Source organism: Sulfuricurvum sp. (genome assembly GCF_028713855.1).
Classification (GTDB): Bacteria; Campylobacterota; Campylobacteria; order Campylobacterales; family Sulfurimonadaceae; genus Sulfuricurvum.
Map to the genome: position 1 here is coordinate 1 of NZ_JAQTNN010000014.1, position 80,812 is coordinate 80,812.

Below are 80,812 nucleotides of genomic sequence, written 5' to 3' on the forward strand. Positions count from 1 at the left end.
AATCTGAAGTGATTGCAGGATGGAGTTTAGCTAAAACCCTCGATGCTCTTAAAGCCTATAAAGCGGGAACCCGCAATACCAAAGGTATGGGTGCGATCATGAAAGGTCAGACTGCAACTCTTAATGACACTGATATGAAAACGCTTTCTGAGTATATCGCTAAACTCTAGGGGAGAAGTCCCCTCCTCTGCTCTAATAATAATCTACTTTACAACCCTACAAATCTTAAACGTAACAATCTTGTCAAAGAACTCTATACATTCAACCCATATTTGCAATCTAAACGTAACAATTCTGCGATTTTAATTGACAGACTTGTTACGTTTGAGGCTCAAAGCTATCATTTTGAAAATTACAATATAAAACAATAGTATATTTGCATAATATATTGAACTTTCTACCTCAGATTTGTTACTTTTGGCAGCAAACGTAACAAGTTTGCGGGATAATTATCGCGTCAATGTTACGTTTGCTTGTTAATTGACATGCTTGTGTTCTTTATTGACATCATTGTTACGTTTAAACGCTATTAGTGTTCATTTAGACAATGAGTTACTATTCTTACTACGCATTGTTGTTACGGTTAATTGGCAAAATTGTTACGAAATATTGATTATAAAGTCCCTTCTGTAGGGCGTTAGAGGGATTTTACCTAACAATCAAATTTATTAACTATCTTAACATTACATAAAAATAAGAAACCCAAAATGCTTTTATTACCATCGAGTGCAAAACAAGTTGTTACTAATCTTACTTTGTTGTATCATGTCAAAAGCAATATTGTTTCAAATAAAACGCACTATTGTTACGTTTGTAAATAAAACTTGTTTCGTTAGTGGAACATAGATTGCTTTACAAAGAAAAAATCTTTTTGAGGGTAGTTTTTCATGGCTGATGAGAAAGTGATCATATTTCGTAAAAATGAGAAAGATGAATATTTCCGTAAGTCTACAGAATTTGCTAGTGCAGATGTTGTATTACGTGACGATGCAAAAAATTCTGGCTCAGTTGAAAGATTAAGTGCCACTATCCTTAAAGGTGTCCAAGATCAGTTATTTGATATGGCACGACAAAAACAGATTGAATTATCTTCCAAGCAACTTACAGCAGGACTTTCTACTGAGTATAAAGATATTTATATTGACAATTATATAAAAGATGTGCGTAAAAAAGATAAATCTAAACCGATAGATCGACTTACTGATGAAGCTGAAAAAAGTTATGAGCTTAAAAAGAAAAATATAGATCGTTTAGCAGAAAAAGAAGCATGGAGAATAACAATCAAAGAATCTGTAGCAGATGATGAATTGATGTTTAAGTTTGATGCAAAAAGTATATTTGATTATGCGAAGGTTCACGGTGGTGGACATAAAGATCGACTCTATCAAGATGTAAAAAAGATTCAGCAACGTTTTAATAACTGGTCAGAAAAAAAGTTTGATACAAAGTCCGGAAAAATAGTTGACAAAGAAGTTACAGGTGTTTTATTCCCCTACTCTGAATATTCCCATGGAGATAATGCAGCAATTGAGATTAAACTTGAAAAAGAAATGCTTTCAATGGTTCTCTTTTTAAATAAAAATTTCTTGAAATATCACCTAGATTCTTATCTTAAAGTGGAAACACCTAACGCCACACGTCTTTATGAACTACTCGTTGATTATATTTCTGGCAATATCTTTGTCTCTGGTAGAGATTTAACTTTTGAATACCTACAAAAGAAATTTAATACCAACTATAAACTCTTTCGTCTCTTTTTACAGCGTTTAATGACGCCATCACTTGATAAAATCAATAGTGAGCTTGGAACATCGATTTCTTGGGAGGTCGATAAAAAGAAGGGTCGTTCCATTGATACTATTAAATTTGTTATCAGTACCCATGACAAAAAAATCCTACAAGGTATTAGAGATGAAGATATCGATGATTTCATTTTGTATTCATTTGAGTATTATTGTGCCCTACTCTCTCTCTCCGGACAACGAGCTCAAGGGGGGCTAAAAGCTTTATATGAGAAGGTCAGAGGGATGATCAATGATGGAAGTTTTAATTATCTCAACAAGACAAAAGAAGAGATGGTAAAAGAGCACCTTCAAAACCTTGAAGATGCTGAAGAGCTTGAGGGTCTTATAGAAAGAGACGAAACACTTGCGGAAAAATATTTCTATGATCGAAAATATATGAATATCATGGAGCGTGATGAGACATCGTTTGTTGGATCAAATGCAATTGAGTCGCTAGAATATATTCGTAGCAGCTATTTGATTCCAAGAGGATTTCTGGGACCTACGCTATCATTTTTTACATCCCATGAAGAAGAAAAAGATCATATTTCTTCAATATTACCGATTACCTTTAAATTGACCGAGAAAAGGTCTATTGTTATAGCTGAAAATAATTTTGACTCAATGAAAACAACTATTGAACCTTATCTAACATCTACCGAACGCTTTATATTTGATAGTGCAGAGCATAAAGAGAAATTTTGCAAAGTATTTGGGATTGAATATTTTGATGATTTATCCCCAGCAATTGAAGCTGACGTGGTGACTGAAATACATGTAGATGATATCTCGACATTACAACCAGTAGAATTGAATCTATTTGAGAAGCTTGAAAACATCATGAATATGATTGGAAACCGATCAATTGCAAAAAACAAAGATAAATGGTCAAGCGCTGTAGATGATTTAATTGAAGAATATGGCAATGCCGCAGTTGGAAATGTTATTAAATTCTTAACTAGTGGAAATGAAAGTGCCCTATTCTGGCTTAAAAATATTACTACTCCTACCAAATTCATTAAGCATTTTGAACAAATTGAACAAGTATGTAATGTAGAGCAGGTAAGTTTACTACAAAAAATAAAATCTGATCCAGAAATAAAAGTATTAATGAGCATGATGCAAAACCGTGGAGAATCAGAGGAAGCAATTACTCATGAAGTTAATTCATTTGTATCAAGAAAGATTGAATCAGGTGTATATGAAGCACAATCTAAAGAAGCCCCATGGCAAACCGAAAAGCGAATTAAACGTGAATCAAATATTGAATTGATGGCAGAAATGCAAAAAGCAGGGTTTAATAATATATTTGATTATTTAGAAAGTATAGATAGATAGTATTTATCCATCCGGATGGATAATTTAAAACTAAATATAAATGCGTTCATATCTAAAAATATTTCCACTATACTTAATTTATATGGTATACTTTTTACAGAGATAAAAAATCATCTATCCATCCGGATGGATAATTTAAAGAGGCACTAAATGGGTTCAGTAATTTCAATTGTAAATCAAAAAGGTGGCGTTGGAAAAACGACGACCGCACAGGCATTGGCACGAGAACTAGCTAAAACCAATAAAGTTTTATTAATTGACTTCGATGGACAAGCAACACTCACTGAACTCATGGATCTTAACAATCATTTTGATAATGAATTCATTAAAGACTATATGCTGACTGAAAGCATAGTAAAAATTTTTGAACGTGCATCGATAGATCCTTTGGATATTACAGGTATATTAAAAGATGAAAATGGCAAATCGATTGTTGCAATTAATGAGCTTCATTTTATACCCTCCCCTGGTAATTCTATTGTTGCAGCTGCTGAGAGTGTGAGTGGCGGTAAAGATATGCTTTTAAATAAGTATCTGCAAAAAATTAAAGACGACTATGATTTTGTCATCATTGATGCATTGCCGTCTGTATCAACGCTATTTAGAAACGTTTTGCTCGCATCGGATGCACTGATAGTTGCAATACAAACTAAAACAAATGCAATTGCAGGTGCTAATGGCTTCTTACAGGTTCTCAATGATGTACTTGAAGATTATGACAAAACATACAAACATCTCTTCATCTTACCAACAATGTACAATAAACAACGCAGGGATGACAAAGAGACTTTAGCTGAGATTATGGGTAGCTATATGACATCGTTAAAAACATACTCATCGATCGGAAAAATCCCAACGACTCTTTTGGAAGAGATTCCGGATCGTACTGTCTTTTCAAATGCTCAATCTGTCCGCTATTTTCTGCAAGACTATATTGAAGGATTTGATACTGGGAAGAGAGATATTTTACTTTTATTGGAAAACATCTCTAAAGTAATAACAAATAAACTTGAAGTAGGGGAGAGATAAGATGGCTAAACTACCTGCACGTAAAAATATTTCAGCTGAAACAACCTCAAAAAGAATTGAGGAAGCAGAGGCTTTACGTCAGAGCATTTCTGAAAGTATTGAAAACAAAACAAGTAATACAATAGAAGTACCTATTGCATCGATTTCCTCTCCGAAATTTCATGACCGAAGATGGCATGACAAAATGGCAATTGTCGAACTTTCAAAATCAATTGAAGCTGTTGGGTTAATTTATCCAGTAGTTTTACGAAGAGTAGGGGAAGGGCTTGAACGGATAATCGGATATCGCCGTATTGAAGCCTATAAAATTCTTGGAAAAGAAACTATTCCAGCGATAATTTTGGAAAATGTAGATGATGATATGGCAATCTTGCTTATGGCTACAGAGAATATGCAAAGAGAAGATATCAGTGTTTATGATGAAACTCTCGCATTGATTGATTATCTCAAAGTAGCAATTAATGAGACCCAAGAAGGTATCGAGAAACTTCTTATTCGATTTAAAAATCATGATGCTGGATCGATTCAATTAAATGACGAAGAGAAAGAAAAGCGTCTTCAAATGAATGAAGTTCTAAAAAAGACAGGAAAAATTGAAATCAGCGGGTTATTAAATCGGCTTACAATGCTATCAATGCATCCGTTGATCAAAGAAGCTCTCAGCGCTAGCAGACTATCTTTTTCGAACGCACAGGTACTTCAAAAGCTCTCTAAGAACGAAGTAGCACTTAAAGCTGTGATGAGCAGAGTTATTGATGAGAATATGAGTAAACGTGAAGCGATGAAACTGATTGCTGAACATAAAGAAGGGAAAGTCCCTAGCACAGGGGAGGGCGATATGATAGCTAAATGGAAATCACTCAGCAAAATCAGCGGTAAACAGATCTCCAAGCTCAATAAAGCCGATCAAGACAAGTTGATGGACTATTTTAAAAAAATTGATGAAATTTTAAAAAATCAATAGGACAAAAGGGGCTAGAAGTATTTACAACTCCCCTCCCCCCCTCACAATATCCATCCCATACTTATCCCTTATCTTCGTCAGTGCATCAGTAAGCTTTCTCATCTTTGTATCATCCTCATATTCGAGCATATCGAGTGTTTGAGGATCATGGTGGATGAATTTGCTCGCACTCATTCCAATATACTTAACCGCAATATGGGGATAGAGATCAAGCTCTTTGAACTTATCATAGGCAAACTCTTGAATAAACTTCTCGTTAAAGAGTCGGTAGATAGTGTATTGCTTCTTCGAACTTCCCCAGTTCTCATATCCGAGTGAGAAATGAAACGTTGTCGGATTGACTCCCAGTTTCATGATGGTATGACTCCAGTGCCTCACCATGATATGGATACGTCGGAAGAGCTCAGAACGCTCTTTGATGGGATGATCCATACTCCTGGAAATTCCAATCCCTTTACGACTCCGTGATGCTTGAACACTCTCATGATCCTCACCCGTGAGTCTGGCATAAAGATCTTTTCCTTGTCGTCCCCAGGAAGCAAAGAGATGAGGAGAGTCACATGCTTGACCAATCGTTCTGATCCCATACTTCTGCATCTTTTTGGAAAACGCTCTTCCTACTCCGGGGAACTCATCTATTGGGATGTCGTTGACAAAGTCTCTGATCTGCTCTTTGTAGACCACTTTGGTTCCATAGGGCTTTGCCGTACCGGTAGCAAGTTTGGCAATCCATTTAGCTGGACTTGCTCCTATGGAGACGGGGAGTTTGAATTTCATGGTGATATCGCTTTGAAGCTGTTTGATGAATGCATCCGTCTCATCATCTTCAATCCATCCTCGAAGATCTCCAAACATCTCATCGATGCTGTATTGCTCCATAACAGGTACTACGGTATGCAGATACTCCATCAACTCATGACTCATCGTGTGATAGAGCAGATGATTAGGTGGGAGCAGGGTGATATCGGGACACTTCTGTAGTGCTTCATAGATAGTCATTCCCGTCTTCACCCCAAATTGGCGTGCCTCATAACTTGCAGTCGTGACGATACCCCGTATCTTTTCCCCATCTTTAAAATACTTAGAGTGATCATGCTCGCTATGAAAGAGTGAGGGGACAAACGCACCGGAATTAAGTGCAACGAGCTTTTTGGCATGCGAGGGTTTACGATCAAAGATAAACGGATCACCCCGTCCTCCCACGGCAATCTTCTTGCCGATCAAGGAGGGATTCATCACTCGCTCGCAGGAACAAAAGAAAGTATCAAGATCTAAATGGATTATCATAGTGCAAAGGATATTTCAATTTGCCACAATATGGACGATTTATTGCAAAACGTCATAGACTGGTGATTATGAAAAAGTACCTTGAAACAAATGAATTGGCAGCACTCTTTTTTCTCCACTACTTCAAGTACACCCGCTATGCCTTTAAAAAGCAAAAGAGCGAAGAAGACATTGCCTCCATCCATGCCCATAGAGAACTTATGCGTCTCTTTGGAAGGTTGCACAACGCCAAGGAGAGGGTAGGGGGGCAAAGTGTCATCGATATAATTGCAGAGCAGATATCACCATCCAATAACCCCTTTGTACAAAGGGTATCGAGTGTGATGGAAGAGAGTATTGCCTTTATTTACGATCATGTCCTCTTGGAAGAGAGGGAACACCCTTTGCTAGAGAGATACGCATGATAAAACGTCTATTTAAAAAACTGTTCGGTAGTCGCAGCAAACATACCAAAGAGTACCACATCACCAACCTCGCATTTGGATGCATAGAGTAGGGGGTATCCATGATGAACTCGCTAAATGATTTTTGTACCGAAGTGATTGAAACCTTGTGTGAACTGGGGGGATACTGCGAAGGCGATGCCAAAGCCATAGCAGAAGAAAAGCTCTCCGATATCGAATACGGACATAAATACCGTCTCAGCCCAGCCATTGTCGCGGGGTCTATTTTGGGAATAAACGATTGCTGTGTCCCAAACCAACCCCCAAAGAATTGACCTTTGCAAAATCGCTATAGCGGTGATATGGGAGATTTCGGAAAGTTTCTCCTCCTCAAACACCTTTTCCCTACAGAATCCATTGCTACCATCTGGTATCTCTACCCAGATGAGACTCACAATAATGACGGAAGTCACAGGGTAGAAGAGGGCAATACCAACCTCTACCGCCACTGCCACTCGCTAGATCCGCAGATGTCTGAACTCTTTCACCAAATCCATCAACGAGACTCTCGTCATATCGATTTATTCGAAGAGATGGGTGTCTTAGAGAACGGCCATTATTTCACCGAGAGTATTCTAGGGGAGGGGGAGGGTCACCGGATTCAATGGATCGAACGCGCCATAGAGTTTATTCGATCCAAATCGTGCAGCGTCGTTTGCCTCGATCCCGATAACGGGATTGAACCTTCATCTATGTCTAAACTTTCCATTCTCAAACAGGGAAAATATGCCACTTATACCGAGATCGAGTCATTCTTTACCCTTGAGTGCGTAAATCATCTGGAGATCTATCAGCACTTTCACCGACAGCAATCGCATGAGGCTCAGATGAGGGAAGCAAAAGTAAAATTCGAGAGGCTGTATGAGGGGAGAGCGGTGGTAACTATCATCCGTCACAATCCGGTTCAGGCTCGTTTTTACATCGTTCTCTCCAAACCAACCGAGATTTTAGAGTCTCTACGATCATTGGAGAATCGTATGTATGGTCCCAGAGTGTTTTTTAGCGTCCTCAGAGCACTGAACGAATAATAAACAACTCTGTGTTGCAATAAATCGTTTCTGAGCCTTAGAGGTGTGTTATCATTGCGCTAATTAAACATCCATAAGAGAGGAATACAATGCAGCAACCTTTTATGGCGTATGAAAACGATACGGACGGATTCACTACCGGTGAACTCCAAATCAAAAACGCTCTGGACGTCATAACGATTGAAGGAACCCTCGAAATCACCAAAGATCGCCAAGGGCTCGAAGCGGCACTCAAACTCAAACGAGCCGTCGATGCTGCCATCGATGCGCTCAAACGTGATCGTAATCTCCCAGATAGCATTCGAGACTGAGGTGAGAACACAAAATGGACGAGATAGAAGAATTACAACTTCATCCCCGGATTAAAACCGAAACGGCCCAAGGGCGCACCTATGGTGAGTGTGTCATGGATGAGATATCCAGCATCAAAATGATCGATGGGGAGTTTCGCACTACCTTGCACATTAAAGAGAAACCCAAACGGCTATGTCGTGATGATGCTTTGATCTATTACACCCAAAAGCTGCGCAGCGTATGGGCAAATATTCTGGAGTAGGGTGGGGTGTTAAAAGGCTATTTTTCTAATGTTCTTTCGGTAATCGCCACTCCTGTTTCACACTCATAATAGCCGACATGCGAAGATGAACGATAAAAGATCGCGTATTGCTCCTCTGCTTTAGCTAATTCAATCGCCTCTTCAAATGTGATATCATAAATGCAATAACTCTCTTCGCTGTGATCGTCCAAATACCCAAGCGCTTCATCAAACGGATAACCGGATTCTAAAAGCTTCTCAAAGAGCTGTTCGTTACGCGTTGTATTTTCCTCAAGACTTAGTGGTTGATTGTTCGGATTCCATGCGGTGAGAATGGCAAAGGGTGCATCGAAAGGTGCGTAAGTGGGTAGGGTATCAATCGTAAAATCGATCACTTCGCCGTTGTGAGAAATTCTAAAATGGGTGTTATCGTAAATGTCTTTCATGCAATCAGTATAGCATCAAGATGGCTTGAGCTTAGCTGAATGCTAAAATCAAGCCTTGATGTCGAGATTTTGACCCAAACCGGTCAGCTCGGCAGCTAGTGATGCGTTGGAATCTTGAGGAACAGGGGCACTCTCAAGCAATTTCATAATTCCTTGATCTTGTGAATCGATCGCTTTTTTTAAAGCGTACATCTGCGGTCCCATTCCACTTTGTGAATTGATTGGATCCATGATTTATCCTCCTTTTGGAGTTAGAACCTATATCGGCAGTTATTGGGAAAAAGCGTAACCCAATAAAGCTAAAGATGTGTTCTCATTCGACACCTTGATCTTTGATCTCTTCAAACTTTGCTGCCATGGTAGGGTTGTGTCGTGTTAATTTCTTCACCGTCACATCCTGAGCTTTATCATTGGCAATACGGAGATTTCTATCGGCTCCAAGCAAGGCATCTTTTGTCTTTTGGAGATGATCGATCGATTTGTCGATCTCCATGATGGCTGTCTCGAACTTCTTTGATGCCAATTCGTAGTTTCTCGAAAACGCCGTTTTAAATGCGTCCAAATCGTTCTCAAAATTGGTGACATCGATGTTTTGCGCTTTGACGAGGGCAAGTTCGTTCTTATAGGCCAGAGAATTCATGGCAGCATTGCGAAGCAGGGTGATGATCGGGATAAAAAACTGCGGTCGAACCACATACATTTTCGGATAACGATAGGAGACATCCACGATACCCGTATTGTAGAGTTCATTCTCCGGTTCAAGGAGTGAAACGAGGATCGCATATTCGCAGTTTTTCTCACTGCGGTCTCGATCAAGTTCCTTGAAAAAATCCTCATTTTTCTTCTTGGTTCCTGATGTATCGCTCTCATTTTTCATCTCGAACATGATGGAGACGATTTCTGTCCCTGATTCATCAGCATCCCGGAAGATATAATCCCCCTTGCTGCCGCTTCTGGCATCATTGTCCTTCTCAAAATAAGCTCTAGGAAACGCAGTAGGGCGTATACGGTTGAACTCTATCTCACAATGCTGTTCAAGGCTCTCGCCTATCATCTTCGTTGAAAGGCGGGCTTTCATGTCTTTGAGACGCTCAATCGCATCGTCACGATCTTTGATCTGCGTCTCATATTTGTCTTTTAACGACTTTTCGGAGAGCTGTTTTTCAAGTTCAATCTGCTTAAGGCTGTTGGTGAGTTCATCTCGCTCTCTTTCAACACTGCTGAGCGCTTGGTTGATCTCAAGCTTTTTGCTCAATTCATTCGAATCAAGTTTGGCTTTGAGTTCTTGAATCTCTTTTTCTTTTTGAGCGTTTACCTCTTGAAGCTCTTGCATGTATTTTGCATCGGCGAGTTTTACGGCGGTCTCGTTCTCCTGCTGTAACCGTTGTAGGGAATGGGAAAGCTCATCACGCTCTTTCTCTATGGCTTTGAGCGCTTCGGAGACGGCAAGCTGCTGCATCATCTCATTTTTGCTGATCAGGGATTTGAGTTCTTGGATTTCTGATTCTTTTGCAGAAGAGGCTTTTTGCAATTCACTGTTCAGTTTTTCTTGTGCAAGCTGGAGCGCGTATTGTTTATCCTTTTCTGCGAGTTCAAGTCTCTCAGAGAGCTGTTTTTCAAATGCGCTGTCACGGACTTGTTTGAGAATATCGGCATAGCCAGCTTCATCGATTTTAAATGCCTTATGGCAATGCGGACAGATGATTTCATTCATGTATGACCCTCGTGTACATAATTATCTAATAGGTTTGTGACGCTCACTGTTTTTCGTGCGATGAGTATAGCTAAAATTTTACGACGCCATCAACTGATCATAAAACACCTCATACATGCTCTCATCATCACGATCCATGACCAGAGCGATCCGTTTTCCCATTCTCGTATAGGTATCGAGCAGATAGACCTGCTCGCCTTGATGGGAGTAGAGTGAGGAGGTCATTTTTGAGAGCCCATAGGCTTGATGGGTCGGACGGGAACGCTGAGATTCGGCTCGCGCCGCAGTTGAGGAGAGATTGGTTTGCATCATGATCTTCTCCTACTTACGCGATAAATTTAAAGGTAAGGGTTTTAAGGGCGTGATAAACACCCATTTGCGTGTGCATCTCTTTGACTTTTAGAGTTACCCATACCAAAGCCAGTGAAGTAATGATTAACGATTCCATAGACTTATCCTTTACGGGGTTAATTTAGATTTTGGTATGATGCACTACTCATTGGACAACATAGTGTCTGTTTAAAGGATCGATATGGGACAAATTCATGACTACGATAAAATCCTTACCCGTTTAACTATCATCCTACAGCGATTATATGAGGGAGAAGTGTTATCGGTTCAGGATTTAGCCGCAGAGTTCAATGTCTCGACAAAAACCATCCAGCGTGATTTTAATCAACGACTGATCCGTTTTCCGATAGAGAAGCAGGGGAGTAAGTGGAAAATGCAGTTAGGGCATTCCCTCACCAAAGAGCGAACTCCCGAAGAGGCACTGGTATTGGAGATGCTGGGCAATATCGCTGAGGGGATAGGAAGTGAATTTGGTGTCAAAGCCAAATCGCTCTTCTCCAAACTTCAAAACAACACCAAAAACCCTATTTACTCTAAAACCATCATCGAAGATATCTCAGATAAACTTGGACACTTTCATATCATCGAACAAGCGATTATGGAGAACAAGATGGTACGGTTTCATTACAACAATAAACTCCGTCATGTCCATCCCTATAAGATCGTCTCCTTTGAAGGGTACTGGTATCTCTATGGAGAAGAGTTCATGGAGAGCAAACTCAAGACTTATTACTTCAAAGGAATAGATCATCTTGAAATCACTCCAGAATCCTTCATCCCTAGCGATACAACCTATCGGATATTAGAACGTGCCATCAACGCATGGTTTGAACCGGACAAAGAACCGTTTGAAGTGACCCTCAAAGCATCCCCAGAGATCGCCAAATACTTCCACCGCAGACCACTCGCCAGTACCCAGCGAATCCTCAAAACATACGAAGATGGAAGTATGGAGATCGAAGTGCTTGCCACCTCTGAGCGTGAGATCATGCAAGAAGTAAAGAAATGGATGCCTGATCTCATCATCACCTTTCCCAAGCCACTAGCTCTTAAAGCCAAAAGCATTGCCGATAGCTTTTTGAATCGTCAGATTGAAGAGTTGATCGGGTAGTATTGGAGAATGGGCTTGAGTCATGTGGTAATCAGAAATCTGCAAAAAATGCTTTTAAGTATTTCTTAAAAAAATACTCATTAGAATTTGGGTCAAGGAATCGGTTCCGTCGCTTGGCAATGTAGGTTGCGCAAGGTAAAAATGCCTTCTAACTGAAAAACTTCAAATAGTAAATTCTGCTTATTATCCCACACCTATACATTCTTATAACAAGGCATTTCATGCTAAAAAAATTCGTTTTAAGTCGGTATGCTGTTGAGTGTAACGGCAGTCCGCGATTCGTTGCCATCCCTGTGGTTGGATTAAATCCTGATATGATTAAACAAGGCTATCGTGATTTGCAAAGATCAGATTTGTCATTGAAGAAGAATGACTATTTAAATCGTGTCGCCGATGCAATAGGTATTTATCCATGGGGTAAATATGAGTCATTTTATGAGAATAACATAGTGCCTTTTCTTGAGCAGAATACCTTAACATTTTATGCTCAGGATCACGGAGTTGATCTGCTAGGTAATCGCTTCACATTTCGTTCTATTGCCGACAGACTCTTCTTTTCGGATCGGCCTATCCCTAAAGCAATATTCACAGGATATGGTTGTAATATCGATCATGAGTATTTTTATAATCCGAGTGTAGCGTTTGGAAAACCGGTGAAATCATATGATGAAATTGTTTCAGAGGCAAATGTCGACCTATTGATACCATTTAGACATAAAAATAATTTTCTTGGTATTTTTAATAATCTGCTTGGCGATGTTTTTATTCTAAATCATTCTCATGAAGATGATCGATATATAGTAACTTCCTACCCTCAAAATGGCGAAAAATACAAGACCAATGAGAGTATGATAGAAGATGCTAAAGAGCTCAAAAAGCTAATGTTGCAGTGTGCAAAAGGGTGGATAGAAATAATTCCCTTCAATGAGCACCTTATATTTTTGAAAGGGCCGAATGGAATATATGATTTTGTATTCAAGCATCTCAGAAATTCAGACTTTGAGGATCAATCACCATTCAGACCTTATTTGAATCATGACCGTATTCCATCGGTGATGAATGAAACTTACGACTTTGCCAGATGGCTCTATTTTGGCAGAAAAGAAGACGATTCAAAGAAGAAACAGCAAGATGCACGTAGATCGTATTGGCTTGAAGAACTTCAGCATCATGCAAATATAGATTTCTATGAATCCGGTGGCAGGATACATCCTGGGCATGAAAACTTATTGAAAAACTATTTTGAAAAAATGGGGGAGTACTCGTACACCAAAAAAACAAAATCGGATCAACTACCCGGTTTTAAAGAAATCGAGCTAGCAAACGGTAAAGTATTGTTTACTTCAGACCTGATCACGATCGGAGAGTTTTCAGAATTTTACAATGATGAATCTTCTCATTCAAAAAGCTATCGAGAAGGGCGACATCCAGAGAATGATATTTGGGAAACAGTCAATTTAGAACCTGATAATTATCCGGTAGCTGTGACCTATTATGATGCTGTCGCCTATTGCCGATGGGTTGAATTGAAACATAATGCTCCGGTGCGGCTCTTATCAGCCATTGAATGGTATGAGATGTTCGATAATCCTTTTAAAGTGTCTGATTTGAATGGGTTAAATCGATGGTCTGATGATCTAATATGTTTTACTCCGGCAAATGATGTCATTGAAGACATTACTAAACCCAGAAATGATTTCCAGGAAATTTATGTCCGTTTCAAAAATCCGCCTGAAATGATTCCACAGAGTAATGGTTTACAGTTATGTATCAATCACCATTTTTCTGAATGGCTTTTGGAGTTTAATGGTCACGATGCAGCAATGGTTACGCCCTCATTGATGAAACCGTTGACTTTATCTTTCTTGTCCGGGGATGAGTTATCCACACCATCATTTTCGGCTGAAAGTACCGGAAAATATAAATATCAAAAAATCGGCTTTAGGATCTGTTATGAGAAATGATCCTAAAACAATTGCACTTTATATTGATTGCGAAAATATCAGCTACAAACGGCTTGATGAAATTATCGAGCAACTCTCCTCTTACGGGGAGATTATTATTCGCAGGGCTTATGGAAATTGGCAGAAAGAGAATCTAAAAGCTTGGAATGACAAGCTTTATGAATATGCTTTAAAACCGATTCATCATTTGGAGTATGCAAAAGGAAAGAATTCGAGTGATATGACCTTGGCTATAGATGTAATGAATATGTTGTCAAGGAATATTGATATTTTTGCTTTCGCATCAAGTGATAGCGATTTCACACCACTCATTATGGAATTACGAGAACACAGTAAAAGAGTTTTATGTTTTGGAGAGAGCAAGGCATCTCAGTTGTACAAACAAATCTGTACAGATTTCATTTGTATTGATGCACAATTTGGTAAAAAAACTCGAAAAGAATTACGGCAGGACACAAGGCTGGTCAATATGCTTCGTAACGCAGTGGATGAAGAAAAAAATGAAAATGCTCATGCCAGTTTTTTTTCTGTTGAAGCTAATTTGAAAAGAAACGGGTTTTCCGCAACAACTTTTGGATATGAAAAATTGAGCGATTTACTCAAAGAGATTGATATATTTGAAATTGATGTGAAGCAGGGGCTGCACAAGGCTATTCTTTGGGACAAAAGAGTACGGAATCATGGTTGAGTATGGGTGCAGTTATTAATCAAATTTAAGCAATAAACGGACACTAGGGTGTCTAAAATGTGTTCTACACTATACGCATAAAATACAAAGGTCATTGAGATGGAAAGTATGACAGATACCGAATGGATAATTATAGCGCTGATGATACCGACCCCTGTGTATATCTACAAACATCAAAAGACGTTTGAGAAATGGTTTTAGGGGGCAAAAATGGATAAAAAAATACTGTTGCGTGTTTGGCCAGAATTCGGGAGTACCGGAATATGGATGCCACCAAACCCTTCGGATAACATTATGGGACAAATGCTTACCTATGAATCTCTTAAACTTCCTAATGATTTAGCAGACGCATTTACGCAATGGCAAGAACGTTATAACGAGCGTCCGTTGCCTGATAATGGAATCTTTGATTGGGAATCTTTGCATAAAGAGGGGTTAGAACTCGCAAAAGAGCTTAAAAATTATAAACTTTATGATTTTTCAGTTCAGTACTGGATGAATGAATCATGGCAAATGATCTACGGTTATGACGTAATGGCAGATTACAGTGCCTCATTATGGGATGATGAAGGGACAAGTATCACTGTTGATAGTATCGAAGACGATTTAAGAGGGTATACTATTTCCAATAGTGATGAACTTCAAAAGGAATTCGATGCATGGGAGGAAGATTTTTACAAATCGTTGGACAATACGTTGGAATGGGAAGCATTTAATGCAGAAGGTCATCGGCTGACAAATGAACTACAATCTAGGTTACCGGAGTATTGTACTGTGAGATATATGCATGCTTTTGAAGAAACGTATCCGCCGTTTTAAAAGTGATTTTTTATCCTCTTTTGCAGCCACCGTATGTCCGAGCGGGCTGTTGGCGAAGTTTCTCGACTGCCGCTTGCGCTTCACGTAGCAGTATCTCTCGAAGGCTACGCGGATAATGTACCTGTATATGAGGCAGCCACTGACGACACAACGGTACCATCTCCCAAACACTGGTGACGGTATAGGTGACGATGATATCTCCATCGTCTAAATGGGAGACAACCTTTTGACTCGGTAAAAACTTTTTGAGTTTGAAATAACGTGCTACTTCGCCACTGATTTGCAGTTTTACTTCACGTTCATCGAATGTCCCATCCGCTTTCGGATAATACTTCGCCCATGAGGTCTGAAAACGCTCGACGAATTTCAAAAATGATGGATCTGGTCGGAACAGCTCTCCGGTGGATTCGATACTTTGAATCATAGCTACACGTGATAGAAGCAATGACGGAATTCCCTCATGAAACAACTCACTTGCGAGGTAAAAATTCTCATTCAAAAAGACGATTGAGTAGGGACGGGCGATAAAGACCGATGCTTCACCATCACGCAGATAATCGATACGGATCTCCTGATGGAACTTCACGGCACGTTCTAACTCACGAAACAGCTCAGGACGGCTGTTAAACTCTTCAAACGGTCGGGTTTTAAATGTATAAAGCCGCTCGTATTCGCTGATCTTGCCGGTGAGCTTTTCGCGCTCTTTTTTATCCATCTTTTTGGTGAGGGATAATCCTCCTCGCTCCGCCAGTCCCAATGCCCCTTTGAGCAGGGATATCTCATCAGGGGTGAGTACATTGTCTAAGAGCTCTTTTTGAATCGCGTAGATCATCCCGTTGTCATTAATGAGAAATTCACCGAATACCTCTTTGATGAGGGCAATGTCACGGCGAATGGTACGATCGGAGGTTTCGAACTCAGCAGCCAAGGAAGCGGTGCTTAGACGTTTGCCTTCATTCAGACGCGCGACGATGGTGCTAACGCGATTCATGGAAGATGCTTTGCTCATATGGTCACCTATGGTAATTTCGAAAGATTATATCGAGATGAACGGACACATTATGTCCGTTTTTAATTTATATTGCTCTAAAAATGTTTTTTTGTAAATTTCACCTCGGACATTATACGTCCAATATTCACCCTATCATGTCATCGTTCCAATCAGGCATTACGAAAAAGAGTTCATCGTAAAAGCACAGTAACTAGCTTAAAACCGCTAAGCATCAACGCCACCATACGTTGAAAGATCATAGAGGAATGTAGCGAGGGAGTGCCCTCGCTACATTCATGAATTTATGAGAGATGAGGCTGTTGTCTCTGCTCATTATTCACTCTATGGGCGTAAAGTCACTCTTTTTATTTTTATCCTGTGCGGAACGGGGAGCATTACGGTCAAAGCATCAACGAAATTTATCCTGGAAAGCGGCTTTGACACTTTCATCTCCCCACCTAATACTTGGAGACTATTATGTCTAAATTTAACACCATACCTTCACAAAAGCAGTCTAACCTTGCCGATGGCATCTCATACCGCAACGATGCCAAACATGAACTGGCTATCAGTGTCATGAGTTCGACTCTGAGCAACGACTTCTTTTATGAGCGTGAAGAGAGCCGTATCGCATCTCTCGAAACCCTATCCAAAGAGCTGATAGCAGATAATGAAGCTTCCTTCGTCGCCAAATGCGCGATCTATGCCCGTCATAATGCCAACCTGCGTTCCGTATCCCATGTACTGGGCGTTACCTTATGTGAAAACGCTACCGGCAGCGGAGTGATCAAACCCGCTATCAATCGTCTAATCAAACGGGTCGATGATATGACCGAGCTGGTATCACTATGGAATACCAAGCACCCACAATCAATGGTGCCAAATGGAATGCGAAAAGCATTTCGTGAGGTACTTGAAGAGAAACGTTTTGATGCGTATCAGCTCAAAAAATATGAGCAGAAAAATGCCAAAGTAAAACTCAAAGATATTATACGTTTAGCACGCCCCTCAAAACATTTGGAACTTTACAAACAAGTGCTTGATGTCAATCTCCCTAAGATTGAGCAGCTGCATACGTCAATCAAACGTGACACCGATATTCAAGAGACGTTTATTGACCTAGCCAAAGCTAATAAAGTGGGCTATATGGAAGCACTCAAAATGACACCGAAGATATTAGAAGGCTACGGACGTGAAGAGACCTTCAAAGTGTGGAAAGAGATCATTCTTTCAAAAACGTTGCAGAGCCGTTCGGGTGTATTGCCGTTTCGGTATTACAAAGCCTATATCGATCTCACTCAATGCCAAAGCACCCCTGTAGTAGATCCGATGAACCAAATCGATCTTGAAGAGGTGAGAGAAAAGTATCTTCCCCGTAGTGTATACAAAGATATTCGTAATGTTCTCGAAGAAGCATTCTCATATGTGACACGTATCGAACCTCTTGCATCTGAGGGAGAAAAAGTAGCGATTCTTATTGATAATTCAGGCTCCATGGACAGCCAATCATTAGGGATAAGCTTGTTTTCTCATGCACAGATTTTAGCTAAAGCGATTATTGAGAATGTAGGATGTTCAAACACCTATCTCTATTTTTGGTCGGATATATGTGAAGAATGGAAATTGGAGTTAAATTTCACATTTGAGCAAATCAGTCGACATCATGCTGCTAACCGCGCTACTTACGTCAATATGCCGTTTCATCGTTTAATAGAAGATGAAATCATAGTGGATAAAGTAATCATACTTACCGATAATCAAATGTATGCGCAAAACAGCAAGAAAGAGACTTTCAAGACCTACGCCGATCTCTACAAACAGCGTATTGCACCGGATGTAAAAGTGCTGTTCTGGGATTTGGCAGGATATGGTGCCGGAACACCGATCAAACTCGATGGGGATTTTTTAGAGATTAGTGGGCTCTCCGATAAACTTCTCAGGGTTGCTCCGAAACTTTGGAATGATCCGGATGCATTGGTAAATGAGATCGAATCGATCAATCTTTAAAAACGGACACAATGGTGTCCAACCTCTCCTTTACACTGCCATCATCAAAACGTAAAGGATTACACGATGAAACCTACAACTGCTACACGCACTTCATGGATGAAGAGAACTCAAGAGACGATTACGCAATGGATGTTTTTTGCGTTTTAAGAAATACATATATAAAGGATATCCATGTGTATTGCACTCATGTTAATAGCGCTGATCAGTATCATCATCGGATTCTATCGCATTGTCACTAGACCATCAGCAACGCTGGAAGTACGTTCTTTTGCTATGACATGGGTTTATTCGATGATATGGCCGATTATCGTCGTGATAATCGCATTATCGATATGTCTGAGATAACGACATGAAATACACATTGGATGATATGTTCGAATCCCAAAATAAGTTCTGGTCATTGGAATATCAGGATTTTTATCGCAAAACTTTCGAAGAAACGGTTAGGTTATATCCCCATGATACACAACGGGTGGCTATCCTGCAAAATCGAGCCAGAAAGATTTTGGATAAATCGCCTCATTACCATTTTTTGAAAAACCATCTTTTTGATTTTCCTGCAATCAATGCCTATGGCTTTGAGCATTTCGGATGGTTGGATGAGAAGATAACCGGATTAACGGATCATTCCCCTTTAGAACTGATATATCTATACTGGTTTGTGACCGTCTGTATCGAAGTGGGATATGGGGACGATAAATATGAGTTTGAAAATGACTTGCTCAATGCTATAGGTCTGATCGATGAGTTTAAAGCAGGCGTTTTACTCGATGATATTGCTAAAAGACTCCGAAGAGAGCTGATGCTGTGGCTTGCCGCATATCGAATTATCTGTGATTCTAAATATAAACTGGCGGCTTCTATCGATGTCGAATTTTGGTATTGTGAACCGGAAAAACACGATCCTGTAAATGAATGGTTTTTCTACTATCTGCCTGTTAATCTCGATCTTGGCGGTGGAAGCGATTGGCCATCATGGGAGGTGCTGATGAAAGCCCGTGAAAAAATCCTCATCTTTTCCGAAATTGCAAAAATAGAGGTCAAATAATGCCATTAATCGCGTTGTATATTTTGAGTGCAGTGATTTTGCTAATAAGTGATATTGATGGCATTCGTACAGATCTATTTAGCGGAGAATTGTCCGTTTGGGTATTTTTTCTGATACTGGTTCCTATCGTATCTTTTGCCATGATTTTAGCTCTTATGTCCATTGTTCTTCTCATCACAATGTTATGGATGATATTTGAAGCACCCCTGCGGTGGCTCTTCGTAGAGTTGTATATTTTGAGTATGCGAATATGGTATTACGGGCGATTAATTTTTATGTCACGTCAGCGCAGACGCATCGAATATGAGAAAACCCTTCCTGCACTGATCGAGCTTAAACGATTGCGCAACCGCTTGAAAGCATCGATGCGTGAACCGACTCCAGCTCCTATCGAAACCGATGTGCAGAAAAAAGCAAAAAACGACTTATGGGTGGTAGTGGCAATTTTGGTTGCATGGGGTTTGCTCAGTGGGGGATGAATAACTTGATGAAAATGAACATCGATTCTCTTGTGTGAATCGACGCGATTGAGTGGGTTAAGTCCTTCTCTAATGAAATCAAGGTAAAATCAACTTTATTTTTTCTTTACTTAAATTAATAGGATTTAACATATGCCTTCTCTCGACTGGATCGGTAAAGCTTCCATACTCAATCATCACAATGAAATCCCCTACCGACTCGTCGAATGCAATGAAGTTGTTGGTGATTTGAATGCAGGGAACCTCATAGTTAAAGGGGATAACCTTCATGCATTAAAGGCTCTTCTGCCTTATTACAAGGGCAAAGTTAAACTGATTTATATTGATCCTCCCTATAACACAGGAAATGAAGGATGGGTCTATAATGATGCTGTAAATAGTCCCGAGATAAAAGAGTGGCTTGGACGAGCTGTTGGGCAAGAAGCTGAAGATCTTTGTCGTCATGATAAATGGCTGAATATGATTTATCCTCGTCTAAAATTATTGAAAGAATTTTTATCTGAGGATGGCTCCATATGGATTAGTATTGATGATAATGAAGTTCATCATCTTAGAACTCTTATGGACGAAATCTTTGGTGTAAAAAGATTTATTGCATGCAATGTATGGCAAAAGCGTTACTCACGTGAAAACCGTGAGGCGATTGGAGATGTTCATGAATATATTGTTGTTTATGCTATGAATCCAACATTATTCAAACAAAAACGAAACCGTATTCCATTTGATGAAAAACAAGCTAAGGTATATAAAAATCTCAATAATGATCCAAAAGGACGATGGCGTGGTATTCCGATGACAGCTCAAGCTGGACATGCCACGGCTGAACAGTTTTATGAAATAATTTCACCTGCGGGAAAGGTTTTTCGACCTTCTGAAGGCAGATGCTGGTCATTATCCAAAGCAACATATGAAAAATTTCTATCTGAAGGAAAAATATATTTTGGTAAAGATGGAAAATCTCAGCCAAATGTAATTAGATATCTTTCAGAAGTACAAGGTGTTGTTCCTTGGACGTGGTGGCCACATGAAGAAGTTGGACATACTGATGAAGCTTCAAAGGAACTATTATCTATTTTTGCAGGGACTTCTGGTTTTAATACAACCCCCAAACCAACCAGATTAATTCGTCGTATCCTCCAAATCGCAAGTAACCCCGGAGATATTATTATGGATAGTTTTGCGGGGAGTGGTACTACAGCTCATGCCATATTGGCTCAAAACAATGAAGACAACGGTCAACGCAAATTTGTTTTGGTAGAGATGGAAGATTATGCTCGTGATATTACGGCAGAACGAGTAAAAAGAGTCATGCAAGGGTATGGGTCTACTCTAGGCATAGGAGGAGGATTCCGTTACTGTGAACTTGGAGAATCTATCAAAGATGAAAATGGAGCGTTAAATCCTGAAGTTTCTGCCGAGGTATTGGCCAAACATCTCTTTTTCAGCGAATACGGCGTACCTCTCGAAACCAAACCAACTTTGCCTTACATTGGTTCATTTAACGAAAGCGGGCTCTATCTTTTCTTCGATACGTTTGAGCGTAAAAAACTTGCCAAACTCCTCAAAGATTCAAATGAATCTCGAATCGTATATGCTGCATCTTGCACCATCGATCCTCAAAAACTCAAAGATGCAGGAATTACTTTTCGCCAACTCCCTTTTGAAATCAAGGATCGATAAATGACGCTTAAAACCTATCAACAAAACGCTCTCGATGCATTGCAACGTTATTTTGTCGAGTTTCGAAGTGATGAGAACCCAAAAGCGTCATTGGAACGGACTCAAGAAGCGTTAGGGCTCAGCAAAACCGCCTACACTCTTGTCAGCTCTGAAGCATGGGATTATCTTCGCCCTTATCTTTGTGTTCGTGTTCCTACCGGTGGTGGAAAAACACTTATCGCTGCACACAGTGTTTCGTTGGCAATGCGTGAGTTATTACGAAGTGATAGTGCTGTAGTCTTTTGGTTGGCTCCTACCAAAGCGATCGTGGATCAAACATTACGTGAACTTCGTAATCACAATAGTGCAGAGCGACAAGCTATTAATGCTGCAACATCCAAAAGCGTTAAGATACTTTCAATTGATGAGGCATACTCGAACGCATTTGATTTGGTCAGTGATTTTGTTGTCATTGTCGCAACCTTTGCAACGTTTCGTGTCGATAAAGAAGAGGGGCGTCGTTTCTTTGGTTTAAACGGTCAATATGTCCATCTCAAACATGCTTTAGGTGATAAACTGAGCTTGCGTGACGTTTTAGCAAAAGCACATCCTATTATCATAGCCGACGAAGCACACAGTGCTCGAAACGATTTAGCTATATCTCGACTACTGGAAATAGAACCATCGTGTATACTCGAATACACGGCAACTCCACAAATGCAAACGCGTGGTGAAAAAGTTGCTAGCAATATCCTAATCAGCGTTTCTGCTTCTGAACTCAAAGCCGAAAATATGATCAAACTTCCTTTGGAAGTTCAAGTGATCGATAAGTGGGAAATTGTCGTCAAAGCGGCTATTGAGAAACGGCAAGAGCTCGAAGACCTTAGTGCCGTCGAACTCTCAACAACCGGTCAGTACATTCGTCCGTTAATCCTCTTCAAGGCTGAGCCGGAAGGGAAGAATGATTCTGTTACCGTCGATGTCTTGGAAGCGTTTTTAAAAGAGAATTTTGCAATACCGGCTGAACAGATAGCTGTACATACCGGAAAGAGAAAAGATCTCGATGGTATCGATATCATGAGTCAACGCTGCCCGATTCGTTATGTTATTACTGTTGCAGCACTAAAAGAGGGATGGAATGCCCCTTATGCATCCGTATTCTGCTCTGTTGCTAATATCGCAGGCGGTACAGCAGTAGAACAATTTTTGGGTCGCGTATTGCGGATGCCGTATGCTAAACCAAAATCTCAACCAGCATTGGCAAAATCCTATGCGATTGTTACTTCACTGCGAACATCTGAAGTCATTAAAGCGCTCAAAGATAATTTGATAGAGTGCGGGTTTGAAGAACAAGAAGCGGAAAAAGTCGTCATTCTTCGACCGTCATTGCCAGAAGTACAAGCTCCTGAAACATTACCTTTGATCGAAACAACTGAAGCCGATGATTATTTAGAACGTTGTTTTGCTCCAATCCAAAGCAATTTTAATCCTAATGATATTTCAGTTGAAAAGAAAATCGAAGTTATTGCATCGGCTCGTAAAGAGGGTGGAGAGTCATTGGCAAAAGCTGTCGAGCAAAGGGTTATGCAAGAGAGTGAAGCCCGTTTTGCTCAATTTTTCGAGGTACCTACACTTGCTGTAAAAGAACAGGGTGAATTGTGGGATTTTGATAGTGAAATTTTGATTGAAAGATCAATGCTAAGCGAAGCAGAAATGATCCGTTTGGCTGAGTTTGATGAGAAAGTTTTCAGTGTCCATGCGCACGGTATGAAACTGGAAGTTGATATTGACGGTAAAAAGCTGGTTACACAAACGCTTGGAAGCATTAGAGATGATTTGCTTAGTCTCAGCGGACAGGCTGCAACACCTGATGAAAGAGCATTGACGAATGCTGTTTTAAATAAGTTGGATCGCCGTAATCTGACAATGATTGATCAAGCCAAACTGGTCTTTTTTGTTGCCCATGCGGTTCACTATTGTATTCATACTCGCAACATGGATCCAGTCGCTATACGTGCGAATCTATACGATTTCGCAGATACCGTCAAGCATATGCTCGAAAGCGGATTGGGGCAAGCACGACAACATGCTTTTCAAGAATTGCTTGAAGGGGATGAACTTGCTATCGGACATGCATTTAGATTTGACAGTGATCGTTACCCTTGTAAGCCGGATAAGAACAGTTTGAATTTTAAAAAGCATTTTTACAAAAAAGTGCACGAAATGAACAATGAAGAACTTGAGTGTGCGTTATTTATCGATTCTCTTGATGAAGTAGAGATGTGGGTTCGTAATATAGAGATGCAGCCGCAACTTGCGTTTTGGTTACAAACGGCTACCGATCGCTTTTATCCGGATTTTATTGCAAAACTCAAAGATGGGCGGATATTTGCTATCGAATACAAAGGGGAACATATTATGGAAAGTTCCGATTCGATTGAAAAAAGACGCGTAGGGGACGTATGGGCTAAGGTGACGGGGAATCTATTTGCGATGGTAGGAAGAAGTGATTTTAAAAACAAAATAACTGATTCTATACTCTAAGTGATTTGAAATAGGACACGACGTTGTCTCATATCTGTGGTAAAAATATTCATTTTAAATAATTAAAGGGATGCATTGTAAATGCGAGCTAAAAACGTCGGCGAATTACTGAAAATATTGCACTCAAACTCTGCCCTCTTGAGTGCAATATTCGATAGCAACGGTCGGCAGATGAATATCAACAGTGCCATTGGAATGTCCAATAGTGATACGATATCTTTTTTAGAAGATTACGGCATCATCGAAATTTTTAACAATGAAGTTATCCTCGATGATCAAATCATCCATATGCTCGAAGCGCATTTGATAGACGGGTACGATGAAAATCTCTATGATTACGTCGAAATCTTCAAAAAAATAGATACTTCAATTTCAAAATACTACAACACCTCCGAAAACGGAGGGGATCCGGCTCGACATCTCCGTGATATCCAAAGAGAATTACAGCGGATGCCAAGAAATCTGTTGGATACGTTACGTGGTATTCAACGGCATGTAGAGTTTACGTATCGATCTGCTTCCAGTGCACAAGAAAAGCTTCAAGAACTTACTTCCTACAATGAATCTCTTCTGCGATTTGAATCAAAACTCAGATTTATTCGAGACGAACTGTCTCGATTTAGAGGCTTTTTTACGCATGTGGGTGACACGGCTATTTTGCTTCGCCGAATGCGTCTGAGAACTTATATATTAGATGTTTCCAATACGCTCATTCAATTAAACAGCAGTGTTGTCGAGTATATACGCAAAACCAATGAAAATATCCGTTTTTACAAACATCTAGTCGAGCTTAAAGAGTTGAGAGACCGTAGGGAAATTATTGATAAGACCAATCTCTATGAACTGATTTACGAGTCTGAAAAAGAACCACTTTTAAATGGCTATTCAACCGTAGAGAGACCAAACTATACTATCAAACTGCATCCTGATTACTCCTATGAAGATGAGTTTGAACAAAAAGTTCTTTCACGGGGTTCAGTGAGCCAATCCATAGGAAAAATTGAAGCTACCAATGTCCCCATAGACGATTCTTTGTTCAAAGATGAGACCATCGAGGTTGTCAGTTATGCAGTTCTTTTGGATGGATATGTAATGTCGGATAGCCAGCAGAACCTACTGGAATACATTAAAACGTCTTATCCTGATATTAACGATGAAAACCTTCTTGAAGTTTATTTGTCTGCAGCTGTTTTTGGAGAACGCTATCTCGAATTTAGTGAAGCAGAAATGGAAATCATTTCAACACACATGTGTATTCCTGCACATTTAAAATCAATACACTGAGGATACAAAATGGCACTTATTGATACCGCCAAGCTTCCGATTGAAATCAAAGAAATTTTTGACACGTTACGCAGAGGGAATTTTATCGTTGATAATCATCCCGATTCCCATCAAAAAAGACTCTATGGCGTTTGCGATTCACACCATTCACTCCTCTTTTCTTATTTTGATAAGCTGGGTTATGAATTGACAGGAGGGGAGGGTTACTTCCTTTTTACCGTCTCGGATATGCCTGAGAGCGCGAAAGAAAATAGGATTGATCGGGTTCTCGAACTTCTGGATTTTATGGAACTTTTTCACGGAGTATTTCCCTCTTTTGGTATAGGGTGGCGTGGCTCTCCTGCAGAATTAGCCACAGCGCTCAAAAGTGATGCTATCCGTTATGAGAAACTGGAAAATGCTCGTATTTCTAGGGGGAAATCATTACAGGAGCTTTGCGAGAAAGTGTTTAGTGAGATGGAGCGCTTTGGAATCATAGTTCCCATTAGTGACAATCAAAATAATTACATGGTGACATCAGCTTATAACTATGCCAAAGAGTTTTTTGAATCAGTGAAACGAATCAATACCCGTGATGATGAGGCGATACAATGAAGGGGCTTAAATCGATTACATTCTATAACACCGGTCGCTTTGCCTATGGGCATATCGATGTGGATGAAAATTCTCTTCTGACCGGGACAAACGGCGTCGGTAAAACAACGACTAGTCAAGCAATGTTGTTTTTTTATGGAACGACGCGAAGTGATCAGCTTGGCATTACAAGACGTGAGGGGAAAACGTCATGGTCAAAATACATGTACCCTCATTCAAACTCCTATATTTTTTACCGCTACACTGGGCTACATGGTGACATACTATTGATGACGTATCAGCATGGAAACGGTGTTGCTTGGCGATTTATGCTAGTTGAGGGAAATATTGATCTCAATGCCATTGTATTGGAAAACCAAGTTGTTAAAAATCCTAAAGAGGTCATAAAATATTTTCTGATTGCAGGCTATAAGCCAAGCACACAAATTACCGATCCTGGGGTGTACCGTAAAATACTTTATGGAAGTATTGATACACGTAAGGAAAAAGATCTTGGCGTTTTTCGAGAGTATTCGTTAATGGAAACGGCAGGGGAATATCGTCATATACCTGACATGCAATCGAGTATCTTTGTCGATTCAAGTGTAAAAGCAGGTGCAATCGAAAAAGCGATTACCAGTGGTTATGGGGCATCGTCTACACTGTCATTGCCACAAATACGTAGTCAGCTATATAGTGCGATTGAGCAATTTCGTGCTGTGAGAAATTACGAACAGCAAAAAAAACTGATTGAAAAAATGGGTGAAGAGGTTCATAATTACACCCAGCATACGGATGCGATTGAGCGGGTATTGCGACAGATGCAATCAAACAAAAAAGCGTTAATTCTCAAAAAAGAAGAGGCTGGTTTAACAAAAGAGAAGCTTGACATAGAATATGGGGTAATCGAAGGCCGACAACGTGAAGAGCAACGTGAACTTGATGCGCAAGTAGATGCTGTAAAAGCGGATTTTGTGACTGCAAAGCTTGAATTTGAGGAGGCACAAAGGCTTCAAATCTATTATTCTGATAAAGATATGGTGAGTGCTTCTGCTGAAGTCGATGCTATCCCTACCCTTGAAAAAGAGTTGAATCAGAAGAAAACGGAATATGACAATAGTTTAGGGGGAGCAAAAAGTTTAGCCCAAACGTATGATGATATGCTCCTTAGTGAACAAGAAGGTCTTGCTAAGCAAATACGTCTTCATGAGCAAGGATATGAAAACGTTAAAAAGGAAAATGACTCGCGTAAAGAGCTTTTAGAACAACAGCACGACCTTGATCTTGAACGGATCGAAAAATATAACGAAGAAAAAAATAAACAATTGGTACTCGATTTGGCGAAAGCTGAGACGATGTATATGGAAGCCTATAAGAATCATACGAATATAGTATCTGCAAATCCGTATAACGTCCCTGTGATGCAGCTCAAAGAATCCATTCTAGTCTTGAAAACAACGATTTCCAAAACCAATGATGATAGAGAACTGCTAAGTCGTCAAATGGAGTCTAATGCCAATCATAGGGATGCCTTAGAACAACGAATTGAAACGATCAGCTCTGATACGACCCGTAGGATTGAAATTGAAAAAAAACCTTTCCTAGAGACTATTAAAACGCTAGAAGATTTACTAGAAGCCAATGAAAAGACTTTATTGCATCTCATACGTACCCAATTACCGTCGCGTGAGGGGATTCTGACCTCTATACTAAAAGATGAAATACTGCTAAATACAGAATTGTTCCCAAGGGTAGGGGAGGTGCATCCATCTATTTACGGCCTGATACTCGATGAATCGGTATTACCGCAATCGAATTTGTCTCGTGAGACAATTCTTGAAAAAATCAGGGCAGAGAAAAAAGCTATCTTAGTCATAGTGAAAAAAATTACGGATGAGTCGGATGAAATTCTTGCATCAATCAACAAAGAAAAAAACGATCTTCAGAAAGAATATTTCTCTCTCAAATCCAAAAAAGATGGTCTGGATACAGACTTGCTCAGAGACAATGCAAAATTAGTCTTATTAGAAGAAGAGTACGAAGCTCTCACGAAATCATCTCAAATACAATGGGATAACGCTAAAGAGAGTTTAAAAAATGCTTATGATGCGGCTAAAGCATTGGTTGAACAATTGAAACTTCAAAATGATGCAGCGGGAAGTCTTTTACGAGAAGAGATCAATCAATGTAAAATCATATACAAAGATACGTTAACCCAGCTTCGGGAAGAGCTTGTTCGGGCAAAAGAGTCTCTTGAATCGATAATTGAGGCAGAAAAAAATAAAAGTGCCCAAAGTCGAATGGATATAGAGCAGCGACGCAAAAATGCTCTCCTTGAAGGGGGATATTCTGTAGAGTTGATTGAAACCTTGCGAAATGAGTTTGAAGCTTCGCAAAAACGGCTTGAAACAGCTAAATCCCATAGAAGTGCAGTTGAGCGATGGCGGGAAGAGCTTAAAAAAATTGAACGCCTATCTTCATTCAAAGAGAGAGTAGATACCCTCACGCTTTCAGTTCAGAATGTTGAAAACAAACGCTCGAAACGTATGGAAGAGATGCGTAGAGAAGAGAAAGCAATTCATGAAAAAATAAATGCTTTAGCCCTCACTATCGATAGCTGCGATATGTACATCAAAGAGGCTGATATTGTATGGAATAAAAATGACTTTCATTTTTTTACCCAAAAGATTGATGATGAGGGCGAAGCCACATGTGTTCCTATGCCAAGTGAAGAATCTACAAGTAACCTTGGCAATACAGCGTCCATTGAACATCAGCGCCGCTCAAGTGCCGGCAAGGAAGTTGGATTACTCTTTGGGAGATTTTTATCCTATTTTAAAGGTTCCGATCAATTTATCTTTTTTCAATACAGTATTGCTTCGAGTGAAGCTACTATTCGCTCAGCCAAGAATCTTATAGAGTTCGTCGAAGGTGGAGGTCTTGATGAGATCAAAGAGACGGTTGCATCCGAAATTCGCCTTATTCAGGGAAATATATCTGAGCAATATGAAAGTTTCAGCAGTGAGACGCGTACGATAGAAACGCTCGTTAATCGAATTGACAAAGGGCTCAAACAAGCAATTGTGAATATTCCGGTTATAAATGATATCGGGATTCGTATGGTCCGTAATGAACATCGAATCTTCAAAGATCTAGAAGCGATTTCCGCTGTTGAAATTCCTTATGGGAAAAGTGACTCATTATTTGGGGATTTAGAACACAGCAATAGGGCATCATCTGAGATTCTCGGACATTTTGATACGCTATTAAATCATATTAATGATGAACGTCGAGAAGAGCTGAGCATTGCAGACACGTTTGATGTACAGTTTCGTGTTGTTGAAAATGACAATGTATTCGATTGGGCAAGCTCACGTTCGGGCATAGGTTCTACCGGTACCTCGATTATCATCAAAACGTTAACCTATATTTCCCTTTTGCAATCCGTAATGGAAGGAACGCAGAAAGGTGAACGAATTCCAGTTCATGTCGTATTGGATGAGATTGGGATGCTTGATCAACAAAATATGCGTCAAATCATTAATTTTGCGAATGAAAACGGTGTTTATCTTCTCAATGCGGCACCGGATGTAAAAGTACCTGATCGATACAAAAATATTTATCTGTATCGCATCGTGAATAATAAGTCTAAAATCTCTCGATTAGCAGTACACAAGTGAAGCCGATAACACTTGGTGATGCCCGTTTGTTTCGGGATTTATTCGAAACACAAAGCAGCGTTTATAAAAGTGGGTTCAGCAGCAGTGGAAAAAAACTGCTTGAAGATTTAGAACGTTGTGGCGTGATACGCATTCGACATGTAGCTGCAAGGTCATGGCAAGTTTTTCCTCTTTCATACGATGGGTTTTTGGCTCATATCAAAACCTACTACAATATTGATGATTTTGAACGTTACATACAGGCATTGGAGCTAATATCACCCAGTAGGGAAGAGCTATCTGCCCTTGGGGTAAGTACAAAATTACGAAATATTGGTCCTAAAACCGGTATCCACATTAATGCGCCATTTCCTTTAGAAGTGATAATTGGAGGACAAAAAGTGAACCTTAGCTTTCCTATAGGTACAGCTTTGTTTGTTCATGAAAACGTTGAAATCCAAATACCTGTTGATGTTGTGATTGTTGGAGTTGAGAATTTTACCAATATCACCAATGCATTTAGACAAAGTCATTTGTTTGAGCAATTTGGAAGAGTATTGTTTGTGGAACGTTGCGGCACATTACAAGGATTACTTGCCAGAGTCAGTAACCGTTACATCCATTATGGGGATATTGATCTCGCAGGGATACATATTTATCAAGTACAGTATGCTCCGATAGTGGATGAACGAGGGTCTTTTTTTCTACCATGTTCTGTGGATGAATTATTTGAGAGATTTAAAGGGCTTCCTGAATTATTTGAACAACAAAAGCGTAAATACGCTGCTCTCAAAGGGATTGATGAATCAATGCAGATACTTATCGATGAGATCCGTACTCAGAAAAAGGGAATTGAGCAAGAATCTTTTATTTAAACTTGATATATGCAAATATTAGGTCATTGCTTATGTTGTTTGATTGTATTATCTGAATTCAATTGTACAGCCCAGTCATATGTTCCAGATCCTGCATTATAATTATGAATGACCCAACTTTTATGTGTACCTTCTTGATAATTTCTGCCAATCTCTAATGCTAAAGAAGATTGAACAGATAAAAATAAGTGAATACTACTGCAATTTTCTTTGCTAGAAAGTTGGTCAATGATTATTTTTAATTCTTCAGATATTCGCTGAAGATTGTCTTGGTTATTAATTAGATTTCTACCAATATTCTTACTTGAGGTAATAATCAATGTATGGCCATGAATAGATGCAGGCAATTGATGTTCTTCTATTTGAGTAGTGAAACAGATAGCTAAACCTACTGCACCTTCCTTATTAGGATGTATCTCATTGATAGGATGGTAACTTAATCCAATGTTTTCATCTTCATCATCAAGTAAATGCCACTTATTATTTGCATGTTTTTGATCAAAATAGACTATATTAGCGCTTATATTTCTAAAACGTGAACCATACGCTACCAATAATGGTACTCTCGCTCTACCTCCCAAAAAAACCTTTTTACAATCATGATGTAAAATAAAACGGTGATAAATATCTACCATTTGTTCAGCATTAAACATCTCTATAGATTTTTCAATATAATTTTGGCCTTCAGATACCCCAAGTTTAATGGGCTCTCTTGAATCAATTTTTTCTGATTCATACAAGATTTCATCAGGAAAATGCGCTGATTCGCCGAGCATTGAGACAATCATAACTTTTGCTGTTTTTCTAGCTTGGTTACGTACAGTTTTGATACCGTAGTAGATTAGTGAAGTACCAACTAACGTAAATATTATGGCCATCCATAAAGAGATATCTGAAATATCTGCAACTGTAATTTCAAATTGATCAAACAAAACTAAAGGTTTGGCATTCTTGAAAACAATATCTATTTTCCAACCACCGAGTAATACTGGAACCAGATACAAAATTCTTATCCCATAGTTAACAAGTGGATATGATTTTTTTCGTAATTCGATTAAGACACTGAGCAACCATTTAATTTTAGGCCAAATTGGCATTGTATTCTCCTATTAACTCGATTTTATTAAAAACTGCTCTCTTAGTTCCCATCCAACAACGGATATGAGTCTGGCCAACTATGAAATAAAATAGTCGATCACCTTCGTACATAGACTTATTCAAGGCGATATTCCAATCTCTTTTATCTACAGAAGAATAATTTGGAATTGGCTCCGCATGTGTATGCCACAAACCTACATATGTTGATTTGCGTTGTGATTCTTGCCATATTTTTTGTACTAATCGATTGTGGTCGTCTGATCTATAATATTCATATCTTCCTTGTCTATCAGACGGCTGAGGCGGGGTATAATCATCGATTAATAGAGTCCCATTTGAATTCAAATGTTTCCCGATCAATACTCCACCCGATTCTGCCGCACTAGAATTTATTTGTCTATAGCTCAATAGGTGTTCAATCAACGATTTGGATATTCTAACCAAACCATATCCATGGACTTCTATTTCCCATTCATTTGTCATTGCAAACCTTGCATAGCTCTGCCCTCGATATTGCAAATTCATCAACTAAATTTATTGCGTCATAACGAGCAGTTGTTTTTAAACTTCCCGTACCTTTACCTTTCCAAGACGCTGCTTTAGATGTTAAATCTTGGTTTAGAAGCAATTGGACAGATTGGTTAGCAGCCAAAATAGCTGTTTGGGAAGAGTCCAAGTAAGAAAACGGAGTAAATACTCCAGCACAACCTGTCAAATTCTTTGATATTTTTTGGTCTGAATCCAGTAGATTTAATTTACAGATATTTGAATATCCATCTTCATATGTATATAGACAATTCAAACAGCATGTATCAAGATTTAAACGTACGGAATGCCCTCCATATCCAGCTGCTTCATTCCAGCAAAATATTGCATGTTTTACGTCCCTTCCCTTTAAGTCAATATTGAATTTTAAATTTAGTGAAGGTGAGCCAACCGCAATAATGACCAAATCTGAATTAACAATATATTCTTCATTCAAAACTTTCTCAAAAACTTTTTTAATTGCAGTAACTTTGACATATGGCAAATCTTTTTGCAAAGCGAATTGTAATGCTACGACCTTGCTATTATGTTTTACTTTTGGAGTGCTAGTTTTTAATTTTTCAAGCTCATAATTTAAATAGCTTCCTCCTAATCTATGCCTATAAATATTGTCAACCTTTAAATCGTCATTATCTATAAGTGTCAATTCTCCAATACCTGTTTTAGCAAGCATAAAAGCTATTTCACTTCCGACAGAGCCACATCCTACAATGGCCACTTTTTTGTTTGACAAAATATTTTTAGCCCCGCCTCTTTCGAGTAAATACTCTCTATGATTCCGTTGCATTGTATAAAATCTAAGTTCCCATTGATCTGAATATTCTGCACAAGGATGAGGCCTATCATCTTTGTGTATATATTGCAATAACAGCTGGGTCCGTTCATTTGCCTGTCTAGGCATACTTAAGAGAATAAAAAATTCCTTTTTAGGGTTGGTTTTTTCTAAAAATTCATTTAGAGCACTCTTGTTTTCCGGGGAAATATTATCGAAAATGGAATAGATATATTTAGCTGTCAATTTTTCTGCATTTGACGGTGGCAAAACAGGTGTATCAAGCGGTAAATGTATTATGTTTATAATCGTAGAAATGGCTTTTTTAACATTACTGAAATGTGTTGGATATTCATTACGTTGATTTAATAATAAAACAGGAAAATGGTAATGATGATTTTGTCGATAAAGATACCCAGATCTTATTGGTATGACAGAAAGTGTGATAATTTCGAATTTATCAGTAGCTACATAAAAAGAATTAACGTCGCCAATCGCATCGTGTTGAAAATATCCTTCATATTCATCTGTTAATTCAACTTGATTGATTCTCACACTTGCATGATCAAGAGTTTTAACAATTTCTTCTAAAAAATACTCGATAACTTTTGAAGGATTTGATGTATTAATGACTATACTATCGCTCTCTTCAACACATACAGTACACGCTCTATTCACATGAGCCAATATACCTACATCATCTTTATCTAAAAGTTTTGCGAAAGGAAGACGGTTGGGAAAGTCATATGAAAAATCAAGTGAAACATTCCAAATCTTTCTTCCTTTTAGTGAAAAATTCCATACTTTCTCACTTGCGCCCTTTTCGCATGAAATCAAACACTGAATAGAGATCTTTCGTATTTCCTCTTCTAATTCTTCATGGCTCACGCATTATTTCCAGAAGTTACATAGGGCATAACTCTGGCTTCTTTCACATCTTCTACCAGTGGAAATTCATCACCGAAAACATTACGCAAAATTTTACTTGCCTTATGTGCCGATTCTTCCCGTTCAGCCTCTTCTAGAGCTTCCAAAAGAATATCTACTTTCTCATGGAATTTATCTTTTTGTATCAAAGTCATTTTGTAATAAACATTTTTATAAGGTGCGACCGGTAGATCAACAACGATATTTTTCATCCATTTAGATAAGGCGTGATCATATTCATCGCAAAACGAATCTTTAATATACTTCGCTACAGTTATGAGGGCATTTAAATCACTTTTTTTATCATAAAAATTAAAAGCTTTTCTTGTCTGAATAGTCAACCCAATAGATGGCGGCGCACCATTTCCTCCGGAATTAAATTGCTTTTCTTTCCATTTTTTTAAAAATCTTACACAGCGTCTAAACTGAGCAGCCTTGTCTGGATCAGTTGAAACATCTGCAACCCATGAAGTGAGCTCTTCCGGTTCAGATTTATACCAAAGTTTTTCATCTGAAAATTCTTTCCCCCATGCAATATGAATGTCACTATTGTTATCTGAATAAACCGCCAAATCAACATGATAATCTTCTGTTTTATATTCCACTGTAATACATGGCCGCTTGTATTTGACAGTCCGATTGCTCTTATTAAGCTTGTCTCTAACAAGTTTTTTTAAAGTGCCAGACTCATATTCCTCATTAGTAACGTTAAAGATAACACCAACATCAATATCATAATCATCATGCTTGGGTCTGATACCTGTGTTCATTGCATATGAACCTTGATTTATTGATCTGAATGTTAGGCTTTTATCGGTACCGGGTATTTTTTCATCCTTCAATGCATCTCTAAGTTCATCAATCAACAAATCTCTTTTATCTCGAAGATCTTTATTCTCATCATACTTTTTAAGTTTTATTTTTTCATGAAATGTATCAAACTCTTTTTGCATATTTGGCATTGTTTAGAATCTCCAATAAATTTAAACAATAATAACAAAAAAATGATACGTATACAAATATAATGACTTTTTGCAATATATTTGTATTGTAGACAAATGCTTTTTCATCAGCTTTTATACTTAAAGTACAGTATTGGAATAAGATTTTTATGGATAGTGTTTTATAGTGATAAGTGTCAAATTATTTTATAACTGAACAGTCATTTAATTCACTAGACCTTTTAAGTGTATCAATCAACGTCGACCGTTTGACTTCAAATGTTCGACACACTGCCGCTTTGGACATCCCGTTATTTAAAGCTTCTAAAATAGCATCCATCTTTTCTTGAGCAATCGCTCGTGGCCGTCCACCGATACGTCCTCTTTTTCGCGCCGCTGCTAATCCAGCATTAACACGTTCCTGTATAAGCGAGCGCTCGAACTGTGCCAATGCTCCAAATACATGAAAGAGCAGTTCTCCTGACGGACTGGAAGTATCCATACCCTCAGTCAAAGATTTAAACCCGACACCTTTGGATTTTAGATGCGAAATGATTTCGATCAAGTGGGGCAGGGAGCGTCCTAAACGATCAAGTTTCCAAACGACCAGTACATCTCCCTCTTTAACATATTCTAATGCTTGAGCTAAACCAACTCGATCATCTTTAGAACCCGAAGCTTTATCTTCGAAAATATTCCTTTCATCTACGTTGGCACTCATCAATGCATCACGTTGAAGATCAGTACTTTGTCGATCACCGTCAGTCGATACTCGCATATATCCTATTAGCATGCCGGAAAACCTCAAATTTTAGTATCCGACTATTATATCATTCCGACAGTGTTTTTTGTATGGAATATCACAGCTTTTTTGGCTTTAAAAACAGGGTAGGGCAGAGTGTACGAAAAACACTAGATTGAGCTTTATGGGCGATTTTTCCAGTAAAAAGGTTTTTGATTTTGGTGCATGATTGCAATGATAATAATTTCATTGTCGATGATTTGATAAATAACTCCAAAAGGGAACCGATTGGTTAAACAACGTCTCGTTTTAGAGGTCATGGGTTGCCAAGCATTTGGGAAATCAATGATTCGATGGATGGTTACATAAATCTCTTGAGCAAATTCCAATCCCAAATGTTCCTGGCACTCTTCATAATAATCAATTGCAACATTTAATTCGAGTTCGGCGTCAGGATGGAATCGAAATGTCATCAAGCAAAGCGTTTTTGTATTTTTTGAAAGACTTCATTCCCATCTACCAGTAATACTGTGCCTGATTCGATGGAATCAACGCGCTTGTCAATTTCTTGTTTCCACAAAGCATCAATACTTTCTGAATGAGGAGTAAGACTGCGCAAAAGCTTATCGATCAATTTGGTCTTAAGATCAAGAGGCATTGAATCGACTTCTGCCAATAACTGATTTGCGTTTAAAGCGATCATGAAGACCTCCTTTTTTGTTCTGACATTATTATAACGCACATTAGAATATGAAGCAAAAATTCTTTTGTAGAAAGAGCTGATTTGAAAAGCATACGGAAAACACTTGTTTTTCTATATTTTAAAAAGTTGACAGTATAAGGGAAGAATTTCTTTGTAGATTTTAGACCCTATTTGCTATTGCACGTAATCAGTTGGGGCAAGAAAGCTATCTGTTTACGTGCTTCTTCAATCCAACATAGTAAAGTAGAATCAGGATTTTCAATTAAAGAATAAATCACCCATTTTCCTTCTTGTATTGATTCAAGAATACCGGCTTCGCGCATTTGCTTAAGATGTCGGGATACGAGCGGCTGTGAAAGCTCTAACGTGTCACAAATCTCACATACACACACTCTTTTGTCTCTTAAAAGAAAAATTAGTATTTTCAACCGATTAATATCGCTAAATATTTTTGATAATTGAACCAATCTTTCCATCTAACCTTCTTCTAAGTCTTTTTATATAACAATCTCGTTATATAACATTAAAGTTATATGATTATAACGTAAGAAGAGGTTATTTATGGAAGATATTGTTCTTTTCATTGATGCTATAGTAGCTTTGAGCAATGCAATGGCTTTTTATATCCTCTTCGGTCTGCTCTTCGCTGGAATCTTACATGAAATGGTACCTGAAACATTGGTTTCCAAACATCTAGGAAAGGACTCTATCGCTTCCGTAATCAAAGCTACCTTATTTGGTATCCCTTTACCCGTGTGCTCTTGTGGGGTGATCCCGTTAGCCGCTTCTATCAAAAAAAATGGTGCAAGTAACGGGGCAACGCTCTCTTTTTTGATTTCTACCCCCATAACCGGAGTCGATTCTATTCTCGCTACCTATGGAATATTTGGCTGGGCTTTTACAATTTACAGAGTTGTTACGTCCATTATTATCTCTATGATAGCAGGAATAATTACTAATCTGAAAGCTCCCGGTGAATCAAAAAACTCTCAACCATTGTTCACTATGGCACACTCAAAGCCGGTTAATCCATCCACGGTTTTAGTTAGTGCATTACCTAATAATGAAAATTGTTCTGCCGGTGATTGTGGGTGCGGTCAACCCAAAGCGAAAAAACGTTTTTCCTTTATCGGTGCGATGCACTATGCGTTTGTGACTTTGCTGCGTGATATCGCCAAGCCACTATTGTTTGGACTCATTATCGGTGCATTGATAACGGTGGCAATTCCCAAAAATTTAAGCGACATATTGATTACCTATCATTGGATCTCTTATCTAATCGTCGTTGCGATTGCGATACCGATGTATGTGTGTGCAACAGCTTCTTTACCTATTGCGGCGGGGCTTATGCTCGCAGGTGTTTCACCCGGAGCCGCTTTTGTCTTTCTCTCAGCCGGACCTGCAACCAATACGGTGACAATCGGCGTTGTCAAAAAAATGATGGGTACTCAAATCCTCACTATTTATTTGGTGACCATCGGTATTGGAAGTATTCTATTTGGTTTTGGATTGGACTATTTGTTAGATGGTGTTAATGTCAACGAGATTATCCATATCGATGAAAACCCCGGATTGATCGAGTGGATAAGCAGTACAATTTTATGGGGATTTGTGCTCTATTTCATCGCGAAGCCCTATATTAGACCTAGTAAAATCAAAAATACAGGAGACAAGAACAATGATTTATAAGCACGAGACAAAGCATTCGATTGGTGCGATTAAAGAGCAAATGACATCAAAAGCAAAAGAGTATGGATTCGGTGTGCTCAAAGAGTATAATTTTAAAGATCTTCTACATGAAAAAGGCTTTCCGATTGAGAGAGATATTACCGTATTCGAGCTATGCAATCCCAGCGGGGCACAAGCCATTCTTGGTTTGCATCCGGAAGTATCTATTTTTCTTCCTTGTCGCATCTCTATATATGATGATAATGGTCAAACAGTCATAAGCACCATAGGTATGGAAGATATAGTGCATAATTTCAATCTTGAAGAAACCATTAAAAGCCATATGACAGGACTTTTTAGCAAACTTCAGGCATTGATAAACAGTTGGGAATAGTATATAATCATCCATCATGAAAAAACGTAATTTTTGGACAATACTGCTATTGCTCTCCTTTAGCTTCTCAATTGTGAATGATTTTGTTATTGAAGCCAATGAGAAAGATCATTGTAGCATCCAACAATATGTTCAAGAATTTTCTCAACCTACGCATTGTGGGGATTTATGCGATATTCGATATATGTTTCATATCAGCTTTATTCTCCCTGCTCAGACACAACTTGTCGAATTTGAGAGCCATACGTTTGCGTCGATTTATAACTCTGAGTATTATATCAGCCATAATCCCCCTTCTAATTTTCGTCCCCCGATAGCCGCTTAATTTTTCTATTTTTCAAAAAACAATAATCATTAAAACAGCCTTTTTGGCAAATTATTAACAGTATAAAAGGATTAGTCATGAAAATATTATTCGCACTTAGCACATTAATTTTTGCATTACACGCTCAATCAGCGGAAATGACCGTACAGGAACATATGTCGATTCACACCTCTAACGCTCGCCCTTCCGTACAGCTTCAAGCCAAACAGGAAATGCACCGAATTCATAAAGTTGATGAAAAGCAATTAGCAGACTTGGTTCAAAAAGAGACCGGAGAAGAAATTACCAGTAAAAAATTAACCCATAGAGGTAGAATCCTCTACTACGATGTACGCACTGCGAATTATCGTTTGGAAGTCAATGCTCTCGACGGTGCCTTCCTGAAAAAAGAAAAAAAATGATTAAGCTTATTCTTTCTTTGTCGCTGTATTCAGCGGCAGTTATGGCAGAGAGTTTTGATCTTTTTTTAGAACAGGCTATCGAAAAAAGTCCCTATTTGAATGCTTCAGCATTAAGAACTGATCAAGCCATACTTGAAGGAAGTAAACTGACCCGTTATGAAAATCCTACTCTCGAAGTGGAAAGATCCCGATTTAAGTCCGATAATGGCTATCGGTTTGGACTCAATCAACCGGTTCGTATATGGGGTGTAGGTGAAGACAAAGAACGCATTGCCAGATCGTTATCAAGCAATGCCAAAGCCAATGTTGCGGTTGAGCGATCCCGCTTTATCAAAGAGCTTTCACTTTTGTATGTCGATTACGCGCAAAATCAAAAATTATTGAATCTTGCCAACGAAGAATTGAAAATTGCTCAAAACATTAATGATGTCTCTAAAGCACGCTATGCTAATGGCACTTTATCTAAGGCACTAATGCTCCAAGCCGATGTTGCGTATTTCGATGCTCTCTCCAATCGCGCTGAATCCCAAAAAGAAGCGGTAAAAAGCTATGACGCGTTACGTGAATACGCTGGGTTTAGTGAAGAAATAACAATTGACGCGGATAATAACTTCATTCGTCTTGGGGATGAGAAATCAAATCCTGATTTAGCGTTATTGACATCGGAAAATGACCTTAAAGCATCGCAGGCAAAACTCGAAACTCATATCATCGAATCAATTGGGGTATTTGGAGAATACGAAAAAGAGCCCGATCAAAATATTTACCGTGCAGGAGTTTCGATCCCTTTACCGATTTTCAATACGAAGCGCGAAGAAAAATCGATTCAAGAACTTCAAATACGCCAAAACGCACTGTTTTTCAAAGCGCAAAATGACCGTCTTGGGCTTCGAAAAAAGAGTTTGATGAAAGAGATTACATCTCTTGAAACACTTTTGCAACAACGCAGAGAAAATCTTAAAAATGCCCAAGAACTCTTGGGGATGTATCAGGATGCCTATGCGATTGCTAATGTTAATCTTTTAGAACTCTATGAGATCAAAAATCGCCGTATTGCGACCCAAGAAGAGATCATTTCTCTCCAATCACAAATTAATCGTTCTACTATCGAATACAACTACCTTCAGGGAGCTTACAATGAATAAAATATCACTGAGCGCATTATTTTTTTCTGTAGCACTATTTGGTGCAGTGCAAATACCGACCGATACCGTACAAACACGACCATTTGGTGCCACAATTGACGTAAACGCCAAAGTAATTGTGCAAAAGAATGATCAATATGCTATTACAACGTCGCTGGAAGGGTACATCGAAGAATATTACGTCCGTGTCGGTGATGCGGTTAAAAAGGGGGATAAAATCGCATGCTTGCGTTCGGTTGCCCTCTCCAAACTTTCCATCGATTATCAGTCGTTAAAAACCCAATACACCCATTTCGATAAAAATTTTCAATCCGATAAAGCGTTGTATGAACGAGGTATGCTCTCACGGCAGGAGATGACGACAAAACAAATTGAGCGGGATGCACTGTTATCTCAAATCAAAGGGATCGAAGTCCAGCTCAAAGGCTCTAACGTCAACCCCTCATCACTAAAAAATAACGGCAATTCTCACTATGTCTATGCGTCTGCATCAGGACGAATCGGTGAGATTCTTGAACCGGTGGGTGCATTTATCAAAGACGAGAAAGTGATGGCAACCATTATCAACGCCGATGCGTTTTATTTGCAATGTTTTATCCCTCTCAAATATTCGGCACAGGTGCAGAAGGGACAAAAGGTTTTGGTGAAAAGTAATACACCCTCTGTGATATATGGACAAATTAATCGTGTATTGCCGAGTATTGATGAAGCAACTCAGCGAATCAGCGCATTGGCTTCGCTGGATAAATCTTCATCCTTGTATTTGAATCAGTATGTCGGGGCAACCATCTATACCCAAAAAGATAAAAACTACCTCGCTGTGAAAAAATCGGCACTTACCTTTTTTCAAAACGAATGGGTTGTTTTTGTCCCTACTGTTACTAAAGCGCACGTAAAAAAAGAAAAGAACGATGAGCATGAGGAAGAAAAAGCCCCCTATGAAGCGAGAGTGGTAGAAATCATTGCTAAAGACGACCAATATATCGCCATTAAAGGGTTGAATGCCGGTGAACGCTACGTTAGCGATAAAAGCTATTACGTTAAATCAATGCTGTTGAAATCAGCTATTGGCGAGGAATAAGGGAGCAACGATGATAGATAAATTAATCGATAGTGCACTCAAATATCGTATGCTCGTTTTAGTGGTATTTATCGGGATTGTTGTATCGGGAATACGTTCCTATCAGACAATCCCCGTGGATGCCTTTCCTGATATTACCCCTAAACAGGTGGTGATTTATACTGAAAGCCCGGGTAATTCCGCCGAAGATATTGAAAAGCTGATTACTTATCCGATTGAATCCTCACTCTCAGGAATGGCGGGTGTTAAAACGGTTATGTCCAACTCTATTTTCGGATTGTCATATGTATCAGTCTTCTTTGATGATAATATGGATATTTACTTTTTACGCCAGTTGGTCAACGAACGCCTCAATAGTGTTAATATACCGCAAGGGTGGGGCAAACCTGTTATTGGACCCAATACAACCGGTTTGGGACAAGTCTTTTGGTATCAAATCTATGACAAAACCGGTCGTTTTAGTCTCAGTGAACTGCGCCAGATGCAAGAGTACATCGTTGCCCCTTTGTATAAAGGAGTTTCAGGAGTAGAAGAAGTCACAGGATGGGGCGGTCATGAAAAACAATATGACGTTGAAATTGATACCCATAAACTTCAAGATTTTGGAATCACTTACGAAGAGGTCGTTCAAGCTCTGGAAAAAAGCAATACCGCCGCAGGTGGGCAGTATTTGGAGTTTAATAAGGAACAATACCTTATCCGTGGTGTAGGACTTTATAGCTCATTGGATGATGTACGCAATACTCCTATCAAAGCATTAAAAGGCGAATCGATCACGATCAATGATGTTGCCGAAGTCAAAGAGGGGACATCGCCACGATCCGGTGCCGTATCGCTTGATGGACATGAAGCCGTTATGGGGATGGTATTGCAACGGGCTGGGACGAATGCAGCAGAGGTTGTTCAACAGCTCAAAGCGAAAACCGCTACAGTTAATTCAGCTTTACCAAAAGGTGTAAGTATCAAGTTGTTATACGACCGGACGGAAATCACAAAAAAAGCGGTTGAGACAATGGATATAGCACTAATGACCGGTATGGTATTAGTAGGGATTGTTCTGTTCTTATTTTTGTTTGAATTGCGCTCGGCTTTTATCGTTATCCTCTCGCTTCCTGTATCGCTATTGATTGCATTTTTACTGATGGATTATTACGGTCTTAGCGCCAATCTGATGAGTTTGAGTGGACTTGCCATTGCGGTGGGAATGATCGTAGACGGTACGGTTGTTATTGTTGAAAACAGCTTTCGAAAACTTCACGATCATCCTGATGCTTCGAGGTTTGAAGTAATAGCAGGAGCGGCTAAAGAGGTATCAACCCCGGTTACCTTTGCCATTTTAATCATCGCCATCGTATTTATACCGCTATTGAGTTTGGATGGTTTGGCGGGAAAACTTTATGTCCCCATGGCTCTTAATATTACCTTTGTGATGCTGGGATCGCTTGCGGTTGCTCTAATCTTGGTTCCGGTACTGGCAACATTTTTGCTTAAACCCACATCCCATCACGACAACAGTGTTATGCGTGCCATTAAAAAACGCTATACCCCCATGCTAAATTATGCGTTATCGCATGCCAAAGCATTGCTCATCGGAGTTGCACTGCTTTTCTTCGTTTCAGTGGCACTTTTGAGTCAACAGGGGCGAGAATTTATGCCCAAACTCAATGAAGAGTCGATTATGTACCGCGTCACTGCTATTCCGGGTACGGGATTGTCTCAATCAACCGATACTGCGCAGAAGATAGAAAAATTTATTCTCAAACATCATGGGGATAAAGTTCAATCCGTTCTTTCCATGATCGGACGAAGTGAAAAAGGGGAAACGGCGCAAGCCAACTATTTTGAGGTATTGTTGATTCTCAAACCTGAAATTGGCAATTACGAAAAACTCTCCAAAGAGATTGATACAGAGCTGGACAAAGAGTTTACGTACGTGCAGTTTACACCTACTCAACCCATCGGTATGCGCATTGAAGAACTACTGGAAGGAGTTAAGGCTGAGCTCGCCATTAAGGTGTATGGCGAAGATCAAAAAGTACTTGATAGGGTTGCTACGGATATTCAAAAGAATATTGGTTCCATGAAGGGTATTCAAGGAATGGAAGTTGAATCGCAACTGGGTCAGGCTCAAATTAAAATAGAACCAGATTATCAAGCACTAGCTCGTTATGGAATCAGTGTTGAAGAAATCATGGATGTGATTCGTTACGGCATCGGTGAAGAACCGGCGACCTACATGATTGAAGGTGTACGCCGTTACGGTATCGTTCCAAAAATCAAAGATGCTAAAATCGATATCGAAACGATTAAAAATATTCCGATTCGATCACACGATGGCAATGTGATTAATTTGGAAGATGTGTGTCGTATTGATACGGTACAAGGTTCATCGTTTATTAAACGGGAAAACATGAGTCGCTACCTTGTCATTTCTCTCGATGTCGAAGGTCGCGATATTGCGTCGTTCGTCAAAGAAGCCGATGCCAAAATCACACAAAGCGTTGATTTACCGGATGGGTATTACATCGGTTGGGCAGGGGATTTTAAAAACATGCAAGAAGCGACTCAAAAGCTCATGATTATTATCCCGATTACTCTGTTGGTGATCGTTTTGCTGTTGTACATGGCGTTCAATTCATTGTCAAAAGCGGGGTTGATTTTACTTAATGTCCCGTTTGGATTGATCGGGGCGATATTTGCGTTGGTTATCAGCGGTGTCTATCTATCGGTATCGGCGATTGTCGGGTTTATCGCCATTTTTGCCATTGCGGTACTGAACGGAATTGTTTTGGTGAGTTTCATCGATGAAATGCGTGCCAAATTTCCCGATGTTGAACTCAAAGAAGTCATTAAAAATGCTACTCTTTTACGTCTTCGTCCGGTACTCATGACTGCTTCTACCGCATTGCTCGGTATTTTACCTTTACTTTTTGCAACGGGTGTGGGAAGTGAAATTCATTATCCTCTTGCTATCGTTGTAACAGGAGGAATTATCAGTTCAACATTTTTGACACTGATGATTTTGCCATCGGCTTACTGGATTTTTTATCGGAAAGAATCGGCTATTTCACAAAAATGAAGCCCGTTATTTGATTGGTATTATAAGTATTGCATAAAGATTACTTTTTAAGTCATGTAAGTAAATCCTTCATGCAATATAAGTGCTGTCTAAACCACAGTAATCTACCACATAAATAAGCAGATTCTTATTTGTACCCTATTAATACTGCGTTTACACTCATCGCTCACATATAGTGTTATAATAATAAAATGTTATCAGAGGAGTCTATAATGAAATTCAAATTTATCCTTCTTAGTATGTTGTTCGCTTCGTTGGCATTCGGTTCGGCGTGGGAACAAAGTACATCATCACAAAATATCAAAGCGGTGGTCAGTTCTGACAAGGCTCTGATCGTCGGAAGCAATGCTGTCATGATTACCTTGAATCAGCAAAATATGCCACTCGATAATGCAGGGGTAGAGGTGAAAGCCTTTATGCCATCCATGCCGGGAATGCCAGTGATGGAATCAAAAGCAAAAGCCGTCGCTCAGGGGCACGGTGTCTATAAAACATCCGTTAATCTCGATATGGGCGGAACATGGCAGTTTCATATTTTTGTAACCACGAAAGAGGGAAAAAAATACCGTCTTAAAACATCGTTGAGCCTCTAGGAATCGGGCGATGATCAAAGTTGCACTTGCACTGTCGGTTATCACAGCACTAAGCTACGCCGAGAGTATCGATGTCCTCATCCGTGAGGCATTGCAAAACAATCCCTCTCTTATCAGTGCGCAGGCTCGGGTTGAAGAGAGCCGATTTCAAAAAGAGATATCGAAGAATTTGGACAATCCCTCATTGCAGCTGCAGGTAAATGATATCCAGACACAGGACATTACTAACCGCTCGATTGAGCCGATGCAGTTTACAACCCTCTCTTTACAGCAAAAATTGCCGTTCGCCGGAAAAAGGGATCTTCGTTATGAGGATGCACAGGCGCAAGAAACTTTTGCCGGACTATCACTGAGCCAATCTAGGGCATTACTCTCAAGTGAGATCAAAAAAGAGGTCTACCGTCTTTGGCAGATTGGTGAGGAGGAGCGGATATACAGCAATTTTGAGATAATAGTCCGTCAAAACGGCGAACTCTATACGGCTCTCTCATCTTCTGCCGCTGCAGGACGGCACATGGGGATTATGTCCTCGCAGATGGATCTTTCTCAGATCAAAATCATTCAGGCTGATTTGGCTCAGGAGAAGGAACGATCTTATGCAAACCTTTCGCAGTTGTGTGCAAAACGGATCGAGAAGGTAGACGTCGATTTAAATATGGGGCAGATCGAACCGATCGAGTCGTATAAAAAATCGCTGGAAAATAACTTCGGATACCGTGCCAAAGATGCTCAGTTAAAATCAGCAGGGGTACAGCTGCGCCAATCTCAGCTCGATGCCTATCCCGATGTGACGGTGCAGGCAGGATACAGCCGCCGTGAGGCGTTTAATGACTTCTGGAGTGTCGGTGTCAATATTCCGCTACCCGTGTACGGAACAGAGTCGGTGAAAGAGCAGATTAACCGTGAAAAGGTACTGGAGCGGAGCCGTGACAAAGAGGCGGCCTATCTGCAGCTGGAAGCCTCAATGCGCCAAAAATATGCGGAAATGCGCAAAGCATCCGAGGTATGGAAAGTAATCCATGATGAGAGCCTTCCGCAGCTTAACCACATGTTCGAGCTCTCCGAAGCCTCGATCCGCAACGGCGAGGATCTGTTCCGTTTTACTGAACTGCTCAAGCAAAAACTGCAGCTGGAATTACAGCAGTCGCGTTCAGTTGCCACTTTCTACCGCGCTCAAGCGGAACTTGATCTATTGGTAGGGAAAGAGTAATGAAATATTTTTTAGCGATGGTGTTGGCGGGGGCGGTTTTATGGGGCAAACCTGCTCCGATTATCCAACAGTTCAATGTGACGACGGTAAAAGTCAAACGTGCCGACGCCACAGTAAATGTGGGGAAAAACTTCGGCTATATCAGAGCGGATGAATCTCAAGAATCGATCATTACACTTCGTTTCGGTGGGTATGTTGAAAAGCTCCGAGCCACCGAGACCTATCAGCACATTTCCAAAGGGGAGGTGATCGCCGAGGTCTACAGCCCCGAAGTGCTGCAGGCGAAGGATGAGTATCTCAGTTCTCTCAAATACAACGCTATCCGTCCCAATCCAGGGATGGTTCAGAGTACGAAAGAGCGGCTGATCTATCTGGGTGTTCCGATGTCGGAGATAACGGCTATCGAAAAAACGGGGACGGTGGGTTCCACTACGACCGTCCGCTCTCCCGTCTCCGGCTATATTTTCGAGAAAAAGATTGACAAAGGTTCAGCCTTTAGTGCGATGCAGCCGTTGTTTCGGATTGTCAGACTCGACCCGATCTGGCTGGAGATGCGATTTCCTCCCGAACAGCTCGAAGCGCTTCAAAAAGTGGACTCTTACGAAATCCGTGTAACGGGGTTCGAGCGACCACTGTATGCCAAGCGGGGAAAAATCTATCCAAACACGAATCCGGCCGAATCGACATTGACGATGCGATTGAACCTCTCCAATCCGAGCGGGAAACTGTTTCCGGGGATGTATGCGGCTATCACACCGATCATTCAGTCAAAAGCTGCATTGATCGTGCCGCGTACTGCCGTGATCCGAAAAAAAGGGAAATGGTTCTGCTTCAAAAAAGGGGAATACGAGGGGGAATACGAGCCGGTCGAGGTGAATGTGGTTCCGGTCGGAAATGATCGTTATGAGGTTCGCTCAGGATTGGTTGATGGGGATGAAGTAGTCGCCAATGCCCTCTTTATGATCGATTCGGATGCCCAGATCAACGGGAATTTTTAGGATATGTCATGATAGAGCGTTTGATAGAATGGAGTTTACGGTTCCGATACTGGGTTATAGCGGTGGCTATTGTGCTGAGCCTGTTATCCGTTTGGGCAATACGGCACACTCCGCTCGATGCTATCCCCGATCTCTCCCCTCCGCAGGTTATTTTGCAGCTCAAATGGAAAGGGCAGAGCCCTGAGATTATAGAAGCGCAGGGAACCTATCCGCTTGTGCGTCAACTGCTTTCTCTTCCAAATATCAAAACGGTTCGGGGATTTTCGGGGTATGAAAACGGCCTGATTTACATCATTTTTAAAGATGGCGTCGATCTTTATTGGGCACGATCACGGGTGCTCGAACAGCTCTCGACCTTGCAATCGCAACTTCCAAAATCGCTCGAAGTCTCTCTCGGGCCGGATGCATCGGGGGTAGGCTGGGTATATGAGTACGCACTCGTATCCAAAACCAAAAATATCGCCGAACTGCGGACTCTGCAGGACTACACCTACCGCTATGCGCTTCAGGGGGTTTCTGGGGTCAGCGAGGTTGCCTCGGTAGGGGGTTTCGTCCCGACCTATCAAGTGACGCTGAACAATGATGCACTGGTACGCTATAACCTCAGTGTCAGCGAAGTCGCCGCAGCGATCAAAGGAAACAACAACGACGTCGGAGGGAGGATCGTTGTCCAAAACGGGTATGAGTGGATGGTGCAGGCCAAAGGGTATCTGCAAAACATCGACTCGATCGAAAAGCTTGTTATCGCAACGCGCGGCGGAGTACCTATCTTTTTTTCCCAGATTGCCCGCATAGAAAAAGTTCCTGAAAACCGTCGCGGCTATGCCGATCTGAATGGTCAAGGAGAGACGGTCGGCGGGATCGTCATCGTTCGATACGGCGAAGACGTCTACCGTGTCATTCAGCGGATACGGGACAAACTTGACTCGATCCATGTTGAGGGGGTAGAGGTGATCCCCGTATATGACCGCTCCAACCTTATCCAAGCCGCCATTGCTACCCTCACGACGACTCTTGAGCATGAAAGCCTGATCGTTATCGCGGTAATTGCCCTTTTTTTACTTCATCTGCGCAGTGCGCTGATTGTGTTGATCGTCTTGCCGCTCACCATCGCGATCACGTTTTTATTGATGAAACTATTCGGGATCGGATCGAACATTATGTCGCTCGGAGGGATCGCCATCGCGGTGGGGACGATGGTGGATGCGTCGATTATCATGATCGAAAATGCCCATAAAGTTCTACTCCAGCGTGAAAGCGAGTTGGGGACGCTCACCACTGCACAGCGCCTTGATGCCGTCCTCTACTCTTCGAAGATGGTGGGGCGCCCGATCTTTTTTGCACTGGCTCTCGTCGTCGTATCGTTCCTCCCTATTTTTGCTCTTCAGGGGCAGGAAGGGTTATTGTTTACCCCTCTGGCGTTTACCAAAAGTTTTGCGATGGGGGTAGGGGCATTGCTCTCGGTGACCCTCGTTCCGGTACTAATTTTTATGATCGTGCGGGGGCGTATCCTCTCAGAGCAGGCCAATCCGGTGAGCCGTTTTTTTATCTGGCTCTACCATCCGATACTCCTCGCCTCGATGAAGTTCCGCTATCTGCTCATGATTCTGGTTATTATCGCCTTAGGGTATACGGCGTATGTTTATCGCTCTTTGGGATGGGAGTTTATGCCGATGATGGATGAACAGACACTGATGTACATGCCCGTTACCCAAAGCGGTGTCAGTATCGATCAGAGCAAACAGCTGACCCAATATACCGATTCGGTGATCAAAAGCTTTCCTGAAGTAGAGAGTGTATTCGGTAAAGGGGGTCGGGCGGAGAGCGCGACCGATCCAGCTCCACTAGGGATGATCGAGACGATTATCACCCTTAAACCCAAAGATAAGTGGCGAGAGGGGATGACAACCGCAAAACTGCAGCAAGAACTGGATAGTGCCTTGCAGGTTCCGGGACTGGTCAACTCATGGACCTATCCGATCCGTGGGCGGATTGATATGCTCCTCAGCGGTATCCGCACCCCGCTGGGGATCAAACTCTACGGGGATGATTTGCCGACCTTGCAAAAAACGGCGCGCGAAATCGAAAGCCGCCTGCAGCAGCTCCCCTCTACCCAGAGCGTTTTCGCTGATCGCAGCGACAGCGGATACTATATCGATATCGACATCGACGAAGCGGCATTGGCACGCTACAACCTCCGCAAAGAATCGCTGCTCGATTACACCTCTGCTGCGATCGGAGGGATGGGACTCTCGACGATGTACAAAGGTCGTGAGCGCTACAGCGTCAATCTTCGCCTCGAGGAGGATGAACGCACCTCTCTCGAATCGATTCGCTCCATTCTGATCAAAACACCGCTCGGATTTGCTCCGCTATCGACCTTTGCACATATCAATTATCGCGAAAGTGCGGCGATGATCAAGAGTGAAAAAGCGCGTCCCGTAGCCTATGTCTACATCACTCCGAAAGAGGGGATAAGTGCCACGGCGTATAAAGCAGAGGCGCAAAAACAGCTCGCTTCGATCAAACTCCCAGAGGGGTACACCTATGAGTGGGCGGGGCAGAGCGAATATCTCGAATCGGCGCTCAATACCCTGATGTGGATCGTCCCTGCCGTGATAGTGCTGATTATAGTGCTTATTTATTTGGCGTTGCGTGAGTGGGTCTCGACGATCATCGTCCTCTCGATGCTACCGTTTGCCCTTTTGGGCGGTGTTCTCTATCTCAAATGGCTGCAATTTAATATCAGTGTCGCTGTTATCGTCGGATTTTTGGCACTGCTCGGGGTAGCGGCGGAGACGGCGATTGTGATGATCGTTTATCTGCATGAAAGTATCGAGACCCGTATCCGTGGAGGCGTCGTTATGGACCGCGCAGCGCTTAATGAGGCGATTTATGAGGGGGCGGTCAAACGGGTACGTCCGAAACTGATGACGGTTTTTGCGATCCTCGCGGGGCTGTTTCCGATTATGGTTAACCACGGTGTGGGGAGCGAAGTGATGCAGAGAATTGCTGCTCCGATGATCGGCGGTATCGTCACATCGGCGGTGGTCAGTCTTATATTGATACCGATTTTGTATCAGATGGTGATGCAGAGAAAATTACAACGAGGTGAACCACTTTTATAAGGGAGACATTATGGGTACAAATAAAAATCTGTACCAAAGCGGACACCGATCCTTTAATAAGACTTAATTCTAGTTTTCTAGCCCCGTCAGGTGCACTAAGCGCTTAATGGGCAAACACTTCCGGATGAGTAGCTGCAATCCCAAGCAATACAAGTGCAGGACCTTCAGGTTTGCGACGTGCCTGTTTCCAGTTTCTTAGTGTGTTTACACTGATATTTAAAAGTCCTGCAAATTCATCTTGGGTAAGTTGCAATCGTGCTCGTATAGACTTGGCATCCGGTTCATCAATCATAAATGAGCGTGATGGTTTTTTTGTCTTACCAAGAATCTCTTTTGCCTCACCAACGCTTGCAAGAAAGTGGGTGTAAACCTACAAAGGGACTTTTTTCCCTATGCGCTTTAAAGTTTGCTTAAAATTATTACGTATGTAAGAATAAAGTCTTTTTAATTCTTTGATTTACAATTACACATATATTAATGTACAGCATTTCTTGTGATTGTTTAAAAAAGAATGTTTTTTACCAGCCTCCAATAAATTGAGTCATTTTTAGAGTTAGAATCTAATCTTTAGTCTACGAACACTTCATCAGCATACCTATGTAAAAAAAAATACAAAGAAATCACTATGAAAATTATCAATATCATCGCTTTTTCATCTTTTACAACCTATTACAGCTCTATAAGCGTAAAGATTAGATTATTGATTTAGCATGTTAGATTATCACACGGGCACAAGGATGACTGGTAAATATGATGTTTTAATACGTAGTTTAATTCAGACAATACGCCAGAATAAAAAAAGTATTAACATTGTTATTATTTGATTAAATGATTTTTGCAGTGTTTCTGATAAACTGCTTTTAATTATTACATAGGGGATTTATAATGAAAACAAAAATTCTGAGCGCTGTATGTTTTGCAGCATTGACACTTAGCCCAGCGATTTGGGGAATGGATATGAACGATAGCAAAGGCATGAATATGGAAAAGTGCAATGATATGGACATGAAGATGGACAAAGGTATGGATATGAACAAGGGAATGAATATGGGCAATAAAAAGCATGATCACTCTTCATCTTCTAACGTAGTCTCTACTGCAACTATCCATGCGAGTGGTACAGTGAAGCAGATTGCCGATAACCACGAAAACCTTCAAATTTTTCACGATCCGATTTCAGCCCTTAAATGGCCTGCTATGAATATGCCTTTTGAGGTGGTCGATCATGAATTAACCCATCCTCTCAAAGTGGGAGATAAGGTTGATTTTGAATTTATTCAAAAAGATGGGAAAAATGTCATTGTGCGGATGAAGAAGCAATGAATCGCAGCGTCACTCTCTTACTTATTATAGGGATGTCGGCACTTAATGCACAGGACATAGCACCTGTTTCACCCAATGTTGCTGAAGGAAAAACTGTCTATATCCCCATAGCCAAGCCTGTTAATCTCTACGAAGAAGTAGACATCCAAAAAGAGGATCAAAACACGACCAAACTAGGTAGTGCAAAATGATAAAAGCGATCTCTATATCCTTAACGACTTTGGCTTTTTTTGGATGTTCGACTGTTTCTCAAAATGAGGTTTTTGATGGGGTAAAGAAAGAAACCTCTACGCGTGGCATTGAAAATCTTCAATGGATCAAAACACAAAAAGAAGCAGATAGTGTCAATGAGAGTGTAAATACCCTTCTTTCATCCCCTCTTAGTCAAGAAAATGCTGTTCGAATCGCATTAATCAATAATCGTTCATTACAACAAACGTATGAGCAAATCGGAATTTCTCAGAGTGAATTGGTGCAAGCGGGATTGATGAGCAACCCGTTACTTGGTTATTCGGTTGGACGCGGTGGTAGTGTTACGACAACGAAGGTGACCCTTGATGTGGCATTTTTAGATTTGCTATGGATACCACTTCGTAGAGAACTAGGTGGACTGGCGTTGGAAGAGACCAAAGCACATGTAGGTAATGAGGTTCTCAAAACGGCTCGTGACGTCAAAAAAAGCTTTATTGATGCACGTGTGGCACAAGAACAAGTGGTACTTTATGAGAGTCAGCTCAAATCATACGAAGCCTCGGTACAGTTGGCAATTCGTCAATATACGGTAGGCAATCTCTCAAAGCGAAGTTTTTTGAAAATTCAAGATACCTATTCTCATGCACGACTTGAATCAATGCGGTTGAACCAAGAAAATGCACGTGCTAGGGAAGCACTCAATCGACTTCTTGGTGTGTATGGCAGTCAAACACGCTATAGCATTGAGTCAAAGCCTTTAGATATTTCTATCCCTTTACAATCTCCAGAAGGATTGGAAAGATATGCGATTGAACATCGTCTGGATATGAGTGCCGCGATAAAAGCCGTTGATTATGCTGCTTCAGAAGCGGGATATGCGAAAAATACGCGATTATTAAGCGAAGTAGAACTCTCGGCTGAAAGTGAAAAAACAACCGATGCTGATCGTTTCAATACCTTTGGAATCAAGATCCCCATCCCGATTTTTGATTTTGGACAAGGACGTGTTGGCAAAACGCAAGCGATGTACAACCAAAAAGTTCATCGTCTGTATGAAGTGGCGGTAAATATTCGTTCTGAAGTGCGTGAAGAGTACGCTACATCCCATTATGCTTTTGAGCGAGCGCATGAAACTCAGGAGGTAATTGTTCCTGCGAATAAGCAAATCCTAGAGGAGACACAGCTGTTTTATAACGGTATGTTGGACGGTATTTATGAACTTCTCGAAGATCAGCGTCGTTATGGCGAGGCACGAATGGAATCAATTACTGCGATTGGAATGTATCAAAAAGAACAAGCCGATTTAGAGTATGTATTAGGAGGAGATGTCAATGCAACAGACAAATAGACGAGATTTTTTAGGATTAGGTGCTACATTATTGGCATCGGCAGCTCTTGCTGGCAATGCACAAGCAGAGGAAAAAAATCATTGTGAAATACCTCCCAAAAATAGACAACTCACGCTCGTCAAAGACCCGAAACGTGTTTTGTCACCATCCACAATCATTACTTCAAAAAAAGGAAAAAACTATAATCCTGTTGTTACTCTCAATGGATGGACATTACCATATGAGATGAAAGAAGGAGTAAAAGAGTTTCATCTTATTGCTGAACCTGTAGTACGTGAATTTTCTCCTGGGATGGTAGTGAACTGTTGGGGATACAATGGTACCTCTCCAGGACCTACGATCGAAGCGGTGGAGGGAGATCGGGTACGGCTAATCGTGACCAATAAACTTCCCGAGCATACGACGATCCATTGGCACGGACTGATATTACCTAATGGCATGGACGGAGTAGGAGGGCTTACTCAACCTCAAATAGCACCCGGAGAAACATTCATTTACGAGTTTACATTAGTACAAAGCGGAACGTTTATGTATCATCCCCATGCCGATGAGATGGTGCAAATGGCGATGGGAGCGATGGGAATGTTTATTATCCATCCCAAAAATCCAAAAGAGCACGCTGTAGATAGAGATTTTTGCTTTTTGCTCGCCAGTTACGATGTGGCAGCAGGGACATATACCCCCAATCCCAGCACGATGACCGAGTTCAATCTCTGGACATTCAACTCTCGCACGTTCCCTTCGATTGACAGCATGAATGTTGCTGTTGGGGATCGCGTCCGTATCCGCGTGGGCAATCTCACGATGACCAATCATCCAATTCATATGCATGGGCATACGTTTGAGGTGACATGTAGCGATGGCGGATGGGTACCAAAAAGTGCCCGTTGGCCCGAAGTGACTACGGATGTTGCAGTGGGACAAATGCGAGCCATAGAGTTTACGGCAAAATATGAGGGAGACTGGTCGATTCATTGCCATAAAGCGCATCATACCATGGGACCAATGGGGCACAGCGTCCCCAATATGCTAGGGGTAAAACAAGACGATTTAACCGAAAAAATCAGTGACCTCATGCCCGATTATATGTATATGCCTATGGGGAAAAACGGGATGGCAGAGATGCAAGAGATGGAAAATATGGGAATGGCATTGCCTGAAAATACTCTACCTATGATGACAGGCACTGGACCTTTTGGCCCCATCGAAATGGGGGGAATGTTTACGTTGGTAAAAGTGCGTAAAGATCAACCGAAAGGCGATTACTCCGATCCGGGTTGGTATAAGCATCCACAAGGGACCGTTGCAAGAAAAAGTGAACGTTAATCTGCTAGAGATAATTTACTAGATGAAATAAGGGATATGAAATGAAACTTTTAAAAAATAGGACAATCGCTTTACTGTCAATAAGCTTATTTCTTCCAGCTATTGTGTTTGGTCATGGGGATCATCATGATGAAATGAAAAGTAAAGAAATGGTTTCTAATCAGACAGTACACGCATATGAAACTATTAATAGTGAATACATTAAAAGCATAAAACCTATTATTGAAAAAAAATGTTTTGACTGTCATGGAAATACAACACAATACCCTTGGTATTATAAGGTTCCAGGTATTAAACAGATGATTGATTATGATGTCAAAGAGGCAAAAAAGCATCTGGATATGAGTAAAAACTTCCCTTTTATTTCTCATGCAACACCGTTGAAAGATTTAGAGAGTATAAAAAAAGTTACTATTGAGGGTGATATGCCACCACTTCGCTATGTTCTTGGACATTGGGATTCTCGTTTAAGTGAGAGTGAGAAGCAAACTATTGTCACGTGGAGTAAAAATTCTATAGCAACCTTAAAGGGAGTTCATAATGAATGAATATAGTATACATGAAATGGGATTTGGGTGGTTAATTGTACTGCTTGTCATCATTCTAATCTTATACGTTATAAATAATAATAAAGAAGAGCAATCAGCCCAAGATATACTGGATAAGCGGTATGCTAATGGCGAGATTGATGATACAGAGTATAAAATAAAAAAAGCTGATCTAGAAAAATAATCGGAGGCGTATTATGGATATTAATAAACATAGCTGCTGTAAAAAGGATGAAGCTAATAGCAAAAATGCTATTTATACGTGTCCCATGCATCCAAAAATTCGTCAAGATCACTCTGGAGCATGTCCAAAATGTGGTATGGCTTTAGAAAAAGAAATAGAGACAACTCAAAGTATCAGCACGCAGTATACCTGCCCCATGCATCCTGAAATCATACAAGATCATCCCGGAAGCTGCCCCAAGTGCGGTATGGCGTTAGAACCTATGATGCTTGAAGCGGTTGATGATACTACTGAACTGGATTACATGACAAAACGGTTTTGGATCAGTACAATCCTATCCCTGCCTGTTTTTATCGTTGCTATGATAGCTGATTTGGCTCCGAAATTACTGCCTGATGCTATTAGTATGCAAAGCGTTCAGTGGTTTGAATTTCTTTTAGCCACTCCGGTTGTTCTTTGGGGTGGCTGGCCTTTTTTTCTTCGAGGGTATAATTCGGTTAAGACATGGAATTTAAACATGTTTACCCTTATTGCTCTTGGTGTCGGCGCAGCTTATCTTTACAGTCTTGTTGCACTTTTTTTACCTGCAATATTTCCACCCCTTATGCAAACCAAAGAGGGGATGGTTCATGTTTATTTTGAAGCTGCAGCTGTAATTACCACTTTAGTACTTTTAGGACAGGTGTTAGAGCAAAATGCACGCAGTAAAACCAACAGCGCGATCAAAACACTGTTAAACCTTGCACCCAAACAAGCACATCGTATCATTGATGAAAATGGTAATGAAGAGGATGTCAGTCTTGAATTGATTCACGTTGGTGATAAACTGAGAATCAAACCGGGTGAAAAAATCCCCATTGACGGTGTGGTCTTAGATGGACAAAGTAATCTTAATGAATCGATGATAACAGGAGAACCGATACTGGTTCCAAAAAGTACCGGAGACTCCCTAATCGGTGCAACACTCAATAAAAATGGGACACTGATAATGCAAGCGCAACGAGTAGGTAGTGATACCATGTTGGCGCAAATCGTCCAGATGGTTGCCCTCGCTCAGCGTTCACGCGCTCCGATTCAAAAACTAGCCGATACTATATCGGGCTATTTTGTACCGGCAGTTGTGCTATCTGCCGTGCTATCTTTTATCGGATGGTATTTTTTTGGACCTGAACCCCGCTTAGCGTACGCGGTTGTCGCAGCTGTTGCGGTATTAATTATTGCCTGTCCCTGTGCACTGGGACTGGCTACGCCAATTTCAATCATGGTGGGTACAGGACGCGCAGCTCTCATGGGAATTTTGATCAAAGATGCCAAAACCTTGGAAACCATGGAAAAAGTCAATACGCTCGTGGTCGATAAAACGGGTACGCTAACCCAAGGCAAACCCAAAGTGACCAGTTTTATCACAGTGAATGGTTTTGATGAAAAAGAGCTTATTCGCTATGCGGCAAGTTTGGAACGTGCGAGCGAACACCCTTTGGCGGATGCTGTGATTGAACACGCTAAAACCATGGAAGTAGCGCTTACTGAAGTTGCTGATTTTAATTCCATTACCGGCAAAGGTATCGAAGGCACCATTGATACTAAAAAAATCGTACTAGGCAGTGAGCCTTTTTTACAAAGCTTAGGCATCTCAACACACACCATCACACAAAACGCCGATATTTTACGTAATGAAGGGAAAGGGGTCATCTTTATGGCTGTAGAGTCGCAATTTTGCGCCCTAATCGCCATAGAAGATCCAATTAAACCTACCTCTATAGAAGCCATCAAAGAGCTACAAGCTCAGGGGATCAAAGTGGTAATGCTCAGTGGAGACAATGAAAATACGGCCAATGCAGTTGCACGAAAACTCTTCATCGAGGACGTATATTCCAATATTATGCCTGATGGAAAAGCAAATGTGATTCAACAATTGCAAGCAAACGGCGCAATAGTTGCCATGGCAGGGGATGGAATCAATGACGCGCCCGCATTGGCACAAGCCGATGTAGGAATTGCTATGGGAACAGGTACGGACGTCGCTATAGAAAGTGCCGGTGTGACGTTAATCAAAGGTGATTTAACGGGGATAGTCAAAGTATTAAAACTCAGTCGTGCCACGATGAAAAATATTCGACAAAACCTCTTTTTTGCATTTATCTATAACATTGCGGGTATCCCCATTGCTGCCGGTGTCCTTTACCCATTTTTTGGGATATTACTCTCTCCGGTTATTGCGGCTGCTGCCATGAGTTTCAGCTCTGTATCGGTAATCCTCAATGCTTTGCGTCTTAAAAATATTAAAATTTAATCTGGAAAAAGGATATAAAATGCTCTATACGATTACATCACAAGAAAGTATTGCCATAATTAAAGAAGAGATGGGAAGTAAAGCTAAAGAGGTGGGTTTTGGTATTTTAAAAGAATACAGTTTTAAAGAAATACTCCAAGAAAAAGGATATCCGATTGAAAGAGATATTTTTGTTTTTGAACTTTGCAATCCTGTTGCTGCGCAAGCTGCATTAAAGACACACCCGGAAGTTTCTGTTTATTTACCTTGCCGTATTTCTTTATATGAACGAGATGGAGCCACTGTGTTAAGCACAATTGGTATTGATGAGATATTAGATAGCTTTGACCTTGATAGTGAATTTAAAAGTCATATGAAAAATATTTTCAGTAACCTAAAAAAATTACTTGGGAGTTGGAAATGACCCTGATTTTGGTAAGACCCATATTGTTATCAAAATTGCATATTGTAAATAGTAACGGATAAATGAACCCATTTGAGTTCGATGTAAGTGTATTGTTTGATTTACAAAAATTAGTTCAAGACTCTGAAATCGCATAGGGAAAAAAACCTATTTGTAGGTTTATACCCAATAATAGCGGACAATGCCATACCGACCTGTACACGTCGATGGAGACTCCATCCTATGGCAATAAGAATCAACAAATTGACCGCAGCATCTTCTAAAAAATCGATAGAATCGGCAAATAGCGATACGGAACCGATTTGAAGAGCTACACCGTATTCGACCCAAAAATAGGCAAAATTGAGCAGGGCGACCCAAAAGACCGCTTTTTTGAAGTGATTAGTTTGTAAGGCAGAGTTCATAGAGTTCCATTTTCAAGACTCATTTCCATTAAAAAGAGATATGCAATCCAATATAAGGCGCTTGTGAAATCTCTTTAAGCAGGCAAATATATGCCATTATACACTTTTGAGACTTTTACGATAGAGCTTGATTGCCGATGCCGATAGTATCCCTGTAAGTCCGATGCGAAGCATTTCACTGGAAATGATCCCCATCATGGATTTACCCAATGCCGCACCGACAATTGATCCGATAGCCATCCAGAGAATAAAGCGAAAATTCGGGCGTAATATTGCAAACGGCTCTTTCTTGCGATAACGTGAAAGTCCCACTAGTATCGTCGGCAAGCTGATCGCCAGACTTAGCGTCCCTGCAATCTTAATGTCCAAACCATATAACAACATAATTGTGGGGATGATAAGCTCTCCCCCCGCAACGCCGAGCATACTGCTAAAGAGTCCGATAACAAGCCCAGCGATGACACCGACGATCATTTGAACCATCGGGCTGCATTCGATATTTTGAGGAGCAAATGAAGACTCGCCGATAATGATTATTGCAAGAATGCCTAATAGAACGGCTACGATTTTATCGAGCTTTTTTTCATCAATCCGTGAAGCGATTCCCGCTCCAATAAACGCCCCCGTCAGTGAACCTGTTAGTAGCGTTAAGATAATTGGCAAATAGGGAATCAGCCAATCGATACTTTCCAACCTAAGAGATAATGATGCGGCAACCGTTACAAGCGAGACGACGAGATTGATGACGACGGCATGGATTGTCGCAAAACCAAAAAGAAATGTCAAAACGGGTAGGCGAAATTCCGCTCCGCCAAGCCCCATTAGCCCGCCCAATATTCCGATCAATGCCCCCCAGAAGAAAGCCGATACGAGTTTCTTATTCATTTAACGGCAAATCCGTATTTTTTCATAATCGCGTCCCCTTCAGGCGATTCAACCGTTAATAAAAAAGCTTTTGCCGCTTTATTATTTTCACCACGTTTGAGAAGTGCATATCCCTGAATAATGTCAGGGTGTGCTTTCCCATCAATAAGGGCAAAATTTACTTGTTCCGCTATAACAGGAGCTTTGGCAATGGAGAGGGCAATAATGCCTACATCGGCTGCTCCGGTTTGAACGTATTGGGTAGCTTGTTGGATATTTTCACCAAAAACAAATTTGTCTTTTACTTTGTCATAAAGACCCAGGGATTTTAATGCGGCAACTGCTGCTTGACCATAAGGGGCATGTTCGGGATTTGCAATAGCTATCTTTTTTATTTTATCACTTGCAAGAATAGAGAGATTATTGACGGGAATATTGCTTGATTTTAATGTCATTAGTCCGACACGACCAAGGGCGTAAGGTTTTACGTCACCTACGGCTAAGCCTTTTTCTTTAAGCTGTTTAGGATAATTCATATCAGCCGCAAAAAAGGCATCATAGGGAGCACCACTTTCAATTTGAGTAAGTGCTTTACCGCTTGAACCGAATTGAAAATTAATGGTTTCGGTTGGATATTTTTTGGCACATAAAGTTTGCATCTCTTTAAACGCATATGACAGATCAGAAGCGGCGGCGATATTGGCCGTGTCTGCAAAAGCCAAAGATGCGGTTGCCGTTAAAGCGATAAGAAAATGGGAAAGTTTCATAAGTTAACCTCTATTTATTTTTTGATATAACGTATTATGCAAAAAATATTCTTGAATTCTTATATAAACTATTCGACCTTTATTTCTTTTTCATTTCATCGATAAACTCTTTGGCTTCATCCCCGCGTAAATAATCGGCAAGTCCCAGTAAACCGTCGGTAAGATAACGGCTTTTGTACCCTTTCAGGGTCAAATAAAGTCGAGCCATTTCCGCACGGTCATAGTGGGGACAGACGGTGACGATCGTTTTGTTTTTATCGAGCTCATTCAATCGATCAGGGAGTTCATTAAGAGGAATTTGTTTCATAAACGGAAAGCCCCATGATGATTGCTCTTCTTTAAAGCGGATATCGACAAACTCCACTTCCCCCATTTTATAGAGTTCAATCGCTTCGAGGCTTTTGATTTTCATATCGGTACGTTCGTTGTAATCAAACCGTTTGAGATAGGCATCGAATGTCTCGGCACCCAGAGCGGATACGATGAGAAGAATCCATAAAATGCTCTTCATTATCACCCTTTATCGTGTTTGGACAAGGTCAGCCCTTCATTGTGTACAAGGGATAGCAAACGCTCCCCGATGGAGTCGAGTAATTCAGGGATGCCGATTAATGTCATTCGGATAACTCCCGGTGCCCCCTGTGTATGCTCCACGATCGAGGGGATGGCAATCGATAAATCGATCAAATCACATCCGCTCCCCTCTACCAAGGAACGCAATGCGCTTAAATTCAGTTTTTCAACTTCACCGGCGATTTCGAAGTGATGGCGTCCGATAGAGGGAGGCGTTTGGATGGCAACGTTGCGCTGAGCACTCTTTTCGCGGCGGGCATCGGCTTCTTTGTGGACGGTTGAGAAAATCTTGTGTTCCCGTTCGGCATTGAGGACGATAATCGGGTCTGGAAAGCCGATCGCATGGGTCGGGCAAATATTGGCACAAGTCGTACAGCCGACAACGCAGGCATAAGGGTCATGGACGAGGGCTTTGCGTTTATGATCGATTTCGCCCATCGAATAGACGCTTTTTCCGCACGTCACAAAACAGAGTTCGCATCCGATACACGCTCCGGGATTAACGCTAGGATACCACGGGATATCTGTTCGATCAATGCCGTGCCAAGTGGGTTTGTTTTCCATGAGATGCTCCTTTGGAGATAGTGGTTTATTGTACTCTTTTATTCCTCATGCGTGTGTAAATCTGCCCGATGCCCGTTGCAATATCCCGCATTAGCATCATCGTATTTTGCCGTTTCGGGCTGGAGGAGAATGTGGGTCGCTCCGGCGTGGGAGAGATCATGACGGAGGGTTTCGATAACGGCTTCTACCTCTTTTAAATTCAGTGCTTCATCGAGGATAATATGAGCGGAGAAATAGCGCTCTTTGCTGGAGGGGCAATGCATATGGATATCGTGGGTCTGGCATACCATCGGATGGTTCATCACAATTTGTGAGAGTTTTTCAACTATCTTCGGATCGGCACGATCCATCAGGCTCTCGAAGGAGCGTTTGAGAAGCTTGCTGCTGGCGATCAGAATAACTGCTGCAAATACCAGCGATAAAACTGAGTCGATCCACGGTATTCCCCATAGGATCATCGCACCTCCGCCCAATACGACCGCAAGGGAGAGAATTGCGTCGCTGGCCATATGCCAAAATGCCGCGCGGACATTGAGATCGTGCTCCTCTTCCTCTGCTTCGTCATCCTCATGGGTATGAACATGTGCGTGTCCTCCCAATATTATCGCACTGGCGGTATTGACGATCAGTGCGATACCGGCGGTAATCATCATGAGCCATCCGTCCACCGGCATAGGATGGAGCAGTCGATCCACCGCCTCTACTGCTACCCAGATCATCAGAAGCGATAAAAATCCGGCATTGATAAAAGTCGCCATCATCTCAGAGCGAACATATCCGTAAGTCATTTCAGAGTTTGCAGGACGGGTTCCTAGTCCTAAAGCAATCGCCGTTACGACGAGGGCGAGAACGTCGCTCAGATTGTGCCATGCGTCGGAGAGGAGGGCGAGCGAACCGCTGATAACCCCGACGGTACTTTCGATGATGACAATGGCGATGTTGAGGGCGATGACTAGTCCGACACGGCGTTGATCGGGTGAGAGGTTTTTAATGAATGACACTATTGCCACAATAATCCTTTTTTACTTGTCGCTCTCTAAATCTTGAGCACGGATAACACTTTTTTCTTTTGCTTCCATCTTGCTTCCGATACGAAAGCCCGCCGTAGCAAGAGCGATCAATCCAACTAAGATCACCCATGTCGGAACATGGAGCAATTGAGGCAGGGTTTCCCTGTTTGCCCCTTTCGCCGCCGTATAAAGCCCTTGAAGATCATCAAAACTGAGTGCAAAAATAAAGACGCCTATCACCATCCCGATCATAAAAACGAGGGCGTCTAATCGGCCGCTGAAAAATCCGACGACCGAAGTACCGGGGCAATATCCCCCAACGGCAAGCCCGGCTCCCAAAAGTGCACCGCCAGCCGCCATCGCCCAAAAGAATGTGGTCTGTATTTTTAACGCATCAAATCGTACCCATCCAAGGATGTCAAAAAGCCATAATCCTGTTGCTGCTACCACAATAGCGACAAACATCACTTTAAAAACGCTCCAATCTTTAAAGGTAAACTGGGCGTTGAGTTTGCGGGGACTTCCAAGCCCCGATACTTCGAGAAAATAGCCGAAGAAAAAACCGGCAATAATGATCATAATGCCGCTGGTGTATTCAAGAGGAAAGTTCATTGCCAAATCCTTCGCGTGATGAGTGAGACAACTATCCCGGCCACGAAAAATGCAATCAAAAAGACAAATGCAGCCACCGCCAGTGTTGCGCCGCCTGAGAGACCGAGTCCGCTGGTGCATCCGCGTGAGAGCTGTGCCCCAAAGCCGGTGAGTATCCCGCCGATCAAAGCCAATAGAATTCGCGCGGGTTTCCCTATGCTTTGTCCCCGTTCTATCTTGAAGCGAAACCGTCTGCTCATCAAACTCCCTGCAAGCGCGCCCAAGGCTACCCCCGCAATCTCCCAGCTGATCCATTCATTCAGTGGGTTACCATCTCCCGTCATAGTGTAGAGAAAATTGTTATTCTCCGTCCATACAGGGATAACCGTATCGCTCAGCCATACGCTCAAACGGATAAAAAAGCCATTGGCACCAAGCCCATGCCCTGTGATAAGAAACATAAACATAAGGGCTAATCCAAGCCCTATGCCGGCAGTAAGAGGGGACAAAAACTCTTTTGGTGTTTTATTTTCCATCATAACGCTCCTTAATTGCTTACTAAACGGTTCCTGCCTAATCGACTTATTTTAAAGTGTAGCACTTTTTGGTTATAAATACTCCTAATTAACTTCTTCCAACCTTTTTATTAATGACATCGCCCCGTTTTCCGAATACATCGACAGAGCTGTTCGGTACGAATTGGTAACCTTCAAGTTTATCAATTTTAACGAGTTTTTCCAGCGGTGTAGAGAGCATCGTTGTGATAAAATCGTCGGCCAGTTTTTCGACATGGTCAATTTCAGCCGGAGTAACGCTCTGATTGGTGGCAACTTTGGCACGGATGGAATCTTCGGCATTTTTAAGAGCATCATTGAACATCTCCTTGGCAAGTTGGACTTGATAGGTTTCTCCGGTTGATATTTTCTGTATGATATGAGATGCTCCCAGAGAGGCGTCGATACGCAAGGTTTGGAAATTGATTCGAGCTCCCGTCAGATACGAGAGACCATCGACCATGCAGGGGCTGTTTTTACATGCTCCTCGAATATCTGTACGGTCGATAACACCATCCGGAAACAGAGTATTCAACGCAACCGAAAGCTGTAAAAAGGTAAAAACGATTCCGTCGCACAAATGACCGTGATATTTGACCAATTCATCAAGGGTAACGGTTTTTATGCATCCGTTGGGATTGTAGCGTCCAAGCGCACTATCGGTATCTCGGACGTTTAAAGTCAAATTATTTTTACTTCCCGCCAATGAAGGGGGCAGATACCAAGCTTGACACGTAGGTGCCGGAGCAGTTAATGATTTGGTAAATGCGGAGGTACCTATGAGCGTTGCACCCAAGGCGAGAAATTTACGGCGCTGCATAAAATGTCCTTTTTATTATTTATCTTTATCGACACCGTAAGCCGCGAGCGGCACATAGACGAGGGTGAGCAATGTCCCCACCAGCAACCCTCCGATGGCGACGTCGGCAAGTGGGCTGAGACGCTCCAGCCCGACTGCCCATTCAAACGCGATAGGGAGCATCCCGGCAATCGTCCCGAACGCCGTCATCATGACGGGACGGAAACGGACTTTGACCGATTCTACGGCGCTTTCATACGGGGGATTGGTTTTTCGGTGCGATTGATAAAAGTCGATCAGCAGAACCGAGTTTTTAATGATGATCCCAAACAGTAGTAAAATTCCCAGCATACTTGGCATACAGCTGGGTTTATCAAACAACAGCATCCCCCAAGCCGCACCGATCATCGAGAGGGGGAGGACGAGAATCATTACCCCCGCCAGACGTGCCGAAGCATAGATTGCCGTGAGAACAACGAAGAGCAAGAGGACACCCACCCCGATCGCTTTTAGCATCCGTTTGAAGGAGTCGTTTAGCTGGGCGATATCTCCTTGCTGCTTAACGTTTACTCCATTCAAGGTAAGTTGTTTGATCACCGCATCCGCATCGTCGGTAATATGTGAAATTGGCCGCTTGGCACGGTAGCCGTTTACATCCAGACTGTAAAGAAGCCCGTCACGCTCCAGTTTTGCTGGGGTCATTTGTGTATTGAGTGTCGCAACAGCACTCAAAGGGATGATTCCTGTATTGGAATTGATCGGGAGATTTTCCAGTGAGAGAGGGTGCTCTTGGAAACTCCCTGCTAGATATAGACGGACAGGCTGATTGTTCATTGAGGCGAGATTCCCACTGAGGGCGACGATTTGACCACGTATGGGAATCTGGCTCATGATGGAGAGTGGTGTGAGACCGTAGGAGAGGGCTTTATCGGCATCGATGGAGACGTCGATTTCGCTCATATCTTCCCGCCAGCTAGGAGTGATACTGGTGAGACCTTTGACATTTCGCAATGAAGCGATGAGCGTTTGAGCATCGTTGTACAGTTCATCAGGGACGGCGGAGGTGAGCCGTATATCGAGTGGTGCTTTGATCGAGGAGTTAGCCGTTGCCCCGAAATCATAGACATCGACCGATTTAACCCCTGAGAGGGTGTTTAGCTCTTTACGGATCTCCTCTTCGATTTGCCAGAGGGTTTTGGTACGCTGGAAACGATTGCTGCACAGAATCGTCATCGAAGCTTCGGTAGAGAGATTGCCGCTTCCCAGTGACAATACCCCCTCTTCGCTTCCGAATGCGGTGGAGCTGGTACGGACATAGGACTGTTTATTCAACCATCCGAAAAACGGTTTGAGTTTGGCTGTCGCATCTTCGACACGATCGTTGGAGCTAAAAGAAATTTTGACCTTGATAATTCCCGTATCCATCGGCGGCATCGCATCTTTTCCGATGAGAGGCATGACCACTTTCATACTCACGATAAGCAGTGCCAAAACCCCGACAATGAGGAGCGTTTTGCGCAAGCGGGTGCGTCCTGTATTGGAAAAACGCAAGATGGAGAGATAAGGAGAAACAAGACGCCCCATCGTGTTTTGATAAAAGCGCTCAAATCCTTCTTCAAACCGATTTTTGGATACGCCGTTGCGGTAGAGATAGGCAGAAAATTTCGGTATGAGAGTGATGGAGAGGATGTACGAGACGATGAGGGCGATGATAAGGGTGGAGATGAGCGGTCGATAGATCGTCTGAGGGAAATCCCCCACAAACATAAGCGGTGCGATAATGACGATGGTGGCGATCGTTCCGGCAAAGACGGGGGCGATCACTTCGCGGGTTCCGTGGATGATCGCATCCTCTAAGTTCTCGTGCATCTCGACCAGATGGCGTTCGATGTTCTCCAACACCACAACCGCATCATCGACGAGCATCCCAAGGGCGAGGATAATTGCCGTATAGACGACGATGTTGAGTTCTCCCCCTCCGAGCCATATAATGCCGATAGTTCCTAAAAAGACGAGAGGGATCGAGACGGCCGCTGCGGCAATGGCGCGTAAGTTGCCCAAGAAAAACATCAAGACAATCAACGTAAAGATGATCGCATCCCGCAATGCTTCGAGCATATTGGTATTGGCGGTTTCGATCAGGTCACGCTGAGTATCGACGATTTTAAAATCGATATTGGGGTACTCTTTAGCGAGGAGTGCGATCTGCTCACGGGCAGTTTTGCTGGTCGCTAAAACACTCCCCTTGGCGGAGCGTTGGATGGCGATGGCGATCGATTCCGTTCCGTTGCCGAAATAGGCGCTAAAAGGTTCCGATTCGCTCCACTCGACACTCGCGATATCACGTAGACGGAGATTGGGGGCAACGCTGAGATTACCCAGCGATTCAGAATCGCTTTTCTCACCATAATAGGTGAGGGTGGTAAAGCCATCCTTGTTTTTGACAAATCCCAGAGGGGTATCTTTATCTAACGCGGTAATGGTTTTGGCAATGGTGTCGATATCCAGATGCGCGGAAGCGATTTTGACCGGATCGAGGCGGATACTAAGGGCGCTTTGATGTCCTCCGAACACTTCGACGTTGCCGATCCCGGAGGTCGAGAGGAGGTGAGGTTTGATAAAACTATCGGCGATTTTACGAATATCGCTCAAGCTCAGTGTTGGGTTTTTGGGTGACAAAGAAACCACTTCGACGGGGAGAGTAAATGAGCCCGTGACGTAAACGGTGGGATTAAGCCCTGCGGGGAGTTTGGCTTTGGCGGTGGAGAGGGCGTTGGTCACATCGACGGCGGCACCGTCAAGCCCTTTGTCGTATTCAAACTCGGCGCGAACGATCGAGAAGTTCGCCATATTGGTAGAGCTGACGGTGCGGATGAGCCCCAGACGGGCAATCTCCTCTTCGATCGGTTTAGAGACGGAACTGGCGGCGACTTTGGCCGTCATCCCCGGTGCCTGCGTAATCACGACGACAGTAGGGAGTTCCGAATCGGGGAAGAGGTTTTTCGGTAGTGTTGTAAGACCGATAACCCCTGTGATGAGCATCGTTAAGACGATAGCGACCAAATGGTAAGGTCGGCGGTAAAAAAACTCGAACATCGCTTACTCTTTGATGGCGAGGGATGCGCCGCCGAGGAGTTTGAGGAGAATATCGCTTTTGGCAAGGGCAAGGGAGCCGCTTGGTACACTGCTGGCGACAAATCCCTCATCCCCTCTGGCGACAATGCTGATTTCATGCGCTTTGGCACCATGCCCCTCAACCACTAACACATACGCTTTGCCCTCTTTGAGCAAAACCGCTTCGCGCGGCAGATAGACCCCGCTCCCCTCATACGTGAGCATTTTTGCCTCGATTCGGGCACCTGAGGGGAGATTGACCGCCATATCGGCGCGGTATTCGTCCATGCCGTTAGCGTTTTGCAAAAAGCGCAGCGGTGCACGACGGTTCTCATAGAGAAGCGTTTTAGCCGGAGTCCCTAGAGCGACGCGTACCCATAGGTAGCCTCCGCTTGTGGCACGAATGGAAGCCAATGGCTTACCGGGTGCGGCAACATCCCCAACAGCGGCGAAGGTTTCACCGACAATTCCCTCCACGGGAGCACGCAAGGTTGCGTAGTCTAACTGTGCATTGACGTTTGCCATATCCGATTTGATTTGCGATTGTTTGGATTTGACACCGTTTAAATCGGCACCCAGAAGTGCGATACGGGACTCTTCGGCTTGCGATTGTTCGATCGATGCCCCTTTGACGGCGAGGAGTTGAAGGGTTCGTTTATGAGACTCTTGTTCATTCTCTATGGCAAGCGCTTTGGCTTTTTCTTCGTTTTGAGCGGCGGATAGGGCACTGTTAAGAGCCTCTTTTTTGGCGATGAGATCACGATCATCCAAACGGACAACAACCTCTCCTTTATGCACGGGTGTTCCTGCGGGGAGGATGAAAAGGACACTGGCAGGAGATTTAGCACTCAAACTGGCATCGTGATCATTTTTAACGAGCGACAATACGGGGGTGCTGAGAGTAACATTTCCCTCTTTCGGAGTAAACGTTTTGACGCTCAGAGCGTATTGCTCGATAGCAGGGGTTGCGCTGTTTGCGGCCATTTTCTTTTTGACCAAAACAACCGCTCCGACGAGGAGGGCTAGGACTAGCAAGAGGGTGAGTATTTTTTTCATTGGACGATCTCCTTAAAATCTTTTCCGCTGAGTGCGGCGCGCTGGGCAATGTTTTGCCAGAGGGTTGCATCGATGGCATAGAGGGCGGCTTTGGCATTGAAAAGTGCCTCTTCGTAGCGGAGATACTCTTCTTGAACCATCCGCTCCGTAGCGTAAGCGACTTTGGCGGTTACGAGCATCGCTTCATAGTTGGCAACACTTTGAACAGCCAGAGTGCGCGATTGTTTGAGGGTTGCGTATTGATTTCTCAAAGCGCTATAGGTATTGTCGCTCTCCAACTTGGTTTGCTGTAATGTCGCGTGCGCTTTTTGCTCTTCGAGACGGGAGAGTTCTATAGAGGTTAGCCGCTCTTTATCAAATAGCGGCATAGTAAGGTTTAGAGCAATATTTCCGTAATCGCGTGAGATCGAATCACCGTTGTTGTACGCATCACCTGCACGATGAAAATACGATCCGTTCATCGATAGTGCGGGGTAAAGAGACTCTTTCGCAGACTGAGCAGCGAGATTGGCGACTTTCACCTCCTGCTCTTTTGCCGATACCGCCAGATATTCCTGATCGTCGAACTCTTGGCTCAAGTGCATCGCAACGGAGTGAGTGATAGGTTTATCGATAAGGATCGCAATCGTTTTTTGGGCATCTAAACGAGCGTTTTGGGTCTCTTGGAGTTTGAGACGGGTTTGATTGATCTGCTCATCTACTTTGGTCAGTTCGATTTCAGCGGCGCGGCCGTTTCTGGTTTTTATGAGGAGAGACTCACGCGTTGAGGCGAGCGATCGTTCTTTCGCCTCAAGTGCCAAGGTGAGGTTTTCAAGATATCCTAAACGGGCGTTCGAAGCGATAAGGGTTGCATCGCGCTCGGCGATTGATATGCGACGTTTGAACTCTTGGGAAGTGACGTTTTGGCGCGCTTTTTCGGTATTGGTGAGGAGCGTTTTGACAAACAGCGGCATGGATACCGTGGCACCTGCTGATGTCATGGTTTGTACAAACGGATAGCCTCCGCCGGAAGCACCGATGCTTGAAATTTCCGTTGGGGGGACGGGGCGCAGGCTCGTGGGAGCATTGAAATGCTCGATACTTCCGATAAGCGATATCTTCGGGTAGAGCGCAGCCGTTGCGGCATCGCTTAGAAGTTCCGCACTGCTGAGCGCAAGGTCTGAGAGTTGTTGGTTGGGGGCTTTATGTGCCGCGTCGAGCCATTCGTGTATCGTATCGGCCGTGAGCGTTGAGCTCATCAACGCCAGAGAGAAGAGAAGAGTTTTTCGTTTCATAGGGACTCTTTTGAAAGGTATTTTTCGAAAACCGCCGTCAATGTTTCAGCAGCGACCAGCCCTTCGATAAAAGGCTTGCCGTTGATGAAGAGGGTCGGATCATGAGCCACTCCCGCTTCGATGGCAGCGAGTGTGTCGGTAACGGTTGTTAACCGTAATCGCAGCGGCAGATGTTTAACGCCGCAAACAAGCCGTTTGGCAAATTTGAGCGAGAGGGTAGCGTCTCCGTAAATGACCCCCTCCAGAAGAGGCCACTGCGGATGAGAGCCGTTAAGAATCTCTCCATGATCCAGCTCAGCGCACGTTTCCATTATATTTTATACTTGGCTAAAAGTTGTTTGAGCGCTTCGGTCGTCAATCCGCCGATATGGCGGTCAATCTCTTTACCGCTGCCATCATAAATAATCTGTGTGGGGATCATCTGGATTTTCATCTCACGGGCAGCATCACGCTCTTCTCCGACATTGACGAAAAAGATTTTACGCTTAGGGTTGATCTCCATCTCACGATAAAGAAGTTCCCCCATCTCTTTGCATGACGAACAACGGGTTGAACCCGCTTCGACCATGACGATTTGTCCTTTTCCTATCTCTTGTTTGACCAGAGCATACGGACGCGGTTGTAATTCGGCAGAGTAAAGTGACGCACAGAGTGCGACTAATGAAAACAATTTAATCATGATGTCATCCTTTTAGAGTTGTTGATACGCTAAGGTAAAGAAATACAGCCCGATAGCGATCAGGGCAAACGAAAAAATTCTCGTCATCCATGAGGTGATTAGGGCTATTTTCGGATTTGACGCAACGCTTTGGGCAAATCCGACCGATACTCCCGCTGCGAGAAGCAGAAGCGAATGCCCCAGTGCAAACGTAAGGACAAGAGCGTACGCATACCACTCAGGAGCGTTAGCCGCAACCGATATGATCGCCACCAAAGGGGCAGAGGCACACGGCGTCGAGACAAGCCCAAACAGCATCCCAATCAAAAATGCCCCTACGTAACGTAGCGTGATAAGACGGCTCATCCAGCGTGATTTGTCTATCACTTCAGGTAAAACTCCTAGCGAATACAGACCTATGGCGATGGCAAGTATCCCCCCCGCGATATACGCTTCCAGAGGTGCAATCGAGAAAAAGTACCCCATCTTGGCAACCATATAAGCGAGTATAGAGAAACTTACCGCCACACCGAGCGCAAACAGCGACGCGAAAATATAGGTAAAGTGTACCCGCTCACGAGGAGAGAGGTGTGAACTCATCCCTAACGCACTCCCGACTAACAAAGGAACCGAGACGATGGAACAAGGGGCGAGTGAGGTGAGAGCTCCGATACTAAACGCCCCGGCAAATACGAGAACACCGTGCGATTCGAGCAGTCCTAAAAGGAAACTTTCCATTTAGTGTGCTTGGATTAAGTCTTTAATCTCGTTGATCGTGAGAAGTTTTCCGGTACTGACGACCTTGCCATCGATCACGAGCCCCGGGGTGCTCATAACGCCGTACTCCATGATTTTTTGAATGTCTTCAACCTTTTCGATTTGAGCGAACTTGCCGCTCAGTGCGACCGCTTGTTTGGTAGCCTCTTCGAGGGCTTTACATTTGGAACATCCCGTTCCTAAAATTTCGATTTTCATAGTGATTTTCCTTTTGTTATTTTGAGCAACATTGAGATTTAAGCTCTGTGCTCCACCCTTTAGGTTGTTCACAGCATTGTGACTCTGCCGAACTACCATCATCTTTTACTGAACTGCAACATCCCGTTGTACCATCGCATCCGCCGATTCTTTTTTCTAGCGGACACCAGTTTATGATTCCAAAAAATAGCGGAATGACGCCTAGATAGAACCATGCGACTCCACTGTATAGTCCATAGCCGATTAATCCTGTTCCCAAAGCTATTCTAAACCATCTAGTCATATTCTATTCTCCTTTTTTGCTGTGTCTATCAAGCACTCCTGCATCATCGGTGCGAGGGTTTGGGCATTTACATCTCCGGTAATGGTAATTGTAGCTCCCCCATCAACCGAGGCGAGGGAGATCCCCTCGATCTTTTGCATGATAGCCGGATCACATGCGCACTCGCATTGTCCGTTTTGGCATGCTTCGATCTTAGCACTTAGCTCTTCGGTGCTAAACCCGCCGAGAAATGCTTTAACACCGTTCGTTTGATTCGTAATATCGATTTTCATATGAATTCCTATAGTATTGCGTTAAACAGATACCCGACACCGATGATTCCCAGTGTTACGGTGCCGAAAAAGATGGAGATGAGCTTGAGGCTCATAACCCGCTTAAGGATCATTGCTTCGGGAAGCGAGAGGGCGGTGATCGCCATCATAAACGACAATGCCGTCCCCATCAGCATCCCTTTAGAGGTCAGCACCTCTATAAGCGGCATCACCCCTGCGGCATTTGAGTACATCGGGACGCCTAAAAGGGTCACAATAGGGACTGCAAAGATATTATCTACTCCCGCTACGCGGACAATAAATTCAGTAGGGACATATCCATGGATAAAGGCACCGACACCGACACCTGCAAGGACATAAATCCATGTTTTATAAAGGATGTCTTGGGTGTATTCTTTGGCATCTTTGAGACGAATACCAAAGGGTATTTTTTGCTCATCAGCCGTGATCTCTCCGTAAATCGGTTTAACCTCTATGAGAATCTCTTTTTCCAACCCCATTCGCCCGATAACGATTCCGCCTACTATAGCGACAAGTAAACCAAATCCGATATATAACGCCGCTACTTTCCAACCGAACATGGTAAGCAGCATTGCGATGGCAATTTCATTGTTTAATGGTGCGGAGATGAGATAGCTAAACGTCACCCCCAGTGGTATCCGCGCTTGTAAAAAGCCCAAAAAGAGGGGAATCGCCGAGCATGAGCAAAACGGGGTAATGATCCCAAACAATGCAGCGAGGACATTGCCTGTATATTCATGTTTTTTGCTTAAATATGCACGTACCTTTTCTGTCGAAAAGTACGAGCGTAAAAGGGTAATTGCAAAGATAATTGTGGTGAGTAAAAAGAGTATCTTTACCGTATCGTAGATAAAAAAGTTGAGGGCATCGGCGAGCTTATCACCACGCACAAGACCAAACCACTGATAGACAATGGTATTGACGCTCTCCTGCCACATAATCAGTCACACAACTCGGATTGGATGATCGGTAAAAGAGTCTCTTCGATAAGGGCTAATGTTTTAGCGTATTCCTCAACCGCTTTACCGCTCGGGTCTTCAAACGCGACATGGATCGTTTTTACCGCTTTGGGAAACATCGGACACGTCTCATGGGCATGATCGCAAACGGTAACAACAAGATCAAACGGAGTATCAATCACCGTATCGATCACTTTGGAGTGGTACTCTTCTCTCCAGTACCCTTTCTCTTCGAGAAGGGCTTGAGCATTCGGATTTACTTTACCGCTGGCTTTCACCCCTGAGCTTTGTGCAAATACACAATCTCCCATTTTCGCATTAATAAGGGCTTCTCCCATGATCGAGCGACAGCTGTTGCCAGTGCAGAGGATAAGAACATTTTTCATAATTTACAGTCTCCAGTTTCAGATAATTTAATAAGTGGGGGAAGTTCAATCCCCAAACAGCGGATTTCAGCCAACGCTTCGCTACGGAAACGATCCAGTGGGGAACGAATGGAGTAATAGGCCCACGTTCCGCACCGATCCACCCGTAAAAATCCCCCGTCTTTTAGGATTTTTAAATGACGCGAAAGACGTGACTGAATCATTCCGAATGAGCTTTGCATATCACAAACGCATAGTGCTCCATGCTGATCCAAAAATGCGAGCAACTTCACACGGGTTTCATCATTCAGTGCAGAAATAGTTTCTAAAAAGTTCTCCATAAGTCCTCCGATAAACGCATTGTAACCAAACTGAATCAATAAATCAATATATCTTGATATTGAAGATGTATTTAGTTATGATACTCCGATCCGATTGAGGAGAAGCTGATGTTTAATGACGAAACCTATTTATTGGGTTGGTTAATAACCGGATCGGTGAGCGTTTTTGGTGCATTGTACGGTGTGTACCGATGGTACGTACGAAAAAATCGTATGGAATCGATACGCGAACTAAAAGATTTTAGTCGGCTCCATGACTCTAAATCCACAATCAAATAAGGAAATCCTATGTTAAAAGTACTATTCGTATGTGTTCATAACAGTGCCCGCAGCCAAATGGCAGAAGCATTTTTCAATCAATACGCACAAGGCAGTGACAGTAGCGAAAGTGCCGGAATCGAGCCGGGAAAACTAAACCCTTATGTTGTTCGTGCTATGGCAGAAAAAAATATCGATATCTCAAACAATGAAACCAAAGGGGTATTTGCTCTCTATAAAGAGGGGCGAACGTTTAGTCATGTCATTACCGTTTGTGATGCTGAAGCGGCACAGCGCTGCCCGATATTTCCGGGAATTAGCCGTATTATCATGTGGAGTTTCCCTGATCCTTCGACTTTCACTGGAAGTGATGATGAGATTATGGAACAAGTCCGCGTAGTTCGTGATACAATCGAAGCAAAAGTCAAAGCATTTATTGCCAATCCATCTGAAGAGAATATTTTATGATTTTATCCGTTTCACTGTTTCTAGTTACTTTAGTCTTTATCATCTGGCAGCCGCGAGGGTTACAGATCGGCACAACTGCCGTGATCGGTGCCGCTCTAGCAGTCGCACTCGGCGTGGTTAGTTTATCCGATGTGTGGACAGTTACCTCTATTGTCTGGGATGCGACACTCGCCTTTATAGGGATTATCATCCTATCGATGGTGCTCGATGAGATCGGATTCTTTGAATGGGCAGCGCTCAAGATGGTTCGTTTATCCAAAGGGAACGGGAATCTCATGTTTATCTATATGATGATTCTTGGTGCTTTGGTAGCGGCTTTTTTCGCCAACGACGGTGCGGCACTGATCCTCACGCCAATTATTTTAGCAAAAATGAAATATCTCAAACTCAATCCCATTGCCATGTTCGCGTTTTTGATGGCGGGGGGATTTATCGGCGATAGCGCTTCCAATCCGCTCGTAATCTCGAACCTTACCAACATCGTGACGGCAGGGTACTTTCATATCGGATTCTGGGAATATGTCAAAACAATGTTTTTACCGAATTTACTCAGCATCACTGCCTCGATTGTAGTATTGTGGTTCTATTTTCGTAAAGATATACCAACTCATATCGATGTAGAAAACCTTGCTGCTCCCGAATCGGCGATCAAAAACATGACGATGTTTAAACTCAGTTGGTGGTTTTTAGCGCTATTAATGGCAGGGTACTTTATCGGGGATCGTTTTCATCTCCCCGTATCGGTATTTGCCTTGGGGGGAGCGTTGGTATTCCTTGCCATCGCGACTTATTTCAAAGCAACAAAGCCGATTGCCACAATTAAAGCGGCCCCGTGGCAGGTCGTATGGTTCAGTATCGGATTGTATGTCGTCGTCTACGGTCTCAAAAACAATGGTCTTACGACTTATTTAGCCGATATTATTATACAAATACAGGGCATGGGACATACGTACGCCGTGATAGGGACAGGCTTTTTAGCTGCTGTACTCAGTTCGGTTATGAACAATATGCCTACCATTATGGTTATGGATATCGCCATTCATGAATCCGGAAACACTGCATTGGCGTATGCCAACATCATCGGATGCAACCTCGGACCGAAGATGACGCCGATTGGCTCTCTCGCTACCTTGTTATGGCTTCATGTTTTGGCGCAAAAAGGGGTCAAAATCGGATGGGGTGAATATATGAAGGTTGGGTTGATTGTTACTCCGCCAGTGTTACTGGTGGCATTGTTAGGACTCATCTAATTTTTAATCATACATTTGAGCTTTCTCGTATAGATGAAAACAATCTCTTTCCCCGAAAGGGGAACCCCACTTCATACCTCAAATTTTTCAATATAATATATCTTATGTTAACCAAATAATAAAATCATTCCAACCTTGATATTTGATTTGCTTTTTTTCAGAAAAAGTAGTATATTTTCCTGAAATTATTTGGTTTGGTAAAGAGATGAAATCTATCGAGAATATGGTACTTTCACGCATATATGGAAGAGGCAAAGGGTTTGTATTCTCTTCTGCAGATTTTATTGATGAATTTCGTGACAACAACATCGATAAAGCACTCTCTGAATTAACCAAACAAGGGAAGATTCGTAGAATCATTCGAGGGTTATACGACTACCCAAAATACAGCGAACTATTACAGCAGCCACTAAGCCCCGATATCGAACAAATAGCACAGGCATTGGCTCGTAAATTTCGATGGCGCATTGAACCTTCAGGTGATACCGCGCTAAATCTACTCAAGCTTTCAACCCAAGTGCCTGGACGTTATATCTACCATAGCGATGGTCCCAACCGTAGCTATGAAATTGGCAATACGACACTTGAGTTCAAAAAAACTGTTCTCAAAGAGATCGGGTTCAAATATTCTATCAGCGGTTTGATTGTTGCCGCTCTTAAATCGTTGGGCAAAAATCATATAGATGAGAATGTTATCACTACATTACAAAATCAGATCGATCCAAAAATGTGCTCAAAGATTCTTAAAGATACGAAGACCGTAACCGGATGGATATACGATGCTATTAAACAAATATGCAAGGATGAACGTTAATGGATACTATCGTTAAACTCTCTCCTGAGCAACGCAGTGAGCTCTTTCGTGAAACTGCGGCGCGTAAAGGGGTTACCAACGCAATCGCCGAAAAAGACTTTTGGGTGACATGGGTACTTTCTAAAATATTTTCTGATCCGCATCTCTCGACACTAATGATTTTCAAGGGAGGAACAAGTCTATCTAAAGCGTTTCATTTGATAGATCGGTTCTCTGAAGATATCGATTTGATTTTAGACTGGCGAACTGTTATAGATACTGATCCGCGTGTACCAAAAACAAAAACGGCGCAAGATAAACTGAACAAAGAGATTAACGCAAAAGCAGCCGACTATATTAAAAATGAACTTTTGTCTCTGATCACTTTGGCACTAGCGCCCTATTGCACCTGCATTCCGGATGAAAAAGATGGATTGATCATTAATGTACAATACCCCTCTTCATTTGATGATCCCTATCTCCGGCCTGAAATTTTATTGGAAATCGGGCCGTTAGCTTCTTGGCTTCCATATGGGGAATATGCAGTCCAATCCTTTGCCTCGGAAGAATTTCCAGCTTTGTTTACCAATCCAATATGTAACGTTAAAGCGATAGTTGCAGAGAGAACGTTTTGGGAGAAGGCGACGATTTTACACCAAGAGGCAAACCGCCCTCTTGATAAAGCAATGCTTCCAAGATATTCGCGGCACTATTACGATCTGGCGATGATGGCACAATCGCATGTAAAAGAGGTAGCCTTACGTGATCTTGATTTGCTCGAAACGGTTGTTGCCTTTAAACAGCAATTTTACCCAAGCGCGTGGGCAAACTATGAAAGTGCCAAAGCCGGTTCATTAAAACTTGTACCCCCACAAGAACGAATCACCGAACTCACAAAAGACTATGATGCGATGCGTTCGATGATTTTTGGGAGCTACCCTGCCCTTGATGAAATCGTAATAATTTTACAAGCTTTAGAAGCTGAAATAAACTAGTTGTAAAAAAATTGTGTCAAAACTAATAAAATCTGTCCACAATGAAGATTATTTTTAAGGGCTCTTTCTTATATGACAGACAAATTTACTTTAGATAAATTATGTTAACCAATTCTAATAAAGTTTGATCTCTTCTATAAAGAAATCAAACTGATTGCTTCAAATCAACTTCTTTTCGAAATGACTTTATTTTTTAAGAACCATTTTTGGCATATCAAGATGCAAAAAATTCTCTACGATTTGCTCAACACTCAATCCTAATTGCGTATAGTCCACTGGTATCACTTCAGTGTTGAGTGCTTCTTCATTATTATACTTGATTGTCATATGATAACTTGCGAATTTACTAAAATCAATCAAAGTGACAAGACCACTCTTTCGAAAACTTCTGATTGAACTCATAACTTGCTCGAACTCAATATTATTTTTTCTGCTATATTTTTTGAAAATCTCTATATCAAAGTAGACTGCCCCGCTTTTTGATTTGTCAAAATACAAATATTCGGCCAGATCTGCAGGATTATCCAAAGCATTATAAATAAAAAGTCGCAATTTTTCATCCGTCTCTCCTCTAAGGGCATCTTTCATTTCCATTAGCTTATCTTGTCGTTTTTTATACTCTTTTAATTCACTGATGCGTTGATCATGATCTGCCTCAATCAATTCATTTAAATATTTAACGTGATTTTTATGTCCATGAGTATGGTGCAATAGAATAGACTTGGAAACAAACTCAATAATATCATTGGACAATAAAGGGCATATTTCACGTATCACATCTACGCTAACAATTTCATGAGCTCGTACTTCATTCGCATTCTTTTGTCGAGCTATTTTTCCCAAATCGTGACCCAACGCGATTATTAAAGCAGTTGGAACATTCTGATAACTATTGTTGTAACCATTTTTGCATACTGAAATTAAAATATTGGAGGCAACCCCAAGAGAATGGGTCAAAATTGAAAACTCACTGAAAATATCATAGGTATTTTGAGAATGAAATTCTTTAGATTCATGATCTAAATGATATTTGCCAGATACGCTGCTATAGTGTGCATTTTCATCAAGATAATATAAAATGTTATTTACAGCGTCCCACCGCTTTTTTTGCTCGACGTCTTTTTCAATCAAATCCTTCAATGCATAATGCATCGGGGCTATTTCTTTGTCCCAAAAGAACTTAATTTCTTGATTTATGAATGGTGGACATGCATTTTTAGCCTCAAGTTTTTCCTCATCGCTTAAAAGAAAAAAACGCTTCGGATCATTACGTAGCCATAAATGCTTAGCAAGTTCATCAAGTGTATATTCACTCTTCGTAAGATCAAGTCCAGACTCACTATATTTTTTATTCTGGGGAATATTATTTTGATTTTTAAAATAATAATCCAATGCAAAATATGTAACACCCATAGCACCAACAATCATGAGATTTTCATTCATGAATTAACCTTTTTTGTATTTTTAAATCAAGCAAAGCTTGATTTAATACAACAATTATCTCGAAAAAAATGATTTAATTATAATTTTACTTTTGTTTTAAAACAAAAGTAAATCTATTTTCGATATGATCTTATTAGAAAATTCAAGGAAAAAAATGCCTAAAATAAATAGATATGACTACTTATCCTATATGCTCGCATTAAAAGATAAAAGTCGACCGAATTTATCTACAAAAACAAAGGGACATTCTCCAACTAAACCATATGAGGATTTACTGTTTATGTTGGATGACGAGTCATTGCGTAAATTATGTGAATTCCATGAACAAGTTAAAAATGGGCATAGCGCATTTTTTGGAATATCAATTCAAGTCAATGAAAATACTAAACTCGTTGAATCAAAGCTGTCCAACGATCACAATAAATATATACTTTTTGAAAATGAAACTGAAATTTTTCAAACATTTGTTCCAAAAAACAAGTCCATCCGGGTCTTATTTGATAAGTTTTACATTGAAGATGAAATTGATGAGATACTTGAACTTGAAGCTACATTAGGGTTTGCTATAAGCAATACACAAGCAGTTTATAATATGTCTATTGAAGAACAAAAACAATTTAAACGCATTCAAAATAATTTCATTCAGAATGAACATTTAAAATATACACAAATGCAAAAATCAGTTAGTTTTTCTAGTAAGACAACTCATACTATTTCAATAAAAGATTACCTCCTTAACCGTTTCAATTTAGAGAATTTATGTTTTCAAATGTATGAAAAAGAAAAGGATACACTTTCGTCTTTGCCAAGGTGTGATCACTACAATTATTTTATTGAAAAACTTTCGTTCATTTCATTTTTAAATTACTTTCATCCAAATTTAACTCACAATATCGTTCATGAATGGTTCGAGAAAAATCACCATTAAGCTTTTCAAGACACTAACTAAGTTTATATTTATACTAGTCCGTGTAAACTTAAACAAATTTAATACAGTGTCTTAAAAACCTTAGACCCTAGGAGTTACCGTGAGAGCCGAGATTACTGAGGTTTTACAAATCATTTTATCGCTAAAAGAGGCTGAATCCTTAAAAGAGATCGAACGTAAAAGTGGTATTTTTGGCATTAAGGATAAAAAGCTTTTACGTGTTCTCAATGAACTTATAGCTAGCAACCGGGTTCGTACTGTCGGACAATCTGCATCAACCGTCTATTGGCAAAAAGATGTCCGTGAAGCTTATGCAAAAGATTATCGGATGATCTTTGTTCATAAAGCCGATCAAATCGCCGGTTACCTTTTTCAAAACGCTCAGGAATTTGTATTCTGCTATGCTGATCGATACTTAACCCAGAGCAAAGTAGAAATCCCGGGATTACCTTTAGATATCGTCTCCTACCCTTCTTCAGAACTTCATGCAGCGTTTGATGAGAATCTCCCCGAAGGGGTTAATCGTGAGATGCTAGAACAATCATTAAACTCATCCGATGAGCTTGATATGTTGGTTCGATTAACGCATAATATCGGCGATATTTATTTCACGCTCACCGGTGAGTCTCAGGTTGAATCTCAAAAGAATCGCCCCTCTTTTTTAAGCAATCTTGAGACTATATTAGGCCCTACTCTCCCCTTCCCTGCTGTGCTTGAAAACTATACCCTCGACATCAATGAAGAAGAGTTGTTTCCTGAGGGTGAAGACCTCTCACATTTTACCTATGACGAGCTTCCTGGGATCAGCGGTTTTCAATACAAACGACTTGTTGATCTTGATATAGAACACCATCGGATACATCAGGATAAATCCGAAGGTATACGTGATTTTATTCTCAAACCTTACAGTCGATATAAAGCCGATCCTTCATCACAATACTACCTTCCGCACTTAGCATTAAATGAACATCTCTTTATGAGTTTTGCCAAAAACGAATTGGGATTTCGTGTTCCGCAATCGTATCTGATCAAACGAGAAAACGATGAAGAATTTCATTATCTCATCAAGCGCTTTGATCGACTAGGAACCTACCGTTTTGCAAAAGCAAACTTCTTGTAAATTTCACTCCCATGTTTCCAGTCATTTCACTTTTATGTTTCCACCCGTTTCACAAACATGTTTCCACCTATTTCACTCGAAGTTTCCATTTGGAAGCAGTGCGTGAAACGAATAGGAGTTG

Annotated in this window: 86 protein-coding genes; 48 read left to right on the forward strand and 38 right to left on the reverse strand. The window is 41.6% G+C overall.

Annotation, left to right across the window (positions count from 1 at the left end):
- Positions 1-887: 887 nt before the first annotated feature.
- The 3 genes from PHI47_RS11690 to PHI47_RS11700 all read left to right on the forward strand — a co-directional run bounded on the left by PHI47_RS11690 (position 888) and on the right by PHI47_RS11700 (position 5,115).
- Positions 888-3,122, forward strand: coding sequence for a replication initiation protein (locus tag PHI47_RS11690; protein ID WP_299937560.1), 2,235 nt, complete (start codon positions 888-890; stop codon positions 3,120-3,122).
- Positions 3,123-3,272: 150 nt separating this feature from the next.
- Positions 3,273-4,151: a ParA family protein gene (locus tag PHI47_RS11695; protein WP_299937563.1), complete on the forward strand. Its 879-nt coding sequence runs from the start codon at positions 3,273-3,275 to the stop codon at positions 4,149-4,151.
- 1 nt (position 4,152) lies between these two features.
- Positions 4,153-5,115, forward strand: a complete 963-nt coding sequence (locus tag PHI47_RS11700; protein WP_299937565.1) for a ParB/RepB/Spo0J family partition protein — start codon at positions 4,153-4,155, stop codon at positions 5,113-5,115.
- A 21-nt stretch (positions 5,116-5,136) separates the two neighbouring features.
- On the opposite strand, the gene PHI47_RS11705 is transcribed toward PHI47_RS11700, so the two are convergent.
- On the reverse strand, positions 5,137-6,402 hold the full coding sequence (locus PHI47_RS11705) for a DNA polymerase IV (protein WP_299937567.1): 1,266 nt from the start codon (positions 6,400-6,402) through the stop codon (positions 5,137-5,139).
- 20 nt (positions 6,403-6,422) lie between these two features.
- Here PHI47_RS11705 and PHI47_RS11710 point away from each other — a divergent pair, with 20 nt between their 5' ends.
- The 5 genes from PHI47_RS11710 (at position 6,423) to PHI47_RS11730 (ending at position 8,429) form a co-directional block, all read left to right on the forward strand.
- Positions 6,423-6,806, forward strand: coding sequence for a hypothetical protein (locus tag PHI47_RS11710; RefSeq protein ID WP_299937569.1), 384 nt, complete (start codon positions 6,423-6,425; stop codon positions 6,804-6,806).
- Between the two features lie 101 nt (positions 6,807-6,907).
- Positions 6,908-7,120 (forward strand): hypothetical protein, encoded by a 213-nt coding sequence (locus PHI47_RS11715; RefSeq protein ID WP_299937572.1) that lies wholly within the window; start codon positions 6,908-6,910, stop codon positions 7,118-7,120.
- A 3-nt stretch (positions 7,121-7,123) separates the two neighbouring features.
- A complete protein-coding gene (locus PHI47_RS11720; protein WP_299937574.1) occupies positions 7,124-7,873 on the forward strand; it encodes a hypothetical protein in 750 nt (249 codons plus the stop codon).
- 89 nt (positions 7,874-7,962) lie between these two features.
- Positions 7,963-8,184: a hypothetical protein gene (locus tag PHI47_RS11725; RefSeq protein WP_299937576.1), complete on the forward strand. Its 222-nt coding sequence runs from the start codon at positions 7,963-7,965 to the stop codon at positions 8,182-8,184.
- Between the two features lie 14 nt (positions 8,185-8,198).
- Positions 8,199-8,429, forward strand: coding sequence for a hypothetical protein (locus tag PHI47_RS11730; protein ID WP_299937578.1), 231 nt, complete (start codon positions 8,199-8,201; stop codon positions 8,427-8,429).
- Positions 8,430-8,446: 17 nt separating this feature from the next.
- On the opposite strand, the gene PHI47_RS11735 is transcribed toward PHI47_RS11730, so the two are convergent.
- The 5 genes from PHI47_RS11735 to PHI47_RS11755 form a co-directional block, all read right to left on the reverse strand.
- Positions 8,447-8,854: a DUF3293 domain-containing protein gene (locus PHI47_RS11735; protein ID WP_299937580.1), complete on the reverse strand. Its 408-nt coding sequence runs from the start codon at positions 8,852-8,854 to the stop codon at positions 8,447-8,449.
- Between the two features lie 48 nt (positions 8,855-8,902).
- Positions 8,903-9,085 (reverse strand): hypothetical protein, encoded by a 183-nt coding sequence (locus PHI47_RS11740; protein WP_299937582.1) that lies wholly within the window; start codon positions 9,083-9,085, stop codon positions 8,903-8,905.
- A gap of 82 nt (positions 9,086-9,167) precedes the next feature.
- On the reverse strand, positions 9,168-10,568 hold the full coding sequence (locus PHI47_RS11745; RefSeq protein WP_299937584.1) for a DUF2130 domain-containing protein: 1,401 nt from the start codon (positions 10,566-10,568) through the stop codon (positions 9,168-9,170).
- 78 nt (positions 10,569-10,646) lie between these two features.
- Entirely contained in the window at positions 10,647-10,880 is a 234-nt protein-coding gene (locus PHI47_RS11750; RefSeq protein WP_299937586.1) for a hypothetical protein, read from the reverse strand.
- Positions 10,881-10,893: 13 nt separating this feature from the next.
- Positions 10,894-11,016, reverse strand: a complete 123-nt coding sequence (locus PHI47_RS11755; protein WP_299937588.1) for a hypothetical protein — start codon at positions 11,014-11,016, stop codon at positions 10,894-10,896.
- 84 nt (positions 11,017-11,100) lie between these two features.
- Between PHI47_RS11755 and PHI47_RS11760 the strand changes: the two genes are divergently transcribed.
- The 4 genes from PHI47_RS11760 to PHI47_RS11775 all read left to right on the forward strand — a co-directional run bounded on the left by PHI47_RS11760 (position 11,101) and on the right by PHI47_RS11775 (position 15,501).
- Positions 11,101-12,030: a WYL domain-containing protein gene (locus PHI47_RS11760; protein WP_299937591.1), complete on the forward strand. Its 930-nt coding sequence runs from the start codon at positions 11,101-11,103 to the stop codon at positions 12,028-12,030.
- A 221-nt stretch (positions 12,031-12,251) separates the two neighbouring features.
- Complete coding sequence (locus PHI47_RS11765) at positions 12,252-13,994, forward strand: SUMF1/EgtB/PvdO family nonheme iron enzyme (protein WP_299937593.1); 1,743 nt, start codon at positions 12,252-12,254, stop codon at positions 13,992-13,994.
- A complete protein-coding gene (locus PHI47_RS11770; RefSeq protein ID WP_299937595.1) occupies positions 13,984-14,682 on the forward strand; it encodes an NYN domain-containing protein in 699 nt (232 codons plus the stop codon). The genes PHI47_RS11765 and PHI47_RS11770 overlap by 11 nt, the downstream gene beginning before the upstream one ends.
- 210 nt (positions 14,683-14,892) lie before the next feature.
- Entirely contained in the window at positions 14,893-15,501 is a 609-nt protein-coding gene (locus tag PHI47_RS11775; RefSeq protein ID WP_299937598.1) for a hypothetical protein, read from the forward strand.
- Between the two features lie 10 nt (positions 15,502-15,511).
- On the opposite strand, the gene PHI47_RS11780 is transcribed toward PHI47_RS11775, so the two are convergent.
- A complete protein-coding gene (locus PHI47_RS11780) occupies positions 15,512-16,492 on the reverse strand; it encodes a YafY family protein (protein WP_299937600.1) in 981 nt (326 codons plus the stop codon).
- Positions 16,493-16,969: 477 nt separating this feature from the next.
- Between PHI47_RS11780 and PHI47_RS11785 the strand changes: the two genes are divergently transcribed.
- The 10 genes from PHI47_RS11785 to PHI47_RS11830 all read left to right on the forward strand — a co-directional run bounded on the left by PHI47_RS11785 (position 16,970) and on the right by PHI47_RS11830 (position 30,623).
- Positions 16,970-18,499: a TROVE domain-containing protein gene (locus tag PHI47_RS11785; protein ID WP_299937603.1), complete on the forward strand. Its 1,530-nt coding sequence runs from the start codon at positions 16,970-16,972 to the stop codon at positions 18,497-18,499.
- A gap of 174 nt (positions 18,500-18,673) precedes the next feature.
- Positions 18,674-18,847 (forward strand): hypothetical protein, encoded by a 174-nt coding sequence (locus PHI47_RS11790; RefSeq protein WP_299937606.1) that lies wholly within the window; start codon positions 18,674-18,676, stop codon positions 18,845-18,847.
- A 4-nt stretch (positions 18,848-18,851) separates the two neighbouring features.
- A complete protein-coding gene (locus tag PHI47_RS11795) occupies positions 18,852-19,550 on the forward strand; it encodes a hypothetical protein (protein ID WP_299937609.1) in 699 nt (232 codons plus the stop codon).
- Positions 19,550-20,029: a hypothetical protein gene (locus PHI47_RS11800; RefSeq protein ID WP_299937611.1), complete on the forward strand. Its 480-nt coding sequence runs from the start codon at positions 19,550-19,552 to the stop codon at positions 20,027-20,029. The genes PHI47_RS11795 and PHI47_RS11800 overlap by 1 nt, the downstream gene beginning before the upstream one ends.
- Positions 20,030-20,161: 132 nt before the next feature.
- Positions 20,162-21,709, forward strand: coding sequence for a site-specific DNA-methyltransferase (locus PHI47_RS11805; protein WP_299937614.1), 1,548 nt, complete (start codon positions 20,162-20,164; stop codon positions 21,707-21,709).
- Positions 21,710-24,232, forward strand: a complete 2,523-nt coding sequence (locus PHI47_RS11810) for a DEAD/DEAH box helicase family protein (RefSeq protein ID WP_299937617.1) — start codon at positions 21,710-21,712, stop codon at positions 24,230-24,232.
- A gap of 81 nt (positions 24,233-24,313) precedes the next feature.
- Positions 24,314-25,516, forward strand: coding sequence for a hypothetical protein (locus tag PHI47_RS11815; RefSeq protein ID WP_299937619.1), 1,203 nt, complete (start codon positions 24,314-24,316; stop codon positions 25,514-25,516).
- A gap of 9 nt (positions 25,517-25,525) precedes the next feature.
- A complete protein-coding gene (locus PHI47_RS11820; RefSeq protein ID WP_299937622.1) occupies positions 25,526-26,110 on the forward strand; it encodes a hypothetical protein in 585 nt (194 codons plus the stop codon).
- A complete protein-coding gene (locus PHI47_RS11825; RefSeq protein ID WP_299937625.1) occupies positions 26,107-29,769 on the forward strand; it encodes an ATP-binding protein in 3,663 nt (1,220 codons plus the stop codon). Before PHI47_RS11820 ends, PHI47_RS11825 begins: the two co-directional genes overlap by 4 nt.
- Complete coding sequence (locus PHI47_RS11830) at positions 29,766-30,623, forward strand: hypothetical protein (protein WP_299937628.1); 858 nt, start codon at positions 29,766-29,768, stop codon at positions 30,621-30,623. The genes PHI47_RS11825 and PHI47_RS11830 overlap by 4 nt, the downstream gene beginning before the upstream one ends.
- A gap of 23 nt (positions 30,624-30,646) precedes the next feature.
- On the opposite strand, the gene PHI47_RS11835 is transcribed toward PHI47_RS11830, so the two are convergent.
- The 8 genes from PHI47_RS11835 to PHI47_RS11870 form a co-directional block, all read right to left on the reverse strand.
- On the reverse strand, positions 30,647-31,720 hold the full coding sequence (locus PHI47_RS11835; RefSeq protein ID WP_299937630.1) for an SAVED domain-containing protein: 1,074 nt from the start codon (positions 31,718-31,720) through the stop codon (positions 30,647-30,649).
- Positions 31,704-32,204 carry a Mov34/MPN/PAD-1 family protein gene (locus tag PHI47_RS11840; RefSeq protein ID WP_299937634.1) on the reverse strand — a complete coding sequence of 167 codons (501 nt, stop codon included), beginning with the start codon at positions 32,202-32,204 and terminating at the stop codon, positions 31,704-31,706. The genes PHI47_RS11835 and PHI47_RS11840 overlap by 17 nt, the downstream gene beginning before the upstream one ends.
- The gene (locus PHI47_RS11845) at positions 32,194-33,927 is read right to left on the reverse strand and encodes a ThiF family adenylyltransferase (RefSeq protein WP_299937636.1); all 1,734 of its coding nucleotides are present in this window, start codon (positions 33,925-33,927) and stop codon (positions 32,194-32,196) included. The genes PHI47_RS11840 and PHI47_RS11845 overlap by 11 nt, the downstream gene beginning before the upstream one ends.
- The gene (locus PHI47_RS11850) at positions 33,924-34,919 is read right to left on the reverse strand and encodes a nucleotidyltransferase (RefSeq protein WP_299937639.1); all 996 of its coding nucleotides are present in this window, start codon (positions 34,917-34,919) and stop codon (positions 33,924-33,926) included. The genes PHI47_RS11845 and PHI47_RS11850 overlap by 4 nt, the downstream gene beginning before the upstream one ends.
- A 190-nt stretch (positions 34,920-35,109) precedes the next feature.
- The gene (locus PHI47_RS11855) at positions 35,110-35,700 is read right to left on the reverse strand and encodes a recombinase family protein (protein ID WP_299937641.1); all 591 of its coding nucleotides are present in this window, start codon (positions 35,698-35,700) and stop codon (positions 35,110-35,112) included.
- A 131-nt stretch (positions 35,701-35,831) separates the two neighbouring features.
- Positions 35,832-36,122 (reverse strand): type II toxin-antitoxin system RelE/ParE family toxin, encoded by a 291-nt coding sequence (locus PHI47_RS11860; RefSeq protein WP_299937643.1) that lies wholly within the window; start codon positions 36,120-36,122, stop codon positions 35,832-35,834.
- Positions 36,122-36,352, reverse strand: a complete 231-nt coding sequence (locus PHI47_RS11865; protein WP_299937645.1) for an addiction module protein — start codon at positions 36,350-36,352, stop codon at positions 36,122-36,124. The genes PHI47_RS11860 and PHI47_RS11865 overlap by 1 nt, the downstream gene beginning before the upstream one ends.
- Positions 36,353-36,519: 167 nt before the next feature.
- Positions 36,520-36,828 (reverse strand): metalloregulator ArsR/SmtB family transcription factor, encoded by a 309-nt coding sequence (locus PHI47_RS11870; protein ID WP_299937648.1) that lies wholly within the window; start codon positions 36,826-36,828, stop codon positions 36,520-36,522.
- Between the two features lie 85 nt (positions 36,829-36,913).
- Between PHI47_RS11870 and PHI47_RS11875 the strand changes: the two genes are divergently transcribed.
- From PHI47_RS11875 to PHI47_RS11925, 11 genes are all read left to right on the forward strand, one after another.
- Positions 36,914-38,041 carry an SO_0444 family Cu/Zn efflux transporter gene (locus tag PHI47_RS11875; protein ID WP_299937650.1) on the forward strand — a complete coding sequence of 376 codons (1,128 nt, stop codon included), beginning with the start codon at positions 36,914-36,916 and terminating at the stop codon, positions 38,039-38,041.
- Positions 38,031-38,414 (forward strand): DUF302 domain-containing protein, encoded by a 384-nt coding sequence (locus PHI47_RS11880; protein WP_299937652.1) that lies wholly within the window; start codon positions 38,031-38,033, stop codon positions 38,412-38,414. The genes PHI47_RS11875 and PHI47_RS11880 overlap by 11 nt, the downstream gene beginning before the upstream one ends.
- A gap of 16 nt (positions 38,415-38,430) precedes the next feature.
- Entirely contained in the window at positions 38,431-38,739 is a 309-nt protein-coding gene (locus PHI47_RS11885) for a hypothetical protein (protein ID WP_299937655.1), read from the forward strand.
- A gap of 77 nt (positions 38,740-38,816) precedes the next feature.
- On the forward strand, positions 38,817-39,140 hold the full coding sequence (locus tag PHI47_RS11890; protein WP_299937657.1) for a hypothetical protein: 324 nt from the start codon (positions 38,817-38,819) through the stop codon (positions 39,138-39,140).
- Complete coding sequence (locus PHI47_RS11895; RefSeq protein ID WP_299937659.1) at positions 39,137-40,285, forward strand: TolC family protein; 1,149 nt, start codon at positions 39,137-39,139, stop codon at positions 40,283-40,285. The genes PHI47_RS11890 and PHI47_RS11895 overlap by 4 nt, the downstream gene beginning before the upstream one ends.
- Positions 40,278-41,366 carry an efflux RND transporter periplasmic adaptor subunit gene (locus PHI47_RS11900; protein ID WP_299937662.1) on the forward strand — a complete coding sequence of 363 codons (1,089 nt, stop codon included), beginning with the start codon at positions 40,278-40,280 and terminating at the stop codon, positions 41,364-41,366. The genes PHI47_RS11895 and PHI47_RS11900 overlap by 8 nt, the downstream gene beginning before the upstream one ends.
- A 10-nt stretch (positions 41,367-41,376) precedes the next feature.
- Positions 41,377-44,445, forward strand: a complete 3,069-nt coding sequence (locus tag PHI47_RS11905; RefSeq protein WP_299937665.1) for a CusA/CzcA family heavy metal efflux RND transporter — start codon at positions 41,377-41,379, stop codon at positions 44,443-44,445.
- Positions 44,446-44,657: 212 nt separating this feature from the next.
- Positions 44,658-45,038 carry a FixH family protein gene (locus tag PHI47_RS11910; protein WP_299937666.1) on the forward strand — a complete coding sequence of 127 codons (381 nt, stop codon included), beginning with the start codon at positions 44,658-44,660 and terminating at the stop codon, positions 45,036-45,038.
- A 10-nt stretch (positions 45,039-45,048) separates the two neighbouring features.
- Positions 45,049-46,248 carry a TolC family protein gene (locus PHI47_RS11915; RefSeq protein WP_299937667.1) on the forward strand — a complete coding sequence of 400 codons (1,200 nt, stop codon included), beginning with the start codon at positions 45,049-45,051 and terminating at the stop codon, positions 46,246-46,248.
- Positions 46,248-47,246 carry an efflux RND transporter periplasmic adaptor subunit gene (locus tag PHI47_RS11920; RefSeq protein WP_299937670.1) on the forward strand — a complete coding sequence of 333 codons (999 nt, stop codon included), beginning with the start codon at positions 46,248-46,250 and terminating at the stop codon, positions 47,244-47,246. Before PHI47_RS11915 ends, PHI47_RS11920 begins: the two co-directional genes overlap by 1 nt.
- An 8-nt stretch (positions 47,247-47,254) precedes the next feature.
- The gene (locus tag PHI47_RS11925; protein WP_299937672.1) at positions 47,255-50,374 is read left to right on the forward strand and encodes a CusA/CzcA family heavy metal efflux RND transporter; all 3,120 of its coding nucleotides are present in this window, start codon (positions 47,255-47,257) and stop codon (positions 50,372-50,374) included.
- A gap of 103 nt (positions 50,375-50,477) precedes the next feature.
- Here PHI47_RS11925 and PHI47_RS11930 read toward each other — a convergent pair whose 3' ends face one another.
- On the reverse strand, positions 50,478-50,627 hold the full coding sequence (locus PHI47_RS11930) for a hypothetical protein (protein WP_299937675.1): 150 nt from the start codon (positions 50,625-50,627) through the stop codon (positions 50,478-50,480).
- A 632-nt stretch (positions 50,628-51,259) separates the two neighbouring features.
- On the opposite strand from PHI47_RS11930, the gene PHI47_RS11935 reads away from it, so the two are divergent.
- The 8 genes from PHI47_RS11935 to PHI47_RS11970 are packed head-to-tail and all read left to right on the forward strand — an operon-like array spanning position 51,260 to position 57,992.
- Positions 51,260-51,697: a copper-binding protein gene (locus PHI47_RS11935; protein ID WP_299937681.1), complete on the forward strand. Its 438-nt coding sequence runs from the start codon at positions 51,260-51,262 to the stop codon at positions 51,695-51,697.
- A complete protein-coding gene (locus PHI47_RS11940) occupies positions 51,694-51,888 on the forward strand; it encodes a hypothetical protein (RefSeq protein WP_299937684.1) in 195 nt (64 codons plus the stop codon). Before PHI47_RS11935 ends, PHI47_RS11940 begins: the two co-directional genes overlap by 4 nt.
- Positions 51,885-53,237, forward strand: coding sequence for a TolC family protein (locus tag PHI47_RS11945; protein WP_299937687.1), 1,353 nt, complete (start codon positions 51,885-51,887; stop codon positions 53,235-53,237). The genes PHI47_RS11940 and PHI47_RS11945 overlap by 4 nt, the downstream gene beginning before the upstream one ends.
- Positions 53,221-54,564: a copper oxidase gene (locus tag PHI47_RS11950; RefSeq protein WP_299937689.1), complete on the forward strand. Its 1,344-nt coding sequence runs from the start codon at positions 53,221-53,223 to the stop codon at positions 54,562-54,564. The genes PHI47_RS11945 and PHI47_RS11950 overlap by 17 nt, the downstream gene beginning before the upstream one ends.
- Positions 54,565-54,605: 41 nt before the next feature.
- Positions 54,606-55,112, forward strand: a complete 507-nt coding sequence (locus PHI47_RS11955) for a heme-binding domain-containing protein (RefSeq protein WP_299937692.1) — start codon at positions 54,606-54,608, stop codon at positions 55,110-55,112.
- Positions 55,105-55,296 carry an SHOCT domain-containing protein gene (locus tag PHI47_RS11960; RefSeq protein WP_299937695.1) on the forward strand — a complete coding sequence of 64 codons (192 nt, stop codon included), beginning with the start codon at positions 55,105-55,107 and terminating at the stop codon, positions 55,294-55,296. The genes PHI47_RS11955 and PHI47_RS11960 overlap by 8 nt, the downstream gene beginning before the upstream one ends.
- 13 nt (positions 55,297-55,309) lie before the next feature.
- Positions 55,310-57,589, forward strand: a complete 2,280-nt coding sequence (locus tag PHI47_RS11965; RefSeq protein WP_299937698.1) for a copper-translocating P-type ATPase — start codon at positions 55,310-55,312, stop codon at positions 57,587-57,589.
- A 19-nt stretch (positions 57,590-57,608) separates the two neighbouring features.
- On the forward strand, positions 57,609-57,992 hold the full coding sequence (locus PHI47_RS11970) for a DUF302 domain-containing protein (RefSeq protein ID WP_299937702.1): 384 nt from the start codon (positions 57,609-57,611) through the stop codon (positions 57,990-57,992).
- A 110-nt stretch (positions 57,993-58,102) separates the two neighbouring features.
- Here the strand turns inward: PHI47_RS11970 and PHI47_RS11975 are convergent, their stop codons facing one another.
- From PHI47_RS11975 to PHI47_RS12075, 21 genes are all read right to left on the reverse strand, one after another.
- Positions 58,103-58,396 (reverse strand): hypothetical protein, encoded by a 294-nt coding sequence (locus PHI47_RS11975; RefSeq protein ID WP_299937704.1) that lies wholly within the window; start codon positions 58,394-58,396, stop codon positions 58,103-58,105.
- Between the two features lie 96 nt (positions 58,397-58,492).
- A complete protein-coding gene (locus PHI47_RS11980) occupies positions 58,493-59,281 on the reverse strand; it encodes a sulfite exporter TauE/SafE family protein (protein WP_299937706.1) in 789 nt (262 codons plus the stop codon).
- Positions 59,278-60,027 carry a molybdate ABC transporter substrate-binding protein gene (gene modA / locus PHI47_RS11985; protein WP_299937708.1) on the reverse strand — a complete coding sequence of 250 codons (750 nt, stop codon included), beginning with the start codon at positions 60,025-60,027 and terminating at the stop codon, positions 59,278-59,280. Before modA ends, PHI47_RS11980 begins: the two co-directional genes overlap by 4 nt.
- 79 nt (positions 60,028-60,106) lie before the next feature.
- On the reverse strand, positions 60,107-60,538 hold the full coding sequence (locus tag PHI47_RS11990; RefSeq protein WP_299937711.1) for a rhodanese-like domain-containing protein: 432 nt from the start codon (positions 60,536-60,538) through the stop codon (positions 60,107-60,109).
- Between the two features lie 2 nt (positions 60,539-60,540).
- On the reverse strand, positions 60,541-61,164 hold the full coding sequence (locus tag PHI47_RS11995) for a ferredoxin family protein (protein WP_299937713.1): 624 nt from the start codon (positions 61,162-61,164) through the stop codon (positions 60,541-60,543).
- 38 nt (positions 61,165-61,202) lie between these two features.
- Positions 61,203-62,174, reverse strand: coding sequence for a cation diffusion facilitator family transporter (locus tag PHI47_RS12000; protein ID WP_299937716.1), 972 nt, complete (start codon positions 62,172-62,174; stop codon positions 61,203-61,205).
- 12 nt (positions 62,175-62,186) lie between these two features.
- The gene (locus PHI47_RS12005) at positions 62,187-62,786 is read right to left on the reverse strand and encodes a YeeE/YedE thiosulfate transporter family protein (protein WP_299937719.1); all 600 of its coding nucleotides are present in this window, start codon (positions 62,784-62,786) and stop codon (positions 62,187-62,189) included.
- On the reverse strand, positions 62,783-63,304 hold the full coding sequence (locus PHI47_RS12010; RefSeq protein ID WP_299937722.1) for a YeeE/YedE thiosulfate transporter family protein: 522 nt from the start codon (positions 63,302-63,304) through the stop codon (positions 62,783-62,785). The genes PHI47_RS12005 and PHI47_RS12010 overlap by 4 nt, the downstream gene beginning before the upstream one ends.
- A gap of 85 nt (positions 63,305-63,389) precedes the next feature.
- A complete protein-coding gene (locus PHI47_RS12015) occupies positions 63,390-64,139 on the reverse strand; it encodes a formylmethanofuran dehydrogenase subunit E family protein (RefSeq protein ID WP_299937725.1) in 750 nt (249 codons plus the stop codon).
- Between the two features lie 15 nt (positions 64,140-64,154).
- Positions 64,155-67,214 carry an efflux RND transporter permease subunit gene (locus tag PHI47_RS12020; protein ID WP_299937727.1) on the reverse strand — a complete coding sequence of 1,020 codons (3,060 nt, stop codon included), beginning with the start codon at positions 67,212-67,214 and terminating at the stop codon, positions 64,155-64,157.
- Between the two features lie 3 nt (positions 67,215-67,217).
- Positions 67,218-68,288 carry a hypothetical protein gene (locus PHI47_RS12025; protein ID WP_299937731.1) on the reverse strand — a complete coding sequence of 357 codons (1,071 nt, stop codon included), beginning with the start codon at positions 68,286-68,288 and terminating at the stop codon, positions 67,218-67,220.
- Positions 68,285-69,562, reverse strand: a complete 1,278-nt coding sequence (locus tag PHI47_RS12030; protein WP_299937733.1) for a TolC family protein — start codon at positions 69,560-69,562, stop codon at positions 68,285-68,287. Before PHI47_RS12030 ends, PHI47_RS12025 begins: the two co-directional genes overlap by 4 nt.
- Entirely contained in the window at positions 69,559-69,873 is a 315-nt protein-coding gene (locus PHI47_RS12035; RefSeq protein WP_299937736.1) for a hypothetical protein, read from the reverse strand. Before PHI47_RS12035 ends, PHI47_RS12030 begins: the two co-directional genes overlap by 4 nt.
- The gene (locus tag PHI47_RS12040) at positions 69,873-70,241 is read right to left on the reverse strand and encodes a thioredoxin family protein (RefSeq protein WP_299937738.1); all 369 of its coding nucleotides are present in this window, start codon (positions 70,239-70,241) and stop codon (positions 69,873-69,875) included. Before PHI47_RS12040 ends, PHI47_RS12035 begins: the two co-directional genes overlap by 1 nt.
- 12 nt (positions 70,242-70,253) lie before the next feature.
- Positions 70,254-70,958, reverse strand: coding sequence for a cytochrome c biogenesis protein CcdA (locus PHI47_RS12045; RefSeq protein WP_299937741.1), 705 nt, complete (start codon positions 70,956-70,958; stop codon positions 70,254-70,256).
- Positions 70,959-71,195, reverse strand: coding sequence for a thioredoxin family protein (locus tag PHI47_RS12050; protein ID WP_299937744.1), 237 nt, complete (start codon positions 71,193-71,195; stop codon positions 70,959-70,961). It abuts the gene before it with no gap.
- 16 nt (positions 71,196-71,211) lie between these two features.
- Positions 71,212-71,478: a DUF2892 domain-containing protein gene (locus PHI47_RS12055; RefSeq protein ID WP_299937747.1), complete on the reverse strand. Its 267-nt coding sequence runs from the start codon at positions 71,476-71,478 to the stop codon at positions 71,212-71,214.
- Complete coding sequence (locus PHI47_RS12060; protein ID WP_299937750.1) at positions 71,475-71,750, reverse strand: hypothetical protein; 276 nt, start codon at positions 71,748-71,750, stop codon at positions 71,475-71,477. Before PHI47_RS12060 ends, PHI47_RS12055 begins: the two co-directional genes overlap by 4 nt.
- Before the next feature lie 8 nt (positions 71,751-71,758).
- Positions 71,759-72,709 (reverse strand): permease, encoded by a 951-nt coding sequence (locus tag PHI47_RS12065; RefSeq protein WP_299937752.1) that lies wholly within the window; start codon positions 72,707-72,709, stop codon positions 71,759-71,761.
- Positions 72,710-72,711: 2 nt separating this feature from the next.
- The gene (locus PHI47_RS12070) at positions 72,712-73,116 is read right to left on the reverse strand and encodes an arsenate reductase ArsC (protein WP_299937755.1); all 405 of its coding nucleotides are present in this window, start codon (positions 73,114-73,116) and stop codon (positions 72,712-72,714) included.
- Positions 73,113-73,436, reverse strand: a complete 324-nt coding sequence (locus PHI47_RS12075) for a metalloregulator ArsR/SmtB family transcription factor (protein ID WP_299937785.1) — start codon at positions 73,434-73,436, stop codon at positions 73,113-73,115. The genes PHI47_RS12070 and PHI47_RS12075 overlap by 4 nt, the downstream gene beginning before the upstream one ends.
- Positions 73,437-73,544: 108 nt before the next feature.
- Between PHI47_RS12075 and PHI47_RS12080 the strand changes: the two genes are divergently transcribed.
- The 5 genes from PHI47_RS12080 to PHI47_RS12100 all read left to right on the forward strand — a co-directional run bounded on the left by PHI47_RS12080 (position 73,545) and on the right by PHI47_RS12100 (position 77,200).
- A complete protein-coding gene (locus PHI47_RS12080; RefSeq protein ID WP_299937761.1) occupies positions 73,545-73,715 on the forward strand; it encodes a hypothetical protein in 171 nt (56 codons plus the stop codon).
- A gap of 9 nt (positions 73,716-73,724) precedes the next feature.
- Positions 73,725-74,162 carry an arsenate reductase ArsC gene (locus PHI47_RS12085; RefSeq protein ID WP_299937763.1) on the forward strand — a complete coding sequence of 146 codons (438 nt, stop codon included), beginning with the start codon at positions 73,725-73,727 and terminating at the stop codon, positions 74,160-74,162.
- On the forward strand, positions 74,159-75,412 hold the full coding sequence (locus tag PHI47_RS12090) for an arsenic transporter (protein WP_299937766.1): 1,254 nt from the start codon (positions 74,159-74,161) through the stop codon (positions 75,410-75,412). The genes PHI47_RS12085 and PHI47_RS12090 overlap by 4 nt, the downstream gene beginning before the upstream one ends.
- A gap of 205 nt (positions 75,413-75,617) precedes the next feature.
- Entirely contained in the window at positions 75,618-76,226 is a 609-nt protein-coding gene (locus PHI47_RS12095) for a DUF6088 family protein (protein WP_299937768.1), read from the forward strand.
- Complete coding sequence (locus PHI47_RS12100; protein ID WP_299937771.1) at positions 76,226-77,200, forward strand: nucleotidyl transferase AbiEii/AbiGii toxin family protein; 975 nt, start codon at positions 76,226-76,228, stop codon at positions 77,198-77,200. Before PHI47_RS12095 ends, PHI47_RS12100 begins: the two co-directional genes overlap by 1 nt.
- Before the next feature lie 186 nt (positions 77,201-77,386).
- Here PHI47_RS12100 and PHI47_RS12105 read toward each other — a convergent pair whose 3' ends face one another.
- Positions 77,387-78,643, reverse strand: coding sequence for an HD domain-containing protein (locus tag PHI47_RS12105; RefSeq protein ID WP_299937775.1), 1,257 nt, complete (start codon positions 78,641-78,643; stop codon positions 77,387-77,389).
- A 154-nt stretch (positions 78,644-78,797) separates the two neighbouring features.
- Here PHI47_RS12105 and PHI47_RS12110 point away from each other — a divergent pair, with 154 nt between their 5' ends.
- Positions 78,798-79,571, forward strand: a complete 774-nt coding sequence (locus tag PHI47_RS12110) for a hypothetical protein (protein ID WP_299937778.1) — start codon at positions 78,798-78,800, stop codon at positions 79,569-79,571.
- A 100-nt stretch (positions 79,572-79,671) separates the two neighbouring features.
- Positions 79,672-80,691, forward strand: coding sequence for a HipA domain-containing protein (locus PHI47_RS12115; protein WP_299937781.1), 1,020 nt, complete (start codon positions 79,672-79,674; stop codon positions 80,689-80,691).
- The last annotated feature ends 121 nt before the right edge of the window (positions 80,692-80,812 follow it).

Excerpts from the sequence above, each read along its gene's own strand:
- PHI47_RS11810 (WP_299937617.1), top strand. The coding sequence starts at position 21,710 with ATGACGCTTAAAACCTATCAACAAAACGCTCTCGATGCATTGCAACGT.
- PHI47_RS11690 (WP_299937560.1), top strand. The coding sequence starts at position 888 with ATGGCTGATGAGAAAGTGATCATATTTCGTAAAAATGAGAAAGATGAA.
- PHI47_RS12025 (WP_299937731.1), bottom strand. The coding sequence starts at position 68,288 with ATGAAAAAAATACTCACCCTCTTGCTAGTCCTAGCCCTCCTCGTCGGA.
- PHI47_RS12035 (WP_299937736.1), bottom strand. The coding sequence starts at position 69,873 with ATGGAAACGTGCGCTGAGCTGGATCATGGAGAGATTCTTAACGGCTCT.
- PHI47_RS11775 (WP_299937598.1), top strand. The coding sequence starts at position 14,893 with ATGGATAAAAAAATACTGTTGCGTGTTTGGCCAGAATTCGGGAGTACC.
- PHI47_RS11700 (WP_299937565.1), top strand. The coding sequence starts at position 4,153 with ATGGCTAAACTACCTGCACGTAAAAATATTTCAGCTGAAACAACCTCA.
- PHI47_RS11865 (WP_299937645.1), bottom strand. The coding sequence starts at position 36,352 with ATGATCGCTTTAAACGCAAATCAGTTATTGGCAGAAGTCGATTCAATG.
- modA (WP_299937708.1), bottom strand. The coding sequence starts at position 60,027 with ATGAAACTTTCCCATTTTCTTATCGCTTTAACGGCAACCGCATCTTTG.
- PHI47_RS11955 (WP_299937692.1), top strand. The coding sequence starts at position 54,606 with ATGAAACTTTTAAAAAATAGGACAATCGCTTTACTGTCAATAAGCTTA.
- PHI47_RS12085 (WP_299937763.1), top strand. The coding sequence starts at position 73,725 with ATGTTAAAAGTACTATTCGTATGTGTTCATAACAGTGCCCGCAGCCAA.
- PHI47_RS11885 (WP_299937655.1), top strand. The coding sequence starts at position 38,431 with ATGAAAAAACGTAATTTTTGGACAATACTGCTATTGCTCTCCTTTAGC.
- PHI47_RS11815 (WP_299937619.1), top strand. The coding sequence starts at position 24,314 with ATGCGAGCTAAAAACGTCGGCGAATTACTGAAAATATTGCACTCAAAC.
- PHI47_RS11940 (WP_299937684.1), top strand. The coding sequence starts at position 51,694 with ATGAATCGCAGCGTCACTCTCTTACTTATTATAGGGATGTCGGCACTT.
- PHI47_RS12015 (WP_299937725.1), bottom strand. The coding sequence starts at position 64,139 with ATGCAGCGCCGTAAATTTCTCGCCTTGGGTGCAACGCTCATAGGTACC.
- PHI47_RS11715 (WP_299937572.1), top strand. The coding sequence starts at position 6,908 with ATGATGAACTCGCTAAATGATTTTTGTACCGAAGTGATTGAAACCTTG.
- PHI47_RS11705 (WP_299937567.1), bottom strand. The coding sequence starts at position 6,402 with ATGATAATCCATTTAGATCTTGATACTTTCTTTTGTTCCTGCGAGCGA.
- PHI47_RS11735 (WP_299937580.1), bottom strand. The coding sequence starts at position 8,854 with ATGAAAGACATTTACGATAACACCCATTTTAGAATTTCTCACAACGGC.
- PHI47_RS12065 (WP_299937752.1), bottom strand. The coding sequence starts at position 72,709 with ATGTGGCAGGAGAGCGTCAATACCATTGTCTATCAGTGGTTTGGTCTT.
- PHI47_RS11765 (WP_299937593.1), top strand. The coding sequence starts at position 12,252 with ATGCTAAAAAAATTCGTTTTAAGTCGGTATGCTGTTGAGTGTAACGGC.
- PHI47_RS11825 (WP_299937625.1), top strand. The coding sequence starts at position 26,107 with ATGAAGGGGCTTAAATCGATTACATTCTATAACACCGGTCGCTTTGCC.
- PHI47_RS11915 (WP_299937667.1), top strand. The coding sequence starts at position 45,049 with ATGATCAAAGTTGCACTTGCACTGTCGGTTATCACAGCACTAAGCTAC.
- PHI47_RS12055 (WP_299937747.1), bottom strand. The coding sequence starts at position 71,478 with ATGACTAGATGGTTTAGAATAGCTTTGGGAACAGGATTAATCGGCTAT.
- PHI47_RS11910 (WP_299937666.1), top strand. The coding sequence starts at position 44,658 with ATGAAATTCAAATTTATCCTTCTTAGTATGTTGTTCGCTTCGTTGGCA.
- PHI47_RS11750 (WP_299937586.1), bottom strand. The coding sequence starts at position 10,880 with ATGATGCAAACCAATCTCTCCTCAACTGCGGCGCGAGCCGAATCTCAG.
- PHI47_RS11760 (WP_299937591.1), top strand. The coding sequence starts at position 11,101 with ATGGGACAAATTCATGACTACGATAAAATCCTTACCCGTTTAACTATC.
- PHI47_RS11770 (WP_299937595.1), top strand. The coding sequence starts at position 13,984 with ATGAGAAATGATCCTAAAACAATTGCACTTTATATTGATTGCGAAAAT.
- PHI47_RS12045 (WP_299937741.1), bottom strand. The coding sequence starts at position 70,958 with ATGGAAAGTTTCCTTTTAGGACTGCTCGAATCGCACGGTGTTCTCGTA.
- PHI47_RS11860 (WP_299937643.1), bottom strand. The coding sequence starts at position 36,122 with ATGACATTTCGATTCCATCCTGACGCCGAACTCGAATTAAATGTTGCA.
- PHI47_RS11925 (WP_299937672.1), top strand. The coding sequence starts at position 47,255 with ATGATAGAGCGTTTGATAGAATGGAGTTTACGGTTCCGATACTGGGTT.
- PHI47_RS12110 (WP_299937778.1), top strand. The coding sequence starts at position 78,798 with ATGCCTAAAATAAATAGATATGACTACTTATCCTATATGCTCGCATTA.
- PHI47_RS11920 (WP_299937670.1), top strand. The coding sequence starts at position 46,248 with ATGAAATATTTTTTAGCGATGGTGTTGGCGGGGGCGGTTTTATGGGGC.
- PHI47_RS11745 (WP_299937584.1), bottom strand. The coding sequence starts at position 10,568 with ATGAATGAAATCATCTGTCCGCATTGCCATAAGGCATTTAAAATCGAT.
- PHI47_RS12075 (WP_299937785.1), bottom strand. The coding sequence starts at position 73,436 with ATGGAGAACTTTTTAGAAACTATTTCTGCACTGAATGATGAAACCCGT.
- PHI47_RS12030 (WP_299937733.1), bottom strand. The coding sequence starts at position 69,562 with ATGAAACGAAAAACTCTTCTCTTCTCTCTGGCGTTGATGAGCTCAACG.
- PHI47_RS12105 (WP_299937775.1), bottom strand. The coding sequence starts at position 78,643 with ATGAATGAAAATCTCATGATTGTTGGTGCTATGGGTGTTACATATTTT.
- PHI47_RS11935 (WP_299937681.1), top strand. The coding sequence starts at position 51,260 with ATGAAAACAAAAATTCTGAGCGCTGTATGTTTTGCAGCATTGACACTT.
- PHI47_RS11695 (WP_299937563.1), top strand. The coding sequence starts at position 3,273 with ATGGGTTCAGTAATTTCAATTGTAAATCAAAAAGGTGGCGTTGGAAAA.
- PHI47_RS12020 (WP_299937727.1), bottom strand. The coding sequence starts at position 67,214 with ATGTTCGAGTTTTTTTACCGCCGACCTTACCATTTGGTCGCTATCGTC.
- PHI47_RS11960 (WP_299937695.1), top strand. The coding sequence starts at position 55,105 with ATGAATGAATATAGTATACATGAAATGGGATTTGGGTGGTTAATTGTA.
- PHI47_RS11840 (WP_299937634.1), bottom strand. The coding sequence starts at position 32,204 with ATGACAAATGAATGGGAAATAGAAGTCCATGGATATGGTTTGGTTAGA.
- PHI47_RS12090 (WP_299937766.1), top strand. The coding sequence starts at position 74,159 with ATGATTTTATCCGTTTCACTGTTTCTAGTTACTTTAGTCTTTATCATC.
- PHI47_RS11740 (WP_299937582.1), bottom strand. The coding sequence starts at position 9,085 with ATGGATCCAATCAATTCACAAAGTGGAATGGGACCGCAGATGTACGCT.
- PHI47_RS12070 (WP_299937755.1), bottom strand. The coding sequence starts at position 73,116 with ATGAAAAATGTTCTTATCCTCTGCACTGGCAACAGCTGTCGCTCGATC.
- PHI47_RS11870 (WP_299937648.1), bottom strand. The coding sequence starts at position 36,828 with ATGGAAAGATTGGTTCAATTATCAAAAATATTTAGCGATATTAATCGG.
- PHI47_RS12060 (WP_299937750.1), bottom strand. The coding sequence starts at position 71,750 with ATGAAAATCGATATTACGAATCAAACGAACGGTGTTAAAGCATTTCTC.
- PHI47_RS11805 (WP_299937614.1), top strand. The coding sequence starts at position 20,162 with ATGCCTTCTCTCGACTGGATCGGTAAAGCTTCCATACTCAATCATCAC.
- PHI47_RS12040 (WP_299937738.1), bottom strand. The coding sequence starts at position 70,241 with ATGATTAAATTGTTTTCATTAGTCGCACTCTGTGCGTCACTTTACTCT.
- PHI47_RS12095 (WP_299937768.1), top strand. The coding sequence starts at position 75,618 with ATGAAATCTATCGAGAATATGGTACTTTCACGCATATATGGAAGAGGC.
- PHI47_RS11790 (WP_299937606.1), top strand. The coding sequence starts at position 18,674 with ATGTGTATTGCACTCATGTTAATAGCGCTGATCAGTATCATCATCGGA.
- PHI47_RS11950 (WP_299937689.1), top strand. The coding sequence starts at position 53,221 with ATGCAACAGACAAATAGACGAGATTTTTTAGGATTAGGTGCTACATTA.
- PHI47_RS11800 (WP_299937611.1), top strand. The coding sequence starts at position 19,550 with ATGCCATTAATCGCGTTGTATATTTTGAGTGCAGTGATTTTGCTAATA.
- PHI47_RS11785 (WP_299937603.1), top strand. The coding sequence starts at position 16,970 with ATGTCTAAATTTAACACCATACCTTCACAAAAGCAGTCTAACCTTGCC.
- PHI47_RS11905 (WP_299937665.1), top strand. The coding sequence starts at position 41,377 with ATGATAGATAAATTAATCGATAGTGCACTCAAATATCGTATGCTCGTT.
- PHI47_RS11730 (WP_299937578.1), top strand. The coding sequence starts at position 8,199 with ATGGACGAGATAGAAGAATTACAACTTCATCCCCGGATTAAAACCGAA.
- PHI47_RS11975 (WP_299937704.1), bottom strand. The coding sequence starts at position 58,396 with ATGAACTCTGCCTTACAAACTAATCACTTCAAAAAAGCGGTCTTTTGG.
- PHI47_RS11795 (WP_299937609.1), top strand. The coding sequence starts at position 18,852 with ATGAAATACACATTGGATGATATGTTCGAATCCCAAAATAAGTTCTGG.
- PHI47_RS11970 (WP_299937702.1), top strand. The coding sequence starts at position 57,609 with ATGCTCTATACGATTACATCACAAGAAAGTATTGCCATAATTAAAGAA.
- PHI47_RS11725 (WP_299937576.1), top strand. The coding sequence starts at position 7,963 with ATGCAGCAACCTTTTATGGCGTATGAAAACGATACGGACGGATTCACT.
- PHI47_RS12005 (WP_299937719.1), bottom strand. The coding sequence starts at position 62,786 with ATGAACTTTCCTCTTGAATACACCAGCGGCATTATGATCATTATTGCC.
- PHI47_RS11900 (WP_299937662.1), top strand. The coding sequence starts at position 40,278 with ATGAATAAAATATCACTGAGCGCATTATTTTTTTCTGTAGCACTATTT.
- PHI47_RS11995 (WP_299937713.1), bottom strand. The coding sequence starts at position 61,164 with ATGGAAAACAAACCCACTTGGCACGGCATTGATCGAACAGATATCCCG.
- PHI47_RS11945 (WP_299937687.1), top strand. The coding sequence starts at position 51,885 with ATGATAAAAGCGATCTCTATATCCTTAACGACTTTGGCTTTTTTTGGA.
- PHI47_RS12080 (WP_299937761.1), top strand. The coding sequence starts at position 73,545 with ATGTTTAATGACGAAACCTATTTATTGGGTTGGTTAATAACCGGATCG.
- PHI47_RS11980 (WP_299937706.1), bottom strand. The coding sequence starts at position 59,281 with ATGAATAAGAAACTCGTATCGGCTTTCTTCTGGGGGGCATTGATCGGA.
- PHI47_RS11855 (WP_299937641.1), bottom strand. The coding sequence starts at position 35,700 with ATGCTAATAGGATATATGCGAGTATCGACTGACGGTGATCGACAAAGT.
- PHI47_RS11895 (WP_299937659.1), top strand. The coding sequence starts at position 39,137 with ATGATTAAGCTTATTCTTTCTTTGTCGCTGTATTCAGCGGCAGTTATG.
- PHI47_RS11990 (WP_299937711.1), bottom strand. The coding sequence starts at position 60,538 with ATGAAGAGCATTTTATGGATTCTTCTCATCGTATCCGCTCTGGGTGCC.
- PHI47_RS11965 (WP_299937698.1), top strand. The coding sequence starts at position 55,310 with ATGGATATTAATAAACATAGCTGCTGTAAAAAGGATGAAGCTAATAGC.
- PHI47_RS11820 (WP_299937622.1), top strand. The coding sequence starts at position 25,526 with ATGGCACTTATTGATACCGCCAAGCTTCCGATTGAAATCAAAGAAATT.
- PHI47_RS12050 (WP_299937744.1), bottom strand. The coding sequence starts at position 71,195 with ATGAAAATCGAAATTTTAGGAACGGGATGTTCCAAATGTAAAGCCCTC.
- PHI47_RS11850 (WP_299937639.1), bottom strand. The coding sequence starts at position 34,919 with ATGCAAAAAGAGTTTGATACATTTCATGAAAAAATAAAACTTAAAAAG.
- PHI47_RS11880 (WP_299937652.1), top strand. The coding sequence starts at position 38,031 with ATGATTTATAAGCACGAGACAAAGCATTCGATTGGTGCGATTAAAGAG.
- PHI47_RS12100 (WP_299937771.1), top strand. The coding sequence starts at position 76,226 with ATGGATACTATCGTTAAACTCTCTCCTGAGCAACGCAGTGAGCTCTTT.
- PHI47_RS12010 (WP_299937722.1), bottom strand. The coding sequence starts at position 63,304 with ATGATGGAAAATAAAACACCAAAAGAGTTTTTGTCCCCTCTTACTGCC.
- PHI47_RS11780 (WP_299937600.1), bottom strand. The coding sequence starts at position 16,492 with ATGAATCGCGTTAGCACCATCGTCGCGCGTCTGAATGAAGGCAAACGT.
- PHI47_RS11755 (WP_299937588.1), bottom strand. The coding sequence starts at position 11,016 with ATGGAATCGTTAATCATTACTTCACTGGCTTTGGTATGGGTAACTCTA.
- PHI47_RS11835 (WP_299937630.1), bottom strand. The coding sequence starts at position 31,720 with ATGCCAATTTGGCCTAAAATTAAATGGTTGCTCAGTGTCTTAATCGAA.
- PHI47_RS11890 (WP_299937657.1), top strand. The coding sequence starts at position 38,817 with ATGAAAATATTATTCGCACTTAGCACATTAATTTTTGCATTACACGCT.
- PHI47_RS11875 (WP_299937650.1), top strand. The coding sequence starts at position 36,914 with ATGGAAGATATTGTTCTTTTCATTGATGCTATAGTAGCTTTGAGCAAT.